This is a genomic window from Chitiniphilus shinanonensis DSM 23277 (genome assembly GCF_000374805.1).
Classification (GTDB): domain Bacteria; phylum Pseudomonadota; class Gammaproteobacteria; order Burkholderiales; family Chitinibacteraceae; genus Chitiniphilus; species Chitiniphilus shinanonensis.
On record NZ_KB895338.1, the window covers coordinates 1 to 114300 of the forward strand.

Annotated in this window: 99 protein-coding genes, 1 tRNA gene and 2 pseudogenes (1 of these 102 only partly in view); 53 read left to right on the top strand and 49 right to left on the bottom strand. The window is 66.0% G+C overall.

Features of this window, described 5'->3' with window-relative positions:
• A pseudogene (locus tag C556_RS23410) lies at positions 1-203 on the bottom strand (hypothetical protein); the annotation flags it as partial.
• 138 nt (positions 204-341) lie between these two features.
• Here C556_RS23410 and C556_RS24250 point away from each other — a divergent pair.
• From C556_RS24250 to C556_RS24260, 5 genes and pseudogenes are all read left to right on the top strand, one after another.
• Positions 342-413: an integrase core domain-containing protein gene (locus tag C556_RS24250; RefSeq protein WP_373279182.1), complete on the top strand. Its 72-nt coding sequence runs from the start codon at positions 342-344 to the stop codon at positions 411-413.
• A gap of 34 nt (positions 414-447) precedes the next feature.
• Positions 448-597, top strand: a complete 150-nt coding sequence (locus C556_RS24255; RefSeq protein WP_085951145.1) for an integrase core domain-containing protein — start codon at positions 448-450, stop codon at positions 595-597.
• 186 nt (positions 598-783) lie between these two features.
• Entirely contained in the window at positions 784-1020 is a 237-nt protein-coding gene (locus C556_RS22820) for a hypothetical protein (RefSeq protein WP_157235941.1), read from the top strand.
• A 559-nt stretch (positions 1021-1579) separates the two neighbouring features.
• Positions 1580-2317 carry a hypothetical protein gene (locus tag C556_RS0106095; RefSeq protein ID WP_018747350.1) on the top strand — a complete coding sequence of 246 codons (738 nt, stop codon included), beginning with the start codon at positions 1580-1582 and terminating at the stop codon, positions 2315-2317.
• Positions 2318-2444: 127 nt separating this feature from the next.
• Positions 2445-2612, top strand: a pseudogene (locus C556_RS24260) (IS1595 family transposase); the annotation flags it as partial.
• Positions 2613-2693: 81 nt separating this feature from the next.
• On the opposite strand, the gene C556_RS0106100 reads toward C556_RS24260, so the two are convergent.
• The 5 genes from C556_RS0106100 to C556_RS0106120 all read right to left on the bottom strand — a co-directional run bounded on the left by C556_RS0106100 (position 2694) and on the right by C556_RS0106120 (position 7789).
• Positions 2694-2767 (bottom strand) — tRNA-Gly (locus tag C556_RS0106100).
• Positions 2768-2804: 37 nt separating this feature from the next.
• Positions 2805-3056 carry a DUF1653 domain-containing protein gene (locus C556_RS0106105; RefSeq protein WP_018747351.1) on the bottom strand — a complete coding sequence of 84 codons (252 nt, stop codon included), beginning with the start codon at positions 3054-3056 and terminating at the stop codon, positions 2805-2807.
• Between the two features lie 59 nt (positions 3057-3115).
• The gene (gene alaS, locus C556_RS0106110; RefSeq protein WP_018747352.1) at positions 3116-5746 is read right to left on the bottom strand and encodes an alanine--tRNA ligase; all 2631 of its coding nucleotides are present in this window, start codon (positions 5744-5746) and stop codon (positions 3116-3118) included.
• Positions 5747-5901: 155 nt separating this feature from the next.
• Positions 5902-7137, bottom strand: a complete 1236-nt coding sequence (locus C556_RS0106115; RefSeq protein WP_040430647.1) for a multidrug effflux MFS transporter — start codon at positions 7135-7137, stop codon at positions 5902-5904.
• A 103-nt stretch (positions 7138-7240) separates the two neighbouring features.
• Positions 7241-7789 carry an NADPH-dependent FMN reductase gene (locus C556_RS0106120; RefSeq protein WP_018747354.1) on the bottom strand — a complete coding sequence of 183 codons (549 nt, stop codon included), beginning with the start codon at positions 7787-7789 and terminating at the stop codon, positions 7241-7243.
• Between the two features lie 115 nt (positions 7790-7904).
• On the opposite strand from C556_RS0106120, the gene C556_RS0106125 reads away from it, so the two are divergent.
• A complete protein-coding gene (locus C556_RS0106125) occupies positions 7905-8834 on the top strand; it encodes a LysR family transcriptional regulator (protein WP_026262855.1) in 930 nt (309 codons plus the stop codon).
• On the opposite strand, the gene C556_RS0106130 is transcribed toward C556_RS0106125, so the two are convergent.
• Positions 8828-9466 carry an NAD(P)-dependent oxidoreductase gene (locus C556_RS0106130; RefSeq protein WP_018747356.1) on the bottom strand — a complete coding sequence of 213 codons (639 nt, stop codon included), beginning with the start codon at positions 9464-9466 and terminating at the stop codon, positions 8828-8830. The two genes, C556_RS0106125 and C556_RS0106130, sit on opposite strands and share 7 nt — an antisense overlap.
• Positions 9467-9573: 107 nt before the next feature.
• Between C556_RS0106130 and C556_RS0106135 the strand changes: the two genes are divergently transcribed.
• Positions 9574-10482 carry a LysR family transcriptional regulator gene (locus C556_RS0106135; protein ID WP_018747357.1) on the top strand — a complete coding sequence of 303 codons (909 nt, stop codon included), beginning with the start codon at positions 9574-9576 and terminating at the stop codon, positions 10480-10482.
• On the opposite strand, the gene C556_RS19580 is transcribed toward C556_RS0106135, so the two are convergent.
• From C556_RS19580 to C556_RS21540, 4 genes are all read right to left on the bottom strand, one after another.
• Positions 10466-12724, bottom strand: a complete 2259-nt coding sequence (locus C556_RS19580) for a GGDEF/EAL domain-containing response regulator (RefSeq protein WP_018747358.1) — start codon at positions 12722-12724, stop codon at positions 10466-10468. The genes C556_RS0106135 and C556_RS19580 overlap by 17 nt on opposite strands.
• A 257-nt stretch (positions 12725-12981) precedes the next feature.
• Positions 12982-13434, bottom strand: a complete 453-nt coding sequence (gene recX, locus C556_RS0106145) for a recombination regulator RecX (RefSeq protein WP_018747359.1) — start codon at positions 13432-13434, stop codon at positions 12982-12984.
• 76 nt (positions 13435-13510) lie between these two features.
• Positions 13511-14569, bottom strand: a complete 1059-nt coding sequence (recA, locus tag C556_RS0106150; protein ID WP_018747360.1) for a recombinase RecA — start codon at positions 14567-14569, stop codon at positions 13511-13513.
• Between the two features lie 112 nt (positions 14570-14681).
• Positions 14682-16526 (bottom strand): sensor histidine kinase, encoded by a 1845-nt coding sequence (locus C556_RS21540; protein ID WP_018747361.1) that lies wholly within the window; start codon positions 16524-16526, stop codon positions 14682-14684.
• 390 nt (positions 16527-16916) lie between these two features.
• On the opposite strand from C556_RS21540, the gene C556_RS0106160 reads away from it, so the two are divergent.
• Entirely contained in the window at positions 16917-18176 is a 1260-nt protein-coding gene (locus C556_RS0106160; RefSeq protein WP_018747362.1) for a D-amino acid dehydrogenase, read from the top strand.
• Between the two features lie 102 nt (positions 18177-18278).
• Here C556_RS0106160 and guaB read toward each other — a convergent pair whose 3' ends face one another.
• Complete coding sequence (gene guaB, locus C556_RS0106165; protein ID WP_018747363.1) at positions 18279-19745, bottom strand: IMP dehydrogenase; 1467 nt, start codon at positions 19743-19745, stop codon at positions 18279-18281.
• 163 nt (positions 19746-19908) lie between these two features.
• Between guaB and C556_RS0106170 the strand changes: the two genes are divergently transcribed.
• The 4 genes from C556_RS0106170 (at position 19909) to C556_RS0106185 (ending at position 23842) form a co-directional block, all read left to right on the top strand.
• Positions 19909-21024, top strand: a complete 1116-nt coding sequence (locus tag C556_RS0106170; RefSeq protein ID WP_245559221.1) for a patatin-like phospholipase family protein — start codon at positions 19909-19911, stop codon at positions 21022-21024.
• Between the two features lie 129 nt (positions 21025-21153).
• On the top strand, positions 21154-21675 hold the full coding sequence (locus C556_RS19590; RefSeq protein WP_018747365.1) for a disulfide bond formation protein B: 522 nt from the start codon (positions 21154-21156) through the stop codon (positions 21673-21675).
• Positions 21672-22613, top strand: a complete 942-nt coding sequence (locus C556_RS0106180; RefSeq protein ID WP_018747366.1) for a hydrogen peroxide-inducible genes activator — start codon at positions 21672-21674, stop codon at positions 22611-22613. Before C556_RS19590 ends, C556_RS0106180 begins: the two co-directional genes overlap by 4 nt.
• Positions 22614-22690: 77 nt before the next feature.
• Positions 22691-23842 (top strand): NAD(P)/FAD-dependent oxidoreductase, encoded by a 1152-nt coding sequence (locus C556_RS0106185; protein WP_018747367.1) that lies wholly within the window; start codon positions 22691-22693, stop codon positions 23840-23842.
• 73 nt (positions 23843-23915) lie between these two features.
• Here the strand turns inward: C556_RS0106185 and C556_RS22155 are convergent, their stop codons facing one another.
• Entirely contained in the window at positions 23916-24611 is a 696-nt protein-coding gene (locus C556_RS22155; RefSeq protein ID WP_157235944.1) for an SPOR domain-containing protein, read from the bottom strand.
• A gap of 220 nt (positions 24612-24831) precedes the next feature.
• Between C556_RS22155 and ndk the strand changes: the two genes are divergently transcribed.
• The 17 genes from ndk (at position 24832) to ypfJ (ending at position 41270) form a co-directional block, all read left to right on the top strand.
• Positions 24832-25260, top strand: a complete 429-nt coding sequence (gene ndk / locus C556_RS0106200; RefSeq protein WP_026262857.1) for a nucleoside-diphosphate kinase — start codon at positions 24832-24834, stop codon at positions 25258-25260.
• 41 nt (positions 25261-25301) lie between these two features.
• Positions 25302-26423 (top strand): dual-specificity RNA methyltransferase RlmN, encoded by a 1122-nt coding sequence (rlmN, locus tag C556_RS0106205; RefSeq protein ID WP_018747371.1) that lies wholly within the window; start codon positions 25302-25304, stop codon positions 26421-26423.
• A 40-nt stretch (positions 26424-26463) separates the two neighbouring features.
• On the top strand, positions 26464-27180 hold the full coding sequence (gene pilW, locus C556_RS19595) for a type IV pilus biogenesis/stability protein PilW (RefSeq protein WP_157235947.1): 717 nt from the start codon (positions 26464-26466) through the stop codon (positions 27178-27180).
• Positions 27181-27253: 73 nt separating this feature from the next.
• A complete protein-coding gene (locus C556_RS21545) occupies positions 27254-28096 on the top strand; it encodes a RodZ domain-containing protein (RefSeq protein ID WP_169338599.1) in 843 nt (280 codons plus the stop codon).
• A 15-nt stretch (positions 28097-28111) separates the two neighbouring features.
• Complete coding sequence (gene ispG / locus C556_RS0106220) at positions 28112-29380, top strand: flavodoxin-dependent (E)-4-hydroxy-3-methylbut-2-enyl-diphosphate synthase (protein WP_373279179.1); 1269 nt, start codon at positions 28112-28114, stop codon at positions 29378-29380.
• A gap of 5 nt (positions 29381-29385) precedes the next feature.
• Complete coding sequence (gene hisS / locus C556_RS0106225) at positions 29386-30648, top strand: histidine--tRNA ligase (RefSeq protein ID WP_018747375.1); 1263 nt, start codon at positions 29386-29388, stop codon at positions 30646-30648.
• A 45-nt stretch (positions 30649-30693) separates the two neighbouring features.
• The gene (locus C556_RS0106230) at positions 30694-31323 is read left to right on the top strand and encodes a YfgM family protein (RefSeq protein WP_018747376.1); all 630 of its coding nucleotides are present in this window, start codon (positions 30694-30696) and stop codon (positions 31321-31323) included.
• 1 nt (position 31324) lies between these two features.
• Positions 31325-32482 (top strand): outer membrane protein assembly factor BamB, encoded by a 1158-nt coding sequence (gene bamB, locus C556_RS0106235; protein ID WP_018747377.1) that lies wholly within the window; start codon positions 31325-31327, stop codon positions 32480-32482.
• Between the two features lie 4 nt (positions 32483-32486).
• On the top strand, positions 32487-33830 hold the full coding sequence (gene der, locus C556_RS0106240) for a ribosome biogenesis GTPase Der (protein WP_018747378.1): 1344 nt from the start codon (positions 32487-32489) through the stop codon (positions 33828-33830).
• A 110-nt stretch (positions 33831-33940) separates the two neighbouring features.
• Positions 33941-34195 (top strand): RNA chaperone Hfq, encoded by a 255-nt coding sequence (hfq, locus tag C556_RS0106245; protein WP_018747379.1) that lies wholly within the window; start codon positions 33941-33943, stop codon positions 34193-34195.
• 83 nt (positions 34196-34278) lie between these two features.
• Positions 34279-35391 (top strand): GTPase HflX, encoded by a 1113-nt coding sequence (gene hflX, locus C556_RS0106250; protein WP_018747380.1) that lies wholly within the window; start codon positions 34279-34281, stop codon positions 35389-35391.
• On the top strand, positions 35388-36542 hold the full coding sequence (hflK, locus tag C556_RS0106255; RefSeq protein ID WP_018747381.1) for an FtsH protease activity modulator HflK: 1155 nt from the start codon (positions 35388-35390) through the stop codon (positions 36540-36542). Before hflX ends, hflK begins: the two co-directional genes overlap by 4 nt.
• A 12-nt stretch (positions 36543-36554) precedes the next feature.
• Positions 36555-37430 carry a protease modulator HflC gene (gene hflC, locus C556_RS0106260; RefSeq protein ID WP_018747382.1) on the top strand — a complete coding sequence of 292 codons (876 nt, stop codon included), beginning with the start codon at positions 36555-36557 and terminating at the stop codon, positions 37428-37430.
• Entirely contained in the window at positions 37427-37612 is a 186-nt protein-coding gene (locus tag C556_RS0106265) for a DUF2065 domain-containing protein (protein WP_018747383.1), read from the top strand. The genes hflC and C556_RS0106265 overlap by 4 nt, the downstream gene beginning before the upstream one ends.
• A 68-nt stretch (positions 37613-37680) precedes the next feature.
• Entirely contained in the window at positions 37681-38826 is a 1146-nt protein-coding gene (locus C556_RS0106270) for an ATP phosphoribosyltransferase regulatory subunit (RefSeq protein ID WP_018747384.1), read from the top strand.
• A 128-nt stretch (positions 38827-38954) separates the two neighbouring features.
• Positions 38955-40250: an adenylosuccinate synthase gene (locus tag C556_RS0106275; protein ID WP_026262860.1), complete on the top strand. Its 1296-nt coding sequence runs from the start codon at positions 38955-38957 to the stop codon at positions 40248-40250.
• A gap of 159 nt (positions 40251-40409) precedes the next feature.
• Positions 40410-41270: a KPN_02809 family neutral zinc metallopeptidase gene (gene ypfJ, locus C556_RS0106280; RefSeq protein WP_018747386.1), complete on the top strand. Its 861-nt coding sequence runs from the start codon at positions 40410-40412 to the stop codon at positions 41268-41270.
• 7 nt (positions 41271-41277) lie between these two features.
• Here the strand turns inward: ypfJ and thpR are convergent, their stop codons facing one another.
• Both thpR and C556_RS19615 read right to left on the bottom strand, forming a co-directional pair.
• On the bottom strand, positions 41278-41805 hold the full coding sequence (gene thpR, locus C556_RS19610; protein WP_018747387.1) for an RNA 2',3'-cyclic phosphodiesterase: 528 nt from the start codon (positions 41803-41805) through the stop codon (positions 41278-41280).
• Entirely contained in the window at positions 41792-42616 is an 825-nt protein-coding gene (locus C556_RS19615) for an NUDIX hydrolase (RefSeq protein WP_157235950.1), read from the bottom strand. The genes thpR and C556_RS19615 overlap by 14 nt, the downstream gene beginning before the upstream one ends.
• A gap of 148 nt (positions 42617-42764) precedes the next feature.
• Here C556_RS19615 and C556_RS0106295 point away from each other — a divergent pair, with 148 nt between their 5' ends.
• A complete protein-coding gene (locus C556_RS0106295; RefSeq protein ID WP_018747389.1) occupies positions 42765-44285 on the top strand; it encodes a fumarate hydratase in 1521 nt (506 codons plus the stop codon).
• 195 nt (positions 44286-44480) lie between these two features.
• Here the strand turns inward: C556_RS0106295 and C556_RS0106300 are convergent, their stop codons facing one another.
• Genes C556_RS0106300 through bcsA form a run of 4 tightly spaced genes read right to left on the bottom strand, consistent with a single transcriptional unit; the run spans position 44481 to position 52673 of the window.
• Positions 44481-47084, bottom strand: a complete 2604-nt coding sequence (locus C556_RS0106300; RefSeq protein ID WP_018747390.1) for a cellulose synthase subunit BcsC-related outer membrane protein — start codon at positions 47082-47084, stop codon at positions 44481-44483.
• The gene (locus C556_RS0106305; protein ID WP_018747391.1) at positions 47081-48106 is read right to left on the bottom strand and encodes a family 8 glycosyl hydrolase; all 1026 of its coding nucleotides are present in this window, start codon (positions 48104-48106) and stop codon (positions 47081-47083) included. The genes C556_RS0106300 and C556_RS0106305 overlap by 4 nt, the downstream gene beginning before the upstream one ends.
• The gene (locus tag C556_RS0106310; RefSeq protein ID WP_018747392.1) at positions 48103-50406 is read right to left on the bottom strand and encodes a cellulose biosynthesis cyclic di-GMP-binding regulatory protein BcsB; all 2304 of its coding nucleotides are present in this window, start codon (positions 50404-50406) and stop codon (positions 48103-48105) included. Before C556_RS0106310 ends, C556_RS0106305 begins: the two co-directional genes overlap by 4 nt.
• Entirely contained in the window at positions 50403-52673 is a 2271-nt protein-coding gene (gene bcsA / locus C556_RS0106315) for a UDP-forming cellulose synthase catalytic subunit (RefSeq protein ID WP_018747393.1), read from the bottom strand. Before bcsA ends, C556_RS0106310 begins: the two co-directional genes overlap by 4 nt.
• Positions 52674-53146: 473 nt before the next feature.
• Between bcsA and C556_RS0106320 the strand changes: the two genes are divergently transcribed.
• Entirely contained in the window at positions 53147-54169 is a 1023-nt protein-coding gene (locus C556_RS0106320) for a threonine ammonia-lyase (protein ID WP_018747394.1), read from the top strand.
• Between the two features lie 12 nt (positions 54170-54181).
• Here C556_RS0106320 and C556_RS0106325 read toward each other — a convergent pair whose 3' ends face one another.
• Positions 54182-55117, bottom strand: coding sequence for an AfsR/SARP family transcriptional regulator (locus tag C556_RS0106325; protein ID WP_157236001.1), 936 nt, complete (start codon positions 55115-55117; stop codon positions 54182-54184).
• A gap of 723 nt (positions 55118-55840) precedes the next feature.
• On the opposite strand from C556_RS0106325, the gene C556_RS0106330 reads away from it, so the two are divergent.
• From C556_RS0106330 to C556_RS0106340, 3 genes are all read left to right on the top strand, one after another.
• Positions 55841-57736 carry a glycosyl hydrolase family 18 protein gene (locus tag C556_RS0106330; RefSeq protein ID WP_026262862.1) on the top strand — a complete coding sequence of 632 codons (1896 nt, stop codon included), beginning with the start codon at positions 55841-55843 and terminating at the stop codon, positions 57734-57736.
• A gap of 243 nt (positions 57737-57979) precedes the next feature.
• The gene (locus C556_RS0106335) at positions 57980-59191 is read left to right on the top strand and encodes a Dol-P-Glc:Glc(2)Man(9)GlcNAc(2)-PP-Dol alpha-1,2-glucosyltransferase (RefSeq protein ID WP_157235953.1); all 1212 of its coding nucleotides are present in this window, start codon (positions 57980-57982) and stop codon (positions 59189-59191) included.
• A gap of 393 nt (positions 59192-59584) precedes the next feature.
• Positions 59585-61657 (top strand): glycosyl hydrolase family 18 protein, encoded by a 2073-nt coding sequence (locus tag C556_RS0106340; protein ID WP_245559222.1) that lies wholly within the window; start codon positions 59585-59587, stop codon positions 61655-61657.
• A gap of 174 nt (positions 61658-61831) precedes the next feature.
• On the opposite strand, the gene C556_RS0106345 is transcribed toward C556_RS0106340, so the two are convergent.
• Complete coding sequence (locus C556_RS0106345) at positions 61832-63238, bottom strand: PhoH family protein (RefSeq protein ID WP_018747399.1); 1407 nt, start codon at positions 63236-63238, stop codon at positions 61832-61834.
• 66 nt (positions 63239-63304) lie between these two features.
• Complete coding sequence (locus C556_RS22580; protein WP_018747400.1) at positions 63305-63760, bottom strand: peroxiredoxin; 456 nt, start codon at positions 63758-63760, stop codon at positions 63305-63307.
• Between C556_RS22580 and C556_RS22830 the strand changes: the two genes are divergently transcribed.
• From C556_RS22830 to C556_RS0106375, 5 genes are all read left to right on the top strand, one after another.
• A complete protein-coding gene (locus C556_RS22830) occupies positions 63759-63941 on the top strand; it encodes a hypothetical protein (protein WP_157235960.1) in 183 nt (60 codons plus the stop codon). The two genes, C556_RS22580 and C556_RS22830, sit on opposite strands and share 2 nt — an antisense overlap.
• A 5-nt stretch (positions 63942-63946) precedes the next feature.
• Positions 63947-64522: a dCTP deaminase gene (gene dcd, locus C556_RS0106360; RefSeq protein ID WP_018747402.1), complete on the top strand. Its 576-nt coding sequence runs from the start codon at positions 63947-63949 to the stop codon at positions 64520-64522.
• 153 nt (positions 64523-64675) lie between these two features.
• Positions 64676-65719, top strand: a complete 1044-nt coding sequence (mgrA, locus tag C556_RS0106365; protein ID WP_018747403.1) for an L-glyceraldehyde 3-phosphate reductase — start codon at positions 64676-64678, stop codon at positions 65717-65719.
• A gap of 76 nt (positions 65720-65795) precedes the next feature.
• Complete coding sequence (gene cysS / locus C556_RS0106370; protein ID WP_018747404.1) at positions 65796-67175, top strand: cysteine--tRNA ligase; 1380 nt, start codon at positions 65796-65798, stop codon at positions 67173-67175.
• 253 nt (positions 67176-67428) lie between these two features.
• Positions 67429-69777 (top strand): serine/threonine protein kinase, encoded by a 2349-nt coding sequence (locus tag C556_RS0106375; protein WP_018747405.1) that lies wholly within the window; start codon positions 67429-67431, stop codon positions 69775-69777.
• Between the two features lie 25 nt (positions 69778-69802).
• Here C556_RS0106375 and C556_RS0106380 read toward each other — a convergent pair whose 3' ends face one another.
• Complete coding sequence (locus C556_RS0106380) at positions 69803-70015, bottom strand: DUF2061 domain-containing protein (RefSeq protein WP_018747406.1); 213 nt, start codon at positions 70013-70015, stop codon at positions 69803-69805.
• A gap of 230 nt (positions 70016-70245) precedes the next feature.
• Entirely contained in the window at positions 70246-70617 is a 372-nt protein-coding gene (locus C556_RS0106390; protein ID WP_018747408.1) for a DUF423 domain-containing protein, read from the bottom strand.
• 149 nt (positions 70618-70766) lie between these two features.
• On the opposite strand from C556_RS0106390, the gene C556_RS0106395 reads away from it, so the two are divergent.
• The 3 genes from C556_RS0106395 to C556_RS19620 all read left to right on the top strand — a co-directional run bounded on the left by C556_RS0106395 (position 70767) and on the right by C556_RS19620 (position 71982).
• Entirely contained in the window at positions 70767-70946 is a 180-nt protein-coding gene (locus C556_RS0106395) for a hypothetical protein (RefSeq protein WP_018747409.1), read from the top strand.
• Positions 70947-70994: 48 nt separating this feature from the next.
• Positions 70995-71435, top strand: a complete 441-nt coding sequence (locus tag C556_RS0106400) for a hypothetical protein (RefSeq protein WP_018747410.1) — start codon at positions 70995-70997, stop codon at positions 71433-71435.
• A 112-nt stretch (positions 71436-71547) separates the two neighbouring features.
• Positions 71548-71982, top strand: coding sequence for an NUDIX hydrolase (locus C556_RS19620; protein ID WP_018747411.1), 435 nt, complete (start codon positions 71548-71550; stop codon positions 71980-71982).
• Here the strand turns inward: C556_RS19620 and C556_RS0106410 are convergent.
• From C556_RS0106410 to C556_RS24065, 4 genes are all read right to left on the bottom strand, one after another.
• On the bottom strand, positions 71951-72748 hold the full coding sequence (locus C556_RS0106410; protein WP_018747412.1) for an SDR family NAD(P)-dependent oxidoreductase: 798 nt from the start codon (positions 72746-72748) through the stop codon (positions 71951-71953). The genes C556_RS19620 and C556_RS0106410 overlap by 32 nt on opposite strands.
• Positions 72749-72829: 81 nt before the next feature.
• On the bottom strand, positions 72830-73207 hold the full coding sequence (locus tag C556_RS0106415) for a YciI family protein (RefSeq protein ID WP_018747413.1): 378 nt from the start codon (positions 73205-73207) through the stop codon (positions 72830-72832).
• Between the two features lie 6 nt (positions 73208-73213).
• Positions 73214-74476 carry an RNA polymerase sigma factor gene (locus C556_RS0106420; RefSeq protein WP_018747414.1) on the bottom strand — a complete coding sequence of 421 codons (1263 nt, stop codon included), beginning with the start codon at positions 74474-74476 and terminating at the stop codon, positions 73214-73216.
• Between the two features lie 131 nt (positions 74477-74607).
• The gene (locus tag C556_RS24065; RefSeq protein ID WP_018747415.1) at positions 74608-74742 is read right to left on the bottom strand and encodes a hypothetical protein; all 135 of its coding nucleotides are present in this window, start codon (positions 74740-74742) and stop codon (positions 74608-74610) included.
• 236 nt (positions 74743-74978) lie between these two features.
• Between C556_RS24065 and C556_RS0106430 the strand changes: the two genes are divergently transcribed.
• Positions 74979-75437, top strand: coding sequence for a GNAT family N-acetyltransferase (locus C556_RS0106430; protein WP_018747416.1), 459 nt, complete (start codon positions 74979-74981; stop codon positions 75435-75437).
• 77 nt (positions 75438-75514) lie between these two features.
• On the opposite strand, the gene C556_RS22835 is transcribed toward C556_RS0106430, so the two are convergent.
• Entirely contained in the window at positions 75515-77728 is a 2214-nt protein-coding gene (locus C556_RS22835) for a beta-1,3-glucanase family protein (RefSeq protein ID WP_169338600.1), read from the bottom strand.
• Between the two features lie 254 nt (positions 77729-77982).
• On the opposite strand from C556_RS22835, the gene C556_RS0106440 reads away from it, so the two are divergent.
• Together C556_RS0106440 and C556_RS0106445 are read left to right on the top strand one after the other, a co-directional pair.
• Positions 77983-79800, top strand: coding sequence for a choice-of-anchor I family protein (locus C556_RS0106440; RefSeq protein WP_018747418.1), 1818 nt, complete (start codon positions 77983-77985; stop codon positions 79798-79800).
• Between the two features lie 395 nt (positions 79801-80195).
• A complete protein-coding gene (locus C556_RS0106445) occupies positions 80196-80963 on the top strand; it encodes a class I SAM-dependent methyltransferase (protein ID WP_018747419.1) in 768 nt (255 codons plus the stop codon).
• Positions 80964-81359: 396 nt separating this feature from the next.
• Here the strand turns inward: C556_RS0106445 and C556_RS22840 are convergent, their stop codons facing one another.
• Together C556_RS22840 and C556_RS23595 are read right to left on the bottom strand one after the other, a co-directional pair.
• Complete coding sequence (locus C556_RS22840) at positions 81360-81800, bottom strand: hypothetical protein (protein WP_157235966.1); 441 nt, start codon at positions 81798-81800, stop codon at positions 81360-81362.
• 1008 nt (positions 81801-82808) lie between these two features.
• The gene (locus tag C556_RS23595) at positions 82809-83486 is read right to left on the bottom strand and encodes a hypothetical protein (RefSeq protein ID WP_211214684.1); all 678 of its coding nucleotides are present in this window, start codon (positions 83484-83486) and stop codon (positions 82809-82811) included.
• A 330-nt stretch (positions 83487-83816) separates the two neighbouring features.
• On the opposite strand from C556_RS23595, the gene adhE reads away from it, so the two are divergent.
• Positions 83817-86489 (top strand): bifunctional acetaldehyde-CoA/alcohol dehydrogenase, encoded by a 2673-nt coding sequence (gene adhE, locus C556_RS0106455; protein WP_018747421.1) that lies wholly within the window; start codon positions 83817-83819, stop codon positions 86487-86489.
• 187 nt (positions 86490-86676) lie between these two features.
• On the opposite strand, the gene C556_RS19630 is transcribed toward adhE, so the two are convergent.
• The 13 genes from C556_RS19630 to mutS all read right to left on the bottom strand — a co-directional run bounded on the left by C556_RS19630 (position 86677) and on the right by mutS (position 103083).
• A complete protein-coding gene (locus tag C556_RS19630; RefSeq protein WP_018747422.1) occupies positions 86677-87897 on the bottom strand; it encodes a hypothetical protein in 1221 nt (406 codons plus the stop codon).
• On the bottom strand, positions 87875-89047 hold the full coding sequence (locus C556_RS0106465; protein ID WP_018747423.1) for a methanobactin export MATE transporter MbnM: 1173 nt from the start codon (positions 89045-89047) through the stop codon (positions 87875-87877). Before C556_RS0106465 ends, C556_RS19630 begins: the two co-directional genes overlap by 23 nt.
• A complete protein-coding gene (locus C556_RS0106470; protein ID WP_018747424.1) occupies positions 89047-89982 on the bottom strand; it encodes an MbnP family copper-binding protein in 936 nt (311 codons plus the stop codon). Before C556_RS0106470 ends, C556_RS0106465 begins: the two co-directional genes overlap by 1 nt.
• A gap of 213 nt (positions 89983-90195) precedes the next feature.
• The gene (locus C556_RS0106475; protein ID WP_026262865.1) at positions 90196-90597 is read right to left on the bottom strand and encodes a DUF2946 domain-containing protein; all 402 of its coding nucleotides are present in this window, start codon (positions 90595-90597) and stop codon (positions 90196-90198) included.
• Between the two features lie 565 nt (positions 90598-91162).
• Positions 91163-91651, bottom strand: a complete 489-nt coding sequence (locus tag C556_RS19635) for a retropepsin-like aspartic protease family protein (protein WP_018747426.1) — start codon at positions 91649-91651, stop codon at positions 91163-91165.
• Between the two features lie 3 nt (positions 91652-91654).
• The gene (locus C556_RS0106485; protein WP_018747427.1) at positions 91655-93562 is read right to left on the bottom strand and encodes an ATP-binding cassette domain-containing protein; all 1908 of its coding nucleotides are present in this window, start codon (positions 93560-93562) and stop codon (positions 91655-91657) included.
• Between the two features lie 141 nt (positions 93563-93703).
• Entirely contained in the window at positions 93704-94525 is an 822-nt protein-coding gene (locus C556_RS0106490; protein WP_018747428.1) for a thymidylate synthase, read from the bottom strand.
• Positions 94526-94771: 246 nt separating this feature from the next.
• A complete protein-coding gene (chrA, locus tag C556_RS0106495; RefSeq protein ID WP_018747429.1) occupies positions 94772-95968 on the bottom strand; it encodes a chromate efflux transporter in 1197 nt (398 codons plus the stop codon).
• Positions 95968-98037, bottom strand: a complete 2070-nt coding sequence (locus C556_RS0106500) for a sensor histidine kinase (protein WP_083930437.1) — start codon at positions 98035-98037, stop codon at positions 95968-95970. The genes chrA and C556_RS0106500 overlap by 1 nt, the downstream gene beginning before the upstream one ends.
• 69 nt (positions 98038-98106) lie before the next feature.
• Positions 98107-98661, bottom strand: coding sequence for a transcription elongation factor GreB (gene greB, locus C556_RS0106505; protein ID WP_018747431.1), 555 nt, complete (start codon positions 98659-98661; stop codon positions 98107-98109).
• On the bottom strand, positions 98658-99761 hold the full coding sequence (gene rluB / locus C556_RS19640; protein WP_018747432.1) for a 23S rRNA pseudouridine(2605) synthase RluB: 1104 nt from the start codon (positions 99759-99761) through the stop codon (positions 98658-98660). The genes greB and rluB overlap by 4 nt, the downstream gene beginning before the upstream one ends.
• Before the next feature lie 221 nt (positions 99762-99982).
• Entirely contained in the window at positions 99983-100417 is a 435-nt protein-coding gene (locus C556_RS0106515) for a hypothetical protein (protein WP_018747433.1), read from the bottom strand.
• A 65-nt stretch (positions 100418-100482) separates the two neighbouring features.
• Positions 100483-103083 carry a DNA mismatch repair protein MutS gene (gene mutS / locus C556_RS0106520; RefSeq protein ID WP_211214685.1) on the bottom strand — a complete coding sequence of 867 codons (2601 nt, stop codon included), beginning with the start codon at positions 103081-103083 and terminating at the stop codon, positions 100483-100485.
• 229 nt (positions 103084-103312) lie between these two features.
• Here mutS and C556_RS0106525 point away from each other — a divergent pair, with 229 nt between their 5' ends.
• Positions 103313-104356, top strand: coding sequence for an extracellular catalytic domain type 2 short-chain-length polyhydroxyalkanoate depolymerase (locus C556_RS0106525; RefSeq protein ID WP_018747435.1), 1044 nt, complete (start codon positions 103313-103315; stop codon positions 104354-104356).
• A 120-nt stretch (positions 104357-104476) separates the two neighbouring features.
• Positions 104477-105322: an ankyrin repeat domain-containing protein gene (locus C556_RS21555; protein ID WP_018747436.1), complete on the top strand. Its 846-nt coding sequence runs from the start codon at positions 104477-104479 to the stop codon at positions 105320-105322.
• A 96-nt stretch (positions 105323-105418) separates the two neighbouring features.
• Here the strand turns inward: C556_RS21555 and gdhA are convergent, their stop codons facing one another.
• The 4 genes from gdhA to C556_RS22850 form a co-directional block, all read right to left on the bottom strand.
• On the bottom strand, positions 105419-106762 hold the full coding sequence (gene gdhA, locus C556_RS0106535; RefSeq protein WP_018747437.1) for an NADP-specific glutamate dehydrogenase: 1344 nt from the start codon (positions 106760-106762) through the stop codon (positions 105419-105421).
• Positions 106763-107111: 349 nt separating this feature from the next.
• A complete protein-coding gene (locus tag C556_RS0106540) occupies positions 107112-107450 on the bottom strand; it encodes an antibiotic biosynthesis monooxygenase family protein (protein WP_018747438.1) in 339 nt (112 codons plus the stop codon).
• Positions 107451-107619: 169 nt separating this feature from the next.
• Complete coding sequence (fusA, locus tag C556_RS0106545; RefSeq protein WP_018747439.1) at positions 107620-109647, bottom strand: elongation factor G; 2028 nt, start codon at positions 109645-109647, stop codon at positions 107620-107622.
• Between the two features lie 85 nt (positions 109648-109732).
• A complete protein-coding gene (locus C556_RS22850; protein WP_157235972.1) occupies positions 109733-109870 on the bottom strand; it encodes a hypothetical protein in 138 nt (45 codons plus the stop codon).
• A 415-nt stretch (positions 109871-110285) separates the two neighbouring features.
• Here C556_RS22850 and C556_RS0106550 point away from each other — a divergent pair, with 415 nt between their 5' ends.
• The 5 genes from C556_RS0106550 to C556_RS0106570 all read left to right on the top strand — a co-directional run bounded on the left by C556_RS0106550 (position 110286) and on the right by C556_RS0106570 (position 113675).
• A complete protein-coding gene (locus C556_RS0106550; protein WP_018747440.1) occupies positions 110286-111392 on the top strand; it encodes an HPP family protein in 1107 nt (368 codons plus the stop codon).
• Positions 111393-111664: 272 nt separating this feature from the next.
• Complete coding sequence (locus C556_RS0106555; protein WP_018747441.1) at positions 111665-112018, top strand: ArsR/SmtB family transcription factor; 354 nt, start codon at positions 111665-111667, stop codon at positions 112016-112018.
• Positions 112002-112490, top strand: coding sequence for an SRPBCC family protein (locus tag C556_RS19650; protein ID WP_018747442.1), 489 nt, complete (start codon positions 112002-112004; stop codon positions 112488-112490). The genes C556_RS0106555 and C556_RS19650 overlap by 17 nt, the downstream gene beginning before the upstream one ends.
• Before the next feature lie 55 nt (positions 112491-112545).
• Positions 112546-113052, top strand: coding sequence for an SRPBCC family protein (locus tag C556_RS0106565; RefSeq protein ID WP_018747443.1), 507 nt, complete (start codon positions 112546-112548; stop codon positions 113050-113052).
• A 98-nt stretch (positions 113053-113150) separates the two neighbouring features.
• Positions 113151-113675: an SRPBCC family protein gene (locus C556_RS0106570; RefSeq protein WP_018747444.1), complete on the top strand. Its 525-nt coding sequence runs from the start codon at positions 113151-113153 to the stop codon at positions 113673-113675.
• A 141-nt stretch (positions 113676-113816) separates the two neighbouring features.
• Here C556_RS0106570 and ggt read toward each other — a convergent pair whose 3' ends face one another.
• Positions 113817-114300: the 3' portion of a gamma-glutamyltransferase gene (ggt, locus tag C556_RS0106575; RefSeq protein ID WP_018747445.1), read on the bottom strand. 1256 nt of this gene lie beyond the right edge of the window; only the last 484 of its 1740 coding nucleotides appear in the window; its start codon lies beyond the right edge, outside the window; it ends in the stop codon at positions 113817-113819.

Here is a 114300-nt window from a genome sequence, read left to right on the forward strand (position 1 = left end):
CCGGTGGGCTCGAAGGCAATGCGGCAAGGCGCTGGCAGGGATGACAACAACGCGACCAATCGGTCATGTTCGCAGGCCGAGGATGCCATCTTGAAACGTTGCAGCCTGCCATCCGGTGTTTCAATCAGGACGGCATGAAACTGCTTGGCTATATCGATTGCCACCCAGGTTTGTGGGCGCGCAGTATTGATCTGGTCAACCATCTCGGCATCCTCCATCTGTTCAGGTCGCAACTGAAGGATGCGGAGCCTGACGATGGTTGACCACTATTCTGCAGGTACTACGGCCCGGAATTTGCAGGATGAGCGCTGGATGTCCGGGCCTATCAGGCTGGTGTAGCACTGTCGTTCATCCGGCCCGGCGAGCCGGTAGGGAATGCCTATATCGAAAGCTTTAACGGCAAGTTCGTTTAGAGACTGATGCTTGAATGAGCACTAGTTTGTGTCGATGCGGCATGCTCGACAGTTGATCGAAGCATGGAGAATCGAATACAACACAGAGCGGCTACACAGCCCGCTCGATTACCTGACCCGGGGCCAGTTTGCTCAGAACCGGGTTTTAACTATGGACTCTATACGCGCTTCGGGCAAAAACTGAGGGTCAGTCAGGATGACTGCTGTACCACAGGAGTTTCTAGGCTCCATCCCTCTCGGGGCGAGGCGAGCGGGGGCAATTAAGTAAATCGCTGGTATGATGAAGACTTTTTAGATTTTTTAGTGCTGGGGTGTAAAAGAGAGGGCGGAAGCGTCCTGATTCCAACGTTTTCTATTTTTTGGTGTGGCAGTGAATAATAAAATTATTGGGGCGACCTTTTTTTCTGCTTTGGTTTCTGGTTGTGCTTCGTATCCAAATTACGTTTATGAAAAAAACCAAAACGACGTGAAGGTTACTTTTTCTAAAGTTAATAGACCACGGGTTACCTATGTCTGTAAGAATGATTGTCCTGGTGGCGCACAAAAATTGAATGTTTCAAACGGCGCGGAAACAGTGGCGCTTTTTTTCCTGCCAACCAATCGCTGACATTTGTTTGGGAGTATTCGGTATTTGTATTTGGTTTTGCGGGAAGCACTACTTATTCATGTGAAGTGCAAGGCTCTTTTTTTCCGGAGGAAGGGCAGGAATACTTGGTGGAGGCGGAATTGATTAATGGAAATAGGCAGTGTGTTGTTTCTCTGCAAAAAAAGGTTCTCAACGAATATGGTAATCCGACGTGGCAGCTGTTGAGGATGCCGCTTTCGAAAGTGGAGTGAGGCGGGCAAACGGAGGAAGGGCATTCATAGCTCCTGTCGATGCCTTTCAGGCGCGGCATCGGCAGGTTCTTAGGGAGGAGCTTTCGCCGTTGGGCTGGATCAAGCTGAGCGCGTTTTCCGTCCTGAGGAGAGGTGGGGCGAGGCCGATTGAAGCCGGTTGCCAATTCAGAGACGGCGTTCCGCGTTGGGAATCAAGATGCCCTGTTGCATGGCCGCTAACGGCCGCTGGTGCGAGATGGTTGGGGTTGTTTTGGTAACCCGATAAGATGAGTGTAAATTCATCAAGGCACGAGGATCATCTTCCTGATTTCTTCAGGAGAAGGGGTTATATGAAGAAATATATAGTGGCAGGTTTGGTTATATTTATCACCACGATGCCTGTGCTGGCTGATGTTTCCGCCAATTGTGAGAAATTAGTTTCGGCTTACTTTAATGGGCCGCTTCAAGTACAAGCCAGAAAGCTGGTAGTGCATGCCTCGGCAGATCATGTGCTGAGGGTGGCTTTGTCGAAGGCAGTTGAGAGCCCCGAATGGAGGGAGGGTAATCCATATTGGGAGGAGGCATATCAACTGCTCTTTGATGATATTGCTGAGGCGTTCGACGCGGGGATGTCAAAATTGGTTGCGCGGGTTACTTCGGATATTGCTGTTGGGTTGAGCGCCGAACTGTGCGATGATCAGGTGAAGGAAATTAATTCAATTTATCGTAGGCACATGCTAGATAAATGTGATTTGGTGGGCGCCAAGGCAGGCTTGCCGCAAGAAGGAATTTTGAGTCGTAAAACGCAGTTGCTGCAAGATCGTTTGCTTGGTGAAATGCAACAGACTTCGGAAAGATTGAAATTAGTGGATGAAGCGTCTGACGAATATAAAAAGTCGGAGATGAAAGCCAAAGAGGCAGAAGATTCTATCGTGAAATTGGTGAGAATCGATCAACTTGATAGCGCTAGTCCAGTGATGGGGGAGGCGATTGAGTCTGCTTTGGCGGGACTTCATGTACATAGGCCTCGTTTAATGAAGATATTTGAAAAATTCAATCAAAGTAATGAGCCGCTCAGCAAGAATTAGAAATAAATGATGTATCGTTTGATGCGGACTTTTTGTTGAATGCCGAAACCAGATATTAAACTGGCTTTGGTGAGTCGCTGATCGTGACGGTGGCGGGCCCTGTCCTCGTTACCTCATCTGCTTGAGCGGGGGCAATCACATCAACGGCATCGAGTCCTTCTGGCGCTATGCCAAACGGCGACTGGCCAAGTTCAACGGAGTCTCGGCTGGAACGTTTTACTGACAACTGAAGGAGCGCGAGTTCCGGTTCAATCATCGCCACAAGAACCTTTATCTGGTCCTGCTCGCTGTGCTGAGCCCCCTGTGGCTCTCTTTGTTTCCTAAGACCCAAAAGAAAGCGCCCAGTCCGTTTGCCGGGCTGGGCGCTGCTTTGTTCTGGAGCGGGCGATGGGAATCGAACCCACGGCTCTAGCTTGGGAAGCTAGGGTATTACCATTATACGACGCCCGCAGAAGCCCCGGATTCTAAGGGTTTCGGGGATGCTTGGCTAGTGCGTCGACGCGTCCGCGGCCTGGTTTGGTTCGATCCGCGCGAAGCGCGGGCGTGGCTCGCCGTCGATCACCACCGTCTCGACGAACATGGCCAGCGGACGTACCCACAGGCCGAAGTCGCCGTAAAGCGCGCGGTACAGCACCAGCCACTCGCAGGTCTCGCTGTGGCGCACCAGATCGATGGCGTCGTAGTCGTTGCCCTTGTAGTGGCGATAGCGGCCGAGCTGAAAGTCGGGACGGTCGGTCATCTTCGGATTCCATGAAAAACGGCTGGCACAGGGCCAGCCGTGGTGTGAAGCGCGGTGCGTTACAGCTTGGCGCCGACCCAGTCGGCCACACCGGCCAGCGCGTCGGCCAGGTGTTCGGGCTGGGTGCCGCCGGCCTGGGCCATGTCGGGACGGCCACCGCCCTTGCCGCCGACCTGTTGCGCCACGAAGTTGACCAGTTCTCCGGCCTTGACCTTGGCGGTGAGGTCGGCGGTGACGCCGGCCACCAGCGCCACCTTGCCGTCGTTGACCGCGGCCAGCACGATGGCGGCGCTGCCCAACTTGTCCTTGAGCTTGTCCATCGTTTCGCGCAGGGCGGTGTTGTCGGCGCCGGGCAATTCGGCGGCCAGCACCTTGATGCCCTTGACGTCGGCGGCGCTGTCGGCGAGTTCGTCGCCCTTGCTGGCGGCCAGCTGGCCCTTGAGCTTGGCGAGTTCCTTTTCCAGCGCGCGGGCGTTGTCCTGGATCTTTTCCAGCTTGGCCAGCAGTTCACCCGGCTGTGCCTGGGCGAGGGCGGCGGCGGCCTTCAGTTCGGCTTCGGTGCTCTGCACCGTGGCCAGCGCGCCTTCGCCGGTGACGGCTTCGATGCGGCGAATGCCAGCGGCGACGCCGCCTTCGGCCACGATCTTGAAGAAGCCGATGTCGCCGGTGCGGCCGACGTGGGTGCCGCCGCACAGTTCGGTGGAGAAGTCGCCCATCTTCAGCACGCGTACTTCATCGCCGTACTTCTCGCCGAACAGCGCCATGGCGCCGGCCTTGATGGCGTCGTCGTAGCTCATGTGCGCCACGTCCACCGGGTGGTTGTGCATGATGGCGTGGTTGACCAGCGATTCGATGCGCGCCAGCTCCTCGGCGGTCACCGCCTTGGGGTGGCTGAAGTCGAAACGGGTGCGTTCCGGTGTGACCAGCGAGCCCTTCTGCTCGACGTGCGCGCCCAGCACTTCGCGCAGCGCGGAGTGCAGCAGGTGGGTGGCGCTGTGGTTGCGCTGGGTGGCGCGGCGGCGGTGCAGATCGATGGTGGCGGTCACGGCATCGCCCACCTTGAGCGTACCGCGTGCCAGCTTGCCCTGGTGGCCGAACACGTCGGCCTTCACCTTCTGGGTGTCGGTCACGTCGAACAGCGCGTTGACGCCGCCCACCGCGGAGATCTCGCCCACGTCGCCCACCTGACCGCCGGATTCGGCGTAGAACGGGGTGTGGTCCAGTACCACCACGCCATCATCGCCGGCGTTCAGTTGCGTCACCTGCTCGTTGCCCTTGTACAGCGCGACCACCTTGGCGTCGTGGCTCGATTCGGTGTAGCCGTGGAAGCACGAGGCGTCGCCTTCGTAGGCCAGGCCGGCGGCCATCTTGAAGGTGCCGGCGGCCTTGGATTGCTTGCGCTGGGCGTCCAGCGCCCGCTCGTAGCCTTCCATGTCCACGCTGACCTCGCGCTCGCGGCAGACGTCGGCGGTCAGGTCGATGGGAAAGCCGAAGGTGTCGGACAGCTTGAACGCGGTGGCGCCGTCGAGCACGGTCTTGCCGCCGGCCAGCGCTTCGTCCAGCAGCGCCATGCCGTTTTCCAGCGTGCGGCTGAAGATTTCCTCTTCCTGGCGCAGCGCGTCCTCGATCACGGCCTGGCGGATGCGCAGCTCGGGATAGGCGTCGCCCATCTCGGCGGCCAGCGCGCCGACCAGCTTGTGGAAGAACAGGCCCTTCTGGCCCAGCTTGTAGCCGTGGCGGATGGCGCGGCGGATGATCCGGCGCAGCACGTAGCCGCGGCCGTCGTTGGCCGGCATCACGCCGTCGGCGATCAGGAACGAGCAGGCGCGGATGTGATCGGCGATCACCTTCAGCGACGGGGTGTCCTGGTTGTACGGCACGCCGGTTTCCTTGGCCGCGGCCTTGAGCAGCGCCACGAACAGGTCGATCTCGTAGTTGGCGTGCACGTGTTGCAGCACGGCGGAGATGCGCTCCAGCCCCATGCCGGTGTCGACGCTGGGCTTGGGCAGCGGGTGCAGCGTGCCGGATTCGTCCCGGTTGAACTGCATGAACACGTTGTTCCAGATCTCGATGAAGCGGTCGCCGTCTTCCTCGGGCGATCCGGGAGGGCCGCCCCAGATGTGTGCGCCGTGGTCGTAGAAGATCTCGGTACACGGGCCGCACGGGCCGGTGTCGCCCATGGTCCAGAAGTTGTCGCTGGCGTAGGGCGCGCCCTTGTTGTCGCCGATGCGCACGATCTTTTCCGCCGGCACGCCGATCTGCTTGTGCCACAGGTCATAGGCTTCGTCGTCGGTGGCGTAGACGGTGACCATCAGCTTTTCCTTGGGCAGCCCCAGCCATTGCGGGCTGGTCAGGAACTCCCAGGCGTACTTGATCGCGTCTTCCTTGAAGTAGTCGCCGAAGCTGAAGTTGCCCAGCATCTCGAAGAACGTGTGGTGGCGCGCGGTGTAGCCGACGTTCTCCAGATCGTTGTGCTTGCCGCCGGCGCGCACGCATTTCTGGCTGGTGGTGGCGCGGGTGTAAGGGCGCTTGTCGAAGCCGAGGAACACGTCCTTGAACTGGTTCATCCCGGCGTTGGTGAACAGCAGCGTCGGATCGTTGGCGGGAATCAGGCTGCTCGACGCCACGATCTGGTGGCCCTTCGAGGCAAAGAAGTCGAGGAATTTCTGGCGGATCTCGGCGGATTTCATGGTCGCTCGGCGAGGATGTGCAAGATGTGCAAACCTGCGATTCTAAAGGAAAGCCATCTGGGTGGGATAGCGCGCCCCGGGCGGGGTCGCCGCAAACACGACGCCCCGGTCCTGTGCGGGCCGGGGCGTCGAGGGTGGCAACGAGTGCCGGCGGCTCAGGGCCGGGCGTGCGCCACTTCCAGCGGCGCTTCGCGGCGAAGGCCGAACAGCTTCAGCACCAGCCACGCGGCCAGGCCGCAGCCGGCCATGGCAAAGGCGAAGGGGCGCGCGGTGCCGTCGTGCACCATACCCATGGCGAAGGTGGCCACCGTGGCCAGCCCGTATTGCAGGGTGCCCATCAGCGCCGAGGCGGTGCCGGCGCGTTCCGGATGGTTGGCCAGCGATGCCGCGGCGGCGTTCGGGTTGACGAAACCCAGGCTGGTCATGAAGACGAAGATGCCCGACAACAGCAGCGCCAGCGTGGCCATGCCGCTCAGGCCGGCGACGATCAACACGGCCGCGCCGCCGACCACGCCGAGCATGCCGTAACGCAGCATGGTGTGGATGTCGCTGCCCTTGAGCAGGGCCGAATTGATCTGGCTGGCGACGATCAGGCCCACCGAGTTGACGCAGAACACCCAGCCATACGCGCTGGGGCTGAGGTGGAACAGTTCGATCAGCACGAACGGCGAGCCGGCCAGGTAGGTATACAGCCCGGCCTGCGCCAGGCCGCCGGCGATGGCGTGGACTGAGAAATCGCGGTCGCGCAGCACGGTGGCGAAGCTGGCGAACACCGGGCCCAGGCGCAGCGAGGCGTCGGGACGTGACTGGTGCGATTCGCGCAGCACGGTCAGCACCGCGATCAGGCAGCCGACGCCGAACAGGATGTTCAGGCCGAAGATGGTGCGCCAGTCCGACACTTGCAGGATGTAGCCGCCCAGCAGCGGCGCCAGGATCGGCGACACGCCCATGATCAGCATCAGCGTGGAGAACGAGCGCGCGGCTTCGCGCGGATCGCAGCGGTCGCGCACGATGGCGCGCGCCAGCACGATGCCCGAACACGCGCCCAGCGCCTGGATCAGCCGCCAGAACATCAGTGCTTCGATGCTTTGCGCCAGCATGCAGCCGATCGAACCGACGATGTAGATCGCCAGCCCGCCGATCAGCGGTGGGCGCCGGCCGAAGCGGTCGGACAGCGGGCCGTACAGCAATTGCCCGCTGAGCATGCCGACGAAGAAGGCGGTCAGCGTGAGCTGCACCTGGCCGGAGCCGCTGTGCAGGCTGTGCTGGATGGCGGGGAAGGCCGGCAGGTACATGTCGATCGACACGGAGCCGATCGCGGTGAGGATGCCCAGCAGGATCATCCAGCCGGGCGGAATCCAGGAACGAAGGGGGGAGGACGCGGTAGTCATGCGCTCGATCATGCCATTGAGATCGCGACTATTGCATTGGAAATAATCTGTATCCGTACTGATTGCCCGCCCGGCGCGACGTCGGGCGGTGCCCCTGTGCATGTCAGCCGGCGGCAGCCAGATCGCCCAAGGCCACCAGCAGCTTTTGCAGATGCTCGCGGGTGGGGACATCGGTCAGCCGACCGTTCTCAAACCGCTGTCCCGCCTGGCCGATCATCACTTCTGGCTTGTTGAGCAGCCGCAGGTTGAGCGAGACGCCGATCTGGCGCAGGTGGTACTGGGCGCGGGCGGTGCCGATCACGCCGGGGCTGGCGCCGAAGATGGCGGCGGGCTTGCCGCCGAGCGGTGCGTCGGGCAGGCGCGACAGCCAGTCCAGCGCATTCTTCAACACGCCGGGCACCGAGTAGTTGTACTCCGGTGTGGCGATCAACACCGCGTCGGCGGCGCGCACCTGGGCCGCGACGCGCTCCACCGCCGGCGGAAACCCCGCGGCCTGCACATCCTGGTTGAACAGCGGAAAATCGCCGATCTCGGCGCGTTCGATGGTCATGCCGGCGGGCGCCAGCTCGATGGCGGCCTCCAGCGCGGCGGCGTTGTACGAGCCTTGGCGCAGGCTGCCGCAGAAGGCGAGGACACGGACGGAAGAGGGCATCGCGGGGTTCCTTGGGCTGATGGGATATGGGAGGGTCGCGCAGGCGCGGTGTAACCGCTACTGTTCAGCATAAACAATGCCGCGTGACTGGCATTGTTCCTGTTTGGAGGATGATGTGGATCGACTGGCTGGCATGACCGTCTTCGCACGGGTGGTCGAGACGGGCAGCTTCGTGCGCGCGGCGGAACGGCTGGATATCTCCACCACCGCCGCGTCGCGCCTGGTGGCCGACCTGGAAAACCACCTGGGCGCGCGCCTGTTGAACCGTACCACCCGCAAGCTGAGCCTGACCGAGGCCGGCCAGGATTACTACGCGCGCTGCGTGCAGATCCTGACGGACGTGGCCGAGGCGGAGGCCGCGCTGTCCAGCGAAACGCAGCGACCGCAGGGTACGTTGCGCATCGCGGCGCCGGTTTCGCTCGGCATCCTGCATCTGTCGCCATTGCTGCCGCATTACCGGCAGCGCTACCCGGAGGTGACGCTCAATCTGGAGCTGGCCGACCGCACGGTGGATCTGGTCGAGGAAGGCTTCGATCTGGCGGTGCGCATTGCCCCGCGCCTGGGCGACAACCTGGTGGCGCGGCGCCTGTGCCGCATCCGGGTGCCGATCACCGCGTCGCCCGATTACCTGGCGCGTCATGGCGTGCCGGCCGAGCCGCAGGCGCTGGCAGGGCACAACTGCCTGCTCTACAGCTATGCCGCCACCGGCGACGATTGGCCGTTTGGCGCGGACGGGGCGGACAAGGTGCGGGTGAAAGGCAATCTGCGCGCCAACAACGGCGATGTGCTGTGCGCCGCGGCCCGGGCTGGCGAGGGCATCATCCGCCAGCCCACCTTCCTGATCGGCGACGACCTGCGACAAGGCCGACTGGTTCGCCTGCTGGAACGCTTCGGCGAACCGGATCTGTTCGCCTGGGCGGTGTATCCCAGCCGGCGCCACGTCACCGCCAAGGTGCGAAGCATGATCGATTTCCTCGCCGAGGCGTGGGGCGATCCGCCACCCTGGGACGGCTGGATGGCGGACGATGAGACTGCCGCTCAATAGGCGACAGTGAAGCGCGCGCCGACGTGTCGGGGTTGCTCCAGTTCGTCGAGCAGCGCCACGGCGTAATCCTCCACCGAGATAGTGCTGTTGCCGTCGGCATCGACCAGCAACTGGTCGCCACCCAGGCGGAACTGGCCGGTACGTTGGCCCGGTGCGATCATGGCGGCGGGGCTGAGCATGGTCCAGGCCAGCGATGGCTCCTGGCGCAGCAGGTTCAGCGCCTGGCGCGCGCCCTCGGCGGATGCCTTCCATTGCTCGGGAAACTCGGGGGTGTCGAGCAACTGTACGCCGGGCGCCACTTCCAGGCTGCCCGCGCCGCCGACCACCAGCAACCGCGCCACGCCGGCGGCCTTGGTCGCCGCGATGATGGACTTGATCCCGGCCAGGTAGTAGTCGAAGCCATTGGCCTGGGCGTGGCCGCTGAAGGCGCTGAGCACCGCATCGTGCCCTGTCAGTCGGGCGGCCAGCACCGCGGTGTCCTGCACGTCGATGGCGACGGGGGTGAGTTGGGCGTGCTGCGGCAGCTTATCGATGTGCTGAACCAGGGCGGTTACCTGGTGGCCGCGGCTCAGCGCTTCCTGCAACAGTTTGGCGCCGATGAAGCCGGTGGCGCCGATCAGGGCGATCTTCATGGAATGTCTCCGGGTGGGTGAACGAGAGTGATCTTGCGCCCGATGATTGATTCGATAAATTGGATCAACCAGAATTCACTGTTCATCAAACCTGAACGATAACGGCCATGCACGACCTGGGACGCATCGACCTGACCCGCCTGGCGCTGTTCGTCGCCGTGGTCGACGCCGGCGGCTTCACCGCCGCGGCGGAGCGGCTGGGCCTGGCCAAGGCCGCCGTGAGCCAACAGGTGGCGCGCCTGGAACGCGACCTCGGTGTGACGCTGCTGACGCGTACCACGCGCCGGGTCACGCTGACCGAGGCGGGCGAGGCGTTCTACGGCGAATGCGTGCCGCTGCTGCGCCAGGCCGAGACCGTGCTGGAGCACGCCGCGCAGGATCATGCCGTGCCACAAGGCACCTTGCGGGTCACCGCGTCGGTGGACTACGCCGCCAGCGTGGTCGCGCCGCTGATCGCCGCCTTCGCCACCCGCCATCCGACGTTGCAGATCGAACTGATCGCCAGCAACGAAGTGGTCGATCTGGTGGAGGCGCGCATCGACGTGGCCATCCGCCAGGGCTGGCTGCGCGATTCCACGTTGCGCGCGGTACAGTTGGGCAGTTTCGGCCAATGGCTGCTGGCGAGCCCCGCCTATCTGGCACGGGCTGGAGCCATCGCCCGGCCGGAGGAGTTGTCGGCGCACCGCTGGATTGCGCTGAATCTGTTGAGTGCACCGCTGCACTGGCAGTTCGAGCGGGAGGGCGCGGCGGTGCCGGTGCGGATGCGTGCGCCGTTGCGGGTCAATTCGCCGCAAGTGCTGCGGGCGCTGCTGCTGAGCGATGCCGGGGTGAGCGTGTTGCCGGACTACATGGCGCACGAGGATGTGCAGGCGGGACGGCTGGTGCGGCTGCTGCCGCAATGGGAACTGCCGCGCGGCGGCATCTACGCGGTCTATCCGGCCAGTCGGCATCTGCCGGCCAAGTCGCGCGCCTTTATCGATTTCGTCAAGGAAACCGGCGTTATACCGCGACTTTGAGCCCGGTTTCCTGGAACCAGTGGGTCAGCGGCGCGGGTGGCGCGGGTTTGGCGAACAAAAAGCCCTGCGCTTCGTCGCAACCCAGGCTGCGCAGCAGCGTGGCCTGGGCCGGGGATTCGACCCCTTCGGCAAGCACCTTGATGCCGAGCTTGTGTCCCAGGTTGATGACCATCTCGGCGATGCTGTAGGGGTTCTCGGAAAGTCCCATGTCGCGGATGAAGGCGCGGTCGATCTTCAGGCGGTCGGCGTGCAGCTTTTGCAAGTAGGCCAGCGAGGAGAAGCCGGTGCCGAAGTCATCGATGGCCACCGAGAGGCCCAGCGACTTCAGCCGCGCGATCTTGGCCATCACGTCCTCCGGTCGCGCCATGGCGACGCTTTCGGTGATCTCGACCTCGATCAGCGACGGCGCAAGCTGGTGCCGCGCCAGCGCTTCGGCCAGCAGGTCGATCAAGCCTTCGTGGTTGAACTGCACCATCGAGACGTTGATCGCCATGCGCAGCGCGCCCAGGCCCAGTGCGCGCCATTCGGCCAACTGCGAACACACCTGTTCCACCAGCCAGTTGCCCAGGTCGAGGATCAGGCCGGACTGTTCCGCCAGCGGGATGAAGCGATCGGGCGGGATGAAGCTGCCGTCGGGCTGTGGCCAGCGCGCCAGCGCTTCCACGCCGACGATCTCGCCGCTGTCGAGGGCGATCTGCGGCTGGTAATACACGGTGAGCTGGCCCTGGCGGATGGCGCTTTCCAGGTCGTGCAGCAGATCGAGCCGCCGGCGCGAGGCGCGGCTCATGGCGGGGGAGTACCAGGTCAGCTCGCCTCGATCCTTGTCGGCGCGCTTGGCCTGGTTGAGGGCGATGGTCACGTCCTTGAGGCAGCCGATGCCGGTGGGCTCGGTATCGGTCAGGCGGGCCGCGGCGGCGGCGATCTGCACTCGCAGCCGGTGCGACGCCACGGCGAACGGACGGTCGAACGCTTCGAACAGCGGCGCGAAGTGCTCCGCCGTATAGGGGCCGACCACGCCGAAGAGATCCACCCCCAGGCGCGCCAGCGTGGTGGCGGGCGGCACCAGCGGCCGCAACCGCTGCGCCACGCTTTGCAGCAGCTGATCGCCGATCAGGTGGCCGAGCGCGTCGTTGATCTGCGAGAACTGCTCGATATCCAGCAGTACGACCACGTCGTCCTGCGATGGCGCCTTGAGCAATTGATCGAGCCGCGCGACGAAATGGGTACGGTTGGGCAGGTAGGTGAGCGGATCGATATAGGCCAGATCCTGCAACTGGCGGAACAGCGCCACGTTCTCGAAGCCGATGGCGATGTTGGTGCAGAACACTTCCAGCAGCTGGCGTTCGTCCTTGGCCAGCGGGCGCTGGGTGCAAAGGTAGATGGCGGCTTCCTGGTCGTGCGGCCGGTTCAGGTAGAGGACGGCGAAATCCGGGGTGTAGAGCGGGCTGCGCGAGCGGATGGCATGGCCGATGGCATTGAGCACCAGCGGATCCTGCAGGGAGCCGAGTGGTTGTCCGACCAGCGATTGGAGCTTGCCGGCGGCGCTGACGATCAGCCAGGCGTGCGGCGGACGCGCTCCGGGCGTGCTGGGTTGGTGGATGCAGATCAGCCCATGTTGCGGCAGCCCGAGCAGGGCGATCAGGTGCGCCAGCGCACCGGCCGCGAAGCTTTCCTGGGTGCGACGCTCGAACAGCGAGGCGGATGCCTCGATGATCATCTCCAGGCCCCGCCGGCTGGCGTTGACGGCCTTGAGCTGTTGATACGAGCGGATGGCGGTGGTCAGCGTGGTCTGGAGGCGGATCTGCGTCAGTTCCGACTTGGTCTTGTAGTCGTTGATGCCGTAGTCGCGGATCACCGAATACTCGGGCGCGTAGCCGGGGTGGCCGGTACGCAGCACGATGCGTAGTTCTTTCAGGTTCAACTGCTGGCGGATGGCGCGCGCGACGGCCAGGCCGTCCTCGGCGCCATTCATCACCACGTCGAGCAGCACCACGGCGATGTCCGGCTCGCGCGACAGCATCTGCAGTGCGTCGTCGCCGCTGTAGGCGTGCAGCAATTCCAGCGGCCGGTCGAGGATGACCTCGTCCTTCAGCGCGAAGGAGGTGGCGAGGTGGACGTCCGGCTCGTCGTCGACCACCAGGATGCGCCAGCGCTCGGGAACGACTTCCTCGCTGCCATCGGCTTCTTCCCCGGCGAAGGTCAGGGGGGACTCGTAGGCGCTGAACTGGGCATTGGCATCCATGGGGTCGACTCTAGCGTCCATGGCGGTCCGGGGAGAGGGCTACCGGATGAGGGAATGCCGCAGGAAATAAGGAAAAAGACACGACAACTCCGGCATAGAGGGCTTCACTCTTGATAGCCGTTTCGGAATGGGAATGCCAATTTTTGTAAGGAAGCGTGGCGGGGTTATTTCAAACGATTCTGTCGGGAATCTGGTCGGTCGGCGTGGGTTTGGTCGGGCCGCTGCGCCGCGTATCCAGTACCGGGTGGCGATCTGGTCTAGGTCTCGTCCATGTCGCCGCCGACCACGGTATAGATGGCTTCCATCGAGAAGCCGCGTGCCGCCAGAAAGCGCAATTGGCGTGCGCGCTCGCGGGCGTCGGCGGGTGGTGTGCCGAACTTGCGGCGCCAGACCTCGCGCGCGCGCTCGGTTTCGCTGCCCTGCAAAGGGTCGAGCGCGGCATCGATGGCGTCGGCCGCGACACCCTTGGTGCGCAATTCGGCCTTGAGGCGCGCCCCGCCGTAGCGGGCGGCCCGACTGTGCGCCCAGCTTTCGGCGAAGCGCGCATCGGACAGCCAGCCGCGCTGTTCGAAGTCGTCCAGCAGTTGGTCCAACTCCATGTCTTCCTCGGCGTGCGGTTTGAGCTTGCGCTGCAACTCCAGACGCGAGTGCTCGCGGCGGGCGAGCAGGGCCAGGGCGCGCTGGCGAAGGCTGGGTGGCGGGTTGGGCAAAAGGGTGATCCTGAAAGCGGGGAGGGCAAACGAACAAGGCGAGCCGGGGCTCGCCTTGTTACGCGGGGTCGTTCGTTCAGTCGGCGGCGACTGCGTCGGCCTCGTCGGCCAGCGAACCGCCCGACTCGATCGGCACTTCGGCGATGCCGATCTTGGCGCGCACCTTCTGCACGATTTCGTCGGCCAGTTCGGCGTTGTCCTTGAGGAACTGGCGGGCATTCTCCAGGCCCTGGCCGATCTTGTTGCCGTTGTAGCTGTACCAGGCGCCGGATTTCTCGACGATCTTGTGCGTGACGCCGTGATCGATGATCTCGCCTTCACGGCTGATGCCTTCGCCGTAGAGGATGTCGAAGGTGACCACGCGGAACGGCGGCGCCACTTTGTTCTTGGCGATCTTCACCTTGGTCTGGTTGCCGATGATCTCGTCGCCCTTCTTCACCGCGCCGATACGGCGGATGTCCAGGCGCACCGAGGCGTAGAACTTGAGCGCGTTGCCGCCGGTGGTGGTTTCCGGGCTCTGGCCGGGCATCATCACGCCGATCTTCATCCGCAGCTGGTTGATGAAGATGACCAGGGTGTTGGTGCGCTTGATGTTGGCGGTGAGCTTGCGCAGCGCCTGGCTCATCAGGCGGGCTTGCAGGCCGGGCAACTGGTCGCCCATCTCGCCTTCGATTTCGGCCTTGGGCGTCAGCGCGGCCACCGAGTCGATGACGATGATGTCCACGCCGCCGGAGCGCACCAGCATGTCGCAGATCTCCAGAGCCTGTTCGCCGGTGTCCGGCTGCGAGATCAGCATGTCGGAGACGTTCACGCCCAGGCGCTGGGCATAGACCGGATCGAGCGCGTTTTCCGCGTCGATATAGGCGGCGACACCACCGGCCTTCTGGATTTCGGCGACCACGTGCAGACACAATGTGGTCTTGCCCGACGATTCCGGGCCGAAGATTTCGACGATGCGGCCGCGCGGCAGGCCGCCCACGCCCAGGCCCAGGTCCAGGCCGAGCGAGCCGGTGGAAACCACCTGCAGGTCGTTCTCGATCTGGTTCTCGCCCATCTTCATGATGGCGCCCTTGCCGAATTGGCGTTCGATCTGTGCCAGCGCCGCAGCCAGCGCCTTGCTCTTGTTGTCGTCCATGACACCTGCCCGTGTGAGTGGAAATTCGGCCCTGGGGCCAACGTGTGGTTGCGGCGATTATAGAACGAATGTTCTGTAAAAGAAAAGCGGCGGTTGCGTGACGCCGGGGGCGTCAGCCGCCGGGGATGTCGCGTCCCTCGGGCAGGGTGAAATAGAAAGTAGCGCCGTCGCCGGGCACGCCCTTGGCCCAGATGCGTCCGCCGTGACGCTGGACGATGGCCTGGGCGATGGCGAGGCCGATGCCGTTGCCCTCGTACTCGCCGGGCGGTTGCAGGCGCTGGAACGGCAGGAACAGCCGGATCACCTGGGCCATGTCGAAGCCGATGCCGTTGTCGCTGATCTGGTAGACCTGCTGGCCATTGGCTTCGTGCACTTCCAGCGCGATGGTCGGTTCGACCGCGTGGTTGGTGAACTTCCAGGCGTTGTCGAGCAGGTTGTACAGCACGATGCGGATCAGCTTGGGGTCGGCGCTGGCCATCAGGCAGTCGGGCAGCCTGACCGCCACATGGCGATCCGGTTGCAGTGCGCGCAGCTCCTCGACGATCTCCTCGGCGATGGTCGCCAGGTCCACCGGCTGCCGGCGGATCTCGGAGCGGGACAGCCGCGACAGGGTGAGCAGGTCATCCACCAGCACACCCATGTGGCGCATGGTGCTGCGCATGCGCATCACGTAGTTGCGTGCGCGCTCGTCCAGCTTGTCGCCGTAGTCTTCCAACAGCACCTCGATATAGCCCTCGATGGTCCGCAACGGCGAGCGCAGGTCGTGCGACACCGATTGGGCGAAGGTTTCCAGCTCGTGGTTGGCCGCGGCCAGTGCGCGGGTGCTCAACTCGATGCCTTCCTCCAAGTGGTTGCGGTATTTCTCCAGTTCGATCTCGGCTTCCTTGCGGGCGGAGATGTCGATCAGGAAGCCTTGCAGGTGGTGGCCGTCGGCGCCGTGCCGGTGCTCGGCGATCAGCAGTACCCAGACCGTGCGCTGGTCCTTGGCGAGCAGGCGGCACTCGAATTCGGTGGGCGCGTCGCCGCGCACTTCGGTGAACAACTGGTAGGCGAGGTGGCGGTCGTTGGGGTGCAGGTAGGTGGAAAGGAAGTTCTCGTGGTACCAGACCGATTGCGGGTAGCCGAGCAGTTGCTCCGCCTGCGGCCCGACGTAGACGAAGCGCCATTCCTCGGGGTTGGCATCCCACGGGATGACGCGGGTCGATTCCACCAGCCGCTGGAAACGTCCCTGGCTGGCGCGCAGGGCGGATTCGATATGCCGGCGGCTGATCAGATCCGCTTCCAGTTGCAGGTTCTTCTGTTCCAGGGTGTCGAACATCGCCTTGAGCGATTGTCGGGTGGCTTCGAGGCCATGCCCCAGCTGTCCCAGTTCGTCCTCGCGGTGCCAGATGAAGGGCTGGTCGAGTTGCTGGCCGGCCAGGCGCTTGGCCTGATTGGTCAGCGCATTGAGCGGCTTGAGCACGCGCGAGTGGATCAGGAACAGGATCAGGCCCAGGCTGAAGGCCAGCTGCACCAGCACCGACGCGATAGTCTGGCGCTGTTCGTTGCGGATCATGGCGATGGCCCGGCCATCGTCGAACTCGACCGTCACCTTGCCGATCTGCGCGCCTTGCTTGGTCACCACGCGGTTCAATGAATAGAGCTGGCCCTGGCGCCGCTCCGGTCGGTTGGCGCTGAGGAAGGTGCCCAGCGTGTTGTCGCTGATCACCACACGCACCACGCGCTCGTCGCTCATCACCGAATCGAGCAGGGGACGGCCCGATTCGGGCGACAGGTTCCACAGCGGTTCCTGCATGCCCAGCATCAGGATGTCGGCCAGCCGCCCGTGGTCGCGCGCCATCTGCTCACGCGCTTCGCCCAGCTGGGATTCGAGTCGCATGTAGCCGGCGATGCTGGCGGGCAGGAGCAGGCCCGCCAGGATGGCGAGAATCAGGGCGGTACGCAGCGATAGGGTCATCGATCGTTGGCTCGTTCGCGGGATGCGCCGCGTAGTCTAGGGCCTGTTCGTCCTAAACACGAGCGCGCCCGGGTGCGCCGTGTCCGGTTGTCTCCATCTGGTACCGCCGCGTGTTGCACGCCTCGGCGGGATCGATGGTCGTGGCGGTTGGGAATGCCGTTGTCTGACCAGGCGCAGGCAATTCTGACCCATCGGCGATGACGCGTGCCGATTTCCGGGCGGTAGCCGGCCGTTTGTTCTGTAGTGTGGCCGAAGTATCGGCGATAAACGAGGGGAATCACTGACGCCCATGCTTTCGGAGTGGCGACGCATTCTGCTTGATGGTGCGCAGGCCCGGGGGCCGGCCGACGCGGCATAATCCGGGGCCTGGATCGACGATAGGAGAGGCAGATGCGGATAGCGGTACTGGGTGCCGGGGTCATCGGGGTGACGTCGGCTTGGTTCCTGGCGCGCGCCGGCCACGAGGTGACGGTGATCGAGCGTGCGCCGGAAGTGGCGCGCGAGACCAGCTACGCCAACGGCGGACAGATCTCGGTATGTCATGCCGAGCCGTGGGCCAACCCGAAGGCGCCGTGGAAGGCGCTGCAATGGTTGGGCGAGGAGGATGCGCCGCTGCTGTTTCGTCTGCGCGCCGATCCGGCGCTGTGGCGCTGGGGGCTGGGCTTCCTGCGCGAGTGCCCGCCGGCCCGCGCCCGCGCCAACCTGCAGAACCTGGTCCGCCTGGGTCTGTACAGTCGCGGCATCCTGCAAGACTTGCGTTCCGAGCTGGGGCTGCAATACGACGCGCGCACCGAGGGCATCCTGCATTACTACACCGAGCTCGCCGAATTCGAAGCGGCGATTCCTGCTGCGGCGGCCATGCGCGAAGTGGGGCTGGACCGCCAGGTCAAGCAGGCGCACGAGTGCCTCGCCATCGAGCCCGCGCTGGCGGCGTCGCGACGTCCCATCGTCGGTGGTACCTATACGCCGTCGGACGAATCGGGCGACGCGCGCAAGTTCACCGACCAGCTGGCGCAGCATGCGACGGCGCTGGGGGTGACGTTCCGCTACGACTGTGTGATCGACCATTTCGTGCGCGAGGGCGATCGCATTGCCGGCGTGCGCCTGGTGACGCCGGAAGGCCCGGAGCTGCTGGCGGCCGATGCCTTCGTGGTCTGCCTGGGCAGCTACAGCCCGTTGCACCTGGCACCGCTGGGAATCCGCCTCAACCTTTACCCCGCCAAGGGCTACTCGGCGACCATTCCGGTGCGTCCTGGTCAGCAGGGGCCGACGGTCAGTCTTACCGACGATGGCTACAAACTGGTGTTCTCACGCCTGGGCGACCGGTTGCGCGTGGCAGGGACGGCGGAGTTCAATGGCTACGACCTGTCGTTGAACCGCATCCGCTGCGAGGCGTTGGTCGCGCGCACCCGTGAGATCTTCCCGGACGGCGCGGATTACGATGCCGCCGAATTCTGGTGCGGCCTGCGGCCGGCGACGCCGAGCAACCTGCCTTATATCGGCGCGACGCGTTACGCCAATCTCTACCTGAACACCGGCCACGGCACGCTGGGCTGGACCGAGGCGTGCGGTTCGGGGTTGGCGATCGCCGACATCATCGGCGGCCGGCGGCCCGAGGTGGATTTCCCGTTCACCGGGTTGGCGGCCTGACGCATCGCGCAGGCGGGCCGCCTTTGGGCGAAGCGCAATCCGCCGTGCTGCAAAAACAAAACCCCGCGAAAGCGGGGTTTTGTTTGACCTGAAAAAGCACGTTCACTCCATGCGGTAGTTCGGTGCTTCCTTGGTGATCTGTACGTCGTGCACGTGCGATTCGCGGATGCCGGCGGCGGTGATCTGGACGAACTCGGCCTTGGCGTGGATATCGGCAATGCTGGCGCAGCCCAGGTAGCCCATCGAGGAACGGATGCCGCCGACCAACTGGTGGACGATGGCGGACAGCGTGCCCTTGTAGGGAACGCGGCCTTCGATGCCTTCGGGAACCAGCTTCTCGACGTTGGCGGTGTTCTCTTCCTGGAAGTAGCGGTCGGACGAGCCTTGCTGCATTGCACCCAACGAGCCCATGCCGCGATAGCTCTTGTAGCTGCGGCCCTGGTACAGCTCGACCTCGCCGGGGGCTTCCTCGGTGCCGGCGAACAGGCCGCCCAGCATCACGCAATGTGCGCCGGCGGCCAGTGCCTTGGCGATGTCGCCGGAGAAGCGGATGCCACCATCGGCGATCAGCGGCACGCCGGTGCCAGCCAAGGCGTCGGCCACGTTGGATACCGCCGAGATCTGCGGTACGCCCACGCCGGCGACGATACGGGTGGTGCAGATCGAACCCGGGCCGATACCGACCTTGACCGCGTCGGCGCCGGCTTCCACCAGTGCCAGCGCGGCGGCGGCGGTGGCGATGTTGCCGCCCACCACCTGCACCTGCGGGAAGTTGCGCTTGACCCAGCGCACCCGGTCGATCACGCCCTGGCTGTGGCCGTGAGCGGTATCGACCACCACCACGTCCACGCCGGCCTCGACCAGCAGCGCCACGCGCTCTTCGGTGTCGCCGCCGGTGCCGACGGCGGCGCCGGCGCGCAGGCGGCCCAGGCTATCCTTGGCCGCATTGGGATGTTCGGTGGTCTTGATGATGTCCTTGACGGTGATCAGACCCTTCAGGCGGAAGCTGTCGTCCACCACCAGAACCCGCTCCAGGCGGTTGGTGTGCATCAGCTCGCGCGCCTCGTCGATGCTCGTGCCTTCCTTGACCGTGACCAGGCGTTCCCTGGGGGTCATGATCGAGCTGACCGGCAGGTCGAGGCGCGATTCGAAACGGATATCGCGGTTGGTGACGATGCCGACCACCTGGCCATTGGCATCGACCACAGGCAGCCCGGAGATGCGGTGCTGGCGCGTCAGACCCATGACGTCGCGGACCAGCAGGTCGGGACGGATGGTGACCGGATCCTTGACGATGCCCGATTCGTGGCGCTTGACCTTGGCGACTTCCTGCGCCTGCAGCTTGGCAGGCATGTTCTTGTGGATGATGCCGATACCGCCTTCCTGCGCCATGGCGATGGCTAGGCGCGATTCGGTCACCGTATCCATCGCGGCCGAAACCAATGGCAGGTTCAGGCGGATGTCTCGGGTGAACTGGGTGGCCAGTGAAACGTCGCGGGGCAGAACGGAGGAGTGGGCGGGAACGAGCAGAACGTCGTCGAAGGTCAGGGCTTTCTGTACGATGCGCATGGGCGAAATCCTTTTACGCCAAAACCAGATTATACCGAAAGGGCCGTAGCTCGACCATGCCCCGCTTCGCGCGGGAAGCACGGCTCATGGGACACGAGCGCGATCGATCGCGCCAAGGGGGAAGATGGATCAGCCGACCAAGCAAGCCGGCCGTGCCACGGCCTTGATCCTGTCCGGCGGCGGCGCCAGGGCCGCGTACCAAGTGGGCGTGCTGCTGGCGGTGGCGCGCGTGCATTGCCGTTCGCGGAACAATCCTTTTCCCATCATCTGCGGCACCTCGGCAGGCGGCATCAATGCCGCGGCGCTGGCGGCCGGCGCCACCGACTTCCGCCTCGCGGTGCGGCAACTGGCGCGCGCCTGGCTGTCGTTGACGCCCGAGCAGGTCTATCGTGCCACCTTGCCGGCCCTGTTCGGGCGCGCCGCACATTGGGTGTTGTCGCTGGTGCTGGGTGGCCTGGGGCGATTCAACCCGCGTTCCTTCCTGGACAACCGTCCACTGACTGAACTGCTCGGCCGCATGATCGACTTCGACGGCATCGGACGGGCTGTCGCCGCGGGGCAATTGCAGGCCTTGTCGATCACCGCCTCCGGCTACACCACGGGGCAGTCGGTCAGCTTCTTTCAGGGAAACGACGCGTTGCAGGGCTGGCAACGCGCCCAGCGCCTGGGGGTGCGTACGCGGATCGAGCCTGCGCATCTGCTGGCGTCGAGCGCGATTCCGTTCGTGTTTCCCGCGGCGCGGATCCACCGCGAGTATTTCGGAGACGGCTCGGTGCGCCAGGTGGCGCCGATCAGCCCGGCGATCCATCTCGGAGCCGGCCGCGTGCTGGTGATCGGGGTGGCGCCCAGTGCCGAGGCGGGGCCTGCGCGCGAGAAGACGGTCGCCTACCCGTCGCTGGCCCAGGTGGCGGGGCACCTGCTCGACAGTATTTTCATCGATGGCCTGGAATCCGATCTGGAGCGGGTGCGGCGCATCAACCGGACCGTGGAGCGACTGACACCCGAGGAGCGCGCCCACTTGGGGCTGCGCCCGGTGGAGGTGCTGAGCATCCGGCCGTCCCGACCGCTGGAGCGCCTGGTGATGCCACATCGTTCCACCTTTCCGCCAGGTTTGCGTTTCCTGCTGGGCGGGCTGGGGGCATTCCGGCGCCAGGGCTCGGTGCTGGCGAGCTACGTGTTGTTTCACCACCAGTACACCCGGCAACTGATCCGCCTGGGTTATCGCGACGCCATGGCGCAGCGCGAGGCGCTCGCGGTATTCCTCGGCGATGCCGGCTGACGGGGCTGCAATCGCCTGCGGTGCACCGCCGTGCCTGCGTATCAGCATTTTGTGATGTGCGCTTTGGCGTTGCCTCGGCGCGGCGTTACAATCGCCCGATTGAAAAAAGCAATCGACAAGGAGTGGGGCATGGCCCACTGGCGTCTGTGGTTCCTGGTCTTGTTTCTGGCCTGTTGCGGCATGATCGGTTTCGCGATGTATCACCAGATCTACAACTGGGTGATGCCGTGTCTGATGTGCGTCTACCAGCGACTGGCGGTGATCGCCTTTGGTTTGCTCTCATTGCTGGCCGTGTTCTGGAAGCCGGGCTCGCGCCGCGGGGTGATGGTGCTGGGTACGCTGTTGTCGCTGGCCACGCTGGGCGGCGCGGCCAGCGCAATCTGGAATCTGCGCCTGCAATACGGCCCGGCCGATCCCAACCTGGCCTGCGCCTCCAGCCTGCCGTTCCCGATCGACCTGAACGATCCGGATTGGCCGCATTGGCTGGTGGCGTTGATCCGTCCCGTCGGCAGCTGTTCCAGCGTTGACTTCACCTTGTTCGGCATCACCATGCCGGCTCTGGTGCTGGTGACGATGCTGGTGTTGCTGGGCCTGACCTATGCCCTGTGCGCACGCCGCAATCGCGAGCTGAAGAGGAAGTTCTGGGTATGACGTTGACGGAGCTGCGCTATATCGTCGCCGTGGCGCGGGAGCGCCATTTTGGCCGGGCTGCCGCGAGCTGTTTCGTCTCGCAGCCCACCTTATCGGTGGCGGTGAAGAAGCTGGAGGACGAACTCGGCGTGACTCTGTTCGAGCGCTCGGCCGGCGACGTGACGCTCACACCGATTGGCGAGCGCATCGTCGAGCAGTCCCAGGCCGTGCTGGAGGAAGTGCAGGTCATCAAACAGCTGGCGGAGCAGGGCAAGGACCCGCTGGCCGGCCCGCTGCGCCTGGGCATCATTTATTCGATCAGTCCCTACCTGCTACCGCATCTGATTCCGGCGCTGCGCGAGCGCGCGCCACAGATGCAGGTGTTGCTGGAAGAGGACTACACCGCCCGGCTGGCGGAAATGCTCAAGCAGGGCGAGATCGACCTCGCCATCGTCGCCGAGCCGTTCCACGAGGGCGGCATCGTCACTCAGGCGGTCTACGAGGAACCTTTCGTGGTGGCCACGCCCAAGGGGCACCCGTGGGAAGCGCTGCCGCAGGTGAACGCCGAACAACTGGCCGAGGAGAACGTGCTGCTGTTGTCGCCCGGCAATTGCTTCCGCGACCAGGTACTGCAGATGTGCCCGGACTTGAATCGCGAGAGCGTTCCGGCTGGCAGCAGCTTGCAACGCACTCTGCAGGGCAGCTCGCTGACCACCATCCGCCACATGGTGGCCGGCGGCATCGGGGTGACGGTGTTGCCGGTGACTTCGGTCGGCCCGACCGACGAAGCCCTGTTGTCGATCCGGCCGTTCGCCGAGCCGGTGCCGACCCGCCGGGTGGTGCTGGCGTGGCGCAAGAACTTCCCGCGCAACGCGGCGGTCGAGGCGGTCCGGCAGGCAGTGCTCAAGGCGCAGCTGGGTAACGTCACTTATCTGCCGGGCGAGCATCCCTCGGTCTGATTCCCCGTTTTTCATCCTGTCGTCGATGGTGTCCCGCCCGGCCGGGCGGGATGGATGACGCAAATCCTGGAGCTTTCATGTCCGATCCGATTGTGATCGTCGGTGCCGGCCTGGCCGCGTACCACTGCGCCCGAGAATTTCGCAAGCTCGATACCGAAACCCCGTTGTTCATCGTGGCGCGCGACGGCGCGGGCTTCTATTCCAAGCCGATGCTGTCCAATGCGCTGGCGGCCGGCAAGTCGCCGGAAGCGCTGGTGATGAAGTCGGCTGAAAAGATGGCGGAAGAACTGAACGCCACCATCTGGCCGCGCTGCGACATGGCGTCGTTCGATCCGTCGGTGCGCACGGTCTCGATGGCGGATGGCAGGCAGCTACGCTACCGCGACCTGGTGCTGGCGCTCGGCGCGGACCCGATCCGTCTGCCGTTGACGAGCGAAGCAGCCCAACAGGTGCTGTCGGTCAACGATCTGGACGACTATGCGCGGTTTGCCGGGCAGCTGCCCGCCGAAGGTGTGGTGGCGATTCTCGGGTCCGGCCTGATCGGGTGTGAGTTCGCCAACGACCTGTTGGCGCGTGGCCTGAGACCGGTGCTGATCGATCCAGCGGCGTGGCCGCTGTCCAGGCTGGTGCCGCGCGAAGCGGGGGATTGGCTGCGTCGGCGCCTGGAGGCGGCGGGCGTCTCGTTCCGCCTTGGTGTCGCCGCGCAGGCGGTAGAGACGGCCGACGATGGATATCGCATTGTCCTGGTGGATGGCGAGGTGATACAGGCGGCGCTGGTGCTGTCGGCGGTCGGGCTGGCGCCGCGCGTGGCGCTGGCGCGTGCGGCCGGGCTCGATGTGGCGCGCGGCATCGTGGTCGGGCGAGATCTGCAGACCAGCGCGCCGCACGTCTGGGCGCTGGGCGACTGCGCCGAGGTGGCGGGAATGAGCCTGCCTTTCGTGATGCCGATCATGCAGCAGGCACGCGCCTTGGCGGCGACGCTTGCCGGTCAGGCGGCGTCGGTCGGATACCCAGCCATGCCGGTCATCGTCAAGACTCCCGCCTGCCCGACGGTGGTGGCGCCTTGCTGGCGCGATAGCGACTGCACCTGGCAGATCGAGGCCGACGACGGTGCGCTGGTGGCGCGGCGCCTCTCAGGCGAGGGCGTGCTGGAAGGCTTCGTGTTGATGGGCGAGGGCGTCAAGCAGCGGCAGGCACTGGTGCCGCAACTGCTTCCCTGGCTGGATTGAGGGCTATTGTCGAGGCGCTGCGTTTTGCGCGTGCTCAGGAGTCGCTGCGCCAGGCTCTGCGGGCCGCCGCGAATCAGTTGTTGCGCAGTACCGGCTCGATGCCGAGCGCCCGTAGCTGGTGCTTGGCCGCTTCGGCTTCGGCCTTGGTCTTGAATGGGCCGATCTGCACCCGCGTTTCCAGGTAGGCCGGGATCCCGGCTTTTTGCAGTTGCCGCAGCAGCTTTTCCGCATTGTCGGCGTGCAGAAATACCCCTGCCTGCACCGTGTAGGCCGCCGGTTCGTCCTGTGCTGTGCGCGGTGCCTGTGGTGTCGGCGGGGCGGCGACGGCCGGGCTGGTCGGCGCGCCTGGCCGGGCGAGTGTCGGCACGGTGGGCCGGACAATCGGTGCGGGTCGCGCTGCGGCAGGCGTCGGGGTGGTGCCGGCGAGCCGGGACGGCATGGTTTCGCGTGGCGCTGGAATGGGGGTCGGGGCGGCAGTCATGGCGGCTGCCTGCGTCGGGGCGGGTGTCGCTGCCGGTGGCGCGGGGGGCTCGGCGGTCGGTGTGGCCCTGGCCGGTGCGGACGACGTCGGCGCGCTGGCCTCGACCGGCAGGCTGGCTGCGGCGGGAACGCTGGCGATGGCGGGGGTAGGGGTCGCGACGGCGGCGATGCGCGGCTTGGCGGGGGTGACGGCGACTTGCGGCGTTTCGGGGGCCGGGCGATCCAGCAGGTAGATGCCGGCCAGGATGATGACAATGAGCCCGGCGGCGATGCCGAGGCGCCAAAACACTTGTTCTTTCAGCCGATGCTGCTCGGCTTCTCTCAGCAAAGGGTCCTGTCCGTCGCTCATCTGCCGCTATGCACGCAAGTTTGTTATAATGTTCGGCTATTTTGACGCAGCGCAATACCCGCTGCCGATAAGCCAGTTTGAGGCTAGCGTAGTCTAGCCGGTTGCTGCAAACGATTTCTTTGTCCTTTATCTAGAACCGTAACGCCTATTCGGAGTCAACATGGCTATTGAACGTACGCTGTCGATCGTAAAACCTGATGCCGTCGCCAAGAATGTGGTTGGCAAGATTTATGATCGCTTCGAATCCGCTGGTCTGAAGGTCATCGCCGCGCGCATGAAGCATCTGTCGCGCACCGAGGCCGAAGGCTTCTACGCCGTGCACAAGGAACGCCCTTTCTTCAAGGACTTGGTCGACTTCATGGTCTCCGGTCCGGTGATGATCCAGGTGCTGGAAGGCGAGAATGCGGTGCTGAAGAACCGCGAGCTGATGGGCGCCACCGATCCGAAGAAGGCCGACAAGGGTACCATCCGCGCCGATTTTGCCGAGTCGATCGACGCCAATGCGGTGCACGGTTCGGACAGCCTGGAGAACGCGGCGATCGAGATCGCCTACTTCTTCGCGGCTTCCGAAGTGTACGGCGCCAAGTAATTCGAGTCCGCCCTGTGCGGGCGGTCCGGGAGTGAATGCGAATGTCCGTCAATCTGCTTGATTTCGACGCCGAGCACATGGCTGAGTTGATGGTGCGCTACGGCGAAAAGCCGTTCCGTGCCAAACAGCTGATGAAGTGGATCCATCAGCGCGGCGTGGCCGACTTCGAGCAGATGACCGACATCGCCAAGAATTTTCGCACCAGGCTGGCCGGCGACGCGCACGTCAAGGCGCCGGACATGCTGGCCGAGCACGTGGCCACCGACGGCACCACCAAGTGGCTGCTGGATGTCGGGGTCGGCAATGGCATCGAGACAGTGTTCATCCCCGAGGATGATCGCGGCACGCTGTGCGTATCCAGCCAGGTGGGGTGCGCGCTGGAGTGTTCGTTCTGTTCCACTGCGCGCCAGGGTTTCAACCGCAATCTGTCCGTCGGCGAGATCATCGGCCAGTTGTGGTGGGCCAATACCCGCCTCTCGGCCGAGCAGGCGCGCCTCGGCACCCCGGCCAACGAGGACGGCCGCATCGTCTCCAACGTGGTGATGATGGGCATGGGCGAGCCGCTGGCCAATTTCGACAACGTGGTCGCCGCGCTGCGCCTGATGCTGGACGACAATGCCTACGGCCTGTCGCGTCGCCGGGTGACGTTGTCCACCTCGGGGCTGGTGCCGGCGATGGATCGGCTGCGCGATGCCTGTCCGGTGGCGCTGGCGGTCAGCCTGCATGCGCCGAACGACGAAATCCGCGATCACATCGTCCCCATCAACAAGAAATACCCGTTGCGCGAACTGCTGGCGGCCTGTAATCGCTACCTGGACAAGGCGCCCCGCGATTTCATCACCTTCGAGTATGTGATGCTCGAAGGCGTCAACGATCTGCCCGAACATGCCCGGCAACTGGCCGCCTTGTTGCGCGAAGTGCCGTGCAAGCTGAACCTGATTCCGTTCAATCCCTTCCCCAACTCGGGGTACAACCGTTCGTCGCGCGATGCTATCCTCGCTTTTCGCGACATCCTGATCGAGTCGGGCTACATCGTCACGGTCCGCAAAACCCGTGGCGACGACATCGACGCCGCCTGTGGCCAGCTGGCCGGCCAGGTCAAGGATCGGACCCGTCGCACCCAGCGCGCGAACGACGCGCAGCCGATTACATTCCGGAGTTGAGGGAGAGAACATGCGAGGTTTGATTGCGACGGTGGGCCTGGTGCTGGGACTGATCGCAGGAGGCCTCGCTACGCCGGTCCTGGCCGAGCCCGGCGATGTGGCCACCCTGCGTACCCAGCTCGCCGCGGGCTATTTCAAGCGCGGCCAGTACGGTATCGCCATCGAGGAAGCCAATCGCGCCATCGCGGCCAATCCGCGCTATGCCGAGGCGTACAACATGCTCGGCCTGATCTATGCCGAGCTGAAAGAAGACCAGAAGGCGCGGGACAACTTCCAGAAGGCGCTTTCACTGTCCCCGGACAACCCCAACATCAATCACAATTACGGCTGGTTCCTGTGCGACCGGGGTCAGTACGAAGAAGGCATCCTCTATTATCTGAACGCCCTGAAGGACAAGCTCTATCCCACGCCGGACAAGACCTTGATCAATGCGGGGCAGTGTTCCATCCAGGCGGGCAAGTTGAACAACGCCCAGGATTATTTCGAGCAGGCGCTGCGTTTCCGGCCGGACAACCTGCAGGCGCGTCTCTGGCTGGTCGAACTGGGCCTGAAGAAGGGCGATCCGGTGCTGGCCAAGCAGAGCTACGTCGAATTGATGAAACGCCTGCCCGAGAGCGCGGAATCGCTGTGGCTTGGCGTGCGCGTCGAGCGGATGTCTGGCAACACCAATGCCGAGGCGCGGCTGGCGGCCAAATTGCGCAACCAGTTCCCCGAGTCGGTGGAAGCCACCAAGTTGTTGAGCGGAAAGTACGACTGAACAAGAAGACCGGCCGACCTTCGGGCAGCGGCGTGGAAAACTGCACAGAATGAGCGAGCAAACCGAATCGACGATGTCCCAGCCACACGGCGTGGGTTCCCGGCTGAAGGCACGGCGCGAACAGATGGGCCTGGCGATCGAGCAGGTCGCCGCGCAATTGAAGCTGGCGAAGAAGCAGATCGAGGCCATCGAGTCCGACCACTACAGCTCGTTGCCGGGCAATACCTTCGCCCGCGGCTTCGTGCGCAACTACGCCAAGTTGTTGGGCATGGATGCCGCGCCGCTGCTGGCCGATCTGGAAGGACTGCTTCCGACCGAGCGGGCGCAGGTTGCGCTGCCGTCGGTGCGCGAAGAGGTCGGGGTCAGCCTGGGCAGTACGCTGCCGCGCGTGTCGTCCTCGTCCCGGCTGCCGGCGGTGGTGGCGGGGGTCATCGGCTTCGGTCTGGTGTTCGGTGGTGTCTGGTGGTACCTGCAACAGCCGGTCAGCCCGCAACTCGATACCCCGCCGGTAGAGGTGGTGGCGCCGGTGGATCCGGTGGCCGAGGTCGCCTCGCCGGTGTCGTCCACAGCCAGCGCGACCGCATCGCAGGTGGCGGTTGCCGTGGTGCCCACGCCGGCCGCCGCGGCGGCCACGGTCACGCCGACCGTTACGCCAGCTGCGACGCCGACGCCGGCCACCAGTGGCGAACTGCGTCTGGTTGCGCGCGGCGAGACGTGGGTACAGATTTTCGACGCCGATGGGCGTCGCGTGATTTCCGAAGTCATCCCGGCCGGTGGCGAGCGCTTCGTGAGCGGGCGCGCGCCATACCGTCTCAAGATCGGCAATGCGCCGCAAACCCGGTTGTACCTGCGTGGCAAGGAAGTGGATCTGGCGCCGTATACCCAGGTCAATGTGGCCGCGTTCGAATTGAAGTAACCCCCCCAGGCAATGATGAGCGATTTCCTTCCTCGCCGTAGAACCCGGCAGGTCCGTCTGGGCCATGCTTGGATCGGCAGCGATCACCCGGTGCTGGTCCAGTCGATGACCAATACCGACACCGCGGACATCGACGGTACCGCGCGGCAGATCTTCGATCTGTGGCGAGCCGGTTCCGAGGCGGTCCGCATCACCGTCAACAGCTCCGAGGCCGCCGCGGCGGTTGCGCCGATCCAGGCGCAACTGGAGGAGTGGGGCTGTCGTGTGCCGTTGATCGGCGACTTCCACTTCAACGGCGACCGGCTGCTGCGCGAGTTCCCAGAGTGCGCCAAGGCGCTGGCCAAGTACCGCATCAATCCCGGTAATGTCGGGAAGGGCAGCAAGCGGGACGAAAAATTCGCCTTCATGATCGAAAAAGCCATCGAGTACGACAAGGTGGTGCGCATCGGCGTGAACTGGGGTTCGATCGATCAGGCCATGGCCACCCGCTTGATGGACGAGAACAGCAGGCTGGCGACCCCGTTGCCGGTCGAGGTGGTGATGCGCGAGACGCTGATCCGTTCCGCGCTCGAATCCGCCGAGCAGGCCATCGGTTGGGGGCTGTCGCCGGACAGGATCGTGCTGTCGTGCAAGGTGTCGCACGTGCAGGACCTGATCGCGGTCTACCGCGACCTGGGTGGTCGTTGCGATTTCCCGCTGCACCTGGGGTTGACCGAGGCCGGCATGGGCTCCAAGGGCATTGTCGCCTCATCCGCCGCGCTGGCCGTGCTGTTGCAGGAAGGCATCGGCGACACCATCCGCATTTCGCTCACGCCCGAGCCGGGCGGTGACCGCACCAAGGAAGTAGTGGTTGCGCAGGAGCTGCTGCAAACCATGGGTCTGCGCAGCTTCACTCCGCTGGTGACGGCCTGCCCCGGTTGTGGTCGCACCACCTCCACCGTGTTCCAGGAGCTGGCACAGGACATCCAGGAGTTCCTGCGGCGGCAGATGCCGGTATGGCGTGAGCAGTACCCGGGTGTCGAGGACATGAAGGTCGCCGTGATGGGCTGCGTGGTCAACGGGCCGGGCGAATCCAAGCTGGCCGATATCGGCATCAGCCTGCCGGGTACCGGCGAAGTACCGGTCTGCCCCGTGTACGTCGACGGTGAAAAGACCGTGACGCTGAAGGGTGACCAGGTGGCCGCCGAATTCCAGGCCATCGTCGAAGATTACGTCAGCACGCGTTATGGCGAGGGTGGCGCCAAGCGTGCGCAGAACAAGACCATTCCGCTCAAGGTTGTTTGATTTCCATGGCTGACAAGTTCCAAAGCATCAAGGGCTTTTACGACATTTTGCCGGGTGATTCCGCGCTCTGGCAGAAGCTCGGCGACGTGGCTGCACGCGTGCTCGCCCAGTACGGTTACCGCTATATTCACCTGCCGATCGTCGAACCCACCGGCCTGTACGTGCGCGGCGTTGGCGAGAACACCGACATCGTCGAGAAGGAAATGTATTCCTGGGTCGATGCGCTCAACGGCGACAAGTTGACGTTGCGCCCGGAAGGTACCGCCGGGTGCGTGCGCGCAGTAGTCGAGCACAGCCTGACCTACAACGGCCCACAGCGGTTGTGGTATGCCGGCCCGATGTTCCGGCACGAAAACGTGCAAAAGGGGCGGCAGCGCCAGTTCCATCAGGTGGGGGTCGAAGCGTTCGGCTTCACCGGCCCGGATGTCGATGCCGAGCAGATGGTGATGCTGGCCCGACTCTGGCGCGAACTGGGGCTGGCCGACGTGGCATTGCAGATCAACACCATCGGTGACGCGGCCGAGCGCGCGGCATACCGCCAGGTGCTGATCGAGTATTTCGAGCGAAACAGCGCCCTGCTGGACGAGGATGCCCGCCGTCGCCTGCACGCCAACCCGTTGCGCATCCTGGACAGCAAGAACCCCGCGATGCAGGAAATGATCGAGGCGGCGCCCAAGTTGTTCGACACGCTGGGGCCGGACAGTCGCGCCCACTACGACGGCGTGTGTCAGTTTCTGAGCGACGCCGGCGTGGCCTTCCAGTTGAACCAGCGCCTGGTGCGCGGCCTGGATTACTACAACCGCACCGTATTCGAATGGGTGACCACCCGGCTGGGCAGCCAGGGCACCATCGCCGGCGGCGGTCGTTACGACACGCTGGTGGAAACCCTGGGCGGCAAGCCCACTCCGGCCTGCGGCTTCGGCATGGGGTTGGAGCGCGTGTTCCTGCTGATGCAGGAATACGGCGTGCCGGCCTCGGATGCCCCCGACGTCTACCTGGTCAATCTGGGCGATGCGGCGCAGCGCCTGGCCCTCGGCCTGGCCGAGCAATTGCGCGATGCGGGGCTTGCCGTGGCGGTGCATGCCGGCGGCGGCAGCTTCAAGTCGCAGTTCAAGAAGGCGGATGCCAGCGGCGCTCGTTTCGCCGTGGTGATCGGCGACGACGAAGCACGCAACGGCACCGCCAATCTCAAGACGCTCACCGGCGATGGCGCGGGCGAGCAGGTGACGCTGGCGCTGGGCGACCTGGCCGCGCGAATTCGGGCATAATCGCCACTTCCGTCTATCCCGCTCTGGACTCTGGAAAACCATAAGATGGCATTCGACCTGCAGGAACAAGAACAAATCGCCGATTTCAAGGCTTGGTGGAACAGTTGGGGCAAGTTCCTGGCCACCGCCGTGATCCTTGCGTTGCTGGGTTATCTGGCGTGGCAGGGCTGGCATGCCTATCAGAAGAGCCAGGCGGAAAAGGCCGGCTTGATCTACGCTCGCATCGAAGGTGCGATCGGCGGTGATGCCGCCAAGATCCGGGCCGACGCCGATCTGCTCAAGCAGGATTTCTCCGGTTCCGCCTATGCATCGCGCGGCGCGCTGTTCGCGGCCAAGGCGAGCGCCGACGCCGGACAGCTCAAGGAAGCCGAGGCCCAGTTGAACTGGGTGGTGGCCAACAGCGACGAAGCCGATCTGCGCGATGCCGCTCGCCTGCGCCTGGCCGCGGTGCAACTGGATCAGAAGCAGCCGGATGCCGCGCTGAAGACCCTGGGTGGCGCCGAGAGCACCGGCTTTGCCGGGCTGGTCGCGGAACTTCGCGGCGATATCCTGCTCGACAAGGGCGATAGCGCCGGTGCCCGCGAAGCCTACAAGGAAGCGCTGTCCAAGCTGCCCAAGGACGCACCGAATATCCAGTTCGTCCAAGTGAAACTCGACGCATTGCAAAAGGTTTGACATGCCATCCAAGTTCATCGGCATGAACAAGGCGGCCTGGGGCCGCCTTACTCTGTCCGTCCTCGCCATGGCGCTCGCCGCGTGCGGTGCCACCAGCAACCAGCCCGAGCCTTCGCCGTTGCCGCAGGTCGCCGATCAGGTCGGCGCCCAGGTGGCCTGGCGTAGTGGCGCGGGTGGCAAGACCGACTTGCGCTTCCTGCCGGCTCAGGCGGGCGATCGTCTGATCGTCGCCGGGGCCCCGTCGTCGCTGCAGGCGCTCGATCTGAACAGTGGCAGCGTGCGCTGGAAGGTGGATCTGCCGCATCCGGTCGCCGGCGGTGTCGGCGCGGGTGAGGGCACCATCGCGGTCGGGACGCTCAAGGGCGACCTGATGGCGTACAACTACGATGGCAAACCGCTGTGGCAGGCGCGCGCCTCCACCGAGATCATCGCGCCGCCGCTGGTGGCCGAGGGCGTGGTCGCGGTACGTACCGCCGACGGGCGCATCACCGGGTTCTCCGCAGCCGACGGCTCGCGCAAGTGGCAATACCAGCGCCAGATGCCGGCGCTGATCCTGCGCAATTTCGCGCCCATGGTGTCCGATCACGGCCTGTTGTTCGCCGGCATGGCCGGTGGTCGCCTGCTGGCCTTGAAGCTGGCCGATGGCGTGGTGGTCTGGGATAGCCCGGTCGCCCAGCCGCGCGGCGCCACCGAACTGGAGCGCGTGGCCGACGTGGTCGCGCCGCCGGTGCTCAGTGGCAATCTGGTCTGCGCTGTGGCGTACCAGGGCCGGGTGGGGTGCCTGAACCAGAACAACGGCACGCCGGTGTGGTCGCGCGAAGCATCCAGCTATTCCGGCCTGACGGTCGACGACGACCAGCTGTATCTGGTCGACGACCTCGGCAATGTCAGCGCCCTGGATCGCAGCAGCGGTCGCAGCATGTGGCGTCAGGACAAGCTGGCCGCGCGGCGGACCAGCGCCCCCGTGCGCATCGGCGACACCGTGGCGGTCGGCGATCTCGCCGGATATGTCCACTTCCTGTCGCGCGAGGACGGCCATTTCGTTGGCCAGGTTTCCACCGACGGCAGCCGCATCGCGGCAGTGCCTCAGGTGATCGGCAATCGCGTGATCGTGCAGACGCAGGCCGGGAATGTGGTTGCACTGAGCATCAAGCAGTAATTCGATGAAACCTACTATTGCGCTGGTCGGCCGCCCCAATGTCGGCAAGTCCACTCTGTTCAACCGTCTGACCAAGACGCGCGACGCGCTGGTGGCCGATCAACCCGGCTTGACCCGCGACCGTCACTACGGCCACGGCAAGGTCGGCGGCAAGCCGTACTTCGTCGTGGATACCGGCGGCTTCGAGCCGGTGGTCGACGAAGGCATCATGATGGAGATGGCCCGCCAGACGCTGCAGGCGGTGGACGAGGCCGATGCCATCGTATTCATCGTCGATGGCCGGGTCGGCATCACGCCGCAGGACAAGCTGATCGCCCAGCGGCTGCGCCAGTCCCAGCGCCCGGTATGGGTGGCGGTCAACAAGGTCGAGGGGATGAACCGTGGCGTGGTCACGGCCGATTTCTACGAACTCGGCCTGGGCGACCCGGTGGCGATCTCGGCCTCGCACGGCGAGGGGGTTCGCGAGCTGCTGAGCGAAGTCCTGGACGGATTCCAGGTCGACACCGACGAAGGCGAGGCGGACCACCCCAAGTTCGCGGTGATCGGGCGGCCGAACGTCGGCAAGAGCACGCTGGTCAACGCGGTGCTGGGCGAGGAGCGCGTGATCGCGTTCGACCAGCCAGGCACCACGCGCGACTCGGTGTATATCGACTTCGAACGCAATAACTCGCACTACACCATCATCGATACCGCCGGCGTGCGTCGCCGCGGCAAGATCGACGAAGCCATCGAGAAGTTCTCGGTCATCAAGACCATGCAGGCGGTCGAGGATGCCAACGTCGCCGTGCTGGTGCTCGATGCCACGCAGGAAGTGTCCGACCAGGATGCCCGGCTTGCCAGCTTTGTACTGGAGACTGGCCGGGCGCTGGTGGTTGCGGTAAACAAATGGGAAGCGGCGTCGGCCGACCAGCGGGATCGGATCAAACGCGAGATCGCGCGCAAGCTGGCATTCCTCGAATTCGCGCGTTTCCACTACATTTCGGCGTTGGCCGGGCAGGGTGTCGGTGATCTGTTCAAGTCGATCGACGCAGCCTATGCGGCAGCAATGGTCAAGTTGGCAACGCCAAAGCTGACTCGTGCATTGCAACTTGCTATCGAGCGGCAACAGCCCCCGCTGTCCGGGCGCATCCGCCCCAAGCTGCGCTACGCCCACCAGGGCGGCACCAATCCACCCGTCATCGTGATCCACGGCAATGCCCTGGAACAAGTGCCCGACTCGTATTGGCGCTACCTGGAGCACTGCTTCATGAAAACCTTCAAGTTGCAGGGCACGCCTTTACGCGTTCAGTACAAGCGCGGCGCTAATCCCTTCGAAGGGCAGACGAGCGGGGGCAAGAAGCCCCGGTGATGTGAATCATGACGATTGGCGTATGCTGCGGGTTATACTATAAGTGTAAGATGTCATTTAAGACGCGATAAGACAGATTTCCAACATAACAACGCATCGGAGAACAACTAATGAGCGCCAAGGGGCAAATGCTGCAAGACCCGTTCCTGAATATCCTTCGCAAGGAACACGTCCCCGTCTACATCTACCTTGTGAATGGCATCAAGCTGCAAGGTCAGATCGAATCCTTCGACCAGTATGTGGTCCTGTTGCGCAACAACGTGACCCAGATGGTCTACAAACATGCCATCTCCACCGTGGTGCCTTCGCGCCCCGTGTCGATCCCGCACGAGCAGCCGCCGACAGCTCCTGCATCCGAAGCGTGATTGCCGGTGCACGCACCCGAACCCCGGAAGAGGTAGACTTCCGGGGTTTTATCTTTTTGCCTCGCAGTTGAATCCCGTACCGAATGTTTGAACGTCACCAAGGCGGAGATACCGCCGTCCTCGTCTGCCTCGATTTCGGCGAAGCCGATTATCGCGATGGTCTGGAGGAATTCGTGCAACTGGTCGAATCGGCCGGCGTGCGCCCATTGACCGTGATCGAGGGCAAACGCTCCCGGCCCGATCCGGCGTACTTCGCCGGCACCGGCAAGGTGGAGGAGATCGCCGCCGCGGTGCGCGGGCACGACGCGCCGCTGGTGATCTTCAATCACCAGTTGTCGCCGGCGCAGGAGCGCAACCTGGAAAAGGCCATGTCCTGCCGGGTGATCGACCGCACCACACTGATCCTCGATATCTTCGCCCAGCGGGCCCGCACCGCCGAAGGCAAGCTGCAGGTGGAGCTTGCCCAGCTTGCCCACATCCAGACACGCCTGGTGCGCGGCTGGACCCACCTGGAGCGGCAGAAGGGGGGTATCGGCCTGCGCGGCCCCGGCGAAACCCAGCTGGAAACCGACCGGCGCCTGATCGGCATCCGGGTCAAGCGACTGAAGGATCAGCTCGCCACCGTGCAGCGCCAGCGCGCCACGCAACGGCGGGCTCGCGAGCGCAGCAACCAGTTCACCGTGTCCATCGTCGGCTATACCAACGCGGGCAAGTCCACGCTGTTCAACGCGTTGACCAAGGCCAAGATCTACGCGGCCGACCAGTTGTTCGCCACCCTCGACACCACCTCGCGCAAGCTGTTCCTCGATGCCGAACACTCGGTGGTGATCTCGGATACCGTGGGGTTCATCCGTCAGTTGCCGCACACCCTGGTCGCCGCTTTCCGCGCGACGCTGGAAGAAACCATCCATGCTGATCTATTGCTGCATGTGGTGGACATCAATCATCCGATGCGCGACATGCAGGTCAGCGAGGTCAACAAGGTATTGACCGAGATCGGAGCGGAACGCATTCCGCAGTTGATGGTCTGGAACAAGATCGACCTGAAGCCGCTGCCCGCGGGCGTTGAGCGCGACGAATATGATAGGATTCGCGCCGTGCGCGTGAGTGCAATGCAAGGGGAAGGCTTGGATCTGCTGCGCAGCGCCGTGGTCGAGGCAATGAGCCATAAAACCGAGGAAAACACGACTCCATGAGCCAGAACGACCCGCAATGGGGCGGTCGTCGCAACGACGGCCCTCCCGACCTGGATGAGATCATCCGCCGCTTTACCCAGAAGATTTCCCGCTTTTTCGGTGGCGGTCGCACGCCATCCTCCGGCCGCTCCGGTTCCGGCAGCACCGGCCTCTTCGCCGTGATCGGCGTGTTGCTGGTGCTGTGGGGGCTATCCGGCTTCTACGTGGTCGACGAGCGCGAGAATGCTGTCGTGCTGCGCTTCGGCCGCTACGTGAACACCGTCGAGAATTCCGGTCTGCACTGGCACCTGCCGTGGCCCATCGAGCGCCGCGAAATCGTCAACATGACCGAAATCCGCAGCCTGGAAGTGGGCACCGCGGCCGCGGGCGGTTCCGCTGACGAATCCATCATGCTCACCGGCGATCAGAACCTGATCGAGGTGCAGCTCGAAGTGCAATACACCCTCAATTCCGCCAAGGACTACGTCTTCAACAATCGTGTGGCCGATCCCAATGGGCGCGACCTGATCGTGAAGCCGGCCGCCGAAACCGCCATCCGCGAGGTGGTGGGGCGCAGCAAGGTCGACTACGTGCTGAACGAAGGTCGCGGCCAGATCGCCGAGGAGACCAAGAAGCAGATGCAGGAACTGCTGGATCGCTACGGCGCCGGCGTGTCGATCGCCCGGGTGAACATCTCCGACGTGCAGCCGCCCGAACAGGTGCAGCAGTCGTTCGCCGACGCGGTCAAGGCGCGGCAGGATCGCCAGCGTCTGATCAACGAAGGCAAGGCCTACGCCAACGATGTGATTCCCAAGGCCCAGGGTGCCGCCGCGCGCCTGTTGGAAGAAGCGCAGGGTTACAAACAGCGCGTCGTCGCACAGGCCGAGGGTGATTCCGCGCGCTTCAAGGCCGTGGCCACCGAGTATTCCAAGGCGCCGCAGGTCACCCGCGACCGCATGTACCTCGACACCATGCAGCAGATCTTCCAGAACACCACCAAGGTACTGGTCGACCAGAAGGCGGGCAGCCTGCTTTACCTGCCGCTCGACAAGCTGATCCAGCAGACCGGTGCCGACGCGCCGGCCGCTCCGGCACCGGCCGCGGCACCCGCGCCGGCTCCCCAGAACCCCGATTCCGCCTCGCAAGATCGCGGCGCTCGTTACGGCCGATAAGGAGGCGACAAGATGAATCGTATTCTGCCGACGCTCGCCGTCATCCTGGCCGTGCTGTTCGTGCTGAGCCTGTCGTTCTTCACCGTCGACCAGCGCCAGTTCGCCGTGGTGTTCCAGTTCTCCGAGGCACGCCGCGTGATCTCGGAGCCGGGCTTCCACTTCAAGATCCCGCTGTTGCAGGAAGTACGCTATTTCGACAAGCGCATCCAGACCATCGACGAGAACATCCCCGCGCGCATTCAGACCATCGAGAAGATGAACGTGCGTGCCGACAGCTACATCAAGTGGCGCATCGTCGACGTCGAGCGCTACTACAAGGCCGTGGGCACCGACCAGCGCAAGGCGGTGGATCGCCTGCGCAATACCGTCAACAACATGCTGCGCGACGAATTCGGCAAGCGCACCGTGCAGGACGTGATCTCGGGCAAGCGTGACGAGGTGATGGATCTGGTGCAGAAGGTGGCCGACGCCGACGCCTCGCGCATCGGGGTGCGGGTGATCGACGTGCGCATCAAGCGCGTCGAGCTGGAAGACAGCACGCTGACCTCCGTCTACGAGCGCATGCAGTCCGAACGCAAGGCCGTGGCCAGCCAGCTGCGCGCCGAGGGTTCGGCCGAGGCCGAGAAGATCAAGGCCGATGCCGACCGCCAGCGCGAAGTCACCCTGGCCGACGCCTACAACAAGGCCCAGCAGCTCAAGGGTGAGGGCGACGGCCGCGCCGCCGCGATCTACGGCGAAACCTACGGCCAGTACCCCGAGTTCTACGCGTTCTACAAGAGCCTGGACGCGTATAAGGAAAGCTTCCGCAAGAAGGGCGACCTGCTGGTGGTCGATCCCAGCGCGGACTTCTTCAAGTACATGAAGAACCCGCGGGCGGGCGGCAAATGATCGGCAGTATCGGACTGGCGCTGGCACTGGTCATGGTGTTCGAGGGCATCCTGCCCTTCGCCGTGCCGCAATTGTGGAAGCGCAGCATGCAGCAGCTCGCGTCGCTGGACGACGGCAAGGTGCGCCTGTTCGGTTTTCTGTCCCTGATGGCTGGCCTGCTGCTCGCGCTCGCCGTACACTAACCACCTTTACCGACCCAAGGCGCCCGCCGGTGCGTTTGCACCGTCGGGCCTTTGTTTGAAAAGCACCCATGCGTAACTGGATCCTGCCGGAGAATATTTCCGACGTTCTGCCTCGCGAAGCACGCCAGATCGAGGCGATGCGGCGCGGCATCCTCGACCTGTTCGGCCGCTATGGCTACGAACTGGTGATGCCCCCGCTGGTCGAGTACGTCGAATCGCTGTTCGTCAACGACGACCCCGCCCTCGACCTCAAGACCTTCAAGCTGGTGGACGAACTCACCGGCCGCCAGATGGGCCTGCGCGCCGACATCACGCCGCAGGTGGCGCGCATCGACGCCCATATCCTCAACCGCCAGGGCGTCACCCGCCTGTGCTACACCGGCTCGGTGGTCAACACCCGCCCCGACGGCATCCTCTCCACCCGCGAGCCTCGCCAGATCGGTGCCGAACTGTACGGTTGCGCCGACATCGCCGCCGATGTCGAGGTGATCGAGCTGATGTTCGAGAGCCTGGCACTGGCCGGGCTGGGCCAGGTGCGGCTGGATATCGGCCACATCGGCCTGTTCCACGCACTGGCCGACGCCGCCGGCCTGAACGGCGAGGCGCGCGACGAAGTGTTCCTGGCGTTGCAGCAGAAGGATCTGCCCACGCTGCGCAGCGCCACCGCCCGGCTCGACCCGGCCATCGCCCAGGGGCTGACCGCCTTGCCCACGCTGTACGGCAACGTCGACGTCATCGGCCGTGCCCGCGCCAGTCTGCCTGCGCTGCCGGCCGTGGTCGCGGCGCTCGATGCGCTGGCGCAACTGGGCGACGCCCTGGCCGCACGCGGCATCGCCATCCGTTTCGACCTGGCCGAAGTGCGCAGCAGCGACTACCACACCGGCCTCGTCTTCGCCGCCTACGCCCCCGGCTTTGCCAACGCGGTGGCACGTGGCGGTCGCTACGACAGCGTCGGCGAGAAGTTCGGCCGTTCGCGCCCGGCCACCGGCTTCAGCCTGGACCTGCGCGAGATGACACGCCTGCCGTTCCCTGCGGCCAAGCCGGCCATCCTGGCGCCGGCCGGCGAAGCGCCGGGCCTGCTGGCCGCGATCCGCGCACTGCGCGCCGCGGGCGAGACCGTGGTGGTCGACCTGGGCGTTGATCCGGCCGAGGCCGGTTGCGACCGGCGGCTGGTGGGCGGGCAGGGCGACTGGCGGGTGGAAGCGCTGGCCTGATACGAATCCGGTAATCTGTGCATCGCCGGCCGCACTCCGCCGCGAGGGGATGGCACGGATGCCAAACGATATGACGCGGCCCGCGTGCGCGGGCTTCGTTGGTTTTAATTGGTGAATCGAGGATTTCCATGAGCAGAAATGTCGTCGTGATCGGGACCCAATGGGGTGACGAAGGCAAAGGCAAGATCGTTGACTGGCTGACCGACCACGCCCAGGGCGTGGTGCGCTTCCAGGGCGGCCACAACGCGGGCCACACCCTGGTGGTTGGCGGCAAGAAGACCGTGCTGCGCCTGATCCCGTCGGGCATCCTGCACGCGGGCAAGGCGTGCTTCATCGGCAACGGCGTGGTGATCTCGCCCGAAGCGCTGCTCAAGGAGATCGACGAACTGAGCGCCGCCGGCATCGACGTCGCCAGCCGCCTGCGCATCTCCGAGGCGTGCCCGCTGATCCTGCCGTACCACATCGCCATCGACCAGGCGCGCGAAGCGTCCAAGGGCGACAAGAAGATCGGCACCACCGGACGCGGCATCGGTCCGGCCTACGAGGACAAGGTGGCCCGCCGCTCGATCCGTCTCCAGGATCTTTACCATCCGGAACGCTTCGCCTCCAAGCTGCTGGAAAACCTGGACTGGTACAACTTCGCGCTCAAGCACTACTTCAAGGCCGAAACGCTGGACTTCCAGCAGGTGCACGACCAGACCCTGGCCTACGCCGAGCGCATCAAGCCGATGGTGGCGGATGTCTCGCGCACGCTGTACGACCTGCACAAGGCCGGCCAGCCGCTGCTGTTCGAAGGCGCGCAGGGCACGCTGCTCGACGTCGACCACGGCACCTATCCGTTCGTGACCTCGTCCAACTGCGTCGCCGGCGCGGCCGCGCCGGGCGCCGGCGTGGCGCCGCAGATGCTGCACTACGTGCTGGGCATCGTGAAGGCGTACACCACCCGCGTCGGTTCCGGCCCGTTCCCCACCGAACTGTTCGACGAAGTGGGCGCCGGCCTGGCCAAGCGCGGCAACGAGTTCGGCTCGGTCACCGGCCGCCCGCGTCGCTGCGGCTGGTTCGACGCCGCCGCGCTCAAGCGCTCCATCCAGATCAACGGCGTGTCCGGCCTGTGCGTCACCAAGCTGGACGTGATGGACGGCATCGAGACCATCAACCTGTGCACCGGCTACAAGCTGGACGGCAAGCTGGTCGACATCCTGCCGATCGGCGCCGAGGAAATCGCGCGTTGCGAGCCGGTGTACGAGGAAATGCCGGGCTGGAGCGAATCCACCTTCGGCGTCAAGCGCTGGGAAGACCTGCCGGCCAACGCCCGCGCCTATCTCAAGCGCGTCGAGGAGATCTGTGAAGCCCCGGTCGACATCGTCTCCACCGGCCCGGATCGCGAAGAGACCATCGTGCTGCGCCACCCCTACCTGGGTTAAGCGCCACTGACGCAGGCGCTCTAAGCTTCGCCGCGTCCGTCAAAGCCCCGCGTCCAGCGGGGCTTTTCGTTTTGGGGATGTCGTTTTTCCCGCCATCGCCCACACTGAGAGCCGCTAAGGTTCGAGATCATCGCGAACCGCCATATCGAGGAGCCGAACATGCGCTGGGACAAAATGCGTGAAAGCCGCAACGTCGAGGACCGCCGGGGCATGGGTGGCGGCGGTGGGGTGAAGCTGGGGCTGGGCGGCATCGCCGTCGTGGTGGTGGTCGGGTTGCTGATGGGCAAGAACCCGGCGGAGATCCTCGGCATGCTCAGCCAGGTGCAGCAGACCGCGCCGGCCACCGCTACCCAGCAGGCGGCGCCGGCCGCCGACGACCAAGGCCGCCAGTTCGTCGCGCGCGTGCTGGGCGATACCGAAGACACCTGGACCACCCTGTTCGCCGAGAACGGCGGGCAATACCAGCAGCCCAGGCTGGTGCTGTTCCGTGGCGCGGTGAACAGCGCCTGCGGTCAGGCCAGCTCGGCGGTCGGCCCGTTCTATTGCCCGGGCGACCGTCAGGTCTACCTGGACCTGGGATTCTTCGACGAACTCAACCAGCGCTATCGGGCCGGCGGCGATTTCGCCGCCGCCTACGTGATCGCCCACGAAGTCGGCCACCACGTGCAGAACCTGCTCGGCGTATCGGACAAGGTCCACGCCGCGCGGCAGCGGCTGGGCGAGGCCGGTGGCAACGCGCTGTCGGTCAAGCAGGAGTTGCAGGCCGACTGCCTGGCCGGTGTATGGGGGCATTACGCCCAGCAGCGCGGTCTGCTGGAGCAGGGCGATCTGGAAGAGGCGCTGACCGCGGCGCACGCCATCGGCGACGACACCCTGCAACGCAACGCCGGCCGCCAGGTGGTGCCCGATTCCTTTACCCACGGCACCTCGGAGCAACGGATGACCTGGTTCCGTCGTGGCTTCGACAGCGGACGCATCCAGAGCTGCGACACCTTCGCCGGGACCGCGCAGCGCGGCTGACAGGCGCTCAGGCCGGGCTTTCCACCACCTCGTAGCGCGGCCCGCGCGGTGTCGGCGTGCTGCGGTAGAGCCGTGGCGGCCCAGCCTGCCAGGTCAGCGGCGCCAGCGTTTCCGTCACCGGCCGCGCATCGCGCAGCAACGTGACATGCGGCTTGAAGCGCTTGGCGTCGAAGGCGAAGCCAGCGGCGCGCAGCGCGGCCCACAATTCGTCCTTCAAAGCCAGCAGCGCCGGTGGCGCCTCGCCGCCCGCCCAGACGATGCAGCCCTTGGGGCTGCCGGTCTTGAAGCTGCCGACGCGATCGATGCAAAAGACGAAGTCGTGACGGGGCAGGTGGGCCAGCAGCTCCAGCAGTTCGCCGATCCGCGCCGTCGGCGTGTCGCCGAGGAACGCCAGCGTCAGGTGCAGATTGCCGGCCGGCACGATGCGGCCACCGGCCTGCGCATGCAGTCGATCGCGCAGGCCGCACAAGGCATCACGCAACGCCTGCGGGAGCGCCAGCGCGACGAACAGGCGCTGCTGCTCAGGCCCAGTCATGATCGATCAGGAACTGGGCCGTCACCGTGCCGGCGTCCCAGGTGAATTCCGGCAGCCGCGCCAGCACCGTCGACACGTCCAGGCGCTGGAAGCCCGCCACCTCGCCATCCACGTTATGCGGCACGAAATCGTCTGGCAGTGCCAGGTCGTAGCAGTACAGGATCTCGTCGTGGGTGCCGTCCGGCTCGTTGCGGGTGGCGCGGATGCTGCCGCGCGGCGTCGCCTGCATGGCCAGCGTCGCCGGCACGCCGGCTTCCTCCCATAGTTCGCGTACCACGCAGTCGCGCTCGCTCTCGCCGTGCGGCAGGCCGCCGGCCGCCAGATTGTCCAGCCGGCCGGGATCGACGCTCTTGTCGGCGGCGCGGCGGCCCACCCACAGCGTCCGCTCCGGCGCGTAGCCGTTGATGTGCACCGCGCGGCTGACCAGCCCCAGTCGGCGGAACGCCGCGCGTTCCAGCGCGAACAGCGGCTGGCTCAGGTCCGGCGTGCCGTCGGGCAGCGGCGCGAACACGGTATAGCGCTCGTTGCGCCAGCCACGAACCAGCGCGTTCTCGCGCATGGCGAGCGCCGCCCGGCCGAGCATGGCGCCGGCCTCGTCGGGTGTTTCCGCCAGCAGTTGCACCCCGAAGTCGCCCAACTGGCGGAACGCCGCGTCGAAGCGGGTGAGAAAGCGCAGGGTGGGCGCCTCCAGCCAGCCCATCGGCATGCCCAGCAGCCACAGCCGCGTCAGCCCGGTGGGATCGAAGCGTGGATGGCTGGCGAGATAGCCGCGCGGGGTGAGGCGCGCGCCGGAGTCGGTCGAGTGGGCCATGCCGATCAACGAAGGTTGGATGGCTCGATTCTACTCGCCCAGCCCGCGCCGCGTGCCGCACAACGTGCCGGGGGGAAGCCCCCATCCTTGCCGCGGGCATGGAGCTGCTAGAATCGCGCTTTTTCCGCAAGACCACCCTGGAGCACACATGGCCGTCATCCGCCAGGACGATCTGATCGACAGCATCGCCGACGCCCTGCAATACATCAGTTATTACCATCCCAAGGACTACATCCAGGCACTGGGTCGGGCCTACGAGCGCGAGGAAAGCCCGGCGGCCAAGGATGCCATCGCCCAGATCCTGACCAACAGCCGCATGTGCGCCGAAGGGCATCGCCCCATCTGCCAGGACACCGGCATCGTCACCTGTTTCGTGCGCGTCGGCATGAACGTGCAGTGGGCCGACGCGACCATGGGCGTGGCCGACATGGTCAACGAGGGCGTGCGCCGCGCCTACCTGCATCCGGACAACAAGCTGCGCGCCTCGGTGCTGGCCGATCCGGCCGGCGCCCGCAAGAACACCCGCGACAACACCCCGGCGGTGATCCACTTCGAGATCGTCCCCGGCGACACTGTGGAAGTGGACATCGCCGCCAAGGGCGGCGGCTCCGAGAACAAGACCAAGTTCGTCATGCTCAACCCCAGCGACTCCATCGTCGACTGGGTGATCAAGACCGTGCCGCTGATGGGCGCGGGCTGGTGCCCGCCGGGCATGCTGGGCATCGGCATCGGCGGCACCGCCGAAAAGGCGATGGTGCTGGCCAAGGAATCGCTGATGGAAGAGATCGACATCCACGAGCTGATCGAGCGCGGCCCGCAGAACCGCATCGAGGAGCTGCGGCTGGAGATCTTCGAGAAGGTGAACGCGCTCGGCATCGGCGCGCAGGGCCTGGGCGGCCTGGCCACGGTGCTGGATGTGAAGATCAAGGATTACCCGACCCACGCCGCCAGCCTGCCGGTGGCGATGATCCCCAACTGCGCCGCCACCCGCCATGTGCACTTCATCCTGGACGGCAGCGGCCCCGCCGAGCTGGAGGCGCCGCGCCTGGAGGACTGGCCGGACGTGACCTGGACCCCGTCCGCCGCCGCCACCCGCGTCGACCTGGACACCATCACCCGCGAACAGGTCGCGGCGTTCAAGCCGGGCCAGACGCTGCTGCTCAACGGCAAGCTGCTCACCGGCCGCGACGCCGCGCACAAGCGCATGGTGGACATGCTCAACCGCGGCGAAAAGCTGCCGGTCGATTTCACCAACCGCTTCATCTACTACGTCGGCCCGGTCGATCCGGTGCGCGACGAAGTGGTGGGCCCGGCCGGCCCCACCACCGCCACCCGCATGGACAAGTTCACCCGCCAGATGCTGGAGAGCACCGGCCTGCTGGGCATGGTGGGCAAGGCCGAGCGCGGCCCGGTCGCCATCGAGGCGATCAAGGACAACGGCGCGGTCTACCTGATGGCGGTGGGCGGCGCGGCCTACCTGGTGTCCAAGGCGATCAAGGGCAGCCGCGTGGTGGCCTTCGAGGAACTGGGCATGGAAGCGATCTACGAGTTCGACGTGGTCGACATGCCGGTGACAGTGGCGGTCGATGCCGGCGGCACCTCGGTGCACGCGGTCGCGCCCAAGGAATGGCAGGCCAGGATCGGCAAGATCCCGGTCGCGGTCGGCTGATCGGCCGGTGCCGCATGAAAAGGCCGCCCTCGGGCGGCCTTTTCATTGCCGAAGGCTGCGAAGGGTTGGAGCGGCTAGCAAAACCCAGCGAAGCGGTTCTGGCTGGGAGTGTGAAGCGCAGACAGTACGTGTACTACGGCATGCTCGGCTCGGCGCCCCCACGCGACACCGCCAGAAGGGTTTTGTCAGCCGCTCTCAGCGCCGCTCCAGCCCGAAGGTCAGATCGCGCGCATTCCCTGGCAGGTCGCGGCTGAACACCGCGCCGCGCGGCTCGAAGAAATAGCGCAGGAACAGCAGGCCGGCCACCTGGGTGTCGCGCCCCGGGCTGACATTGGCGCCCAGCATGCCGCCCACCTGCCAGTTGGCCGACAGGCGATGCGCGCCGGCCAGTTGCAGCGAGGCATACAGGCCCTGGTCGGTGGTGGCGGCGTAGTCGTCGCACACCACGCCGGCCGGTGCGCCCAGCGGGAAGCACGGCGCGGCGTCCTGGCGCGAGCGGCCGTAGCCCAATTCCACGCCGCCGCGCCACTGCGTGCCCAGCCCTTCGCGGCTGAGGAACTGGCTGGCGATGCCGACCGCCCAGTCCTGCTGCGGGCTGTAGTAGCCGCCGTGGCCACGGGTGAACTGGCCGAGGTTGTCGCGGTAGTGCTGGTAACGCACACCCGGACCGATGGTCAGGTAGTCGAAATCCGGGTGTTGCAGGTCGTAGCCCAGTGCCACGCCCAGGCCCCAGCCCTGGTTGGTCGCCACGTCGTCGCCCGGCAGGCGCTCGACGCGTGCCTCGGCGGAAATCCCCCAGCGCGGCGCCGGCTGGGTGAACAAGGCGCCGGCCAGGCGTTGGCGCTGCACCGCGCCCCAGCGCTCGCCCGGCCGGTACGGATCGGCCATGCCGCGCCACGACAGCAGCGATTCGCGCACCGGCGCGGCATCCAGCGACAGCTCCCACCAGCCGCTGTCCATCTGCTGGCGCGCCGCCAGTTGGCCTTCCCAGCTGGTCGGACCGTCGCCGCCGCTGGTGACGCCGACGCCGGCGCGCCAGCTGGTCCAGCCCTCGCGCAGCACGCCCAGCCACAGCTCGTCGGCCTGATCGCGGGTATCGGGCGCGACGGCGTAGCGCTGGCCCGGCGTGCCCAGGCGGCCGTGGTCGGGGGCCTGGCCGGCGTCGAGCCACAGGTGGCGGTAGCGCACCTGCAACGCGTCCCGGTCGCGGATCGACTCGCCGCGCAGGGTGCCGGACCACGCCTCCAGGCGGCCGAGACCGGCGTCGCCGCTGCGGTGTTCGTAGCCGGGCGCGAACACCAGCGACGGACTGTCGATGCCGTCCAGCGCCGGTGGCGCCTGCCGTTGCGCGGCCGGGATCAGCGACTGCGGCGCGGGCAGCGCGGCATGGCTGGCGAGGAACAGCTTGCGCTGGTACAGGCGCTGCGCCTGGAGCGCGTCGTTGAAGTCGGCGAGGGCGCCACCCAGCTCGTCGGCCTCGCGCGCCAGCAACGCCAGCTCGCCGCGCTGTTGCCGCGCCAGCGCCAGCCCTTCGGCCGCTTCCGGCGACGGATCGGCCCGGTACAGCGCGGCGAAATCGTGCGCGGCCTGCCCGGCATCGCCCAGTTGCAGCGCATTCCAGCTATGCAGGCGCAGGATGTCCTGCGCCATGGAGTCGTCGGCCCCGGCCTGCGCCTGCGCCAGCGCCGCCTGGCTGGCCGCGTAGTCGCCACGGGCATTGGCCTCGACCGCGCGCGCGTAGGCCAGCCGGGCGCGCAACGCCGGCAGGCGCGCGTCGTCGGCGATGGCCGGGGCGGCGATCAGGGCCTCGCTGGCGTCGAGATCGCCGCGTTCCAGCGCGAGCATCGCCAGTGCGTAGGCCGCTTCGGCGTCGGCGGGGCGCCATTGGCGCGCGCGCTCGAACCATTGTTCGGCCTGTTCCGGCGCGCCGGATTGGTGGGCGCTCCAGCCGGCGAGCAGCGCGGTGTCGGCGTCGCGATAGGCGATGATCTGCGGCGCCAGCGCGACCAGCGTCGCGTCGGTGGCGGCATCACCGGGCGTCGCGTCGGCCAGCCCGGCCACCGTGCGCTCGTAGCGGATGCGCGCCAGCTCGGCGTCGCTGGCCGCGTCGCGCCGGCCTTCGGCGATCTCCAGCTCCAGCAGTTGCGCATAGCGCTGCGGCGACAGCAGCGGCTGGGCCTTGTACAGCGTGGCGATGCGGTTTTTCGCCGGCTGGCAGTCGGGAAACAGCCCGCGATAGATGCGCCACGCGCCGTCCTGGTCGCCGGCGCGGGCCAGGATCTCGGCGGCCAGCCAGGCACGGTCGATGCGGGTGCAGCCGAATTCCTGCGGCGCGGCGGCGACCACGGTGCGCAGGGCGTCGGCATCCTGCAACGCCAGCGCGGCGGCGATCTCGCTTTCGCGCCCCAGTCGCGCCCGTTCGCGCAGCAGCGCGGCGTCGGGGCGCCAGCCGGGATGGGCGCGCTGCTGTTGCGCCAGTGCGCGGTCGAACTGGTCCAGCCGCCTGGCGTGCAGCAGGCGCCACAGCGGGCGCTGGTCCGGCGCGGTCGCCGGGGCTGGCTTGCCGTTCGCCTGGTCCGACGCGGCGGGCGGGGTCGGGGAGGGCGAGGGTTGCGGGGCGACCAAGGCGTCCTGGGCGCGACGCTGGCTGTCGAGCGTGTTGCTTTGCGGGCTGTGCTGGCTGTCGAGCAGATCGAGCATCTGGCCGTCGCGTTGCTCGCGCAGCAGATTCTCCTGCGGCGCGGCGGTCGCGGCGGCGGCGCACAGCGCGCCCAGGGCGAACAGCGCGGCGCGGGTCATCGCCCGGCCTCGCGCTCGGCCAGACGCGCCAGCAGCGCCAGCGTGGCCGGGTAGTAATCGGCATCCGGCCCTTCGGGCGCGGCCGGGGCGGCGGGGTCGTCGCGCAGGCGGCGTACCGTCGCCGCCAGTGTCAAGACGCCGTTCGGCGCGTTGTAGGGGTCAGTGGCGTCGTCGCTCAGGTCGGTGGTGGCAGGGTGGATCGGTCCGTCGTCGAAATCGCGCCAGAAGGCCAGGAACGATGCGTAGCGCCCGGCGTCGCCCTGGCGCGACCATGACAGGTAGAGCGGGATGCGCAGCGCGTTGTAGCCGTAGCGGGTGCCCAGGCGCGGCACCAGTGACAGCCGGCCATCCGCGGCCACGGCCAGCCAGTCCGGCGGCAATTGCCAGCGCCCGTAGCGCGCGGCGTCCAGCAGCGCCAGACCGCTGCGCGGCAGTTCGCGCCAGACGCGATCCGGGTCGGCGCGCTGGAATTCGGCGAACGCCGGGAACAGCCAGTACGACAGGTTGACGATGGCGCGCTTGTCCTCGACGAAGCCGACCTTGCCCGGCAACAGCAGCGGCCCGTAGGGGCTGGGGCGCAGCAGCGTGCCGCGCACTTCGGCCAGGATGGCGCGGGCGCGGGCGCGCCACGCGGGCTGGCGCCAGCGCTCGGCGCCGCGCAGCAGCGCCCAGGCGATCAGCAGGTCGCCGTCGGTGGCGTTGTTGCGGTCGCCCACCGCGCCGCCGTCGCCCGACGGCTTCCACTGCCAGGCGAACAGCGCGTCGTCGCGCACCGCCAGATTGCGGTCGGTCCAGCGCCACAGGCGCTCGAAGCTGGCGCGGTCGTCGTGGGCGACCGCCAGCAGCATGCCGTAGCCCTGGCCCTCGCTATGGCTGATGCGCTCGTTGGCGGTGTCGACGACGCGCCCCTCGGGCGTGACGAAGCGTTGCAGCCAGTCGCGCCAGGCCGGATCGGGGTCGGCGGCGCCGGCCCGTAGCGCGCACAGGCCGACCAGCAGGGCGCAGCACCAGCGGCGGATCATCGGGGTTCCTGTTGCTCGGCCACGTTGCGGTGCGCACGCACGCGGAACAGGCGCACCAGGCCGGCCACCACCATGGCGAGCAGCGCAAGCAGCACCACGGTGACGGCGAACCACAGCCACGGGTGCTGCGAGAAATAGAAGCCCAGCCGCTCGCGCAGGCCGATGCCGCCGTACTCGTAGCGCGCGCCCACCTGCTGCCAGCTCACCGTGGTGCGATCCGGGCTGATCAGCGACACGTCGCCTTGCAGGTTGTCCCAGTAGCGCGGCTCGATCAGCCGGGCGATGCCGTCGCGCAGCGCAGAGGCACTGTCGGAGGTGAATACGGTCAGCGTGCGTTTGCCCGCGAACGGCGCGCGGTATTGCATCGCCAGCAACTGGCTGTCCAGCCCGGCGTCGCCGTCGATGACCACCGGGCCGACCTTGGACGTATCCAGCGAGGTGCGCAGGCCGCCGGACAGCCAGCTCCAGGTGCCGGACCACCAGCCCGGATCGCTGACCGGCACCGCCTGGTTGGACAGCGCCAGCTGGGTGAAGCGCTGGCCCGGCAGCCACGGCGCGCCCTTCAGCGCATCCTTCGGCAGCTGGCTGCTCACGCCCAGCAGCAGGGTATGGCGGTCGTCGGCCGGGCGCTCGTAGCCGTAGCGCACGCGGGTGAGCGGCATGCTCTTGCGCTGCGCCAGCTTGCCCATCAGCGTCCAGGCGGCGGAGACGGTGTCGCTGTCGTGGCCGGCGAGCCAGACGGCCAGGTGCTCGCCGTTGGAGCGCACGGTGTAGGGGAAGCCGGACAGCGCGAAGCGTTGCAGGTCGGGCAACAGGGTGAAGTGGAACACCTGCGGCAGCGTGATCAGCGAGCTGTCGAACAGCGTGAACTGGAGGTTGCCGGTCTGGTAGTTGGCGCAGGCGCCGGCGCTGGTCGGCGTCAGGCGCGGCACGAAGTTGAGGGTGTTGGCGCCCGGGCGGAAATCGCGCAGGGGGATGCGCACCCGGTAGCGCTGCATCAGGCCGCCGCGTCCTTCATCCAGCGGCACCACCTGCTGGAAGTGGCCGTTGAGGAAGATGTTGACCACGGAGTTGCCGCCCATGCCGGCGCCCTGGGCGAAATCCAGCGCCAGTTCGATGTAGGCGTCCTCGGGCGCATAGGTGTCGGCCGGCAGGCTCATGTTCAGCGTCAGCGCGTCGGTGCGCGTGCCTTCGACGCTGCGGGTGGTGAAGCCCAGGTCGGAAAAGCGATAGCTGCCCGGCCGGGCGATGCGTCCGCCGGCGGCGTAGTCCGGCAGCTCGGGCGCGCGCACCGCGCCGATGTTCATCTCGGCCTGGCGCGGGAACGGCGTGCTCTGCCAGGCGAAGGCGCTGGCCGCCGTGGCGACCTCCTCGTCGGTGCGGCCGCTGACCACCACCACGAAGCGCCGCGCGTCGTTGGGCATCGGGTAGATGGCGAGGAAGGCGCCCTTGATCCGGGCCGCGGTCTCCGGCGCCAGGTAGGGGCGCAGCGCCGTGGCGTTGCCCAGCAGCACCGCGTCGCCGCGCAGTCCGCGGGTATCCAGGCCCGGCACGGCGCCGCCGCCGCGCGTTGCCGCCGGTTTGGCCAGCGTGTGGCGCACCGTCAGCGGCAGGTAGCGCAGGCGCAGGGCGGCGCCTTGCGCCACGATGCCGCCGGCCGCCAGCAGCGCGGGCTGCGGCTGGCCGGGGGTGACCACGGTCAGCGCGCCGCCCGACCATTGGGTCGGCGCCAGCAGGTCGGCCAGATCGGCCAGGGTCGGGTTGATCGGCTTGAGGGCGGTATCCAGCCGCAGCGTGGAGCGCGTGGTGTCGATCTCGGTCCACAGCTCCGGTGCGGCCGGGTCTTCGCACTGCATGGTGTAGTGCTGGGCGGCCACAAAGGAGAGCGTGTTGTAGCCCGGCTTGAGCAGCGCCACCGGCAGGCGGATGTCGGCGACGATCTCGGGCTGGCGCGGCGACAGCGGCAACTGCACCACCGTGCTGCCGTTCAGTTGCACCGCCAGTTGCGAGCGCTCGGCCAGCAGCGACACCGAGTTGGTCGCCACCAGCCGCAGTTGCGCGTACTGCACCGATTCGCGCGCCGAGATCGGCAGGCTGAACTCCACCCGGCCTTCGGCGCCTTGCAGCCGCAGCGGCCCCTGCGTGGGCAGGAAGCTGGACAGCGGCAAGCCGCCGGGCGCGGCCGCGGCCGCCTTGGGCGCGGAGGCGTCGCCGGCGGCGGGTTCGGTGGCCAGCGCCAGCGGCCCGCACAACAGGGCGAATAAGAAGGGGGCCAGGCGTCGTGGCAGCGCGCGCATCATCGGGGGGCTCCGGAAATCCAGGTGATCAGTTCCACGCCTTGGCGGCGCAGGTGGCGGCCGAGCAGTCGGCCGTAATGAAGCAGGTTGTCCCGCAGGTAACCCAGCGCGGCATCGACGATGGCGCGCGAGTGGTCGAAGGCATAGCGCGCGCCCAGCCAGCCCAGGCGCACCAGACTGGCGCCGATGCCGATCTGGCGGGCGCGGGCGCGGCGGTAGGACTGCCAGCGCGAGCTGTCGCCGTGCGCCAGCGCCACCACCTCGGCCAGCAGTTCGGGCTGGACCTCGGTGAAGGCCACGCCCAGTGCCACGCTGCCGTCATCCAGCCGGCGCTCGTTCTGGATCTGCACCCGCAGGTGCGAGAAGCGCGACAGCGCCGGGTTGTGCACCGCGAGGAAGGCCTTGGCGCTGGTGCGAACTCGCGGCATCACGCCGGGCGTCAGCACCAGCCGCGCGCCGGTGCCCGACAGGTCGTCGATCTGGCAGTGCAGCGGTTCGCCGTGCTGGTACAGCACCAGTTCCGCCGGCAGGTCGGCCGGCATGCGTGGCGTGCCGCGTCGCTGGCGACGCTCGAACAGCGCGCCCAGCGCGGCATTGAGCAGCAGCAGGTTGAAGCAGTTCCAGGCCAGGGTGATCAGCACCACCCCGCGTTCCAGCGGCACCGTGGCATAGCGCCAGGCGGCAAAGCCGAAACCCGCCAGCACCAGCAGGTAGACCAGATAGAACGGGCCGGCCAGGCGCGAGATGAAATCCTCGTCTAGCTGCTCGCCCTTGGGGGTGACGTTGAAGGTGGGCGCGCGCGGGTTCTTCAGCACCTGGATGATGCCCGGCAGCGAGAAGAACGATTGCAGCAGCTCGTATAGCTCGGAGACGAAGGCCCAGCGCACCTTGCCGAACAGGTAGTCGGACACCAGCATCACCCCGATCACGTGCGGCACGGTATAGGCCAGGAACTCGGTGAAGGTGGCGTCGTAGATATGCAGGCCGCCGATCAGGTAGGCCAGCGGCGCCAGCAGGAACATCACCCGGGCGAAGCCGAAGAACCAGAAAAAGGTGCTGGAGAAGTAGCACAGCCGCTGCGGCAGGGTCAGCCCCTTGAGCAGCAGCGGGTTCTGCATCAGGAAGATCTGCACCATGCCCTGCGCCCAGCGCACCCGCTGGGTGACGAAGCCGCTGAAGGTTTCCGGTTGCAGGCCGGAGATCATCGGCACGCCCAGGTAGGCGCTGTTGTAGCCGCGCGCGTGCAGCGCCAGCGCGGTCTCGGCGTCCTCGGTGATCGATCCGCCCTGGATGCCGCCCACTTCCTCCAGGCAGCTGCGGCGCAGCACGGCGGCCGAGCCGCAGAAGAACGCGGCGTTCCAGAAATCCAGCCCGTGCTGGATCACCGAGTAGAACATCTCGTTCTCGGACGGCATCTCGCCGAACATCTGCAGGTTCTTCTCGATCGGATCGGGGTTGATGAAGAAGTGCGGCGTCTGCACCAGGAACATTTTGGGGTCGGCGACGAAGAAGCCCACGGTCTGTTCGAGAAAATCCACCGTCGGCACGTGGTCGGCGTCGAAGATCGCCACCAGGTCGCCGCGCGACACCTTGAGCGCGGCGTTGATGTTGCCCGCCTTGGCGTGTTCGTTGCGTTCGCGCGAGATGTAGTGCGCGCCGTGGCGCTTGGCCATCTCGGTCAGCTGCATGCGCCGCACGTTGGCGGCGATGGCCTTGAGCGTGTCGTTCTGCGCCCGCTTCTGCGCGGTGCCGCCGTCGTCCAGCAGGTAGACGCGCAGCTTGTCCTGCGGATAACGCAGGTTGCGCGCCGCCCGCAGGGTGATCTCCAGCAGGTCGGGCGATTCGTTGTAGGTGGGGATGAACACGTCCACCGTCGGCCACGCGGCGCTGTCGGCGGGCAGTGGCACCGGCTGCCGGCGCAGCGGGCGCACGTTGACGAACATGCCCAGCAGCGCCACCACGATGCCGTACAGCTCGGCGCAATACAGCAGCAGCGCGGCGATCAGGTCGGCCACGCCGTGGTATTCGATGGTGGAAGTGGTGCGCCAGTAGAGGTAACGCAGGGTCAGGAATGCCGCCAGCATCATGAAGAACAGGCGGCTGCGCGGCAGATGGCCCAGCTTGCGCAGCACGAACAGGGTGACGAGGCAGGTGCAGGCGAAGACCAGCTGCGACAGCGTGTCGATGGGGATGGACACCAGCAGCAACAGGGTCGCTGTCACGGTCAGGGCCGCGAGCACGGCAAGGCTGGGTCGGGCGGATAGGCGCATTGTCAGCCGACTTACGAAAAGGGAAGGGACTCTCTCATGACCTAGCTTGCAGGGGAAGCGGTGGTGCTGGTGATTTTGCAGTATTTATCACTCTATTCCTGCGCTATGTCAGTTGCTCATAAGGCGTTTGTAGCAAATAACGGCGCAGGCGGGTGGCCGAGGTGGAAGATGCTGACACCGCGTTCGCGGGGGTAAGCTTGATTGGCCCCGTTGTGGCACGGCATACTCGGCGGGTCATGTGTACCGTTCCCGCCCCCTTTTCGCTTCGTCAGGTCCGCCGCGCCGCTGCGCGCGGGCGTCTGGTCGCGGGTGGCGCGGCCGTCCCGTCGTCGCGCGCGGGTTCGCGCGGCGTCGCCATCATTCGAATTCTCCAGGGTCGCTGAGCTGCGGCTGGTGCCGGTGCTCGGCGGCCCGGCCCGCTCGACCGCGTGCCGTCCGGCGCGCGGTGTCGTCGTCGCTCACGGAGAATCCACATGTCATTCGTCACCGCCGAAACCGCCCCGGTTTCGTCCGCCGCCTATCCCACCTTGTCCGACATCCAGGCCACCGCGCGCCGGCTGGCCGGCCGCGTGCTGCACACGCCGGTCTGGCACTGGCGCAACGGCGCCGCTGCGCAACTCGGCGACACCGAGGTCTGGCTCAAGCTGGAGCTGTTCCAGGAGACCGGCACCTTCAAGCTGCGCGGCGCGCTCAACTGCATCGCCGCCTTGCCGCCCGACGCGCTGGCGCGCGGCGTGGTGGCCGCCAGTGCCGGCAATCACGCCATCGCCGTCGCCCATGCGGCGCGGCTGGCGGGCACCACCGCCAAGGTGGCGATGGCGCGCCACGCCAGCCCCGCGCGTATCGCCGCCTGCCGCGACACCGGCGCCGAAGTGCTGCTGGTCGATTCGGTGCACCGGGCGTTCGAGCTGGCGCAACAGCTGGTCGAGCGCGAGGGGCGGGCGATGGTGCATCCCTACGACGGGCCGCGCATCGCCGAGGGCACGGCCACCATCGGCCTGGAGCTGATGGCGCAGGTGCCCGGCCTGGACGCGGTGATCGTGCCGGTGGGTGGGGGTGGGCTGTGCGCGGGCATCGCCGCGGCGGTGCGGCAGCTCGATCCGCGCTGCCGGGTGTTCGGGGTGGAGCCCTTCGGTGCCGATGCGATGTACCGCAGCTTCCAGGCGGGCAGGCCGATGGCGCTGGAACAGGTGGATTCGGTGGCCGACAGCCTGGGTGCGCCGTATGCGATGGATTACAGCTACGGCGTGTGCCGCCGCTTCGTCGAGGACATCGTGCGCGTTTCCGACGACGCGCTGCGCCAGGCGATGTACTACCTCTACCGCGACGTGAAGCTGGCCACCGAGCCCGCCACCGCGGCGGCCACCGCCGCCTTGTTGGGCCCGCTGCGCGACACGCTGGCCGGCCGCCGGGTGGCGGTGATCGCCTGCGGCGCCAATTTCGACCCGGCCCGCTTCGGCCAGTTGCTGGAGGAAGGGCGGTTGCTGGCGGCGTGAGCGCGGCCGCGCTCAGTCGTCGAACAGTTGTAGCGACATCTGCAATTGCGCATCCGCCTCCGCCAGGTGGCGGCGCGCGCTTTCCAGCATCTGGCGCGGATCGGCGGATGCCACCCGCGTCACGATGTGGATGGGCTCGACCGGTAGCGGCGGGGCGGCGGTGGCGGCCGGCTCGCGCTGCCCGGCGTCGAGGGCGCTTTCGGCGATGCGCCGGTACAGCGCCACGGTTTCGGGCATCGGGTGGATGGCCAGTTCGCGGCGCAGCAGGCCGCGGCAGAATTCGAACTGGCGCAGCGCCAGCGCGCGCTGGCCGTTCATGACATACAGCCGCATCAGCTCGCGGTGGATGTCCTCGCGCAGCGCGTCGCAATCGAGGATGGCCTGGGCATGGCGAATGCCGCTGGCGTGATCGCCGGTCAGGCTGCAGAACTTCATCAGCCGCCCCTGCGCGTTGAGATAGATGCGGCGCAGCTTCTCGCGCTCGCGCAGCGCCCAGTCGTCGGTGAAGTCGCCCAGGATGTCTGCCTTGTACAACAACACCCCGGCACGCAACCCGGCGATCTCATCCTCGCCCAGCATGTCCAGCGGTCGCGCCAGCCCCGGTGCGGTCAATTGCTGGAACTGCTCCACGTCCAGCGTCAGCGCCGCATCCGGCAGCAGCCCGATGCCGCCGCGGCGGTCGCTGCCGATCAAGGTGCCGGCCGCGATGGGCGGACGCTCGATGGCCTTGCGCAGTCGCCACAGCGCGGTGTTGAAGGTGCCGGCGTTCACGCCTTCGCCCTTGTCGGCCCACAGCACCGCGGCCAGCTCCGAGCGGCTGAAGAAACGCCCCCGCGCCAGGGCCAGGAACGCCAGCAGGCTCGCCGCGCGGCTCGACAACGCAATGCCGGAGTGCGCGGCGTCGTTCACCTGGATGGACAACGATCCGAACAGGCACAGGTGCAACACGATCAACCCCGGGCGAGCGGGTGGTTACGTGGACTTGTCATGTTTTTCTATCTCGTTGTCATAGGTAGCCTCCACCGTAGACAGGACAATTTAAGCCATCTACCCCATTCGACGATTAGCCGGGGCCAAGACGACGAACGCGAGCTGGTTGTGACGGGTGGTGGGGTGGGGGACGGACGATGCCGCCGGCATCGCCTGCAGTCTGCCGGGCAGGCCGGATAGGCATCACGCGACTGAACGCCCCAGGCGGGGATTTCGCGTTTTTTTCGCGGGCTTTTGTTCGATTTGACGAGTGGAATTTCTATTCCTATTTGAACTTTTGCTGATTTCAAATTTGAAAATATCACCATTTTATTAAATGGTCATCTATGGTTTTTCTTACCTCCTTGTAATCGATTTTGAAAACGGTTTTTGGGATTGATTCGGCCAATCCGCTTCCATTCATCCCTGCTGGGCGGGGGTGCCATTTTTTGGGGTTTATTTATGTAACTCCATGATTTTTATAAAAACAAACGCACGTGTAGCTTTCTTTGACACACTACATTTCGTGGCGGATCATGTGTTTCATGCCGCACCGGATGAAAAAGGGGCGTGCCTGGCCGGGATGCATTTTCAGGTTGTTTTATTCGCGGTCATGCCAACACCTCGCGGCAAAAGACTTCCCAATAAAGGGAAGGGCTTCCCAGTGGGAAGATGAAATAAAACAATCGAAAGGAGTTTGGTATGTCACGATTAAAACGCTTCACCCTGGCGGCACTGCCTGCCGTGCTGGCGGCCTATGTGTTTGCCGCGGCGCCGGCATGGCAGGAAGGAACGGTCTACGCGACCGGCGATGTGGTCAGCTATGCCGGTGCCGAATACCGCGCCCGCACCACCCATACCGCCCACATCGGTGCCAACTGGAACCCGGCCAGCTCGCCCACCTTATGGGTGCTGGTGGCAGGCGGCGGCGGTGAAGTCACGCCGCCGCCGATCACCCCGCCCGCCGTGACGCCGGTCGTGCCGGTGACCCCGACCCCGGTCGCCACCGGCTGCCACCAGGCGTGGTCGAGTACCGAGGTCTACCTCGGCGGGGCGCTCGTGACGTACAACGGGCGCAACTACAAGGCCGGCTGGTACACCAAGGGGGACGAGCCGACCAAGGGCGGCGAATGGGGCGTGTGGAAGGATCAGGGGGCCTGCGCCGGCGATGGTGAAGTGACCCCCGTGCCCGTGACACCGGTGCCGGTCACCCCGGTGCCGGTGACGCCTGTTCCCGTGACCCCCGTGCCGGTGACGCCCGTGCCGGTGACTCCTGTCCCGGTAACGCCGGTGCCGCCTGGAGGCACCCAGGTCGGGGCGTACTTCTCGCAGTGGGGGGTTTACGGTCGTGGTTACGAAGTGGCCGATATCGACCGCTCCGGTGCGGCAGCCAAGCTCACCTTCATCAATTACGCCTTCGGCAACATCTATCAGAGGAACGGCGGTTACGAATGCGCTTCGGGCATCAATCGCAGGGAAACCGGCGCGACCAACCCGAATGCACCGGACGCCGGGCTGGGTGGGGATGCCTGGGCCGATTACGTGCGTGAACCGACAAGGCTGGTCGATCCGAGCAAGACCACGAGCTGGGGTGCGCCGCTGCGCGGCAACTTCAATGAGCTGAAGAACCTGAAGGCCAAGTATCCCAACCTGAAGGTGTTGATCTCGCTGGGCGGCTGGACCTGGTCCAAGTGGTTCTCCGCCGCCTCGGCCACCGATGCGCTGCGCAAGCAGTTGGTGAGTAGCTGCATCGACGTCTACATCAAGGGCAACCTTGCCGCGTACGATGGCAGCGGTGGCGCGGAAGCGGCCAAGGGCGTGTTCGATGGCATCGACATCGATTGGGAATTCCCGGCAAGCCACGGCGGCCAGCCGTACAACACCGTCAGTCCGGCCGACACCAGGAACTTCACGCTGTTGATGCAGGAATTCCGTACCCAGCTCGACGCGCTGAACGACGGCCACAAGCTGCTGACGGCAGCCATGGGCGCTGGCAAGGACAAGATCGATCTGACCGAACCGGCCGAGTACAGCAAGTACCTCGACTGGATCAACATCATGTCGTACGACTACAACGGCACCTGGGCGGCGCAGGGCCCGACCGACTTCCAGGCGCACCTGTATCCCGATCCGACCAACCCCAACGCCATCGACAGCAAGACCGGCGAACCCAGTCTGGCGACCTACTACAACACCGACTCCGCGGTGAAGTCGCTGATCGCCAAGGGCATTCCGGCCAAGAAGCTGCATCTCGGCATCCCGTACTACGGCCGTGGCTGGACCGGCGTGCAGCCGGGCCCCAACGGCGATGGCCTGTATCAAGCCGCCACCGGCGCCGCCACCGGCACCTACGAAGCCGGCAACGAGGACTACAAGGTGCTGAAGAACGCGCCGGGTACGGTCTACTACCATCCGACGACCAAGCAGTCGTGGAAGTACGACGGCAACAACTGGTGGAGCTACGACACCCCGCAGGACATCGCGGTCAAGGTCGAGTACATCAAGGAGAAAGGCCTGGGTGGTGCCTTTGGCTGGTCGCTCGACGGCGATACCCCTGAAGCCGAGCTGACGAAGGAAATGGCCAAGGTTCGCAACTAAACCAAGGCCGGTCTCACATCTCTTGCTCATTTCCCCCGCCCTGACCGGCGGGGGCTTTTTTCGCAAGGCTGTGACCGGTACGGCCGGACGCCTGTCGAGGGCATCCACGTCAGTACGGGTCGTCGACGCATCGCCGTCGGCAAGCACCTCTGCGCCCCGGCTCCGGGCCGACCGCTGATCATGTTGTCGAATCAACCCGAGCGCCCATCCCACGAGGTGCGGCGCCTTGAGAGGAGCTTTCCCATGAGTGCCAGACTGGGATGGTTGTACCCGTATGCCTTGCTGTACCTGTTCATCCTGATCGTCGCCTTCTACTTTCCCGACATCGCCCCGATGGCGGACGAGGGCATCCACCTGTACCAGATCCAGCATTTCCATGCCGGTCATCTCGACCTGCATGGCGCGCTGACCAATATTCCGGGTTATCACTGGCTGATGGCCTTGCTCACCATGCCGGTGGAAACACCGAGCGTGGTGCTGGTGCGCCGGATCAACGCTTTCTTTGCCCTGGGCACGCTGACCACCCTGATGGTGCTCACTTACCAGGTGCGTGGCCGGCTCTGCATCACCCGGGTCACGCAACTGCTGTTCATGCCGCTGGTGCTGCCGTTCTACTTTCTGATCTACACCGACGCGGTCAGCCTGCTGCTGATCTTGTTGTGCCTGTCGCTGGGGCTGTCCAACCGCATGCTGCTGGCCGCGGTGATCGGCACGCTCAGCCTGGGCATCCGCCAGAACAATATCGTCTGGCTCGCCATGATGCCGTTCCTGCTGTATGCCACCGAAGGCGGCGCCTGGACCGACCGGCGCCGGTTGCTGCGCCACGTGCTGCGCTGCTGGCCGTTCGGTCTTTGCGCCGTCGCCTTCCTGGCGTTCTACTTCATCAACGGCGGTGTGGCGGTCGGCGACCAGTGGGCGCACCCGCCGCTGGCCATCCACTGCGGCAATTTCTTCTTCATGCTGCTGGTCTACCTGGTGCTGTTCCTGCCGGCCATCGTGTCGCACCTGCCCAAGACCCGGGCCTTCGTGCTGGCCTTGCCGCACAAGGGCTTGCTGCTGACCTTGCTGCTGATGGTCTATCTGTTCGGCTTCACCAATAGCCATCCCTATAACCAGGTCTACCCGGAGTACTTCCTGCGCAACATGGTGCTGATGACCATGGTGTCGTCGGTGTGGATCAAGGTGCTGTGCTTTCCGCTGATGGCGCTGGCCTTGTGCGACTTCCTGGCGCGTTGCCCCGGGCGCCCGGCCTGGGTGGTGATCGGCGTGTTCGCGGTGCTGGCGGTGGTGCCGGCCTGGCTGATCGAACAGCGTTACTACATGGTGCCGCTGTTGTTGATGCTGCTGTATCGCGATGAAGAGGCACCCTGGGCGGAGGCCGCCACCACCTGGTTCTATCTTTTCGCCGGCGCGGTATGCACTTACGGCATGACCACGCATCGCTTCTTCATGTGACGTTGGCGCGCCGTGCCCTGGCCGCAGGGGAGGTCGCCCGTGTTCCGGCACTGCCTCCGGGCAATGATGTCCGGCCCTGCCGGGCGCGGTGCGACGGCGGATCAAGGCGCGACGCCCGCTTATCGCTGGCGGACGGTCGCCAAATCACTTGAGGTTTTTATCTCAAACCTTTGATTAACAATAAAAATACATTCGTGTATCTTTTTTGGCATTTCTTGTGCAGATGGAGGAACATATCCCCGGCGGCATCCACTGCCGCCCATTATCCGAGGATCAATGCAGCTGTCAGGCGGGCTCTCAGGTCCGCTGGCCAGGGGTGGCGGCGCATTCAGGTTCAAATCGAAGAGCACAGAGAGGATGGTAAGCATGATGCGAAATCGTCGATGGACACTGATGGCAATTCCCATGGCGCTGGCGGCGGCAAGCGCCTTTGCGGCGTATCCGGCCTGGCAGGAAGGCAACACCTACAGCGCGGGCACGCTGGTCAGCTACAACGGCGCGGACTACCGCGCGCTGGCGACCCATACCGCCTGGGCGGGCACCAACTGGAATCCGGCCCAGTCGCCCACGTTGTGGGTGAGGCTGGCGGCATCCGAGGGCGATGGCGTGGCCCCCACCGCGGTTCCCACCGCCGTGCCGACGGCGGCGCCCACCACGCAGCCGACCACACCCCCGGCGCCCGCGCCCGCGGCGGGCTGCTTCGCGGCATGGAGCGCCGATGAAGTCTATGTCGGCGGCAATCAGGTGACCTACAACGGCCGCAACTACAAGGCCAAGTGGTGGACCCGCGGCGACGATCCCGCCCGTTCCGGGCAATGGGGTGTCTGGCAGGATCTGGGGCCATGCAAGGGCGGCGACACCCCGAGCCCGACTCCGACCCCGGTCGTCACCCCGACGCCCACCCCGACTCCGGTGACGCCCCCGCCGTACACGCCGACCCCGACTCCGATCGTCACACCGACTCCGACCCCTGTTGTCACACCGACACCCACGCCGGTGGTCACGCCGACCCCGACGCCCGTTGTGACGCCGACCCCGGTGGTGACCCCGACGCCGGTGGTGCCGACGCCGACGCCCGTCGTGACACCCACGCCGGTCGGCCCGACCCCGGAGCCGCTTCCCGGCGCGCAGGTCGGCTCCTACTTCACGCAGTGGGGTGTGTACGGCCGCAACTATCAGGTCAAGCACATCGACACCAGCGGCTCCGCCGCCAAGCTCACCTTCATCAACTACGCCTTTGGCAACCTGTATCAGAAGAATGGCGGTTACGAGTGCGGCATCATCAACAAGGCGGAGCCGGGCGCAACCAACCCGAACGCGCCGGATGCCGGCACCGGCGGCGATGCCTGGGCCGATTACCAGCGTGGCGTCGGTGGCGATGCCTCGGTGGATGGCGTCGGCGACACCTGGGGCTGGCCGCAATGGGACGACCCGCGCAACGGCAAGTCCGGTCCGCTGAAGGGCAACTTCAACCAGCTGAAGAAGCTGAAGGCCAAGTACCCGAGCCTGAAGGTCTACATCTCGCTGGGCGGCTGGACCTGGTCCAAGTGGTTCTCCAAGGCCGCCGCGACCGATGCGCTGCGCAAGCAGCTGGTCCGTTCCTGCATCGACGTGTACATCAAGGGCAACGTGCCGTTCGATAGCGGCTCCAACGCGGGCGGCGAAGGTGCCGCGGCCGGCGTGTTCGACGGCATCGACATCGACTGGGAATTCCCGGGCGTGATCGGCCAGCCGTACAACACCGTGGCGCCGGAAGACAAGCAGAACTTCACGCTGTTGCTGAAGGAGTTCCGTGAGCAACTGGATGCCATCGGTACCGCCAATGGCAAGCGTTATGCCCTGACCGTCGCCATGGGGGCCGGCAAGGACAAGATCGACATGACCGAACCCGCCGAGTACAGCAAGTACCTCGATTGGGTGAACGTCATGAACTACGACTACAACGGCGCCTGGGCGGCTCAGGGCCCGACCGACTTCCAGTCGCATCTCTATGCCGACCCGAGCAACCCGCAGTACAAGGATTCGGCCACCGGAGCGCGCACGCTGGTGTCGTACTACAACACCAACGAAGCCATCCAGTCGTTGATCGCCAAGGGTGTGCCACGCAGCAAGCTGGTGGTCGGTATTCCGTTCTACGGCCGTGGCTGGACCGGCGTGCAGCCGGGTCCCAACGGCGATGGCCTGTATCAACCCGCGGGCGGCGCCGCTGCCGGCACCTACGAGGCCGGCATCGAGGACTACAAGGTACTGAAGAACGCCGCCGGTACGGTGCGTTACCACCCGACCACCAAGCAATCGTGGAAGTACGACGGCAGCAACTGGTGGAGCTACGACACCCCGCAGGACATCGCGGTCAAGGTCGACTACATCAAGAGCAACAGCCTGGGTGGCGTGTTCAGTTGGTCGCTCGACGGCGATACCGCCGACGGCGAACTGATGAAGGCCATCAGCAAGGTCCGCAACTGATCGGCTTTATCCACGTCCTTCCTTGCAACCCCCGCTTCGGCGGGGGTTTTTTGTTGTGCGCCGGCACGTTGAAAAGCCAACCGGCCCCGATGGGGCCGGTTGAGCGATAGGGCGTGGCAGGGCGCCGCGATACGTATTCCGATCCAGCCAGGAGCTGGCCGGCGGCCGAACCGGCTACAACGTCTCGGCCGCGTAATCCGCCAGGCGCGAACGCTCGCCGCGTTGCAGCGTGATATGGCCGGAATGCCCCCAGCCCTTGAAGCGGTCTACCACGAAGGTCAGGCCGGACGAACCCTCGGTGAGGTAGGGCGTGTCGATCTGGCTGATGTTGCCCAGGCAGACCACCTTGGTGCCGGGGCCGGCGCGGGTGATCAGCGTCTTCATCTGCTTGGGCGTCAGGTTCTGCGCCTCGTCGATGATCAGGAACTTGTTGAGGAAGGTGCGGCCGCGCATGAAATTGAGCGACTTCACCTTGATGCGCGAGCGGATCAGGTCGCGCGTGGCGGCGCGGCCCCAGTCGCCGGCCTCGGCGTCCGACTGGTTGAGCACGTCGAGGTTGTCCTCCAGCGCGCCCATCCACGGCTGCATCTTTTCCTCCTCGGTGCCGGGCAGGAAGCCGATGTCCTCGCCCACCGGCACGGTGACGCGGGTCATGATGATCTCGCTGTAGATCTTGGATTCCAGCGTTTGCGCCAGGCCCGCGGCCAGGGTGAGCAAGGTCTTGCCGGTGCCGGCCTGACCCAGCAGCGAGATGAAGTCGATATCCGGGTTCATCAGCAGGTTCAGCGCGAAGTTCTGCTCGCGGTTGCGCGCGGTGATGCCCCAGATGGCGTTCTTGTTGTGGCTGTAGTCCTTCAGGCTTTCCAGCGTGGCCTGCTTGCCCTCCACCCCGATCACCCGCGCGGCGAAGCCATCCACCGACTGGTACAGCATCTGGTTGGTGTAGAGGTCGGGACAGTCCGGTCCCTTGATCTTCCAGTAGCTGCGGCCGTTCTCCTGCCAGCTTTGCAGATCCTTGCCGTTGGTATCCCAGAAGCTGGGCTCGATCTCGCGCATGCCGGTGTAGAGGAGGTCGGTATCCTCCAGCACCTTGTCGTTGAAGTAATCCTCGGCGGCCAGGCCCATCGCACGCGCCTTGATGCGCATGTTGATGTCCTTGGACACCAGGATCACCTGGCGCTTGGGCTGCATCTGTTGCAGGTGGTGTACCACGCCCAAGATCTGGTTGTCGGCCTTGCCCATCGGCAACTGCGACGGCAGCACGCTGGTGATGGCCTCGGTCTGCAGGAACAGGTGACCGATGGCCTGGCCCTTGCTCGGCTGTTCCAGCGATACGCCTTCATGCAGGTTGTGTTCGCGGCCGGCGATCAGTTCCTCGATGAAGCGGCTGGTCTGGCGCGCGTTGCGCGCCACTTCGCTCATGCCTTTCTTGTTGTTGTCCAGTTCCTCCAGCGTCATCATCGGCAGGAACAGATCGTGTTCCTCGAAGCGGAAGATGGACGTCGGATCGTGCATCAGCACGTTGGTGTCCAGCACGAAGAGCTTGGTTTCCTGAGCGCGGCGGGATTTGCGTGCGGCCATGGCTTTTCCTTGTTGTGATGGATGCTGGATGACAAACGACAAGGCGGCCACTGGGGCCGCCTCGGGTTACTGCTTCAGGCTCTGGACGAAGGCGAGCACCTCCTCGACATGGCCGGGCACCTTCACCCCGCGCCATTCCTTGACGACGGCTCCGCTGCCGTCCACCACGAAGGTGCTGCGTTCGACGCCGCGCACCTGCTTTCCATACATGTTCTTCAGCTTCATCACGCCCATCGCTTCGCACAGCGCTTCCTCGGGATCGCTGATCAGCTCGAACGGAAAGCACTGCTTGGCCTTGAAGCCCTCGTGCGACTTCACCGAATCGCGCGATACCCCGAATACCTTCACGCCGGCGGCGGCGAATGCATCGTGGTTCAGGCGGAAGTCGTTGCCCTCGGTGGTGCAGCCGGGGGTGTTGTCCTTGGGATAGAAGTACAGCACGTAGGTCTGCCCCTGTAGGGCGGCGGGATCGAAGGTGGCGCCGCCGGTGGTCGGCAGCGTAAGGGCGGGAATACTGGACATGGAATCTCCGGTGACGATGACTGCCTGCTTCTGCGGCGGCAGGCTCCGAGGGCGCCCTGACGGCTTTATTCTGGTCAAACCGCCTGCGCCCGGCAAGTGCGTGCCGGCCGGGTTGTTCTTTGCCAACAAGTGGGCGGGCGCGTTGAGTACAATACGCAGCAATTTTTTCCAGATGGTGTGACAACGATGAGTATCAAGAGCGATCGCTGGATTCGCCGCATGGCCGAACAAAACGGGATGATCGAGCCCTTCGTGCCCGGTCAGGTGAAGGAAGTGAACGGCCAGCGCATCGTGTCCTACGGCACGTCGAGCTACGGCTACGACATCCGCTGCGCCGACGAATTCAAGGTGTTCACCAACCTGAACAGCACCATCGTCGACCCGAAGAACTTCGACGAGAACAGCTTCGTCGACGTCTCGGGCAAGGGCTACTGCATCATCCCGCCCAATTCGTTCGCGCTGGCGCGCACCGTCGAGTACTTCCGCATTCCGCGCAACGTGCTGACGGTGTGCCTGGGCAAATCCACCTACGCGCGCTGCGGCATCATCGTCAACGTCACCCCGTTCGAGCCGGAGTGGGAAGGCTACGTGACGCTGGAGTTCTCCAACACCACGCCGCTGCCCGCCAAGATCTACGCCAACGAGGGCGTGGCCCAGGTGCTGTTCTTCGAGGCGGACGACGACGACATCTGCGAAACCAGCTACCGCGACCGCGGCGGCAAGTATCAGGGCCAGATCGGCGTCACCCTGCCCAAGACCTGAGCGGCGTTGGGGCGGATCGCCCCAGGGCCAGCGAATCGAACCGGCGCCTGCGCCGGTTTTTTCATGCCCGCAATAGGCCGTTTCATGACTGGGCACGCACGGCGATCCGGCGCAGGCTATCGTGATCCTTATCGCTGACCCGGAGCCCCGCCCATGACCTACCAAGCCGCCGCCGACCGCTATTCCGCCATGACCTACCGCCGCTGCGGCAACAGCGGCCTGCAGTTGCCGCTGCTGTCGCTGGGGCTGTGGCACAACTTCGGCGACGCGGTGCCGCTCGATCGCCAGCGCGCCATGCTGCGCACCGCCTTCGACCTCGGCATCACCCACTTCGACCTCGCCAACAACTACGGCCCGCCCTACGGCGCGGCGGAAGTCAATTTCGGCCGGCTGTTCCGCGAGGACTTCAAGCCTTACCGCGACGAGCTGATCATCTCGACCAAGGCCGGCTGGGACATGTGGCCCGGCCCCTACGGCCAGGGCGGCGGCAGCCGCAAGTACGTGCTGGCCAGCCTGGACCAGAGCCTGCAACGCATGGGGCTGGACTACGTCGACATCTTCTATTCGCACCGCTTCGACGTCGACACGCCGCTGGAGGAAACCGCCAGCGCGCTGGCGACCGCGGTGCAGCAGGGCAAGGCGCTGTATGTCGGCATCTCGTCGTATTCGCCGGGCAAGACCCGCGAGATGATCGCGCTGCTGGCGCAATGGAAGGTGCCGCTGCTGATCCACCAGCCGTCCTACAACATGCTCAACCGCTGGATCGAGCACGAACTGCTGGGCACGCTGAGCGAGGCCGGCGTCGGCTGCATCGCCTTCACCGCGCTGGCGCAGGGGCTGCTGTCGGACAAATACCTGAACGGCATTCCCGCTGGCGCGCGCGTCAACCAGCCGGGCGGCGGCTCGCTCCAGGCCGGTCACCTCAGCGAGGAAAACCTGGCCCACGTGCGGGCGTTGAACGAGATCGCCCGCCGCCGCGGCCAGAGTCTGGCGCAGATGGCGCTGGCCTGGGTGCTGCGCCATCCGGCGGTGACCACCACGCTGATCGGCGCCAGCACGCCCGAGCAGATCCGCGAGAACGTCGGCGCGCTGGCCAACCTGTCGTTCAGCGCGGCCGAGCTGGCCGAGATCGACCGCTACGCGGTGGACGGCGGCATCAACCTGTGGGAAAAGCCCTCGACCGACCAACATATCTGAGCCCCATGCGCGGAGCGCGGCGTGGCGCGCGCTCCGCCTGCTAGAATGGCCGCTTTTCCGTCCTGCACCACCCGCCATGCTCAATCTCTACAACACGCTCTCGCGCGAGAAGGAAGTCTTCCGGCCCATCGTTCCGGGCAAGGTGAACATGTATGTCTGCGGCATGACCGTCTACGACTACTGTCACCTGGGGCACGCGCGGGTGATGGTGGTGTTCGACATGGTGGCGCGCTGGCTGCGCGCGTCCGGCTACGCCGTCGATTACGTGCGCAACATCACCGACATCGACGACAAGATCATCAAGCGCGCGCTGGAGAACGGCGAATCGATCAACGCGCTGACCCAGCGCTTCATCGACGCCATGAACGAGGATGCCGACGCCCTCGGCGTGCTGCGGCCCGATCACGAGCCGCGCGCCACCGAATTCGTCGGCGCCATGCACCAGATGATCGGGCGACTGATCGACAACGGCCTGGCGTACAGCGCGCCCAACGGCGACGTCTACTACGCGGTGCGCAAGTTCGACGGCTACGGCAAGCTGTCCGGCAAATCGCTGGACGACCTGCGCGCCGGCGAGCGGGTGGATGTGGACCCGAACAAGCAGGATCCGCTGGACTTCGTACTGTGGAAGGCCGCCAAGGCCGACGAGCCGGCCGACGCCAAGTGGGATTCGCCGTGGGGCGCCGGTCGCCCGGGCTGGCATATCGAGTGCTCGGCGATGAGCTGCCATCACCTGGGCGCGCACTTCGACATCCACGGTGGCGGCGCCGACCTGCAATTCCCGCACCACGAGAACGAGATCGCGCAGAGCGAGGGCGCCAGCGGCCAGCGCTACGTCAATTACTGGATGCACAACGGCTTCATCCGCGTCGACAACGAAAAGATGTCCAAGAGCCTGGGCAACTTCTTCACCATCCGTGAGGTGCTGAAGAAGTACGACGCCGAAGTGGTGCGCTTCTTCATCCTGCGCGCGCACTACCGCAGCCCGCTCAACTACAGCGACATGCACCTGGACGACGCCCGCAACGCGCTGACCCGGCTGTACACCGCGCTGAAGGCCGTGCCGGCCGACGCGGTGACGCTGGATTGGCAAAGCCCCTACGCCGCGCGCTTCAAAGCGGCGATGGACGACGACTTCAACACCACCGAGGCCGTGGCCGTGTTGTTCGACCTGGCGCACGAGGCCAACCGGCAGCAATCGCCGGCGCTGGCGGGCGAGCTGAAGGCATTGGCCGGTGTGCTGGGCCTGCTGGGGCGCGAGCCGCAGGCATTCCTGCAAGCCGAAGTGGGTGAGGGCGAATGGAGCGCCGAGCGCATCGAGGCCGCCATCGCCGCCCGCAAGGCCGCCCGCGCCGCCAAGAACTGGGCCGAGTCGGACCGCATCCGCGACGAACTGGCCGCCGCCGGCGTGGTGCTGGAAGACGGCGCGCAAGGCACCGGCTGGCGCCGCGGCTGAGTCGGACCCTTGCCGGGAACAGGGCGCCGCTGGCGCCCTTTTTCATGGCTGGACATCCAAGCTGTTTTGCTTGTTTGCTGTCCGCTATCGACAGCTTTCATGACGGTCGGGGTTGGCTCACGCGCTGGGCCGACTTTGGCCTGATTCGTCGTCAAGCCAAGCAGTGGCGCTGCCTGCACGCCGTCGCCGCGCGTCCGGATTTCCCGATCCGCCCACGAATATGCTGCAAGGTTTTCCCTGTGTTGTGGCTATCATGAGCAGCAAAGGGGGCACCATGGCCGCATCACTACAAAAGCGCTTCGAGATCATCCGCACCCTGGGGCAGGGCGCGCAGGGCAAGGTCTATCTGGCGCAGGACGCCAGGCTGGGGCGCCAGGTGGCGCTGAAGGCGCTGCCTTCCGGCGGCACCGCCGCGATGGACGAGGCGCGGCTGGCCAGCCGCTTGCAGCATCCCAATATCGTGACGCTGTTCGACGTGTTCGAGGCCCAGGGCCAGACCTGGCTGGTGTTCGAATACGTCGAGGGCGAAACCGCCGCCGCGTTGCTCAAGCGCGAAGGCCCGCTGTCGCCGGTGCGTGCGGCGGAACTGCTGACCGGCGTGCTGGAAGGGCTGGCCTACGCCCATGCCCAGGGCGTGGTCCACCGCGACATCAAGCCGCAGAACCTGATGCTCGACCGCACGGGCTGGCCGCGCATCATGGATTTCGGCATTGCCCTGCCGCGCGGCGCGGCGGCCGACCTGTCGGGCTCCGCGCGCTACATGGCGCCCGAAACGTTGCGCAATCTGCCGGTCGAAACCCAGGTCGACCTGTTCGGCGCCGGCATGACGCTGTACGAGCTGCTCACCGGGCAGACCGCCGCCGACGGCGAATCGGTCATGGCCATCCTGCACCACATCGCCCACCGCGCGTTCGCGCCGCCGTCGCGGCTACGGCCCGACATCGACGAAAAGCTGGATCACCTGGTGATGGTGGCGTTGTTCAAGGACCCGCGCGAGCGCTATGCCGATGCCGGTGCCATGCTCGACGCGTTGCGCGCCTGGCAGGGCGCCGATCCGCCGGTGGCCGACGACGCGGAGGCGAGCGGGCGGGCCACGCTGGAGTTCCTGCTGCGCCGCATGCGCCACACCGCGGATTTTCCTGCGCTGTCGCAGGCGATCAGCGCCATCAACAAGATCAGCGGCGACGACACCGAACGCCTGCAGGTGCTGTCCGAAGTGATCCTCAAGGACTTCTCGCTGACCAACAAGCTGCTGCGCATCGTCAACTCGGCCAGCTACAGCCAGTTCGGCGGCACCATCAGCACCGTGTCGCGCGCCATCGTGATCCTGGGCTTCGACGCCATCCGCAACCTGGCGATCACGCTGCTGCTGTTCGAGCACATGCACAACCGCGCCCAGGCGGTGAGCCTGCGCGAAAGCGTGCTGCGCGCGTTTTTCTCCGGCCTGCTGTGCCGGGGCGTCGGCAAGCGCATCGGCACCCGCGACGCCGAGGAGGCGCTGATCTGCGGCATGTTCCATCACCTGGGCAAGCTGCTCACGCTGTACTACTTCCACGAGGAAAGCGTGGAGATCGCCAAGCGGGTGGAGGGTGGCATGGCGCACGACGCCGCGGTGCGCCAGGTGCTGGGGCTGGACTACAGCGAATTGGGCATCGGTGTGGCGCAGCACTGGAGCTTCCCCGAGCGCATCGTCAACAGCATGCGCCCCTTGCCGCCGGGTGCGTTGCGCGAGCCGCAGACCAATCTGGAGCGGCTGCGGCAGTACACCAACCTGGGCGCGGAAATGCAGCAACTGGTGGGCTGCGGCGCCAAGGAAGCCGGGCGGCTGCGCGCCGCGCTGCTCGACCGCTACGGCCGCCCGCTGGGCATCGTCTCTCGCGACATCGACGAGCTGTTGAGCGAAACCGCCGATCAATTCATCGCCTACCTGGGGGTGATCGGCGTCGATCACGGCGGCAGCGAATTCATGCGCCAGTTGCGGCGCGTCTATGGCGGCCACGCGGCGGGCGGCGGCGATGCCTTCGAGGACACGCTGGAGCGCGCCACGCTGGAAACCGCGGTCGAGGCCGGCGAGCAGGCGCAGCCGACCGCCGTGCTGTCCGCCGGCGTGCAGGACATCACCAACACGCTGGTGGGCGAGTTCAAGTTGAACGACCTGCTGCGGATGATCCTGGAAACCATGTATCGCGGCATCGGCTTCGAGCGGGTGGTGTTCGCCACCCGCGACCCCAAGCGCTCGGTGATCCAGGGGCGTTTCGGTTTTGGCGAAGGCATCGCCGGAATGGTGGATGGCTTCCAGATCGAGGTCGGCCCGGTGGTCGACGTGTTCCAGGTGGCGCTGGCGCGCAACGCCGACATCCTGATCGAGGACATCCACGCCGAGAGCATCCGCGACCGCATCCCCGCCTGGTATCCGCGCTGGGTACCGGCCTGCACCTTCATCGTGTTCCCGCTCAAGCTCGACCAACGGGTGATCGGCTGTTTCTACGGCGACATGCGCGAAGCCGGCAGCCTGAAGATCGCCAACAACGAGCTGAATCTGCTGAAAACCCTGCGCAACCAGGCGCTGCTGGCGATCCGCACCAAGCAGGCGGGCGGTTGAGGCGGGAATGCCGCCGGCTTTGCGGTCAGGCAGCGACGGTTTGGGGCTGTGGCTGGCGCCGCGCCTTGATGCCGTGCCACACCTTGTCGTGGAAGTGGTGCGCGACCACCATGCACAACGGTTCCACCAGGGCCACCAGACCGCCGGCCGCGATGCTGCCGGTCATGGCGTAGGTGACGCTGAAGCCCACCACCAGGTGCAGGGCGACACCGCTGCTGACTTCGCATGCCTTGACCATGATGGACTCCTTGTTGACCGGGTTGATTTCGTTGAGTACGGCTAGCAAAACCTTTCTGGCGGCGTCGCTCGGGGGCGCCGAGCCTCACTTGCCGTACGTCTTGTACTGTCTGCGTTTCGCGCTTCTTGCCAGAACCGCTGCGCTGGCTTTTGCTAGCCGTCTGAAGCGGATGATAATGATTCCCATCTAATAACGAAAATTGATTGTTCCCATCGCGGCGATAGGCAACGTCAACGCGCCATCGCCCGCCATGCCAGCAACGCCCAGGCGGCCAGGAACGCGGTGCCACCCAGCGGCGTGATCGCCCCGAGCACGCGCACGCCGGTCAGCGCCAGCAGATACAGGCTGCCGCTGAACAACACGATGCCGGCCAGCATCAGCCCGCCGCTCCAGGCCAGCAGGCGCCCGGGCAGGCGCGGCAGCAGCAGGGCGACCACGAACAGCCCCAGCGCGTGCACCATCTGATAGGTGACCGCCGTGTGCCAGATCGCCAGCATCGGCTCGCTCAGCACCGCCTTCAGCCCATGGGCGCCGAAGGCGCCGGCGGCCACGGCGATAAAGAGGTTGATGGCGGCTGCGGCGACCAGTTGTCTGTCGTTCATGGCGTGGCTTCCTACAGGGCAAAGCGGGAAATTCTACGGTGAATGTCTGCGACCCACCTACTGCCGGGCGCGCCGCGCGCCGACTGCCGCCCATGCCGGGCCGATCGTATCGTTGGGCCGTACTTCCCGGATCGTGCAAGGAGCGGACCATGGCTTACCCTTACGAACTCGACTACGACGAACGCCTGCGCCACGGCGCCTCCGAATGGCTGGAACCCGAGAACTGGGACAGCGAGGACGACGACTACGACCCGCTGCCCGGGCAACTGGTCCACCACCTGGAGCGGCCGCACCACGACGCGCCGCTGCACTGGAACAGCGAACGCTGAGCGGCCCGTTGCCGGGTGGCGGCGGGGCAGGCGGACACAGGAGCGGCGATGACCCCGATCGAGCAGTTCTTCGCCCACTACGAGCGCGGCGCCAACACCTTCGATCCCGAGCTGATCTGCGCCGAGTTCACCGAGGTGTTCCTCGGCGCCGATCCCAACGGCGTGGTCTGCCTGCGCAACGACCAGGCGTTCCGCGACGCCATTCCGCTGCGACAGGCTTTCTTCCGCGACATCGGCTTTCGCTCGGCCAAGGTGCTGGATATCGCCGAAACGCCGCTCGATGCGCGCTACACGCTGGCCAAGGTGCATTGGCGCATGGTGTTCGCGCCGCAGGGCGCGCCGCGCGAGTTCGAGTTCTACATCAGCTATGTGCTGTTCGACCCCGGCAGCGGCCCCAAGGTGGTGTTCTATATCTCGCACGAGGACGAACAGCAGGTGATGCGCGACGGCGGGCTGATCCCGCCGCTGGAGGCCAAGGACGGCGCTTGAAGCCGCATGGCTGCCTGCCGCGCTTGGCCTGTCGATCTGCGGCGCGGACCGACGCGGGCGGCGACGGCCGCTTGGGCGATAATCGCCGCTTTGTTCCGCCGCCACCCGCCTCATGCCCGCCATCGAAGTCGTCACCCTCGCCACGCTGCGTCACGGCCGCCTGCTTACCGTGCGCAAGCGCGGCACCACCCGCTTCATGCTGCCGGGCGGCAAGCCCGAACCGGGCGAGAGCCCGCTGCAAAGCCTGATCCGCGAACTGGACGAGGAACTCGGTTGCGCGCCGGACCCGGCGCAGTTGCAAATGCTGGGCTGCTTCAGCGCGGCGGCCGCCAACGAACCGGGGCACATCGTCCGCGCCACCGTCTACCTCGGCCCGTTGACGGGCGAGCCGCGGCGCCGGGCCGAGATCGACGAGCTGGCGTGGATCGACCCCGCCGCGCCGCATCTGCCGCTGGCGCCATTGCTGCAACAGGCGGTGCTGCCGGCGCTGCTGCGCCGGCTGGCCGAAGCGCCGCTCAGTCCAGGATCGATCCCCCGTTCAGATTGACGATGGCCCCGGTCATGGCGGCGGCCGCATCCGACGCCAGGAACACCGCGGTCTGCGCCAGCTGATCCAGGGTCGGCAGGCGTTGCAGCGGCGTGCCGCGCGCCGCGCCGGCCATCAGTTCCGCCACGTCGATGCCCAATGCCTGGGCGCTGCGCTCGAAAATCCGCCGGCTGTGCGAGCCGTGCGTCATCGCCTCGGGAATGGCGTGGGAGCGGATGCAGACGGCGCGCACCCCGGCGCCGCCCAGCTCGCCGGCCAGATGGCGCGTGAGCGCCTCGACGCCGGCGCAGGCGACGCAATGGCCCAGGTAGCCCGGCCCGGTCATGCGGCTGGCCGGCGTGGTCAGCGCCAGCACGACGCCGCTGCCCTGCGGCATCATCTGGCGCGCCGCCGCCTTGGCGATCAGGAAATGGCTGCGGATGTAGGTGTCCACCGGCAGCGCGAAATCCGCCAGCGTCAGCGACGACAGCGGTTCGCCCTGGATATGGTCGACGCCGATGGCGTTGACGGCGATGTCCAGATGCCCCGCTTGCCGGGCGATCTCGGCGCAGTGCTCGGTCAGCGCGCGCTCATCGAGCGCATCCACCTGGGCGATCTCCGCCCGGCCGCCCTTGCCGATGATGCTGTCGGCCACCGCGCCCAGCCTGCCCGGGGTGCGCCCGGCGAGGAATACCCGTGCGCCGGCCGCGGCGTAGGCGCGGGCAATGGCGCCGCCCAGCGCGCCGCCGCCGCCATAGACGACGGCATTCTTGTCTTGCAATGTCATGGAAGTGCTCCTGGTGTGACCCGCTCGCGGCGGGGGTGACACAAGGACGCGGGCGCCGGCCGCTTTCCGACAGTGCGCCGTTCATTCCCCGCCGGACGGCACGGGGCGGGCGAGTTGCCCCGGCAGGAACAGCGAGATCGGCACGATCTCGAAGACGCCGCCCTCGAAGGCCAATCCTTGCGCCACGGCGCGCGCCGCCGCCACGCTGTCGCAATCGACCACGTACAGGCCCAGCAGTTGTTCCTTGGTCTCGGCATAGGGGCCGTCCAGCACGAAATCGTCGTCGCCGCGCCAGACCGATGCCTGGCCGGGCGCCAGCCGCAGCGCCGGACCGAGGCGCCCTTCGGCCTGCAATGCCTGGCGCACTTCGGCATGGCGCTGCTGCAAGGCGGCTTCGGTGACGTCGTCCCAGCCGGCGATGGCTTCTTCGGAGCCGTGGATCAGGATGGCGTAGAGCATGGTCGGTCAGTCTCGGGTGGGCGAAGTGGAAGTGGCCAGATGCGCAATCTGGCGCTGGATATGGCGGGCTTCGGCCGGGGTGCGGGCCAGCGCCAACGCCTGCGCGAAGGCGGCGCTGGCTTCGTCGTGCCGCGCCAGTCGCGCCAGCAGTGCGCCACGCACGCCGTGGAAATGGAAGTAGCCGGCCAGGCGCGTGTCGAGCGGCGCGATCAGCGCCAGCGCCGATGCGGCGCCGTGCAGCTTTTCGACCGCGACCGCGCGGTTGAGCGTGACCACTGGCGATGGGCGCACGGCCTCCAGTGCGGCATAGCAACGGTCGATGGCGGCCCAGTCGGTGTCCGCCGCGCTTGCTGCGCGGGCATGGACGGCGGCGATTTCGGCCTGCAAGCGATACGGCCCGGGCGGTGCCGCGCCAGTCTGCGCCCGGGCCAGTGCGGCCAGCCCGGCATTGATGGCGGCCCGGTCCCACGCGCTGCGATCCTGGTCTTCCAGCAACACCACTTCGCCTTGCGCATCGATCCGGGCGGCGTGGCGCGCGTGTTGCAGCTGGAGCAGGGCCAGCAGGCCCAGGGTTTCGTCGTGCGCGGGAAACAGGTCGGTCAGCAGTTGCGCCAGGCGGATCGCTTCTTCGCACAGCGACGTGCGCAGCATCCGCTCGCCGCCGCTGGCGGCGTAGCCTTCGTTGAACAGCAGGTAGATGGTGGCGGATACGGCGCTCAGGCGCGCTTCGCGTGCGGCGGCATCCGGCGTTTCGAACGGCAGACCCAGCGCGGCGATGCGTTGCCGGGCGCGCACGATGCGCTGTTCCACAGTGCGCTCGGCGATCAGGAAGGCGCTGGCGATCTGCGCCAGCGTCAGCCCGGACACCACGCGCAGCGCGAGGGCGATGCGCGACGGGGCGGGCAGGGCGGGGTGACAGGCGATGAACAGCAGGTGCAGCACCTCGTCACCGTAACGCGCACGGTCCAGGTGATCGAGGGATTCGGCCGTGTCGCTCGGCTGGTCCGGTGGGGCGGTTTCGTCGGTCAGCGGCGTTTCGCGCGCTTCGCGGCGCACCCGGTCCAGCGCTGCGTTGCGCGCCACCAGGATCAGCCACGCCAGCGGATCGCGCGGCACGCCGTCGCCGGGCCAGCGTTGCAGCGCGCGCAGGCACGCTTCCTGGAAGGCGTCCTCGGCCCGCTCCAGGTCGTGGAAGTAACGCAGCAATGCCGCCAGCGCCCTGGGACGGGCGGCGACGAGCAGCGGGGCGATCTGGCTGGAGTCGGTCATGCGGCGGGGCCGGCGTGGGAATACCGGCACGGTAGCCGATGGCGGGAGTGCGTTGGGCCCGGGCGGCGCAACGGTGGGTAAAGTACAACAGCAAAACGCCCCGCGGTGGCGGGGCGTTCAAGGGGCGGGGTTCATTCCCAGACTTGCAGGGTGAACCAGTCCACCGCTTGCGCGTCGTCGCTGTTTTCCAGGACGACGGTTTCTTCGGTTGCGCAGGCGTCGTGTTGCGCCGTGTCGTGTTGAACCAGCGGGTCGAGATCGGCCATGGCATTGCTCCAGTGGGGAACGATCCCAATGTATTGGTGCGACGCAGCACGGCGCATCGGCGGTTTCCCCAATCGCGCGTAGGACAAAACGCAACCGCAGCATATCCCCGCCGTGGCCGGCCACTTGCCCGGGCAATACAATGCACGCTCGATTCGAGGAGCACACAGGCATGTTTTTTCTGAGCTGACCGGACCCCCACCATCCATCATCAATCCGTGTCGAGAAAATCAATCGAATGAAGGTCATCAACCTACGAAAACAACCCGAATACACCGAACGGGCGATCGGTTATTTCCAGAGCAAATGGGCCTCAGAGGCCAACAAGCCCATGTACGACGACAGCATCCGTCGCAGCGTGGTGGCCAGTAATCCGCTGCCGGTGTGGTATCTGCTGGAGGACGAAGGGGAGATCATCGGCTGCGCCGGTCTGATCACCAACGACTTCATCAGCTGCGGCGACCTGTGGCCCTGGCTGTGCGCGCTGTATATCGAAGAAGACCATCGCGGCCGCGAACTGGGACAGTTGCTGCTGACTCAGGCCAAGCGCGACGCGGCGGGGATGGGTTTTCCCAAGCTCTACCTGTGCACCGACCACGTCGGGTATTACGAGCGCTACGGCTTTGCCCGCATCTGCACCGGCTATCACCCTTGGGGTGAAACCTCCAGCGTGTTCGAGGCGGATACCGCCGATTAGGCGGTCCGGCCTTCACAGCCATGGGCGACAAAGGCGGCAGAATGCTCTGCCGCCTTTTTCATTTACGCCAGGGCGCGTTACCAGCCCACGGTGACGATCAGCCCCTTGGGCGACGGGTGCTCCAGCAGGCTGCTGTGGCCGCGCACGTCGTCGTAGCAGAAGCCATACGACAATCCGTCGATGCTGTGGTCGTGCCAGAACTTGGAGAAGTAGTTCGCCGGCGCTTGCAGATAGTAATACGCCGAGTTGCTCCAGTTGGCCGGATCCACCGTCAGCAGCAGGTGACGGTTGAAGGCGGCGGTGATCTGCGCCTGCACCACTTTCTCCTCGGCGCTGCCGGCGGCCAGGTTGCCCGAGCCCTCCATGATGTCCTGGGTGACGGGCTTGCCGCGGATGTACAGGTTTTGCGGCCCGCCGTTCTTGGAGAACACGAAGTCGTTGCCGATCACCCGGCCGCGGAAGGTGCCGGCCTCGGCCGTGAAGACCAGATCGTTGCTGGCGTAGTGGCTCCACACCTGGTTCACGTAGTTGGTGTAGTAGTTGCTGTTGGCGCCGCCGTGGCCGAAGCCGCCCTTGCCGGGCGCCACGATGCGGTACGGACGCTTCACCAGCGATTTGAACTCCGCCGGCACGTCGCGCTCGTAGGCGCTGAACAGCGCTTCGCGGGTTTCGGTCTCGCCCAGCGTGCGGTCATAGCCGTCCAGGCCGATCAGGCGCGTGCGGATCGGGAAGCCGAACTGGTCCACCCGCGTCGAATTGCCGTGGTAGCCGTATTGATCGACGGTGAATTCCACCCATTCGAAATACACGTCCTGATTGGGATCGGTCGGGTTGCCCAGATCCGGCCCGGCGAAGCCCACCAGGCCGTCGGCGGCCAGGTTGATCTTGATGAACATCGGCGAGCCGACGCTGATGAACAGGCGAGCGGAATCGATGCGCGGGATCGACACCCAGTTGGTCTGGCTCATGGTGGAGAAGTAATTGGCGTAGTTCTGGCCGTTCTTGGTCAGATGGCCCGCCGCATCGTTGTCCGCCACCCGCGCCGGCACCAGTTGCCCGCTGCGGTTGACGTAGGACAGCGCGCGGGTGGTCGGGTCGTAGCCGATGATGGCCCAGTAGACCTGCTGGTCGCCGTAGGTGCCGCGCGTGGCGTTCTCCAGCTTGATGGTCATCGCGCCGCTGCCCACCGGCAGATCCGGGTTGGCCGGCGTGGGCGTCGGCGTGACCGGGGGCGGCGTGGGGGTGACGCTGCCGGCGACGAATTCCAGCCAGTTCAGGTTGAAGCCGCCATTGCTGGCGTGGATGCGCAGCACCTGGTTGCCGGCGGGCAGGGTGACGCTGGTCTGCACCGTGACCCAGTTCTGCCAGCCGCCGGTGTTGGGAACGGTCACGCTGGCGAGCACCGCGCCAGCCGCGTTGCGCAGTTGCAGCGCGGCGCCGCTGTTGGGGCTGGCGACGCGCAATTGCAAGGTATAGCTGCGCGCGGTGGCGACGTTGACCCGGTAGTCGAGCCAGTCGCCGGTTTCGATCCAGCCAACATCGAGCCCGCCGCCGCTGTCGGTGGTGGTTTCGGTCTGCACCCCGCTCATGGCGCTCCAGGCTTCGGCCTGGATGCGGCCCGGCACCGCGGCGCCGGCCGGCGTCGGTGTGGCCGTGGGCGTCGGGTTCGGCGTCGGAGTGGGGGTCGGATTCGGTGTCGGGGTGGGCTGGCTGCCGCAACTGCCGCCGGCACGCCACAGCGTCGGCGTCGCCGCCGGATTCCAGTTGGTGCCGACATAGGCGGTATGCGTCACCAGCGCGGTATAGGTGGCGCCGTTGTAGCTGACCACCGTGCCGGCCGCGTAGGTGTTGCCCTCGGCCCAGGCCGCGCAGCTTGCCGGAGCGGACGTCGGTTGCGGTGTCGGCGTGGCGGTCGGCGTGGCGGTCGGCGTGGCGGTCGGCGTCGGATTGGCGCCGCCGACCACGTAGCTGAAGGTGCCGGTGTCGTAGGCGGGGGTGCCGTTGTTGTAGGTGAACGAATAGTCGAGCCGGGTGCCGCTGGCGACGTTCACCTGCTGCTCGTAGCGCGCGTTGCCCGCGCTATAGGCCATGCGCACGTTCTGCGTGGCCCCGCTGTTGACCTGGTAGTGGATGTCCACCCAGGTGGTGGCGACACTGGATTTGAACCAGATCGTCGCCACATTGCCGGCCACGCTCACGCCTTGGCCGTAATCGGCGGCCCGCGCCGCGGGCATCAGCCACAAAAGGCCCGCCAGCAGGCTGGCGAGCCACACTCTCCATCGCATCTTCATTGTTGTCGCTCCATTGAGGGCTTTATCCGGGCTTGGCCCGTGGCGATATGAAAGGGCTTTCATAAATGGGCGTCAATGCGCGCGGCATGAGCGGGCGTTCAGGTGCGACCTGCGGCGGATACGCGGTCAGGGCAGGGCGCCGCGTCGGCCAATTGGGTGCATTCATCGTCACGTCACGATTTCGAAATCAAATCGTAAACGCCTTGTTCCTATGCTGCGGCCCTTTGCGACCCCAACCCACAAGGACAACAACGATGAAGACCTGGATCGCCGCCGGCAGCACCCTGGCGTTCGCCGGCCTGCTGGCCGCCTGCGCCTCCGACGGCAGCACGCCGACGGCACCCACCCCCGTGCCGACCCCGGCGCCCACGCCGACCCCGACCCCGACGCCCGAGGTGACGCCGGATTCGATTTCGCTCAGCCTGCTGGGCCGCTTCAATACCGGCGTGTTCGCGCAGAGCGCCGCCGAGATTCCCGGCTTCGATCCGGCCAGCAAGCGCGCCTTCGTGGTCAATGCCAGGAAAGGCGTGATCGACGTGCTGGATCTGACCGACCCGGCCCAGCCGGTGCACTTCGGCGAGATCAGCGCCCAGACCATTTCCGCGGGGGCCGAGATCAATAGCCTGTCGCTGCACGATGGCATCCTCGCCGTGGCGATCCAGGCGCAGGACAAGACCGCGCCGGGCTACGCCGCCTTCTATCGCGCCAGCGACCTGACACTGCTGGGCCACGTGCAGATCGGCTCGCTGCCGGACATGATCACCTTCACCCCGGACGGCAAGACGGTGCTGGTCGCCAACGAAGCCGAACCCAGCCTGGACTACCAGATCGACCCGCCGGGCTCGGTCAGCGTGATCGACGTGCGCGACCCGGCACACCCGGTGGCGCGCACCGCCGACTTCACCGCCTGGGACGGCAGGGAAGCCGAACTGCGCGCCAGGGGCGTGCGCATCTACGGCCCGAACGCCAAGGCATCGCAGGATCTGGAGCCGGAATACATCGCGGTGTCGGCCGACGGCGCCACCGCCTGGGTCACGCTGCAGGAAAACAATGCGCTGGCCAAGGTGGACATCGCCCAGGCCAAGGTCATCGACATCCTGCCGCTGGGCTACAAGGACCACGGCGTGGCCGGCAACGGCCTGGACGTGAGCGACGCCGACGGCAAGATCGATATCCGCACCTGGCCCGGCGTGCGCGGCCTGTACCTGCCGGACGCGATCGCCGCCTACAGCGCCGGCGGCAAGACCTACCTGGTCACCGCCAACGAGGGCGACAGCCGCGCCTGGTCCTCCGACGAGACCGCGTATTTCGCCGGCGACGCCAGCAAGGGCTTCGTCGAGGAGTTCCGCGTCAAGCATCTGGTGCACAAGGACGGATTCGATCGCCGCAAGAACGAAGACCTGCCGCCGCAACTGCGTGCGCTGGCGGTCGGCGCGACGCTGAATCCCGACGTGTTCGGCTATTGCGGCGCCACGGCCACCAACCCCGGCAACTGCGCCAAGGACGAGCAGCTCGGCCGGCTCAACGTCACCTGGACGCTGGGCTACCAGACCAACGCCGATGGCACGCCCAAGCTGAACGGCGCGGGCAAGCTGGTCTACGACGCGCTGTACAGCTTTGGCGGCCGTTCGATCGCCATCTGGGACGAAAACGGCGCGCTGGTGTGGGAATCGGGCGACCAGATCGAGAAAAAACTGGCCGAACTGAACCCGACCTATTTCAACTCCGACCATGAAACCGCCAAGTTCGACGACCGCAGCGACAATAAGGGCCCGGAACCGGAAGGCGTGGCCCTGGGCCGCATCGGCGACAAGACCTTCGCCTTCATCGGGCTGGAGCGGGTGGGCGGCGTGATGGTCTACGACGTGACCAACCCGGCCGCACCAAGCTACGTCAGTTACCTCAACACCCGCGATTTCACCGCCGACCCGACCACCGCCGCAGCCGGCGACCTCGGCCCGGAAGGACTGGTGTTCGTCTCCGCGGCCAAATCGCCCAACGGCAAGCCGCTGTTGATCGTGGGCAACGAAGTCAGCGGTACCACGGCGATTTATCAGGTGGAACTGCACTAGACGGGGCAACGGCGAGCAAAGCCCTTCCGGGCCGATTGCGCGGAAGGGCCCAGCCCCATCGCGGTCATGTCCGATCGGAACGGGCGGCGCGAAACCCCAGGCCACCGGGCGATTGCCCGGTGGTTTTTGCGCTGATGCGCAACGGCACTGTGAGGACTGGTTTGCCGCAGGTGCTGCCCGGGCAGGCGAGGGGGGAAGGGTGCTCCAGCGGTGACCGCGATGCGTCGCCTCGGCAACGCGCCTTGAATGCGATCGTCAGCAAGCCTCGGCCAACCTGGCGCGCCTCCAGCCATCACTCCTTGGTGGTACATCCCATACCAGGATAACCACCTGCCTTGTACCGGTAGTGGATCGGCGAAAGAATGGGCTTCCCATATCGCCACCCGGAGCCCGCGATGAGCCAGCAGCGCCATGACGACGTCGTCGTCCACCAATATGATCCCAAGGCGAATGCCTATCTCACCAGCGCGGTCCACGCCAGCGGCGAGGATCTGGCGCTGATGGCCGAACGGGTCGCCAGCCGCCCCGATGCCATCGTCCTCGACATGGGCTGTGGCGGCGGCCATGTGTCGTTCCGTCTGGCGCCGGCGGTGGCCAAAGTGGTCGCCTACGACCTGTCCGCGCGCATGCTGGAAACCGTGGCCGCGGAAGCGCAACGCCGCGGGCTCGACAACATCGTGACCAAGCAGGGCGCGGCCGAAGCATTGCCATGCCCGGACGAGGCGTTCGACGTGATCGCCACCCGCTACAGCGCACATCACTGGCGCGACCTGCCCGCCGGCTTGAAGCAGATGCATCGCGCCCTCAAGCCCGGCGGCCTGGGTCTGTTCATGGACGTGGTATCGCCGGGGCAACCATTACTGGACACCTGGTTGCAAAGCCTGGAACTGCTGCGCGACCCATCCCATGTGCGCGACGCCTCGGTGGAAACGTGGCGTCACGAGCTGAACAAGGCCGGCTTCATCGTCGACGAGGTGGTGCCGTTCCGGTTGCGGCTGGAGTTCCGGTCCTGGATCGAACGCATGCAGACCCCGGCCGCCCACACGGCGGCCATCCGCTCCCTGCAAAACATGGCCGCCAGCGAAGTGGTCGAGCACTTCGGCATCGAAGCGGATGGCAGCTTCACGGTGGATACGGCGTTGCTGATTGCTCACAAAGGGTGAGGCACGGATTCGGTAGCACCGGGTGATTCTTCTCATCGCAACAAGCGGAAGCCGGGTTACCGCGCCCAGGGTTGCGCCTAAACCGGTCGCGTGCGCGGTGATGAGGGATATCTGTCGCTGTTATACGCAGCAAGCAACGGTTATTGCGTCGATGGATCAGGCGACGTGCAAACGGATTGTGGCCGAAGGGTGGTTTGATGATTCCGCTGGCCCGGCTGCGATATCTCAGCCGGTGTCGCATGTGCCAATTGGTTAAATAGTGACTATCACATAAATCAGACGAATGGCATGGCATTGCTGCTTCGGCGTAGATGTGGTCCGGGCGTGGCCGTCAGCCACAATGGGTGGTGGATTGCATAACCCCCGTGTGCGGCAGCCCGCAATCGGGCGGCGAATCTATTTGAATGATCCGGATGAAATGGCGATGCAAGCAATCGCTATTAAAGCGTTGGATAAAGAGAAGATAAGATAAATACTCGCCAAAAATATGACTCTTGTGGGTGTTTCTATTTTCAATCCCTTTGCAAGATTGATTATATTTTTGCGAGATATTTGTGTCATGGGGATCAAGCATAGAAAGGTTATGGCTAAGCCTGCGCTAAACGTTGCCGGCAAAACCATCGAGTATTCAATTTCGGCTATATCTTTATTGGCGAAATAAAAAGAAAGTATTGCTCCGGTAATTGCATAGTGGAAGGCATTTATTTTTATAGACATTTCCAAATGAAATCGATATAGCGCCACCTCCATTTCGTACTGCTTCCATAGTGCCTCGACATTTACTCTGGGCGAATTTCTTTGTAAAGGAATTTTTTCTTGAATAAATGTTTTTTTCATATTGATGGTTTCTTTGTTTTTCTGGGCTAGTCAAGGTTTATTTTTTCAAAGCACAGCTTAATTGCTTTTTCTACCTCTCTTTTTATTTCATTGCAAACACGAAGTGCGTTAGTTATTTCGGCTGCCTCTGGAATTTTTTTGTCACGGTATGTCGTATTTCCAACAAAGTTGCAATTTATGATTAACTCCTCAGTTTTGTTGGCAATTCCGGCTTCGTCCAGGCATATCAAATTTGCCCTTGCCGAAATCAATGCCTGCTCGCCCGTTCGAATTTTGTCACAGGCGTCGCTTATAAAGGTAAGATAGGTTTCGAACGAGTAATTTTTGCCCGAGTGTATTATGTTCAAGCACTTCGATGTGTACTGCATATATGCTGAATAATAATCTTCTAGTTTTTTATGTAGGAAAACAGCATTTCGTTCTTTAATTTTTTTAAGTCCTTTTTGGATTCAGTTCTCCTCCCCGTTTTCATGCCTAGCAATGAAAATATGCCTGATATAGTGGCGCCGAGACCAATTTTTATGGCGGTATCAAAAATTTCTACCCATTCCATTTGCTTGCTCATTACCTGAATAAAGATTTAATGTCCGCAGGACTAAATGTAGCGTTCGGGCGGGGGCCGATCAGGCCGCGAAGCGCCCTGAAGCTATAAGCTATAGGGCAGAAACTCTAGAGTTTGCCTCTACCTTTTTGGTTTTAACCTCGGACAACAAAAGATTTGTTTTTAAATTGAATCCAACAATTCCAAGATTTAACGCCCACTGGTACATTCTTCTAAATGTAATTACCATGTTTCGATCGTTGTGCCACTGGGCTAATTGGGGCAAAATTTCTTCTTCATTCCATGGAAACGTATTTGCTAATGACGTTTTGGAGAATTTCCTAATAAATACCACAACAGAAGCAGCAGTGCGCGGAGCATGCTTCTCAAGCGAATAGGATAAATAGCCTTTTACTTTGGCGCAGCAGAGGCTTCAAAAAGCAACTCGTCGGGTTTGTTTGCCTTTTTCATTTCTTGCTTTTTCCGAATCTATGATCGATGGCACTCATGCGCCTGGCGTTATGAAACTGCACTCGCTCCGGAAATGGATTGATATCAGCTCCTGGCACGATATGCGCCCGGATGAGATGAATATTTTCCTCTGTGAGGCTGCGTTCATGTGCTCTGGATTGCTTCAAGTTCAGGATGTGGTTACCAAATCGACGATCAATGCTGTCGACCGCATCAACGAAGACGGCCGATATTCCTGAGGGTTCTGATTTCCCAAGCCGTGAGCGTGGGATATATCGTGCTGCACACCAAGACAGGTAAGCCTTCAGTGCTAACAGGTGCTGATCCCTCGTTCGGCTATTCATTGGTAAGGCCGTTTCAATGCCGACAGCCGCGACGACGTTGGTCGCTTGCCGGCCTGTCGTTAACCAAGCAGCAAAGCCACTGACTAACGACAGGACGTTTTCCAGGCGACCTGCGCTTATGTCCGACTCGACATCAACATGCCTGAACGAGGCATAGTCATAAAATGCTTCGATTGAACGGAGGCAACGTGCTGCTGTGTTATAGGCTTGGTAGCGTAGTTTGAACTGGACGTACAACAGAGGGATTAGCAGTGGGAGTGCTGGCCGAGCCTTGGTGACCAAGAATGGTAGGCGCTGACCTGAAGCGAACTTGCACTGGATAATCGGCATCGTTGCATGTCTTACCAATGTTGAGCTTATGGACAACATTAGACATGGCACCCCCAGTTTTCAGATCTGGTGTGTAGGCCGTCACATGTTGCGCTCGTGAACAAGTTCAACATAGCTCGTCGCTTGACATAATATACATTATCGGAATCAAAATTTGAGTTTTCTCCTATTTCTGCCATAGATCAAATTCTGACTCCTCCCAGGGGCGTATCTTCCAACCTGCGGCTGTCGGGTGGCTGGTGTGGGCAGGCTTGGTTCAGGCGGTTTTCCACACTATCGATCAAGTGATCGTCGACAAGCGACAACCGGAATATATCTAGGAGAACATCGATGACCGTTACCAACATCCAAGAACTCGACGCGCTGGTCGCTCGGGTCAAGAAAGCACAGCAGCTATTTGCCACCTACACGCAGCAGCAAGTCGACGAGATTTTCCGTTGTGCCGCGCTGGCCGCGGCCGATGCGCGTATCCCGCTGGCCAAGATGGCCGCCGGCGAGACCGGCATGGGCGTGATCGAGGACAAGGTGATCAAGAACCACTTTGCCTCCGAGTACATTTACAACAAGTACAAGGACGAGAAGACCTGCGGGATTCTCTCGGTGGACGACAACTTCGGCACGCTGACCATCGCCGAGCCGATCGGCATCATCTGCGGCATCGTGCCGACCACCAACCCGACGTCCACCGCGATCTTCAAGGCGCTGATCTCGCTGAAAACGCGTAACGCCATCATCTTCAGCCCGCACCCGCGTGCCAAGCAGTCCACCTGCGACGCGGCCCGCCTGGTGCTGGAAGCCGCCGTCAAGGCTGGCGCGCCCAAGGACATCATCGGCTGGATCGATGCGCCGTCGGTCGAGCTGTCCAACCACCTGATGCGTCACCCCGACGTCAACCTGATCCTGGCCACCGGCGGCCCGGGCATGGTGCGTGCGGCGTACTCCAGCGGCAAGCCGGCGATCGGCGTCGGCGCGGGCAATACGCCTGTGGTGATCGACGAAACCGCCGACATCAAGCGCGCCGTGGCGTCGATCCTGATGTCCAAGACCTTCGACAACGGCGTGGTCTGCGCCTCTGAGCAGGCGGTGATCATCGTCGACAGCATCTACGACGCGGTGCGCGAACGCTTCAGCAACGCCGGCGGTTATCTGCTGAGCAAGAAGGAAGCGGATGCGGTGCGCAAGGTGATCCTGGTCGATGGCGGCCTGAACGCCAACATCGTCGGCCAGAGCGCGCTGAAGATCGCAGAAATGGCCGGCATCAACGTGCCGCCGTACACCAAGGTGCTGATCGGTGAAGTGACGTCGGTCGGCGAGGAAGAAGCCTTCGCCCACGAAAAGCTGTCGCCGACGCTGGGCATGTACCGCGCGCGCGATTTCTACGATGCGGTAACCAAGGCCGAGGCGCTGGTGGCGCTGGGCGGCATCGGCCATACCTCCGCGCTGTACACCGACCAGGATCTGCAGGCCGAACGCATCCGCTACTTCGGCGACAAGATGAAGACGGCGCGCATCCTGATCAACACCCCCTCCTCCCAAGGCGGTATCGGCGACCTGTACAACTTCGCGCTGGCGCCGTCGCTCACGCTGGGTTGCGGCTCTTGGGGCGGCAACTCGATCTCGGAAAACGTTGGTCCGCAGCACTTGATCAACAAGAAGACCGTGGCCAAGAGGGCAGAAAACATGTTGTGGCACAAACTGCCGAAGAGCATCTACTTCCGCCGTGGATCGCTCGGCTTCGCGCTCGAAGAGCTGGCGGACCGTCAACGCGCCGCCATCGTCACCGACGGCTTCCTGTTCAACGGCGGCTACTGCGACGAAACCATCCGCATCCTCAAGCAGATGGGCATGGAAGTCGAAGTGTTCTATGACGTGTCGGCCGACCCGACGCTGGAAGTGGTGCGCAAGGGCGTCGACCTGCTCAACAGCTTCAAGCCCGACGTGATCATCGCCCTGGGCGGCGGCAGCCCGATGGACGCGGCCAAGATCATGTGGGTGATGTACGAGCACCCGGACGTGCACTTCGAGGAACTGGCGCTGCGCTTCATGGACATCCGCAAGCGCATCTACAAGTTCCCCAAGCTGGGCGTGAAGGCGCAACTGGTGGCGATCCCCACCACCTCGGGCACCGGTTCGGAAGTCACCCCGTTCGCCGTGGTGACCGACGAGAAGACCGGCACCAAGTATCCGATCGCCGACTACGAACTCACGCCGACCATGGCCATCGTCGATCCGAACCTGGTGATGAACATGCCCAAGAGCCTGACGGCCTTCGGCGGCATCGACGCGGTGACCCACGCGCTGGAAGCCTACGTGTCGATCATGGCGAACGAGTACTCGGACGCCCAGGCGTTGCAGGCGTTGAAGTTGCTGAAGGGCTACCTGCCCTCCTCCTACCTCAACGGCGCCAAGGATCCGAAGGCGCGCGAGATGGTGCACAACGCCGCGACCATCGCCGGCATCGCCTTCGCCAACGCCTTCCTCGGCGTGTGCCACTCGATGGCGCACAAGCTGGGCGCCGAGTTCCATCTGGCGCACGGCCTGGCCAACGCGTTGCTGATCTCCAACGTGATCCGCTACAACGCCGTCGACATTCCGACCAAGCAGGCCGCGTTCAGCCAGTACGACCGCCCGATCGCCAAGTGCCGCTATGCCGATATCGCCGAGCACCTCGGCCTGGCCGGCAGCAATGACGACGAGAAGGTCGAAGCGCTGATCGAATGGGTGGACGGCATGAAGACCACGCTGGGCATCCCGGCGTCGATCCAGGCCGCCGGCGTGTCCGAGGCGGATTTCCTGGCCCGCGTCGACGTGATCGCCGAAGAGGCGTTCGACGACCAGTGCACCGGCGCCAACCCGCGCTATCCGCTGATCAGCGAACTGAAGCAGTTGCTGCTCGACAGCTTCTACGGCCGCGCCTACGTCGAAAGCTACGAGCGCACCCAGGTGAAAGCCGTGGTCGAGAAGGCCGAGGCCGCCGCCAAGGCCAAGCTCGCCGCCAAGTAAGCGCTCCCCTGCGGCAAACGGGCCCCGGCAATGCCGGGGCCTTTTTCATGGTGCATGCCCCATGGCGTGCCGCCGTCATCCCACGCCGCTGGGCTGACCCGCCCGGCCAATCCAGCCGATCCGCAAGAAAAAGGCCGGCCTGACGGCCGGCCGAACGTTCGCGGGTTTTTCCGCCAACGAGGAGTCCTCAGCGCGGCCAGCCTCCGCCGAACAGCTCCGGCGCCTGCCACACCGCGCGCAGCGCCACATACGGCGTGTGCTGATCGGCCAACTGCTCGCTGCCGGCCTCGATGCTGAACAGCCAGTCGTGCCACGGTCGCCAGCCGAGCATCGCGCCGAAGCGCGTGGCGCCGGGGTTGTCGAGCAGACCGGCGTCGCGCGCCACCGAGGTCGCGCCGGGGCCGCGCAGCGTGTGGTCGGCCTCCAGCCACTCGTAGCGCAGCGCCGTTTCCCAACGGGCGTCGAACTGCCAGGCCGCCTGCGCCCAGCCGCCCCAGGTGGTGCCGCGATAGCGCGTGTCGCCGTTCTGCGCGGCGAGCGATCCCGCCTCGCGCCGCGCCAGCAGCGCACCGGACAACGCCAGCGATGGCAACGGCGTCGCCCAATTGCCGGACAGCCCGGCCAGATCCACCGTGCCATCGAAGCACACCCGCTGCGCCAAGGTGCCCGAGCAATCCGGCGAGCCGTGCACGTGCCCTGCCCCGCTTCCTTGCGCGAAGGCGCCGCGCGCCTGCGGTTCCAGGTGGGCGTAGAACGCATCCACCAGCAACGTCTCGCGCCCGAAACCCAGCCGCAGCATGGGGAACAGCCGGTCGCCGCCATCGCCGGGAAAGGCGTCGCTGCGCCACATGCCCAGGTCCACCCGACGTAGCCAGGGCCAGGGTTCGTCGCTGCTGCGCAGCCAGCGCAGATTGACACCGCCCTCCTGCCAATCACCGTCGAACAACGCGCGCTTGGCCAGGGGCATGGTGAGAAAACGGTCGAAATGCCCGCCGCGCTCGATCACCGCGCCGATCGGCAGGGTGTCGCGGCCGGCGCCGAACGCCAGGTCGGTGTGGTCGAGCGGAAAATTGCCTTCGAACCACGCTTCCTCGACGTGGGCCTTGCCGTCGTCGTGCCAGCCCACGGCGGCGTGGCCGCCGAACGCGGGCGTGAGCCGCGCCGCCAGTTCCAGCGTGGCGTGTTCCAGACGCCAGCCGCGGCGGTCGTCGTAGCGGCTGCCGTTGCCCAGGATGCCGGGCAGCGTCGGCGCCGGATAAGGCGGATCGGCGTCGAGGTATTCGCCGGCCAGTGCGGCGCCGAAGCGCCAGCTCGGCCATGACGGGATGGCGGCCTCGCCGCTGTCGTGCGCCTGCGCGCCCAGCGCCAGCAAGGCCAGCAGGCCGCTAGCGGCGGAACGGATCGGCAAGCTTGGGATTGGTAAGCAGTTCATGGTCGGTCAGTGTCTTGAGGAAGGCGATCAGATCGTCGATCTCGGCCTGGGTCAGCGAGATGCGGGTGATCAGCTCGTCCTTGTAGGGGTTGGCACGGCCGTCGCCCGCGTAGGGGCCATCGACGATGTTGCGGCCGCCGGCGGCGTAGAAGGCGAGCACCTCCTCCAGCGTGCCGACGCTGCCGTCGTGCATATAGGGTGCGGTCACTTCCACATTGCGCAGGCTGGGCGCGCGGAACTTGCCCATGTCGGCGGCGTGCCGGGTGAATTCGATCAGCCCGACGTTGGGCTCCGGGAAGGCGCCGGTGCCGCCCAGGTTGTAGAGCCCCGTGTTGTGGAACGGCGTTTCGACGAAGCGGGACGCCGCGTGCACCGTCTGGTCGTTGAAGTTGAAGCTGCCGTGGCAATGGAAGCACTCGGCCTTCTCGCCGAAGAACAACTGCATGCCGCGCAACTCGGCGCTCGATAGCGTTGCCTTGCCCGACAGGTACTGGTCGTAGCGGCTGTTGCCCGACAGGATGGTGCGCTGGAACGCGGCGATCGCCTTGACGATGTTGCCCCAGTTCACCGGCTGCGCCTCGCCGGCGAACGCCGTGGCGAAGCGCCCCGGGTAGTCGCCGTCGCCGGCGATGCGGCCCAGTACCTCGTCCTTGTTGGCATCGTTGACGCCCATCTCCACCGGGCGCACGCCGAACAGCGGCACTTCCATCTGCCGCTCCAGGCTGGTCATCACCGGGTTGGCCCAGGTCAGCGTCGGGTTGAACACCACGTTGGCCAGACCCTGCGCGTTGCGCGGGTGCGGCTCGCCGGTGGAGCCCAGCGCCACGCGGCGGCCGTCGGTGAACGCCTTGTCCTGCTGGTGGCAGGATGCGCACGCCTGGGTGCCGTTGCCGGACAGGCGCACGTCGTAGAACAGGCGTCGCCCCAGCTCGACCTTGGCGTCGTTCATCGGGTTGGCCTCCGGTACCGCCGGTGCCGGGAAGAACGCCGGCAACTGCCAGGCAAAGGCGCCGCTGCCGGGTGTCTCGTCGACCACGGTGGTGCCGCCGCCACCGCCGCAGCCCGCCAGGGCGAGCGGCAGCAGCGCGGCCAGCCATGTCGCGCGCACGAAATGGCTGGCGGTCATCACTTGTTCTCGACGCGGAACAGCTTCTGCCCGTGGCCGCCGTCGATGGCCAGGCCGCTGGCGAGGTCGATCTTCAGCGCGTCGAAGATCGCCGGGCATTCCGGGTCGGTCGGGTTGCTCATGCAGCCGGGCGAGCCGCCGCCGTTGACGGTGATGTCGGACGTCGCCAGCAGGGTTTTCAGGTCCACCACGATCTGCTGGGTGGCCGCGTCGAAGCTGTGCGAGTGCCAGTCCATGCGGTTGGGGCGGGCGCAGGTCACCGTTTCGTCGTTGGCCGGATTGCCGGTGCAACTGCCCGCACCCAGGTGGACGAAGAACGCGTGACTGCTCCAACTGCCCGCCGCGCCTTGCGGATCGGCCAGTTCGATCTTGGTGAACAGGCGCCCGGCGGTCCAGCTCCAGGCCATCGCCTGCACGTCCAGCGGAGCCGGCGCGGTGGCGACGTTGCTGTGGTTCTGCGCGGCCGGCAGACCCACCACGAACTTGATGCCGGTGTAGTTGCCCGGCGGGACGGTGCCCACCAGCCGGCTGTTCATTGCCGCGTTGCCGCCGGCGCAGGCGCCGGTGCCGTCCTCCAGATCGATCAGCGCCGCGCCGTCGTGCTGCCAGGTGCTTTCGCTCAGCGTGACCGGGGTTTCGACGTCGTTGGCGTCGAGCAGCGCCACGCTCGACACGTAGAAGCGCAGGTCCTGCAATTGCGCTGCCACATTGCCGCTGCCCAGGCCGGCGATCTCGCTGCCGCACGCCACCGGCGCGGTGCCGGCCTTGGCGACGAAATCGATGGCCAGCGCCTGCGGCGCGGGGGTCGGAGTCGGCGTGGGCGCCGGCGCGGGGGCCGGAGTGGGAACGGGGCCGCTGTCGCCACCGCCGCCGCAGGCGGTCAGCAAGGTGGTCAAGGCCAGGGAGGCGCCCAGGGCGAGGGATTGCATGCTCATCGTGTAGTCCTTGGTATGGGTGTGACGCGGGCTCGGTCGGCCCGCTGTCCGGTACGGCTCAAGCGAGGTCCACGCGACCGCGCGCACCAGCCCCGATGGCTGGCGCGGCGCAGCATCGACGCAAGCGGAACGAGGTCCGGCGCGACGCTGGCGGTATCGTGAGGAACGGAAACGGCGGCCGGGCGACCTCAGGCCGCGCCGGCGTGGGCGGGATCAGGCGTGCAGGCTGGGCGGGCCGCGCGGCGGCGGCAGCAGGAGGGCGTCGACCGAGGCGACGTGTCGATGGGCCTGGATCGTCGCCGGAATGGCGGCCAAGCTCGGCAGACCGGGCGGTTGCTCGACCGGCGCCAGCCCGAAACTGCCGGCGTGCGTGACGCAGTACTGGCAGTAATTGGCGGACAGCGCATCCAGCAGCGAGGGCTTGCTGGTCTGCGAGGGATGCTCGCTGGTTTGCACCGAGCACACCACCAGCGCATCGAGCGGCGATTCGAGCAACGCCGCGCGCGTCATGCTGACCGACGGCGCCAGTGCATTGAGCAAAACGGCGAACAACGCCAGTCCCAGGGCTTTACGCCACCAGGACTTGCGCAGGAACACGCCGTATCGGTTGCTCAAGGACAGGCTCGCGGGTCAGGGGCCGCCCTGGGGCGGACGGCCGATCATGAAAACTCGCGGATATTACCTGCCAGTCTTTCAGGACGACAGCATTTCTTTCGACAAAGGGCGGAATCGGTGGAGGGAGCGGTTACGAGGCGCGCAGGAAGTCGGGGAAACCAAAAGAAAATCTGTGGACACAGAGCGCGGGGAGCGCACAGAGAACACAGAGAAAACCGGAGAAATCAAAGTCACGGACAAATTGTCTACAGAAGTGGTCTGTGGCACAGAAAAGGGCGACGCAATCTGTGGACACAGAGCACGGTGAGCGCACAGAGAACACGGAGAAAACCGGAGAAATCAAAGTCGCGGGCGAAGGCGACCTTTTTGCCTTTCTCCGTGTTCTCTGTGCGCTCGGTGGACTCTGTGTCTACAGAAGTTGGCCGTAGCGCCGCCCGCAAGGCCAGCGGGATGGGCCTAAACCTTCCGACGCACTTCCTTCCGCCTTTCTCCGTGTTCTCTGTGCGCTCGGTGAACTCTGTGTCTACAGAAGTGGCCTGTAGCGCGGCCCGTCCAACCAGCCGGCTCAGTCTTGTGGCGGGCGGCGCAGGATCATGCGCTCGCCGCGCATCACCACTTCCAGCCGGCCCAGCACGTTCATGCCCAGCAGCACTTCGTCGCCGGGCATGTTGGGCACCACGCCGGCGCCAACGTGGGTCAGCCGCAGTCCGGGCAGGGTCACCGTGTCCAGCCGGGTGGCGTAGCCCTCCACGGTGCCGTTGGCGGTCTGCGACACCAGCGTCTCGCCGCGCGGCAGGTCCAGGCGCGCCGCCAGCGGCGCCGGCAGCGTGATCGAGCTGGCGCCGGTATCGACCATGAACACCACCGGCAGGCCGTTGATCTCGCCGCGCAACCGGTAGTGCCCGTCGGGCGAGCGCGGAATCGCCACTTCGCCCGCAGCCATCTCGATGGCCATGGCGGGTTGCTGGCGGGCTTCCAGAAAGCGCTGCATCGCCAGGAACACGCCGGCGAACACCAGCAGCCAGACGACGAGGGGGCCGAGGTTGTTACGCATCGCTCATTGCGCGGCCAGCGCTTCGAGTTCTTCGTGCAGGATCAGCCAACGCTCTTCCAGTTCGCCCAGGCGCGTCTTCACCTCGGCTTCGCGCCGCAGCGTGTCCTGCAAGCGCTGCTTGTGCTCCGGCGCATAGATGCCCTCTTCCGCCAAGGCCGCGCTCAGCGTGGCGTGTTCGGCGGACAGCGGGTTCATTTCCTTTTCCACCTTGGCCAGTTGCTGCTCCAGCGGTTTGCGCTGCGCGGCCAGACGCTGCCGCGCTTCGGCCTCGGCGCGCTTCTGCGCCTTGCGGTCGAGCGCTTCGCCCGATGATGCGGTCAGCCCTTCCTGGCGGTTGGTCTCCAGCCGCTTTTCCTGGCTGTAGCGGGTGTAGTCGTCCAGGTCGCCGTCGAACGGCCGCACCCGGCCGTCCTCGATCAGCCAGAAATCGTCCACGGTGGCGCGCAGCAGGTGCCGGTCGTGCGAGACCACGATCAGCGCGCCGTCGAAGTCGGTCAGCGCCCGGGTCAGCGCCGCGCGCATCTCGATGTCCAGGTGGTTGGTCGGCTCGTCCAGCAGCAGCAGGTTGGGCCGTTGCCAGATCAGCAGCGCCAGCGCCAGCCGCGCCTTTTCGCCGCCGGAGAACGGCGCCACCGGCCCGGTCGCCATGTCGCCGTGGAAATCGAAGCCGCCGAGGAAGTTGCGGTGCTCCTGCTCGCGCGTCTGCGGGTCGAGCTTCTGCAAGTGCCACAGCGGTGATTCGTCCAGCCGCAGGTGCTCCAGCTGGTGCTGGGCGAAATAGCCGATCTTCAGACCCTTGCCTTCCACCCTCTGCCCGGAAAGCAGTTGAAGTTCGCCTTCCAAGGTCTTGATCAGCGTGGATTTTCCCGCGCCGTTCACCCCGAGCAGACCGAGCCGAGCCTGCTTTTCCAGGCTGAGGTTCAGGCCGCGCAGCAGCGGCTGGCCGGCGGCGTAGCCGGCTTCGCCGTTCTCCACCCGCAGCAGCGGATTCGGGCTGGATTCCGGCTCGCGGAAGCCGAAGGTGAACGGGGTGTCGACATGGGCGGCGGCGATGCGCTCCATCCGCTCCAGCGCCTTCACCCGGCTCTGCGCCTGCTTGGCCTTGCTGGCCTTGGCCTTGAAGCGGGTGATGAACGATTCCAGGTGGGCGATCTCGCGCTGCTGCTTGTCGAACGCCTGTTGCTGCTGCGACAGCTTTTCGGCGCGCTGCGCCTCGAAATCGGCGTAGTTGCCGGTGTAGAGGGTGAGCTTGCCGGCATCCACGTGCAGGATGGCGCCGACGGTGGCGTCGAGGAAATCGCGGTCGTGCGAGATCACCAGCAGCATGCCCTGGTAGCTGCGCAGCCAGCCTTCCAGCCAGACCACCGTTTCCAGGTCCAGGTGGTTGGTCGGTTCGTCGAGCAGCAGCAGGTCGGAGCGGCACATCAGCGCCTGCGCCAGGTTCAGCCGCATGCGCCAGCCGCCGGAGAAGGTCGAGACCGGGCGGCGCATCTCGTCCTCGGAGAACCCCAGGCCCGACAGCAGCTTGGCGGCACGCGCCGGGGCGCTGTAGCCGTCGATGGCCTCCAGCCGGCCCAGCAGTTCGCCATGGCGCACGCCGTCGTCGGCCACCCTGGCCAGTTCGGCCTCGATGCCGCGCAATTCGGCGTCGCCATCCAGGGTGTAGTCGAGGGCGCTGGTCGTCAGCGCGGGGGTTTCCTGCGCCACGTGGCCGATCACCAGCCGGGGCGGCAGTTCCAGGTCGCCGCTGTCGGCGTGCAACTCGCCGCGCAGCAGGCCGAAGAATGAGGATTTACCGGCGCCGTTGGCGCCGACGACACCGACCTTCTGGCCGGGATGGAGGGTCAGCTCGGCCTGGTCCAGCAGGACCTTGGTGCCGCGCCGCAGGGTAAGGGACTTGAGGCGGATCATGGGGCGCAAGTCTACCGCAAAGGACCGCCCCACGCCCCGTCGCGATCCACGCCGGCCTTGTCTGGAAGCCGGTTGCGGCGCAAGGCACGGCGGGGGTGCGGCGCCCTCTGCCGTGGCGCCAGAAGGGCCGGCTCGCGACGCTCAGACGGCGACCGGCGCCTTGATCGCGGGCCACGGGTCGTAGTCTTCCAGCGCGAAATCGTCGAACTCGAAGGCGAACAGATCGTCGCGCGCCGGGTTGATGCGCATGCGCGGCAACGGGCGCGGCTGGCGCGCCAGCTGGGTCTGCACCTGTTCCAGATGGTTGAGGTAGATGTGGCAGTCGCCGCCGGTCCAGATGAACTCGCCCGGTTGCAGGTCGCACACCTGCGCCAGCATCAGCACCAGCAGCGCATACGAGGCGATGTTGAACGGCACGCCGAGGAAGATGTCGGCGCTGCGCTGGTAGAGCTGGCAGCTGAGCTTGCCGCGCTGGTCGGCGTCGCCCGGCTGCGCCGGCGCCACGTAGAACTGGAAGAAGGCGTGGCACGGCGGCAGCGCCATTTCCTCGATCTGCCCGACGTTCCAGGCGGAGACGATGATGCGTCGCGAATCGGGGTTGTGCCGCAGTTGTTGCAACACCTGGGCGATCTGGTCGATATGGCGGCCGTCGGCGGTCGGCCAGCTGCGCCACTGGTAGCCGTAGATCGGCCCCAGCTCGCCATCGGCCGCGGCCCACTCGTCCCAGATGGTGACGCCGCGTTCCTTCAGCCAGTTGTTGTTGGTCTCGCCGCGCAGGAACCACAGCAGTTCCTGGATGATGGAGCGCAGGTGCACCTTCTTGGTGGTGACCAGCGGAAAGCCCTCGGCCAGATCGAAGCGCATCTGGTGGCCGAACACCGACAGCGTGCCGGTGCCGGTGCGATCCTCCTTCCGGACGCCATGGTCGAGAACGTGCTGGAGAAGGTCGAGGTACTGCCGCATTGCCGGACTCCTGGAAACGGTCGCGCCGCGAACGCGGCGTTCCGCGATTCTATGCGAAAGCGGGCCGCTGTTCGATGTGGCGTAGAGCGGCTGACAAAACCCGGCGGAGCGATCCTGGCAAGAAGCGCGAAACGTCCTGAAAGGCGGTCAACCGGACTTCCTTCGGTCGCATACGGTACAAGGCGTACGGCAAGTTCGGCTCGGCGCCCCCGCGCGACGCCGCCAGGAGGGCTTTGTCAGCCGCGTTTACCCCAGTGCCGCGCCGGCCAGTGCGCAGCCCAACACCACTAGCCACGGTGGCCAGCGCCAGCGCATCAGCGCCCACAACGCCGCACCCGCCACCAGCGCATCCACCGGCCGCAGGATGGCGCTGGTCCAGACCGGGTGGCAGAACGCGGCCAGCAGCAGCCCGACCACCGCCGCGTTCACCCCGGTCAGCGCGCCGCGCGCCAGCGGGTTGCCCGCCAGGCGCGACCAGAACGGCAGCGCGCCGGCCACCAGCAGGAACGACGGGGCGAAGATCGCCACCAGGCAGAGCGTAGCGCCGGCCCAGCCGCTGGGCGGTGCGTTCATCGCCGCGCCGAGGAAGGCGGCGAAGGTGAACAGCGGCCCCGGCACCGCCTGCGCCGCGCCGTAGCCGGCGAGGAAGGTGTCGTTCGCCACCCAGCCGCTCGGCACCGCCGCCGCCTGCAACAATGGCAGCACCACGTGGCCGCCGCCGAACACCAGCGCGCCGGCGCGGTAGAAGGCGTCGACGAGGGCGAGGGCATGGCTCGGCCAGTAATGCTGCGCCAGCGGCAACCCCAGCAGCGCGACGACGAAGATGCCCAGCAGCAGCGCGCCCAGCCGCCGGCCCAACGGCACCGGCAGCGATGCGCCCTGCTCCGCCGTGGCGCGCCAGCGGATGGCGCCGATGGTCGCGGCCACGGCCATCGCGCCGAGCTGGCCCCACGCGTCGGGGCGGATGAAGGCGAACGCGGCGGCGCACAGCGCCAGCGCCATCCGTGGCGCATCGGGGCACAACTGGCGCGCCATGCCCCAGATCGCCTGCGCCACGACCGCCACCGCCACCACCTTCAGGCCATGCAGCACACCGGACGGCAGCAGCGCCTGCCAGGCGTCGAGGCCCAGCGCGAACAGCGTCAGCAACAGGGCCGATGGCAAGGTGAAGCCGGCCCAGGCCGCCAACGCGCCGCCGAAGCCGGCGCGGCCCAGGCCGAGCGCCATGCCCACCTGACTGCTGGCGGGGCCGGGCAGGAACTGGCACAGCGCCACCAGATCGGCGTAGGCGCGGTCGTCCAGCCAGCGGCGGCGGGCGACGAACTCGTCGCGGAAGTAACCCAGATGCGCGACCGGGCCGCCGAACGAGGTCAGGCCCAGGCGCAGAAAAATGAGAAAGACCGCCCAGGGGCGGTCTTGACGGCGGTATGTCGCATTTGTCATCAGGCTGCCGGGCGCGCCAGCGGCAGGTCGATGTAGAAGGTGGCGCCGTGGCCGAGCACGCTTTCGCAGCCGACCTTGCCCTGCATCGCCTCGACCAGTCGCTTGACGATGGACAGCCCCAGGCCGGTGGTGTGCTCGCCGCCGGTGGGCACGGCGGAAAGCCGGCTGAACTTGCGGAACAGCCGTTCCATCTCGTGCGGGGCGATGCCCGGCCCCTGGTCGGACACCCGCACCTGCACCCGCTCGCCGATGACGATGGCCTCGACGCGGATGGTGGTCTGGTGCGGCGCGTACTTGGAGGCATTGGAGATCAGGTTGTCCAGCACCTGCCACAGCGCTTGGCGGTCGGCCTGCACCATCAGCCCGGACGGGGTGTAGATGCACAGCTGCTGCTTCTCGCCGAGGCGGTTCTCCCAGTAGGCGGCCAGCTCGCTGCACACCGCGTCCAGCGACACCTGCTCCGGCCGCAGGTGGTACTGCCCGGCTTCCAGCGCGTTGATGTCGAGCAGGTTGCCCAGGATGCGCTGCATGCGCTCGGACAGCTTGACGATGCCGAGCAGGCGATCCTCCACCCGCTCGTGCGACCACTCGCCCAGCTTGCCGACGATCAGGTGGGTCATGCCCTGGATGCTGGCGACCGGGTTCTTGAGGTCGTGCGCGGCGATGGTCAGCAGCTCGTTCTTTTCCTCGTTCAGCTGCGTCAGGCGCAGGTTGGCCGCTTCCAGCTCCAGATTGCGCACCGCCAGCTCCTGGGTGCGCGCCTCGACCAGCCCTTCCAGGTTGTGCCGGTGCTCCTCGATGGTGGAGGCCATGCCGTCGAAGGTGCGGGCCACGTCGCCCAGCTCGTCGGCGCGGTGCACGTCCAGGTCGGGGCTGCGCCGCCCTTCGGCCAGCGCGCCGATGGCGCCCTTCAGCCGACGCAGTGGCAGCGCCACGTCGTGCTTCAGGGTCCAGGCCATCACGCCCAGTTCCAGCAGCAGCGCCACCACGCCCAGCAGCAGCACCATGCTGGCGGCGATGGCGGCCTTCTCGGTAAGCAGACGCTTGGGGTAGACCGAAACGAACAACCAGTTGGCGCCCTTGATCTGCGCCACGCCGAGCCAGGCGCTGCCGTCCGGTGCCTCGACGAAGGGGTGCGCCGGGGTGGCGCTCAGCGCCGCCTGGTACATGCCGCGCACTTCCGGGTCCTCGACGCGCAGCAGGTTGTAGGCGCCGCCGGCCTCGCGGATCTGGCTGGCGCGCGCCGGATGCGCGATCAGGTCGCCCGAACGCGAGACGATGAAGTTGTGGGTGCCGGGAATGCTGATGCTGTTGGTGCGCTCGATCAGCTCGTCGAGCAGCACATCCTGGCCGGCGCCGCCGACATAGCGGCCGAGGTAGTCGATTGGCGTCACCACCGACACCATCCACTGCACCGCCTGCTTGTCGAAGTAGATGCCGGTCCAGAAGGTCTTGCGCTCGGGGTTGCGCGCCGGCGTGGCGCCCAGCTCGGTTTCCAGGTCGTAGGCGAAGTCCGCCACCGAGCCGTTGCGCGCGTAGTTGAGGTCCGGCAGGAACATGATGCTGCCGTCCGAAATGTTCAGGTCGATGAAAGTGTCGTAGTAGCGACTGCGGAACGCCGGGCCGTACTCGCTCGCCAGCTGGAAGCCCACCAGCACCTGGCGCATGAAGTCGGGCGTGAGCTTGGCCGAGGGCAGCAGCGCCACGGTGGCCTGGTGCTCGAAATCGTCGCGCTCCAGCCGCACTCGCCACATGCCGTCGCGTTCCTGGTTGAGCAGGCTGTGAAACTGGGGCGCCGGGTCGGTATCGCCCAGGTGCGACAGGCGCCGCACGAATTCGTCGCGCAGGCGCTTGGTGTTGGTTTCCGCCTGGAGGAACGGTTCGCTTTCCAGCTGGCTGCGCGCGGCGATGTACTTGCCCAGGTTGACCAGTGCCTCCTCCTGGAAGCGCCAGTAGCTGTAGTAATACGAGATCGCCGTGACGATGAGCGCCACCACCCCGATGCGCAGGGCCATGTTGCGCAGGACGCGGCGGAACAGACTGGAGGAAGGTGGAGCTGACGCGATCATGGCGCGAGCATAACGGTACGCTCGCGCCCTTAGCAAAGATTTCTGAAATTGCGCATCAGAATCGGGGGGTTACCCGATTGGCTGGTATTTCACTTCGACGATTTCCAGCTCTTCGACGCCGCTGGGCGTGCGCAGCGCCACCACGTCGCCCTCGCGGGCCTTGAGCAGCGCGCGCGCCACCGGCGACGTCCAGCTGATGTGATGCTTCTTGAGGTCGGTCTCGTCGACGCCGACGATGCATACCGTCTCTTCGCGGCCGTCTTCGCGCAGGTAGGTGACGGTGGCGGCGAAGAACACCTGGTCGGTCGGCTCGCGCTGGGCCGGATCGACCACTTCGGCGTTCTCCAGGCGTTTTTGCAGGAAGCGGATGCGGCGGTCGATTTCGCGCAGGCGGCGCTTGCCGTACTGGTAGTCGGCGTTTTCGGAACGGTCGCCGTTGCTGGCCGCCCAGTTCACCACCTGGGTGACGTGCGGCCGCTCCTTGTGCACCAGTTCGTACAGCTCCACCCGCAGGCGGTCCCAGCCGCCCGGAGTCATGTAGTTCTTGCTGCCGGCGGGCACCTTCAGCTCGGGAGGCAGTTCGTCGTCCGCGTCGTCGTTCTCGCGGGTGAACGCCTTGCTCATGCCTTGGCTTCTCCGTTCAGCTTGAGGTCGGCCCACTTCATCACCGCCAGCGTCTCGGTTTCGTTCAGCTCATAGAACTGGCCGCGCTTGAGGCGCGGCGGCAGGCCGAACATGCCGAAGCGCACCCGCATCAGCCGGCTGACGGTCAGCTCGAAGTGCTCGAACATGCGGCGGACTTCGCGGTTGCGGCCTTCCTTGAGCACCACGTTGTACCAGTGATTGGCGCCCTCGCCGCCCGACGCGTCGATGCGCTCGAACCTGGCGGGACCGTCGTCCAACTCGATGCCGCGCTTGAGCTGGGCGATCTGCTCGTCGGTCAGCTCACCCAGCACGCGCACCGCGTATTCACGCTCGATCTCGAAGCGCGGGTGCGTCATGCGGTTGGCCAACTCGCCCGAGGTGGTGAACACCAGCAGGCCGCTGGTGTTGAAGTCCAGCCGGCCGATGGCGATCCACTTGCTGGAGGCCAGCTTGGGCAGGCGGTCGAACACGGTGACGCGGCCTTGCGGATCGTCGCGGGTGACCAGTTCGCCTTCCTGCTTGTGGTAGAGCAGCACGCGCGGCAGGCGGTCGGCCCAGCGCAGCTGCACCCGCTTGCTGCCCACGCGCACGTCGTCGCCCGGCTTCACCTTGCAGCCCAGCTCGGCCACCTTGCCGTTCACCGTGACCTTGCCTTCGGCGATCCAGGTCTCGACTTCGCGGCGCGAGCCCCAACCGGAGAACGCCAGTGCCTTTTGCAGGCGCTCCTCGCCGATCTGGTCCGGTGTGAGGCGCTTCTCGCGCAGCTGCTTCTGCTTGGCCACTTCCTTCTGCGAGCCGGCGCGCACCGCCAGCTTCTTGGCGCGGGTCACCGGGGCCTTGCGCGCCACCGGGGCGGCGGCGTATTCGCCCTCGGCGGGCTTGGTCCCCGGCTTGCCGCCGGCCTGGGGCGCCGGCTTGCCGCGCGTGCCGCCCGGTTTGCCCAGGGCGGCCTTGCTGCTGACCCATTCGTCGCCGGCCGCGTGCGGCTTGCGACGCTGCGCGACCTGGCCACGGGCCGTGGCGCCGGCCTTTTCCTCGCGGATCGCCGGCTGCGGGCGTCGGGCTCGGGTATTTCTCATTGCGGATCATCCAAAAGCAAACCGCGATTATACCTGCGGCGGCAATGACAAGGGCCGCCCGCGGGCGGCCCGGATATGGCGACAGGACAAGGGCGAGTCCTGAATTTAGAGCGGCTGACAAAACCCAGCGAAGCGGTTCTGGCAAGGAGCGCGAAACGTAGACAGTACAAGGTGTACGGCAAGTGAGCGTGACGCAGCCAGAAGGGTTTTGTCAGCCGCTCTCAGCGTGCCGAGAAGAAGGCGATGCTGCCCAGGCTGGTCAGCCCGAGATTGAAATACTGCGGCGGCACCGGATCGGCGGCACCGCGCAGTTCGGTCCTGCGCAGGATCTCGAACAGCACTTCGATTTCCTTGAACCACTTCAGCAGGCGGGTATCGCCATTGATCACGCCTTCGATCCGCTCCTTGGCCGGATGCTCGCCCTGCACCGCGATGCGGCCATCGTCGGTGCCCACCAGCTGGATGGCCGGCGGCACGGTGATTTCGTGTTGCAACAGCAGGGCGCCCAGATCCTCGCCGTACTTCTTCAGTTCGATCGCCGCCTTGTTACGGATGTCCGAAAGCCGGATTTCGCCCTCGTCCCCGGAGACCCCCAGGAACCGGGCGATGCCATCGTCCAGTGCGGTCCCCTCCCCCATTTCGCTGACCATGTTCATCGTTAAATCCTTATATCCGCCGTCACGTACATGTTTGGTGCACCCCATCGTAGCAAACGGATTTTTTAGTCTTTGCCCGGAAGTGACAAACGGTTGACCTGAGTCATGGAACGGAGTTCGTAGAGTTTTTCCAACGCCTGTCGGGGACTTAGGGCGTCCACGTCCAGCGCTTCGAGCACCTCGACGGCCGGGTGTGCCACGGGTTCCGCTTCCGGCGGCACCGGGGCGGCGAACAGGTCGCCTTGTAAGCCATTGCTGATACTGCCCTGTTCCAGCTCCACCAGCTTACGCTTCGCCTGTCGGATCACGTCACGCGGCACGCCGGCCAGCTGGGCCACCGCCACCCCGTAACTCTGCGAGGCCGGGCCTTCCTGCACCGCGTGCAGGAACACGATCTTGTCCTTGTGCTCGACCGCATCCAGGTGCACGTTGACCACATTGGGGTAATCCTGCGCCAGTCGGGTCAGTTCGAAATAATGGGTGGCGAACAGGGTGTAGGCACGGTTCTTCTCGATCAGCTGGCGGGCAATGGCCCAGGCCAGCGCCAGACCGTCGAAGGTCGAGGTGCCCCGGCCCACTTCGTCCATCAGCACCAGGCTGTGCTCGGTGGCGTTGTTGAGGATGTTGGCGGTCTCGGTCATCTCCACCATGAAGGTCGAGCGCCCGCCCGCCAGGTCGTCCGAGGCGCCGATGCGGGTGAAGATGCGGTCCACCCGGCCGATCACCGCCTGGGTGGCCGGCACCAGGCTGCCGACGTGCGCCAGCAGCACGATCAGCGCGGCCTGGCGCATGTAGGTCGATTTACCGCCCATGTTGGGGCCGGTGATCAACAGCAGTTTGCGGCGCAGGTTGAAGCACAGCGCGTTGGGGATGAAGTCGTCGATCTGGGCCTCGACCACCGGGTGGCGACCGGCCTCGATGTCGATCACGGTGTCGTCCACGAACTGTGGCGCCACGTAGCGCCCCATCACCGCGCGTTCGGCCAGGCAGGCCAGCACGTCCACGCTGGCGGCGGCGTGCGCGGCCAGTCGCAGCGCGGGCAGGTGCGGCTGCAACTGCTCCAGCAATTGTTCGTAGAGTTGTTTTTCCAGCGCCAGCGCGCGTTCCTGCGCCGACAGCGCCTTGTCCTCGAACTGCTTCAGCTCGGGGGTGATGTAGCGCTCGGCGTTCTTCATGGTCTGGCGACGCCGGTAGTCGGGCGGCACCTGGTCGACGAAGGAATTGGTGACTTCGATGAAATAGCCGGCGACGCGGTTGTACTCGACGCGCAGGGTGGCGATGCCGGTGCGTTCGCGCTCGCGTTGTTCCATCTGCGCCAGGAATTCGCCGCCGTGGGTCTGGATGGCGCGCAGCTCGTCCAGCTCGCCGCTGTAGCCATCGGCGATCACCCCGCCCTCGCGCAGCACCACCGATGGTTCCGGCAGAATGGCGGCGGCCAGCAGCGCGTGGATCGCATCGTCGGGCGCCAGCGCCTGGGCCAGGCCCTGGAAGAACTCGCCCTCGGGCAGTTGCGCGGCCAGTTGCGGCAGGCGCAGCAGGCTGTCGCGCAGGCTGGAGAGATCGCGCGGGCGCGCCGAGCGCAGGGCCACGCGGCTGGCGATGCGCTCGATGTCGGCCACTTCGTCGAGCGTGCGATGCAGATCGACGTAACCGCCGCTGTCGATCAGCGCCGAGATCGCCGACTGGCGTTGCAGGATGGCGCGATGGTCGCGCAGCGGGTGGTGCAGCCAATGGTGCAGCAGGCGCGAGCCCATGCCGGTGGCGCATTGGTCCAGCAGCGAGAACAGCGTCGGCGCCGTTTCGCCGCGGATGGTCTCCGTCAGCTCCAGGTTGCGGCGGGTGGCGGCGTCCAGTTCGATGTACTGGCTGGCGTGCTCGACGCGTAGTCCGGCCAGCGCCGGCGAGGCGCCCCCCTGGGTGGTCTTGACGTATTCCAGCAGCGCGCCGGCACCGCCCAGCGCCAGCATACCGTCGACCACGCCGAAGCCCGCCAGGTCGTGCACGTCGAAATGCCGGGCCAGATTGCGCGCGGCCGCCTGGGGGTCGAACTGCCACGCCGCCAGGCGCCGCACCGGGATCGCCAGCTGGTCGAGCAGCGCCAGCGCGGTGTCGTCGGCCACCAGCACTTCCGCCGGGCGCAGCCGCTCCAGCTCGGAGGGCAGCTTCTCGACATCGCTGTCCATCAGCGCGAAGTCGCCCGACGCCAGCGACAGCCACGCCAGCCCCAGCCGGCCCTTGTGCGCCACCAGCGCCAGCAGGCGGTTCTCGCGCTTGTCGTCCAGCAGTGCGGCATCGGTGAGCGTGCCGGGCGTGACCACCTTGACCACCTTGCGCTCGACCGGCCCCTTGGCGAGCGCGGGGTCGCCGACCTGTTCGGCGATCGCCACCGATTCGCCCAGCTTGACCAGCTTGGCCAGATAGCCTTCGCAGGCATGGTGCGGCACGCCGGCCATCTTGATCGGCTGGCCGGCACTCTGGCCGCGCGTGGTCAGGGTGATGTCCAGCAGCTTGGCCGCCTTGACGGCGTCGTCGAAGAACAGCTCGTAGAAGTCGCCCATGCGGTAGAACAGCAGCTTGTCGGGGTGCTCGGCCTTCATGGCGAGGTACTGCTGCATCATCGGGGTGTGGCTGAGGGCGCTGTTCTCTTTGATCTTTTCTCGTTTCATCGGAATGCGGGGCCGTGCGGAAGGCGTCTGGGCGGAAGGCCGCATTCTACCCGGCGCGCCGGGGCGGATCGACCTTCGGGCGGCCAGCCGCCCTCGCCGGCGCGCCGGGTATCGGCCGGCCGACCTTCCAGCCCCGGAAAACGGGCTGCCACCTTGGGCTTTGTTGCACTGCAACCAAAAATCAAGCGGAGCCGTCGCCATCGCGACGGAAAAGCATGGAGAAAGTCCAATGAACCCTCGCCGCCTGCATTGCCTGTTCCTGTTGTTGACGGTGGCTTCGGCCTGCGCCGAGCCGACACCACCCCCGTTACCGCCGCTGGGCGCCAGCGAGGAGATGCTTACCGTCTCCGGCCTGTCTTCCGGCGGCTACATGGCCGTGCAGATGCAGGTGGCGCACTCGGCGCTGGTGCGCGGCGCCGGGATTCTGGCCGGTGGCGCCTACTATTGCGCCCGCAACAACGTTGCCAACACCGTCAACTGCATGGCGCCGGGCAGCTCGTCGCTGTACCCGCCGGTGCCGCCGGTGTCGCGGCTGATCGACGAGGCCGAACAGCAAGGCCACCTGGGGCAGATCGATCCGCCCACCAACCTGGCCCAGCACAAGGTATGGCTGCTCAGCGGCAGCGGCGACCAGACGGTGACGACGCAGGCGGTGGACCTGCTGCGCAATTTCTATCGCCGCTGGGTACCGGAATCCGCGCTGGTCTACGCCCACGTGCCCACCGCCGGCCACGCGCTGATCCAACCCGACGCGCCCGACGCCAACGACTGCCCGGTCACCGCGTCGCCCTATATCAACCGCTGCGGCGAATTCGACGCGCCGGGCCGCCTGCTCGCCCACCTGCTGGGGCCGTTGCAACCGAAGAGCGAGTCGCCGCAGGGGCGCATCGTGCCGTTCTCGCAGCACGAGTTCACCGGGGGCACGTCCGACAGCCGGCTCTCAGGTCTGGCGAAGACCGGCTATGTGTACGTGCCCCCGGCGTGCGAGCAGGGCGGCTGCCGGGTGCACGTGGCGTTTCACGGCTGCCAGCAGCAGGCGGAACGGCTGGGGATGCTGTTCATTGAGGAATCCGGCTACAACCGCTGGGCCGACAGCAACCGGCTGATCGTGCTGTACCCGCAGATCGCCACGCAGTCGTTCTGGCCCAGCGTGTTCAACCCCAAGGCGTGCTGGGACTGGTGGGGCTACAGCGGCGTGGATTACCACCTGCGCAGCGGACGACAGATCGCCGCGGTCAAGGCCATGATCGACCGCCTCGCCAGCCCGCGCTGAAGCACGCGACGATCATCGGCGAAGGCTGCGCCAAATTGGTGCGCGGCTGGAGTCTCCCCCCGTCCGAATGCTATCTTCATCGTTTTGCCCATCGGGCCGCTTGGAGGGGAGACGCACGCCATGCATGTCGAAATCGGGGAAGCCTGGGACATCGTCCGGCATTATCGTGAGGACGAGGCCCAGGCTTGCCAGCGGCTGGAGGACTGGTTCAGCCACGGCGGCAGCGCGCTGGCCGGGCAGACCGGCGAAACCCTGATCGAGGCCCTGGTGCGCGCCGACTGGGTGGAGGGCGTCAACCTCGCGCTGCGCCATGGCTTTCATCCCAGCGACCTGCCCCAACCCGCCGTGCTGCTGTGCCTGGCCCCCAGCGGGCCGATGGCGCGCCGCCTGATCGAGGCCGGCGTGCCGGTCAATCCCGACCTCGCCACCGGCGCGCCCTGCCCTGTGGAAACCGCCGTGCGCGAGGATCGCCGCGAGGTGCTCGATGTGCTGCTGCACCACGGCGCCGACCCCAATATCCGCCTGTCCGATGGCGGCTGCCCGCTTTACTTCGCCGCCCACCTGGGCCGGGTGGAGGTCGTGCGCGCGCTGCTGGTGCTGGGCGCGGACGTCAACAACGGCGAGATCCATGGCGAGACGCCGCTGCTGGCGGCGATTGCCGAATTGAACGTGGACGTCACCCGCCTGCTGCTCGATGCCGGCGCCGACGTCGAGGCGCGGCGCCAGGACGGCGCCTCGCCGCTTCAGGTGACGCTGGCCGAATCCAGCGCGCTCCCCGCCGACGAGGCGGACAAGCGCCGCCTGAGCATCTTCGAGATGTTGTTGAACGCCGGCGCCGATCCGCTGGTGCAGCGCGACCCGACCCTGGTCGAACTGGCGCGGGAGCGCTTCGGCGAAGCCTCGCCGGTGGCCCAGGCCGTCGCGGCCTGGATCGAGCAGGCGCAGGCCACGCCGGCCGACAGCTGATCCTTTCCCGCCCCAAAACAAATACGGCGTACCGGATTCCGGTACGCCGTTTTGCATGGGCCAGCCCGCGCGGCGGGGCCGCGCATGGGGTTCGCCTCAGATCACGCCTTGCGACAGCATGGCGTCCGCCACCTTGACGAAGCCGGCGATATTGGCGCCGTTCACGTAGTTCACCTTGCCGTCCGCGGTCTGGCCGTAGCGCAGGCAGGCGCCGTGGATGCCCTGCATGATTTCCAGCAGGCGGCCGTCGACTTCCTCGCGGCTCCACGACAGGCGCATCGCGTTCTGGCTCATTTCCAGGCCGGAGGTGGCCACGCCGCCGGCGTTGCTCGCCTTGCCCGGCGCGTACAGCACGCCGGCCTTGTCGAATACGCGCACCGCGTCGGCGGTCGACGGCATGTTGGCGCCTTCGGCCACGCAGATCACGCCGTTCTTGACCAGCACGTGGGCGTCGTTGTCGTCCAGTTCGTTCTGGGTCGCGCACGGCAGCGCCACGTCCACCGGCACGTTCCAGGGCTTGATGCCCGGCTCGAAGTGGGCCTTGACGCGCTCGGCGTAGTCGCTGACGCGGCCGTAGAGATGGTTCTTCACTTCCATCAGTTCGGCCAGCTTTTCCGGGGTGAAGCCGTCGTTGTCGATCACGGTGCCGGTGGAGTCGGACACGGTCACCACCTTGGCGCCCAGCGCCATGGCCTTCTCGACCGCGTACTGGGCCACGTTGCCCGAGCCGGACACCGACACGCGCAGACCTTCCATGGTGCGGCCGGCGTGGCGCAGCATTTCCTCGGCGAAGTAGACGGTGCCGTAGCCGGTGGCCTCGGGACGCATCAGCGAGCCGCCGAACGACAGGCCCTTGCCGGTGAACACACAGTCGTTGCGGTTGGACAGCTTCTTCATCATGCCGGCCATGTAGCCGACTTCACGGCCGCCCACGCCGATGTCGCCGGCCGGCACGTCGGTGTCGGAACCCACGTGGCGGAACAGCTCGGATACGAAGGCCTGGCAGAAGCGCATCACTTCGCCGGGGCTCTTGCCCTTGGGGTCGAAATCGGAACCGCCCTTGCCGCCGCCCATGGGCAGGGTGGTCAGTGCATTCTTGAAGGTCTGCTCGAATGCCAGGAACTTGAGGATGGACAGGTTCACCGAGGGGTGGAAGCGCAGGCCGCCCTTGTAGGGGCCGATGGCCGAGCTGTGCTGGATGCGGTAGCCGCGGTTGACGCGGACTTCACCCTGGTCGTCCACCCAGGCCACGCGGAACATGATCACGCGTTCCGGCTCCACCAGGCGATCCAGCAGGCCGTGTTCGGCGTAGCGCGGATGTTCCTGGATGAAGGGCCACAGGCTGTCGATCACCTCGGTTGCTGCTTGCAGGAATTCCGGCTGGCCCGGATTGCGGTCGGCCACCAGCGAGAGGAATTCGTGCGCGTTTTGATACTTCATTTCTAGTCACCCCGGCATCAGTAATTGCACCAAAGCGGGGCATTCTATGCGAGTGAGAGAACAAGCACCAACGCATCTATTGAGCAAAAACAAGAAGATGTGAATGGAATACGATCTGCGGTATCGCCGCACCTGGATGGTGCACTAAGTCTCGGAATCGTCTGAAAAATGCGGGTTATTGCTGAACCGTTTTGGGGCAAAAAACTTTCATCGGGCGGAAAACGATTCCCGCCTTCCACGCAAGGCTGTGCCAGCCCCGGAATGGCTAAGCAGGGCAAAAAAGCCAACCAGGGCAAAATATGACAATCCGTCGGGCGATGTATGGAACCCGGAGTGTCGTATTTGCGCATCACTCCTGCGGCAAAGGGGTGGCCATCCGGGCCGGATGACCGAACGCGCCGTCGCCATAGGTGCGCAGCACCTGCGAGATGATCACCTGATAGCCGCTCAGCCATTCGCTGTAGCGCCGCTTGGCCTCCTGGTGCAGCGGGTGGGCGATCAGCGCGCGCAGACCGGCCTCGTCGGACCAGTAATACACATTGCACACGCGCCCGGTCTTCGGGTCCTCCCACGCTTCCTCGCCCAGGTAGCCCGCGGTCTGCCGCGCCGCCTCGGCGATCTGCGCGTCCAGGCGATGGAAATCATCGTCGAACTGGTGGGTGTCGAAGATGAAGGTGGCGCTGTACATGGCGATGGCTCCGAGGGTTGGGGCGAATCGGCCTTCGCTGGCGAGTGCGAAGGATGAAGGCCGGCGTGCCGGGCAAGGCGCGCGATGATAGAGGCATGGCGAGTGGTACGCAAAAAGAGCGGGCCCCAGGTCGATTTGCCCTGGAGCCCGCCCCGTTGCGTAGTGGCGATCAGTGGACGATAGCCGCCGCCACTTGCGCCGGCACCGGCGCGTAATGGTCGAACTGCATGGTGAAGCTGGCGCGCCCGGAACTGAGCGCACGCAGCTGGCCGATGTAGCCGAACATGTTCTGCAACGGCACCTGCGCCTCGATCGCCGCGGCGTTGGCACGCTGCGTCTGGTCGCGCACCAGCCCGCGACGGCGGTTGATGTCGCCGATGCTGTCGCCCACGTACTCCAGCGGCGTCACCACTTCCACCGCCATCACCGGCTCCAGCAATTGCGGGCCGGCGTCGCGCAGCGCCTGCCGCAACGCGGCGGCGGCGGCCAGCTCGAACGCCAGCGACGACGAATCCTTTTCGTGATGGCTGCCATCGAGCAGCGTCACTTGCAGATCCACCACCGGAAAGCCGGCCAGCACACCGGCCTCCGCCGTCCTGCGCACACCCGCCTCCACCGCCGGCACGAACTCGCGCGGCACCGCGCCGCCGACGTTGCGGTCGATGAAGACAAAGCCCGCGCCGCGCGGCAGCGGCTCCACCCGCAGCACCACCTCGGCGTACTGCCCGGCGCCGCCGGTCTGCTTGCGATGCAGGTAGCGCGTCTCGGCGGCGTGGGTGATCGTCTCGCGGTACGACACCTGCGGCCGGCCCAGCTCCGCCTCGACATGGAAGCGCGTGCGCATGTTCTCCAGCGCCACCTCCAGTTGCAGCTCGCCCATGCCGGACAGGATGGTCTGCCCGGATTCGGCATCCACCCGCAGCCGCAGGCTAGGGTCCTCCTGCACCATCGCGTGCAGCGCCTTCAGCATCTGCTGCTGGTCGCCCTGGGTGCGCGCCTGCACCGACACGTCGATCACCGGCTCCGGCGCGTCGATGCGTTCCAGCACCAGCGGATGATCCGGCGCGGTCAGCGTATCGCCGGTCACCGTGCTTTTCAGCCCGACCACAGCGACGATGGCGCCGGCCGCCACCGCGTCGCGCTCGTGCTTGCGGTCGGCGTGCATCTCGTACAGCCGCGAAATCCGCTCGCGCTTGCCCTGGGTGGCGTTGTACACCGTATCGCCCTGCTTCAGCCGCCCGCGATACAGGCGGATGAAGGTGAGCGTGCCGTGGTCGTCGTGCGTCACCTTGAACGCCAGCGCGGCCAAGGGGCCGTCCGGGTTCGGCTGGATGTCGTGCTCGCCGGCCACCGGCACGTCGGACGGCGACGGCAGGTAGGCGATCACCGCGTCCAGCAACGGCTCGACACCCTTGTTCTTGAATGCCGAGCCCAGCAGCACCGGCACGAAGCGGCCCGACAGCGTACCCCGGCGGATGCCGGCGCGCAGTTGCGCTTCGTCCGGCACGCCGCCGTCGAGCCACGCCGCCATCAGCGCGTCGTCCTGTTCCACCACCGCTTCGACCAATTGCGCGCGGGCGCTCGCCACCTCGTCCGCCAGATCCGCCGGCACCGGCCCGACCTCGGCCGGCGCGGGGTCGCCGTGCGCCGGCCAGGTCAGCGCCTGCATCGTCACCAGGTCCACCAGGCCGCGGAACTCGCCCTCGCGGCCGATCGGCCATTGCAGCGGCAGCGGCGTCACGCCGAGGCGCTGGCGCATCGATTCGACCACGCGCGGGAAATCCGCGCCGATGCGGTCGAGCTTGTTGACGAAGGCCAGTCGCGGCACGTGGTACTTGTCGGCCAGGCGCCAGTTGGTCTCGGTCTGCGGCTCCACGCCGGCCACGCCGTCGAACACCACCACCGCGCCGTCGAGCACGCGCAGCGAACGGTTCACCTCGATGTTGAAATCGATGTGGCCCGGGGTGTCGATCAGGTTGATCTGGTGGCCGTGCCAGAACACGGTGGTCGCGGCGCTGTTGATGGTGATGCCGCGCGCCTGTTCCTGCGGATCGAAATCCATGGTCGCGGCGCCGTCGTGCACTTCGCCCAGGCGATGGTTCTCGCCGGTGTAGTACAGGATGCGTTCGCTGGTGGTGGTCTTGCCCGCGTCGACGTGGGCGATGATGCCGATGTTGCGTAGGTTTCTGTCTTCCATGATGTGGTCCTTCCACTTCTGGCCGTCCGCCCGGGGCGGATGCGGCCGCAATGTCCTGGTGACCGCCGGCGCCGGGCCGGCGCGGTCACGCCGAGTCTTGCTGTGGGGTGGCCACGGGCGGCACCACGCCGCCGACGGCCACGGACGAGCCAAAGGATGGGCGCAAGCCCCCTTTCCCTTGGCTGGAACGAATTGTGGCGATCAGCTTGTCGTAGGTACGCATGGCGCGGCCTCTTCGGGTTGGACACAAACAGGGTGCGGGTGCAAAACAAAACCCCCGCCGGCGTCGCCGAACGGGGGTTGGTGAGGCATTCCCGAAAGGCGACGGCCTTCCGGAACGAAACGGAAGGCTAATCCAGCACGACCTGCAATGCGTGCGCACCGACGCGCAGGCACGCACCCGCCACGTGGGCGGCGCTCGGCTGGCGAAGGGTTGCGGGACGACGGTTCATTGCACTGGACTCCATGAGTTGCGATCACTTTAGGTGATGGCCGTGCAAATCGCAATAGGATGTGACTAATGGTCGCAATGCGGCATCGGCATTGAAGCTATCGCCCGTCCGCCCGCCGCGTCGTGCCGAGCACATCGCGCCGCGCACGGCGTAGAATCGCCGGCTTTTCGGTTTCGCGAGCGTTCCGTGTCCACCTTCAAAGCCTGGCTGCGATCCTTCCACCCCGCCCCGTTGGCCGCCGGTTCGCGCGAGCGCCTGCTCGGTTGTGTCGGCGCCGGCCTGGGATTGCTGCTGTGCGAGTGGATCGGCCGCCGGGCGCTGGGCACCACCAACCCGTGGTTCATCGCCCCGATGGGCGCGTCGGCGGTGCTGTTGTTCGCAGTGCCGGCCAGCCCGCTGGCGCAGCCGTGGTCCATCGTCGGCGGCAATGTGGTGTCCGCGCTGATCGGCGTGGGCTGCGGCATGCTGCTGGGACACAACGGCCTCGCCGCCGGCATCGCCGGCGCGTTGGCGATCGCCGCGATGTTCCCGCTGCGCTGCCTGCACCCGCCCGGCGGCGCGGTGGCGCTGACCGCGGTGATCGGCGGCCCGGCGGTGGCGGCGCTGGGCTTCGGCTTCGTGCTGTGGCCGGTGCTGGTCAATTCGCTGGCCCTGCTGGCGGTGGCGCTGGCGTTCAACAACCTGGCGCGCCGCCGCTACCCGCACGGCCCGGTGACACCGCCCCAGCCGCACCGCACCGCCGATCCGCTGCCCAGCGAGCGCGGCGGGCTCACCCGCGAAGACCTGGACGCCGCGCTGGCGGCGCACGCCGAGCCGCTCGACATCAGCCGCGACGATCTGGCCGAGCTGCTGGGCCAGGCGCAGGCGCTGGCGCAACGGCGGCGCTTCGGCCGCATCCTGTGCGCCGACATCATGTCGCGCGACGTGGTGCGCGTGGCGACGGACGCTCCGCTGCGCGAAGCCTGGGCGCTGCTGGCGCGCCACAAGGTGAAGGCGTTGCCGGTCACCGACGCCGCGCGCCGGCTGGTGGGCATCGTGTCGCTGCACGACTTCTTCGTCGAGCACACCGCCGAGCCGGCCTTTCCCAGCGGCCCGTTCGACGGCGAACGCCCGGTGTCGGCCATCATGACCGGGCGCGTGCGCAGCGCGCGACCGGAACAGCCGATCGCCGAGCTGGTGCCGGTGTTCTCCGACGGCGGCCTGCATCACATGCCGGTGGTGGACCACGACGACACCGTGGTCGGCATGCTGACCCAATCCGACCTAGTGGCGGCCTTGGCCAAGGCTGGCTGACCCTCACCTTTCCTCTCGGTTTCCCCACCATTCGGCGGGCGGCCGGCGCAGCCGCTTGACGCCTTGCGGCATGCCTTTTAATTTACCAATTGGTTAATTAAGAGTGGCCAACAAAACCTTCCTGGCGATCCTGGCAAGCAGCGCGCAACGCAGACGGTACGCGCAGTACGGCAAGTTTCAGCCCGGCGCCCCGCGCGACGTCGCCAGGAGGGTTTTATCAGCCGCTCTTGACCCGCCGGCAATCCCGCATCACCCCGAGAGGTTCACGCAACATGGCTCCAGACGACGCGCTCAACGCCACCTTCGCCGCCCTGGCCGATCCCACCCGCCGCGCCATCCTGGCCCGGCTGGCCCAGGGCGAAGCCTCGGTCAAGCAACTGGCCGAGCCCTTCGCCATCAGCGCGCCCGCCATCACCAAGCATCTGAAGGTGCTGGAGCGCGCCGGCCTGATCACCCGCGGTCGCGAAGCGCAATGGCGACCCTGCCGGCTGCACGCCGGCCCGCTGCGCCAGGTGGCGGACTGGGTGGAGGAATATCGCCGCTTCTGGGAGCAGCGCCTGGACCGCCTGGAGGATTACCTCCGCGAACTGCAAGCACAGGAGCAACGGCATGACCCGCAGTCCTGAAACATCCCCCAGCGTGCACCACGAGCGCATCGTGATCGACCGCCTCTACGACGCCACGCCGGCTCAGGTGTTCGCCGCCTGGGCCTCTGCGGAGGCCAAGCGCCGCTGGTTCGGCTCCGACGAGGAATGGGAGAACCTGGAATACCGGCTGGATTTTCGCGTCGGCGGCCAGGAATTCGACCTCGCCCGCCCGCGCGGCGGCGGCGTGCAGCACCAGTACGACGCCCGCATCGAGGACATCGTGCCCGATGCGCGCATCGTCACCGCCTACACCATGTCGCTGGACGGGCGACGGATCTCGTCGTCGTTGCTGACGGTGGAATTTCTGGCGCGCGAAGGCGGCACCCGGCTGTTGTTCACCGAACAAATCGCGCTCTTCAACGGCGCCGACAGTGCCGCCGAACGCGAAGGCGGCTGGCGATGGCTGCTCGACAAACTCGATACCACGCTGCCCCGCGACACCGTCGCCTGACCTTTTCCCTACCCCGAACGCGCCACAGAGCGCGTCGTCCACCCCTGGAGCAAACATGCATACCGACAGCGATTTCGTCATCACCCGCCTGCTCGACGCCCCGCGCGGGCTGGTCTGGCAGGTTCATAGCGAACCGGCCCACCTGGCCCGCTGGTGGGGGCCGAAAGGCTGCGCCATCGACGTGGCGCGGCTGGATTTCGTCCCCGGCGGCCTGTTCCACTACGCCATGCGTTGGGACGGGCAGCCGCCGATCTGGGGCCGCTTCGTCTACCGCGAGATCGAGGCGCCGCACCGCATGGTCTACGTGAACAGCTTCGCCGACGCCGAGGGCGGCATCGTGCGCAACCCGTGGAGCCCCACCTGGCCGCTGGAAATGCTCACCACGCTCACGCTGGAGGAAGAAGGCGAGCAGACCCGGCTGACCATCCGCTCCAGCCCGCTGACCGCCGACGAGGAGGAGATCCGCACCTTCGTCGCCGGCCACAAATCGATGGAGCAAGGCTTCTCCGGCACCATCGAGCAACTGGTCGACTATTTGGCCAACCTGCCGCGCGGCGCCTGATCCGCCGCGCCCGACCTGTCTTTCCTCTCGTCGAACCATGGAGGCCGCCAACGGGCGGCCTTCCTTGTGCCCACCCGGGCCAAACCGGAGTGATGTCCATGCTGAAAATCATCCTGCTCGTCGTCGTGGCCGCCATCGCCGTGGTGCTGGTCTATGCCGCCCCCCGTCCCAACACCTTCCGTATCGAACGCAGTACGCGCATCCAGGCGCCGCCCGCCAAGGTGGCCGCGCTGATCGACGATTTCCACGCCTGGCAGACCTGGTCGCCGTGGGAACAACGCGACCCCGCGCTCCAGCGCACCTTCAGCGGCCCGCAGCGGGGCGTGGGTGCGATCTACGAATACCAGGGCAACAAGCAGGTCGGCCAGGGGCGGATGGAAATCATCGAATCCAGCCTGGCCCGCATCCTGATCAAGCTGGATTTTCTCCAGCCGTTCGAAGCGCACAACCAGGCCGAGTTCACCCTGCAACCGGATGGCGACGGCACCCGCCTCACCTGGGCGATGTCCGGCCCGCAGCCCTATCTGTTCAAGCTGGTGGGCGTGTTCTTCAACATGGAGAACACCGTCGGCAAGGATTTCGACCAGGGCCTGGCCGCGCTGAAGGAACAGGCGGAACACTGAAGCGCGCCCTGGTAACGCGATGCCGCCTCAGCGGTTGGCATGGCGCGACGCGCCCAAGCACAAAGCGGCCGAATGGCCGCTTTGTGCTTCATGCCACCCGTGGCATCCAGGTTGCGTGGTTGCGTGCGGCAACGGCCCCCATCACTTGCGCGGCTGCTGCACCAGCGCGCTGCCGCCGCCGTGGCGCAGCGGCTCGCTGACCGCGGTCACCGTACCGTCGCGGTTGAAGCGGATCGCGTTGGCCGCGCCGATCTGGTCGGTTTCGTTCCATTGATGGCCGTAGGTCGCCAGCGCCCTCGCCTGCTGGCTGCCGGGAAAGCCGGTCAGCGTCTCGACCTGGGTCTTGTCGCCGTTGCGCTGGCTCAGGCGAGGCGCCGCCACCGCGTCGGCCAGCGACATGCCCAGGTCCACGTGGTTGACCAGCGTCTGCAGCACCGTGGTGATGATGGTGGAACCGCCGGGCGAGCCCAGGGTGAAGGCCGGCTTGCCGTCCTGGAGCACGATGGTCGGGCTCATGCTGGAGCGCGGACGCTTGCCGGCCTCCGGCACATTGGGATGCGGGCCGCTGAAGTCGAAATCGGTCATCTCGTTGTTCAGCAGGAAGCCGCGCCCCGGCACCACGATG

What these genes read in the sequence shown, in the direction of transcription:
- C556_RS24255 (WP_085951145.1), top strand. Translation starts at nt 448, where the DNA reads ATGCGGCATGCTCGACAGTTGATCGAAGCATGGAGAATCGAATACAAC.
- C556_RS0106095 (WP_018747350.1), top strand. Translation starts at nt 1,580, where the DNA reads ATGAAGAAATATATAGTGGCAGGTTTGGTTATATTTATCACCACGATG.
- C556_RS0106105 (WP_018747351.1), bottom strand. Translation starts at nt 3,056, where the DNA reads ATGACCGACCGTCCCGACTTTCAGCTCGGCCGCTATCGCCACTACAAG.
- alaS (WP_018747352.1), bottom strand. Translation starts at nt 5,746, where the DNA reads ATGAAATCCGCCGAGATCCGCCAGAAATTCCTCGACTTCTTTGCCTCG.
- C556_RS0106115 (WP_040430647.1), bottom strand. Translation starts at nt 7,137, where the DNA reads ATGACTACCGCGTCCTCCCCCCTTCGTTCCTGGATTCCGCCCGGCTGG.
- C556_RS0106120 (WP_018747354.1), bottom strand. Translation starts at nt 7,789, where the DNA reads ATGCCCTCTTCCGTCCGTGTCCTCGCCTTCTGCGGCAGCCTGCGCCAA.
- C556_RS0106130 (WP_018747356.1), bottom strand. Translation starts at nt 9,466, where the DNA reads ATGAAGATCGCCCTGATCGGCGCCACCGGCTTCATCGGCGCCAAACTG.
- C556_RS0106135 (WP_018747357.1), top strand. Translation starts at nt 9,574, where the DNA reads ATGCACGACCTGGGACGCATCGACCTGACCCGCCTGGCGCTGTTCGTC.
- C556_RS19580 (WP_018747358.1), bottom strand. Translation starts at nt 12,724, where the DNA reads ATGGATGCCAATGCCCAGTTCAGCGCCTACGAGTCCCCCCTGACCTTC.
- recA (WP_018747360.1), bottom strand. Translation starts at nt 14,569, where the DNA reads ATGGACGACAACAAGAGCAAGGCGCTGGCTGCGGCGCTGGCACAGATC.
- C556_RS21540 (WP_018747361.1), bottom strand. Translation starts at nt 16,526, where the DNA reads ATGACCCTATCGCTGCGTACCGCCCTGATTCTCGCCATCCTGGCGGGC.
- C556_RS0106160 (WP_018747362.1), top strand. Translation starts at nt 16,917, where the DNA reads ATGCGGATAGCGGTACTGGGTGCCGGGGTCATCGGGGTGACGTCGGCT.
- guaB (WP_018747363.1), bottom strand. Translation starts at nt 19,745, where the DNA reads ATGCGCATCGTACAGAAAGCCCTGACCTTCGACGACGTTCTGCTCGTT.
- C556_RS19590 (WP_018747365.1), top strand. Translation starts at nt 21,154, where the DNA reads ATGGCCCACTGGCGTCTGTGGTTCCTGGTCTTGTTTCTGGCCTGTTGC.
- C556_RS0106180 (WP_018747366.1), top strand. Translation starts at nt 21,672, where the DNA reads ATGACGTTGACGGAGCTGCGCTATATCGTCGCCGTGGCGCGGGAGCGC.
- C556_RS0106185 (WP_018747367.1), top strand. Translation starts at nt 22,691, where the DNA reads ATGTCCGATCCGATTGTGATCGTCGGTGCCGGCCTGGCCGCGTACCAC.
- ndk (WP_026262857.1), top strand. Translation starts at nt 24,832, where the DNA reads ATGGCTATTGAACGTACGCTGTCGATCGTAAAACCTGATGCCGTCGCC.
- rlmN (WP_018747371.1), top strand. Translation starts at nt 25,302, where the DNA reads ATGTCCGTCAATCTGCTTGATTTCGACGCCGAGCACATGGCTGAGTTG.
- C556_RS21545 (WP_169338599.1), top strand. Translation starts at nt 27,254, where the DNA reads ATGTCCCAGCCACACGGCGTGGGTTCCCGGCTGAAGGCACGGCGCGAA.
- ispG (WP_373279179.1), top strand. Translation starts at nt 28,112, where the DNA reads ATGAGCGATTTCCTTCCTCGCCGTAGAACCCGGCAGGTCCGTCTGGGC.
- hisS (WP_018747375.1), top strand. Translation starts at nt 29,386, where the DNA reads ATGGCTGACAAGTTCCAAAGCATCAAGGGCTTTTACGACATTTTGCCG.
- C556_RS0106230 (WP_018747376.1), top strand. Translation starts at nt 30,694, where the DNA reads ATGGCATTCGACCTGCAGGAACAAGAACAAATCGCCGATTTCAAGGCT.
- bamB (WP_018747377.1), top strand. Translation starts at nt 31,325, where the DNA reads ATGCCATCCAAGTTCATCGGCATGAACAAGGCGGCCTGGGGCCGCCTT.
- der (WP_018747378.1), top strand. Translation starts at nt 32,487, where the DNA reads ATGAAACCTACTATTGCGCTGGTCGGCCGCCCCAATGTCGGCAAGTCC.
- hfq (WP_018747379.1), top strand. Translation starts at nt 33,941, where the DNA reads ATGAGCGCCAAGGGGCAAATGCTGCAAGACCCGTTCCTGAATATCCTT.
- hflX (WP_018747380.1), top strand. Translation starts at nt 34,279, where the DNA reads ATGTTTGAACGTCACCAAGGCGGAGATACCGCCGTCCTCGTCTGCCTC.
- hflK (WP_018747381.1), top strand. Translation starts at nt 35,388, where the DNA reads ATGAGCCAGAACGACCCGCAATGGGGCGGTCGTCGCAACGACGGCCCT.
- hflC (WP_018747382.1), top strand. Translation starts at nt 36,555, where the DNA reads ATGAATCGTATTCTGCCGACGCTCGCCGTCATCCTGGCCGTGCTGTTC.
- C556_RS0106265 (WP_018747383.1), top strand. Translation starts at nt 37,427, where the DNA reads ATGATCGGCAGTATCGGACTGGCGCTGGCACTGGTCATGGTGTTCGAG.
- C556_RS0106270 (WP_018747384.1), top strand. Translation starts at nt 37,681, where the DNA reads ATGCGTAACTGGATCCTGCCGGAGAATATTTCCGACGTTCTGCCTCGC.
- C556_RS0106275 (WP_026262860.1), top strand. Translation starts at nt 38,955, where the DNA reads ATGAGCAGAAATGTCGTCGTGATCGGGACCCAATGGGGTGACGAAGGC.
- ypfJ (WP_018747386.1), top strand. Translation starts at nt 40,410, where the DNA reads ATGCGCTGGGACAAAATGCGTGAAAGCCGCAACGTCGAGGACCGCCGG.
- thpR (WP_018747387.1), bottom strand. Translation starts at nt 41,805, where the DNA reads ATGACTGGGCCTGAGCAGCAGCGCCTGTTCGTCGCGCTGGCGCTCCCG.
- C556_RS19615 (WP_157235950.1), bottom strand. Translation starts at nt 42,616, where the DNA reads ATGGCCCACTCGACCGACTCCGGCGCGCGCCTCACCCCGCGCGGCTAT.
- C556_RS0106295 (WP_018747389.1), top strand. Translation starts at nt 42,765, where the DNA reads ATGGCCGTCATCCGCCAGGACGATCTGATCGACAGCATCGCCGACGCC.
- C556_RS0106300 (WP_018747390.1), bottom strand. Translation starts at nt 47,084, where the DNA reads ATGACCCGCGCCGCGCTGTTCGCCCTGGGCGCGCTGTGCGCCGCCGCC.
- C556_RS0106305 (WP_018747391.1), bottom strand. Translation starts at nt 48,106, where the DNA reads ATGATCCGCCGCTGGTGCTGCGCCCTGCTGGTCGGCCTGTGCGCGCTA.
- C556_RS0106310 (WP_018747392.1), bottom strand. Translation starts at nt 50,406, where the DNA reads ATGATGCGCGCGCTGCCACGACGCCTGGCCCCCTTCTTATTCGCCCTG.
- bcsA (WP_018747393.1), bottom strand. Translation starts at nt 52,673, where the DNA reads ATGCGCCTATCCGCCCGACCCAGCCTTGCCGTGCTCGCGGCCCTGACC.
- C556_RS0106320 (WP_018747394.1), top strand. Translation starts at nt 53,147, where the DNA reads ATGTCATTCGTCACCGCCGAAACCGCCCCGGTTTCGTCCGCCGCCTAT.
- C556_RS0106330 (WP_026262862.1), top strand. Translation starts at nt 55,841, where the DNA reads ATGTCACGATTAAAACGCTTCACCCTGGCGGCACTGCCTGCCGTGCTG.
- C556_RS0106335 (WP_157235953.1), top strand. Translation starts at nt 57,980, where the DNA reads ATGAGTGCCAGACTGGGATGGTTGTACCCGTATGCCTTGCTGTACCTG.
- C556_RS0106340 (WP_245559222.1), top strand. Translation starts at nt 59,585, where the DNA reads ATGGCAATTCCCATGGCGCTGGCGGCGGCAAGCGCCTTTGCGGCGTAT.
- C556_RS0106345 (WP_018747399.1), bottom strand. Translation starts at nt 63,238, where the DNA reads ATGGCCGCACGCAAATCCCGCCGCGCTCAGGAAACCAAGCTCTTCGTG.
- C556_RS22830 (WP_157235960.1), top strand. Translation starts at nt 63,759, where the DNA reads ATGGAATCTCCGGTGACGATGACTGCCTGCTTCTGCGGCGGCAGGCTC.
- C556_RS22580 (WP_018747400.1), bottom strand. Translation starts at nt 63,760, where the DNA reads ATGTCCAGTATTCCCGCCCTTACGCTGCCGACCACCGGCGGCGCCACC.
- dcd (WP_018747402.1), top strand. Translation starts at nt 63,947, where the DNA reads ATGAGTATCAAGAGCGATCGCTGGATTCGCCGCATGGCCGAACAAAAC.
- mgrA (WP_018747403.1), top strand. Translation starts at nt 64,676, where the DNA reads ATGACCTACCAAGCCGCCGCCGACCGCTATTCCGCCATGACCTACCGC.
- cysS (WP_018747404.1), top strand. Translation starts at nt 65,796, where the DNA reads ATGCTCAATCTCTACAACACGCTCTCGCGCGAGAAGGAAGTCTTCCGG.
- C556_RS0106375 (WP_018747405.1), top strand. Translation starts at nt 67,429, where the DNA reads ATGAGCAGCAAAGGGGGCACCATGGCCGCATCACTACAAAAGCGCTTC.
- C556_RS0106380 (WP_018747406.1), bottom strand. Translation starts at nt 70,015, where the DNA reads ATGGTCAAGGCATGCGAAGTCAGCAGCGGTGTCGCCCTGCACCTGGTG.
- C556_RS0106390 (WP_018747408.1), bottom strand. Translation starts at nt 70,617, where the DNA reads ATGAACGACAGACAACTGGTCGCCGCAGCCGCCATCAACCTCTTTATC.
- C556_RS0106395 (WP_018747409.1), top strand. Translation starts at nt 70,767, where the DNA reads ATGGCTTACCCTTACGAACTCGACTACGACGAACGCCTGCGCCACGGC.
- C556_RS0106400 (WP_018747410.1), top strand. Translation starts at nt 70,995, where the DNA reads ATGACCCCGATCGAGCAGTTCTTCGCCCACTACGAGCGCGGCGCCAAC.
- C556_RS19620 (WP_018747411.1), top strand. Translation starts at nt 71,548, where the DNA reads ATGCCCGCCATCGAAGTCGTCACCCTCGCCACGCTGCGTCACGGCCGC.
- C556_RS0106410 (WP_018747412.1), bottom strand. Translation starts at nt 72,748, where the DNA reads ATGACATTGCAAGACAAGAATGCCGTCGTCTATGGCGGCGGCGGCGCG.
- C556_RS0106415 (WP_018747413.1), bottom strand. Translation starts at nt 73,207, where the DNA reads ATGCTCTACGCCATCCTGATCCACGGCTCCGAAGAAGCCATCGCCGGC.
- C556_RS0106420 (WP_018747414.1), bottom strand. Translation starts at nt 74,476, where the DNA reads ATGACCGACTCCAGCCAGATCGCCCCGCTGCTCGTCGCCGCCCGTCCC.
- C556_RS24065 (WP_018747415.1), bottom strand. Translation starts at nt 74,742, where the DNA reads ATGGCCGATCTCGACCCGCTGGTTCAACACGACACGGCGCAACACGAC.
- C556_RS0106430 (WP_018747416.1), top strand. Translation starts at nt 74,979, where the DNA reads ATGAAGGTCATCAACCTACGAAAACAACCCGAATACACCGAACGGGCG.
- C556_RS22835 (WP_169338600.1), bottom strand. Translation starts at nt 77,728, where the DNA reads ATGAAGATGCGATGGAGAGTGTGGCTCGCCAGCCTGCTGGCGGGCCTT.
- C556_RS0106440 (WP_018747418.1), top strand. Translation starts at nt 77,983, where the DNA reads ATGAAGACCTGGATCGCCGCCGGCAGCACCCTGGCGTTCGCCGGCCTG.
- C556_RS0106445 (WP_018747419.1), top strand. Translation starts at nt 80,196, where the DNA reads ATGAGCCAGCAGCGCCATGACGACGTCGTCGTCCACCAATATGATCCC.
- C556_RS22840 (WP_157235966.1), bottom strand. Translation starts at nt 81,800, where the DNA reads ATGAAAAAAACATTTATTCAAGAAAAAATTCCTTTACAAAGAAATTCG.
- C556_RS23595 (WP_211214684.1), bottom strand. Translation starts at nt 83,486, where the DNA reads ATGCCGATTATCCAGTGCAAGTTCGCTTCAGGTCAGCGCCTACCATTC.
- adhE (WP_018747421.1), top strand. Translation starts at nt 83,817, where the DNA reads ATGACCGTTACCAACATCCAAGAACTCGACGCGCTGGTCGCTCGGGTC.
- C556_RS0106465 (WP_018747423.1), bottom strand. Translation starts at nt 89,047, where the DNA reads ATGACCGCCAGCCATTTCGTGCGCGCGACATGGCTGGCCGCGCTGCTG.
- C556_RS0106470 (WP_018747424.1), bottom strand. Translation starts at nt 89,982, where the DNA reads ATGAGCATGCAATCCCTCGCCCTGGGCGCCTCCCTGGCCTTGACCACC.
- C556_RS19635 (WP_018747426.1), bottom strand. Translation starts at nt 91,651, where the DNA reads ATGCGTAACAACCTCGGCCCCCTCGTCGTCTGGCTGCTGGTGTTCGCC.
- C556_RS0106485 (WP_018747427.1), bottom strand. Translation starts at nt 93,562, where the DNA reads ATGATCCGCCTCAAGTCCCTTACCCTGCGGCGCGGCACCAAGGTCCTG.
- C556_RS0106490 (WP_018747428.1), bottom strand. Translation starts at nt 94,525, where the DNA reads ATGCGGCAGTACCTCGACCTTCTCCAGCACGTTCTCGACCATGGCGTC.
- chrA (WP_018747429.1), bottom strand. Translation starts at nt 95,968, where the DNA reads ATGACAAATGCGACATACCGCCGTCAAGACCGCCCCTGGGCGGTCTTT.
- C556_RS0106500 (WP_083930437.1), bottom strand. Translation starts at nt 98,037, where the DNA reads ATGATCGCGTCAGCTCCACCTTCCTCCAGTCTGTTCCGCCGCGTCCTG.
- greB (WP_018747431.1), bottom strand. Translation starts at nt 98,661, where the DNA reads ATGAGCAAGGCGTTCACCCGCGAGAACGACGACGCGGACGACGAACTG.
- rluB (WP_018747432.1), bottom strand. Translation starts at nt 99,761, where the DNA reads ATGAGAAATACCCGAGCCCGACGCCCGCAGCCGGCGATCCGCGAGGAA.
- C556_RS0106515 (WP_018747433.1), bottom strand. Translation starts at nt 100,417, where the DNA reads ATGAACATGGTCAGCGAAATGGGGGAGGGGACCGCACTGGACGATGGC.
- mutS (WP_211214685.1), bottom strand. Translation starts at nt 103,083, where the DNA reads ATGAAACGAGAAAAGATCAAAGAGAACAGCGCCCTCAGCCACACCCCG.
- C556_RS0106525 (WP_018747435.1), top strand. Translation starts at nt 103,313, where the DNA reads ATGAACCCTCGCCGCCTGCATTGCCTGTTCCTGTTGTTGACGGTGGCT.
- C556_RS21555 (WP_018747436.1), top strand. Translation starts at nt 104,477, where the DNA reads ATGCATGTCGAAATCGGGGAAGCCTGGGACATCGTCCGGCATTATCGT.
- gdhA (WP_018747437.1), bottom strand. Translation starts at nt 106,762, where the DNA reads ATGAAGTATCAAAACGCGCACGAATTCCTCTCGCTGGTGGCCGACCGC.
- C556_RS0106540 (WP_018747438.1), bottom strand. Translation starts at nt 107,450, where the DNA reads ATGTACAGCGCCACCTTCATCTTCGACACCCACCAGTTCGACGATGAT.
- fusA (WP_018747439.1), bottom strand. Translation starts at nt 109,647, where the DNA reads ATGGAAGACAGAAACCTACGCAACATCGGCATCATCGCCCACGTCGAC.
- C556_RS22850 (WP_157235972.1), bottom strand. Translation starts at nt 109,870, where the DNA reads ATGCGTACCTACGACAAGCTGATCGCCACAATTCGTTCCAGCCAAGGG.
- C556_RS0106555 (WP_018747441.1), top strand. Translation starts at nt 111,665, where the DNA reads ATGGCTCCAGACGACGCGCTCAACGCCACCTTCGCCGCCCTGGCCGAT.
- C556_RS19650 (WP_018747442.1), top strand. Translation starts at nt 112,002, where the DNA reads ATGACCCGCAGTCCTGAAACATCCCCCAGCGTGCACCACGAGCGCATC.
- C556_RS0106565 (WP_018747443.1), top strand. Translation starts at nt 112,546, where the DNA reads ATGCATACCGACAGCGATTTCGTCATCACCCGCCTGCTCGACGCCCCG.
- C556_RS0106570 (WP_018747444.1), top strand. Translation starts at nt 113,151, where the DNA reads ATGCTGAAAATCATCCTGCTCGTCGTCGTGGCCGCCATCGCCGTGGTG.